Below are 112,345 nucleotides of genomic sequence, written 5' to 3'. Positions count from 1 at the left end.
GTCCCTCGGCGTCGAATTCCTCGCCCAGCAGCATGGCCCGCAGCGCGAGGAAGCAGGAGACCACGAGCGGCGCGAGCCCGACCAGGCTGGCGATCACCAGCAGGGGCTGGGTTGCGGCATCGACCGAAAGCGGCGCGCCGGGGCTAGCTGAGATCGGATGCGTGCCGATGGTGATCATCAGCGCATTGAACCCGAGCATCGCGCCCAATCGCACCGAGAGATCGAGATCGCGATTTTCCAGAAACTCGAGATCGGCAATGAACCCTCCGTCCGGCGGATCGCCGCGCATTTCGCGAAAGGCGCGGAGCCGGGAGCGGAAGGAATTGGGCAGCATCAGCGCAAGGGTAGTGCGGTTTGGACGGCGTGCAAGAGGGTGCGCTCAGCCCTTGTACAGTCCGTCGATCCTTGCGCCGTAGCGTTCCTTGATCTTGTGGCGGCGGATCTTCATCGAGGGGGTCATTTCCTCGTTGTCGATGGTGAAGGGTTCGTCCGCCAAAGCGATCTGGCGGACCTTTTCGATCACCGAGAGGTCCTTGTTCACCCGGTCCACCGCCGCGCGGATCGCGCTGCGGAAGGCGGGGAGATCTTGCAGGGCGGCCATATCGAACTTCTCGCCCTGCGCGCGCGACCATTCCACCGCCCATTCGGCATCGGGGACGATCAGGCCGACGATGTAGGGCCGCTTGTCGCCCGAAACCATCGCCTGCCCGATCTCCGGCTGGAGCGTGAGCATCCCTTCAATCCGCTGGGGGGAGACGTTGTCGCCCTTGTCGTTGACGATCATGTCCTTCTTGCGGTCGGTGATCTTGATGCGGCCCTTGGCATCGAAATGGCCGATGTCGCCGGTGTGGAGCCAGCCGGCTTGCGGCCCGTCCTGCGGGATGGCGCGCAGGGTTTCGGCATCGTTGCGCCAATAGCCGTGCATGACGAGTTCGCCGCGCACGAGAATCTCTCCGTCCTCGGCGATCTTCACCTCGACCCCGCGCAGCGGCGGGCCGACCGTGTCCATCGCCAGGCCGACGCGGGGGCGGTTGCAGCTGATGACCGGGCCAGCCTCGGTTTGGCCATAGCCCTGCAGCATGGTGAGGCCCATCGCATCGAAGAACAGGCCGACATCGGGATTGAGCGGTGCGCCGCCCGAGACGAGCGCCTTGAGGCGCCCGCCGAAGCGCTGGCGGATCTTGGGGCGCAGCGTGCGTTCGATGAAGAAGTCCATCGGCGCATCGATGATCCGGCGCACGACACCGCCGCCGTTCGCCTTGCGCGCGCCGATGGCGAGGGCGCGGGCCATCAGGTAGTTCGGCAGTTTGCCCTGCTTTTCGACCTGTTTCATGATTCGCGCGCGCAGCACTTCGAACAGGCGCGGCACGACGACCATCAGCGTGGGGCGCGTCTCCTCGATATTGCTGGCGAGCTTTTCGAGCCCTTCTGCGTAGTAGATTTGCGCGCCGAGGCCGATGGGCAGGAACTGCCCGCCCGAATGCTCGTAGGCATGGCTGAGCGGGAGGAAGGAGAGGAACGCTTCGGCCTCACGGCCCGAAGTGTCCCAGCTCAGATCTTCCGCCACGACATGCGCCGCGCCATCGACATTGCACAGGATCGCGCCGTGGTGCTGGCACACGCCGCGCGGCGCGCCGCCCGTGCCGCTGGTGTAGATGATGCAGGCGGTTTCCGCGCGCCCGATGGCGGCAACGCGTGCGGCAACCGAAAGGCGCGCCTGCGCGGCATCGCCGCTGGTGTGCGCGGACCAATCGTGAAAGTGGAGCCGCTCCGACTGGATTCGGCGCAGCGGCTCGATGCCGATGACATGCTCCACCCCGCGCGCGCTGAGGCAGGCGGCGAGTAGCGGCTGGGCCAGCTTGGCGTTGGAGACGATGACCGCGCGCGCGCCGGAGTTTTCAAGGACGTGGAGGTGGTCGCGCTCGGTGTTGGTGACATAGGCGGGCACGGTGACCAGCCCTGCAGCCATGATCGCGTGATCGGCAATGCACCATTCGGGGCGGTTTTCGGACACGAGCACCACCCGGTCGCCGGGATTGAGGCCGAGGCCGCGCAGCGCCTCTGCCAGCAGGCAGACCTGATCCGCCGTCTCGCGCCAGCTCTGCGATTGCCACGTCCCTCCGCGCTTGGCCCAGAGGAAAGGACGATCTCCGAAGAACTCCGCCCGATCGAGGAACATGGCGACGAGGTTAGGATAGGACGCGAAATCGGAAAGCTGCACGTTGCGGTGATCCCCTGGCCCGTTGAACTTATGGTTTGGACGGGAAACTAGGAGTGCCATAGCGGAAGGGCAAGGCGGTCTATGGATATGATCCTAAGGGGAGGCCGCAGCGCCTTCGCTGCGCGGATCAGCGGCACCGACCCAGTGGCCCTTGCCTTTCGCATCACGAATCCATTCGATGGCATTGGCCTTGAGCCGCATCGGCACCGTGACGACCTTGGCGTGGCCGAGCGCCTGCAAGGCGGGGACGAGGGCGGCTTGCGGGGTACCAGCCTCTAGCGCGATGACGCCGCCCGGGGCGGGCATGATGATGCTTTGCGCAATCGCCTCGCGCGCGGGCAAGTTCCAGTCGAGCGTGCCGATGATCACGCGGATCACTTGCGGCGGAATGGTGTATCCGCCTGCCGCACCGGCAACGAGGCGGATGTGGCCATCAGGACCATAGACGACCACTGGGCTCATCGAACTGCGCGGGCGCTTGCCGCCTTCGACGCGGTTGGCCGTGGGTTTGCCATCCTGGTTCGGATCGAGGTTGAAGTCGGTCAGTTCGTTGTTGAGGTAGTAGCCGCCGACCATCAGGCCGGAGCCGAATGCGCTCTCGATGGTGGAGGTGTAGCTGGCGGCATTGCCCCAGCGGTCGACTGCAGCGAAGTGGGTGGTGCCGTGTTCGGGCACCGGGCCGCCCATGGCAAACTGGCCGGTTGCGCCAGCGGGCTTGCCGGGGGCAGCAGTGTTGATCGCCGCCGTTTCGGAAATCAGCGCAGAGCGGGCCGCGATATAGGCCGGATCGATCAGGCCTGCCGTGGGCACGGGCACGAAATCGGGATCGGCGAGGTAGGCGTCGCGGTCGGCAAAGGCGAGGCGCTCGGCCTCGGCAATCAGGTGCCACGCGGTGGGGGAGGTGCGGCCCATCGCCTTCAGATCGAAGCGTTCGAGCGCGCCGAGCGTCTGCAGCACGATGATCCCGCCCGCAGAGGGCGGCCCCATGCTGCACACGCGCCAGACACGGTAGCGGCCGCAGACCGGATCGCGCGATTTCGCCTTGTAGGCTGCAATGTCTGCGGTGGACATCGGCGCGGGATTGCGCGGAGCGGTGCCGACTTTGGCGGCGATGGCCCGCGCATTTTCGCCAGTGTAGAAGCTGTCTGCGCCAAGGGCAGCGGCTTTGGCGAAGGTTTCCGCCAGCGCCGGATTGTGCACCACGGTGCCGGCAGGGAGCGGCGCGCCATCTGCCCCGAAGAACAAGGCGCGGCCTGCGGGATCAAGCCCGGCAATCTCCGGTGCCATGGCAAGCGTGCTGGCAAGGCGCGGGGTGATCGCGAAGCCGTCACCCGCAAGGCGGATGGCGGGGCCAAACAGCACGCGCCACGGCAGCTTGCCGTGCAGTTTGTGCGCCGTGGCGGCCAGGCGCAGGTTGCCGGGCACGCCGACGCTGCGGCCACCGGGGACAGCATCGCTGTGGCTAAGCACTTTGCCATCGACCTTGAACCAGTCTGGCGAAGCGGCCGCGGGTGCCTTTTCACGCCCGTCGAAGCTTTCAACCGTGCCTGCGGAATCGGCGGTGACAAGGAAGCCGCCCCCGCCAATGCCGGAACTTTGCGGCTCGACCACAGTGAGCGCGAGCATCATCGCAATCGCGGCATCGGTGGCGGAGCCGCCAAGACGCAGCATTTCGGCGCCGGCAGCGGCGGCGCGGGGGTCGGCGGCAGTGGTGACCCCTAATTTGCTGGCCGGGAGGGCGGGCTTCGGCAGCTCGGACGCCGCAGGCTGCGCCGCATTGGGTAGCGGCGCACAGGCCTGAGCCAGAACGAGAAGCGCGGCAGGCGCGAGCGAGCGAGCAAAGCGGAAAGCCATGTACGCAGCGTTATTCGCTGCCGACGGCCTCTGCAATGCTGCTCATGCCTTCGGCGCTGACGCGCTGGGCGAGGCCGTCGACAATCCGTCGCACCAGCCCCGGCCCTTCATAGACCAAGGCGCTATACAGCTGGATCAGGCTGGCGCCCGCGCGGATGCGCGCCCAGGCATCATCGGCGCTGGCAATTCCGCCCACCCCTATGAGCGGGATCGCGCCGCCCGTGGCCGAGCGGAAATCGCGCAGGATCTGGAGCGCTAGCGGACGCAGCGGTTCGCCTGAAAGGCCGCCCGCTTCGCCTGCGTGGGCCGAGCGTAGCGGCGGGCGCGTGATCGTGGTGTTGGTGACGATCAGCGCATCGAGCCGCTTGTCGAGCGCAATCCGGCAGATCGCGTCGATATCCGTGCTGGTGAGATCTGGCGCGAGCTTGAGGAACAGGCGGGTGGGCAGGGTGCCGCGCGCCTCGATCACCGCATCGAGCAGATCGGCCAGCGCGGCGGGATCCTGCAACGCGCGCAGGCCCGGCGTGTTGGGCGAACTGATATTGACCGTGAGATAGCTGGCGAGCGGGGCCATGATCCGGGCCATCGCCGCATAATCGGCGATGCGATTCGATGAATCCTTGTTCGCGCCGATGTTCGCGCCGACGACACCGGGACGCGCCTGCCGCGCGGCGAGCCGGGCCGCGACGACTTCTGCTCCGGCATTGTTGAACCCCATCCGGTTGATGACGGCCCGGTCCTCGACCAGGCGGAACAGGCGCGGCTTGGGGTTGCCTTCCTGCGGGCGGGGCGTGACGGTGCCTGCCTCGACAAAGCCGAAGCCAAGCCCGAGCAGCGCATCGGGCACTTCGCCGTTCTTGTCGAACCCGGCGGCGATACCCACCGGATTGGGGAACACCAGCCCCGCGACTCGCTGGCACAGCAGCGGCTGCGGCGCGGCGCGGCTGCCACGCGGGGCGATGGCAAGCCCGGCAACCGTCAGGCGGTGCGCTGTTTCGGCAGGAACGCGGAACAGCAGGGGGCGGCAGATCGAATAGAGCATGCTTGGCGGTTTCCCTCCGGCCCGGCGCCGGATGCCTATGGCGGATGCCTGCGGCGGTTGAACGTAACGGTAAGGCGGCTCTATTGCCGTCTCGGGCATGCCCGCCAAGCCGCAATTGTAACCAGATTGTCAGTTAACCGCCGGTTAAGCATTGAATTCACTCGGCTGTTGCATGTCTGCCACCGATTTTGTCGAATCCGTACAATTCTTCCGGCTGGCGGTGCCGTAGCACACTCATGCGACCCGAAGGGCTCGGTGCAGCAATGCTGCCGAGTTCTCGACTTCATGGCGACCGTGCCTTGGCACGGTCGCCTTTTTTTGTGTTTTGCGCATGCCCGCGGTTGCACATGGCTCGGCAAGCGCTTGCGCTTGGCGAGCCATGTGCCTAGATAACCGGAACAGATCAGTCCGATTTCAGATCGGACCTATTTTCGGGAACAGCCGCAATGCGACTTTCGAGCATGGCAGACTATGCTGTGGTGACGATGACCGCCGCCGCGCGCCATTGCGGGCAGCACGGCGCAGGCGGCGTGCGGGTATCGGCGCAGCAGCTGGCGGACGAGACCGGACTCCCGGTGCCCACGGTGCAGAAGCTGGTCAGCAAGCTTTCGGCAGCGGGCTTGCTCAAGTCGTCACGCGGGCTGGGCGGCGGGCTCAAGCTGGCGCGTCCGGCAGCGGCGATTTCTCTGGCCGACATTGTCGAGGCCGTCGAAGGCCCGATCGCGATGGCCCCGTGCAGCCAGCATGGCCGCCACGATTGCACGCTCGAAGCCGATTGCACGGTGCGCCCGCATTGGCCGCAGGTCGATGCCGCGCTGCGCGGCGCGCTCGCGGGCGTGCCGCTCACCCAGTTTTCGCGCCCGGCTCAGTTTTCGCGACCGGCTGGGGCCGCAGAGGTGACGGCATGAGCGACAATATCGAAGTGAAGGATCAGGCCGCGCGCGATGCAGCAGCCCGAGTCGCGGATTACGAACACGGCTGGTCTTCGGATATCGAGCAGGAATACGGCCCCAAGGGCCTGTCCGAAGATACGGTGCGCTATATCTCGGCCAAGAAGGACGAGCCGGAATGGATGCTCGAATGGCGGCTCAAGGCCTATCGCCATTGGCTGACGATGCCGAACCCGGAATGGGCCAAGCTGAACATCCCGCCGATCGACTATCAGGCGGCCTATTATTGGGCCGCGCCCAAGGCCAAGCCCAAGCTCGGCAGCCTTGACGAAGTCGATCCGGAAATCCTGCGCATCTATGAAAAGCTCGGCATCCCGCTCGAGGAGCAGAAAGTGCTCGCGGGCGTCGAAGGCGCGCGCAAGGTCGCGGTCGATGCGGTGTTCGACAGCGTTTCGGTGGCGACGACCTTCCGCAAGGAGCTGGAGGCGGCAGGCGTCATCTTCCGCTCGATCAGCGAGGCGATCCGCGAATACCCCGATCTGGTGCGCAAGTGGCTGGGCAAGGTCGTGCCGATGCACGACAACTACTTTGCGGCCCTGAACTGCGCGGTCTTTTCGGACGGGACGTTCGTCTACATCCCCGAAGGCGTGCGCTGCCCGATGGAGCTTTCGACCTATTTCCGCATCAATGCGGAAAACACCGGGCAGTTCGAACGCACGCTGATAGTGGCCGACAAGGGCTCATACGTCTCGTATCTGGAGGGCTGCACAGCCCCCCAGCGCGACGAGAACCAGCTCCATGCCGCCGTGGTCGAACTCGTCGCGCTCGATGATGCCGAGATCAAGTACTCCACCGTGCAGAACTGGTATCCGGGCGATGCCGAGGGCAAGGGCGGGATCTACAATTTCGTGACCAAGCGCGCGCTGTGCCAGGGCGCGCGCAGCAAGGTTTCTTGGACGCAGGTCGAGACCGGTTCTGCCGTCACATGGAAGTATCCCAGCTGCGTGCTGAACGGCGAAGGTTCGGTGGGTGAGTTCTATTCGGTGGCGGTGACCAACAACCACCAGCAGGCCGATACCGGCACCAAGATGATCCACAACGGGAAGAACACCCGCTCGACTATCGTCAGTAAGGGCATCAGCGCCGGGCATTCGAACAACACCTACCGCGGCCTCGTGCGCGTGGCCCCGCAGGCCGAAGGCGTGCGCAACTTTACCCAGTGCGACAGCTTGCTGCTGGGTGCGGACTGCGGCGCGCATACGGTGCCCTATATCGAAGTGCGCAATCCCAGCGCGACAATCGAGCACGAGGCGACCACGAGCAAGATTTCGGACGACCAGCTGTTCTACGCGATGCAGCGCGGCCTTGCGCAGGAGGACGCCATCGCGCTGATCGTGAACGGGTTTGCGCGTGAGGTGTTGCAACAATTGCCGATGGAGTTTGCCGTGGAAGCGCAGAAGCTGCTGGGCATTTCGCTTGAGGGGTCAGTCGGGTGAGTGATGTGATGAGCCTGACGGTGCGCCCGGTTGCGGCGGACGATGCAGCGGCGCTGGCAGACCTGCTCAACGCGGTGATCGCGGCGGGCGGGACGACTGCACTGGAGGAGCCGTTCACGCCTGAGGCGCTGGCGGAGACTTATCTCACCGGGCCGAACGTGCACTGCTGCTTTGTGGCAGAGGACGAGGACAGCACGCTGCTCGGCTTTCAGACGCTGGGGCGCTACCCCGGCCTGCCGGATGACGTGGGCGATATCGGCACGTTTGCCCGCCTGGGCGCGGCGCAGCGCGGGATCGGTTCGGCGCTGTTTGCCGCGACGGCCAGCCGCGCCGCCGAACTCGGCCTCAGCGCGATCAACGCGACGATCCGGGGCGACAACACCGGCGGTCTTACGTTTTATGCCAAGCAGGGTTTCGTAGATTACGGCGTGACCAATGCCGTGGCGCTGAAGGACGGCACACTGGTTGACCGCGTGCACAAGCGGTTTGTTCTGCCCGCAATCGAGGCTGAGGCCCCGGCCAAACGCAAGCTTTCCCTGCGCTTTGGCGAGGACGATGCGCCGACCCTGCAGAAGAAAGGGCGCGGCTGGGCGATTTCCGAATCGCGGCTCGATGCCCTGCACGAACGCTCGCGCGAGATGCGCCGCAATCCCAGCCCCGCGCAGGAAGCGCTGGCCGATGCGCTCACCCGCGTCGAGACCGGCGGGTATACCTTCAAGCGGCAAGCAGTGATCGGTTCGGCCATCGTCGATTTCGCCTGCAAGCAGCTGATGCTGGTGGTCGAACTCGATGGTGACGATGACGCCGCCTTCACCGCCGCGCGCGACAAGAGCCTTGCCGAAGTGGGCTACCGGGTGGAGCGCATCGCTGCCGCCCATGTGCTCGCCGATCCTGATGCCGCCGCGCAGCGCATCTCCGATGCCATGCGCGCGCTCCACACCGAACGCCGCGCAAAGCGGTCTGCAACCCGCCGCCCTGCGCCGCGCCGTCCTCGGGAATACTGATGCTTACGATCAACGATCTTCACGCCACCGTCGCGGACAAGCCGATCCTCAAGGGCCTGTCGCTCACCATCAACGCGGGCGAAATCCACGCGATCATGGGGCCGAACGGCGCGGGCAAATCGACGCTTGGCTACACGCTGGGCGGCCGTCCGGGCTATGAAGTGACCGGCGGCTCGGCCCTATTCGACGGGCAGGACCTGCTTGCCCTCGAACCACACGAGCGCGCGGCGGCGGGGCTGTTCCTTGGTTTCCAGTATCCGGTCGAGATTCCCGGCGTCTCCAACCTGCAGTTCCTGCGTGAGGCGCTGAATGCGCAGCGCAAGGTGCATGGGGAGGAGCCGCTTTCGGGCGCCGCCTTCATCAAGCTGGCCAAGGAACAGGCGGGCCTGCTGCGCTTCGACATGGACATGCTCAAGCGCCCGGTGAACGTGGGCTTTTCGGGCGGCGAGAAGAAGCGCGCCGAGATGGTGCAGATGGGCATTCTTGCGCCCAAGCTGGCGATCCTCGACGAGACCGATTCGGGCCTTGATATCGATGCGCTGCGCATCTGCGGTGAGGGCATCAACGCGATCATGAGGAAGCCGGACAAGGCCGTGCTGTTGATCACGCACTATCAGCGCCTGCTCGATTACGTGAAGCCGGACTTCGTGCACGTGCTGGCGGGCGGACGGATCGTGAAATCCGGCGGGCCGGAACTGGCGCTGCAGCTCGAAAACGAAGGCTACGAGGCCGTGGCGGCATGAGCCTGCTGCTCGCCCTTGCGGCAGCGGCGCAGGCTGCCGAACCGGCTGCGGACCCAGCTCCGGTGGCCCCTCCGGCCGTCATGCCCGCGTCGTTCCTCGGCGAATGGGCACCCTCTGCGGACGCCTGCGCCGACAAATATGCGCGCCGCATCGTCACGGCCTCGATGAACACCGAGGGCGATTACTGGGGCGTGGTCAAGGCGGTGGACGCGCTGGGTGAGCGGCATGTCGTGGTCCGCGAAGGCGACGATGATTTCGCCGTGGCGCTGACGGCGGACTATGTCCTCAGCCCGGACGGGCGGCTGATGGTGCTGCATGTGCTGGAACGCAACGGCGCCAAAGTTGCCGAAGCGCCGATCCCGCTGGTGCGCTGCGAGGTGACCCGTGGCTAGTCTGGCGCTCCCCACCCGGAAGGACGAGGCCTTCCGCTACGCCGATCTGGCCGCGCTGGAAGGCGTTTGGCCGGTCGCCGTGCAGGAAATCCATGTGCCCGCCGGTGAAAGCCGGGCGCTGGCCATCACGGCGCAGTCCGATGCGGCCGAAGCGCGCGAAATCGCGATCACGGTGGAAGTTGGCGCGAGCTTCGACTTGCGCGTGCTCAATGCAGGCACCGCCTATGGCCGGATCGCGGTGACGGCGACGCTGGGCAAGGGCGCTTCGTTCCACTTCGGCGCGGCGCAGCTTGGCGGGGCAGAACAGACGCTGGAGATCGTGACCGAGGTGCGCCACCTGGCCCCCGATGCCGTCAGCCGGCAGGTCGTGCGCTCGGTGCTCGGCGGCCATGCCACGGGCACGTACCTCGGCAAGGTCCATGTCGCGCGCGGGGCCATCGGCACGGACGGCGAGCAATCGATCCGCGCGATGCTGCTTGAGCGTACCGCGACGGCCAATGCGCGGCCCGAACTCGAAATCTACGCCGACGACGTGAAATGCGCGCATGGCTGCGCGGTGGGCGAGCTTGATCCGCAAGGGCTGTTTTACCTGCAATCGCGCGGGCTGCCGCCTGCCGAAGCGAAGAAGCTGATGCTCCATGCGTTCATTGCGGAGGCCTTTGTCGGCGCTCCCGAGGGTGAGACCCTCACCGAAGCGGCGCTGGCCGCACTGGACGGCTTGCTGTGAGCACCGCGACCATGACCCGCACCGCAGAATGGCCCGGCCTCCTCAACGCAGAGGGCCAGCGCTGGCACTACCTCGATACTGCCGCGACCGCGCAGAAGCCGCAGAGCGTGATCGATGCAATGGTCCGCGCGATGGGCGCTGACTACGCAACCGTGCACCGGGGCGTCTATACCCGCTCGGCCGAGATGACGCTGGCCTATGAATCCGCGCGCCGCACCGTGGCGGCGCTGATCGGCGGGCGCGAGGACGAACTGGTGTTCACGCGCGGCGCGACCGAGGCGATCAATCTCGTTACGCAGTCGTGGGGCACGGCGAACCTCAAGCCCGGTGACCGCGTGCTGCTTTCGCAGCTGGAGCACCATTCGAACATCGTGCCCTGGCAGCTGATCCGCGCCCGGACCGGCCTTGAAATCGACGTCTGCCCGCTGACGGCTGATGGGCGCATCGACCTCGACGCGGCGGAGCGCATGCTCACCCCGGCGCACAAGCTGGTGGCCTTCGCGCATGTGTCCAACGTGCTCGGCTCGGTGCTCGATGCGCCGCGCGCGGTTGCCTTGGCGCATGGTGTTGGCGCAAAGATCCTGCTCGATGGCTGCCAGTCGGCGGCGCGGTTGCCGGTGGATGTCGCGGCGCTCGGCTGTGATTTCTACGTGTTCTCGGCCCACAAGCTCTATGGCCCGACCGGGATCGGCGCGCTGTGGGCGAAGAAGGATCTGCTGGACGCGATGCCGCCGTGGCAGGGCGGCGGCTCGATGATCGACCGCGTGACCTTTGCCGAGACGACCTGGGCGCCTGCGCCGCAGCGCTTCGAGGCGGGCACCCCCGCGATTGTCGAGGCGATTGCCTTTGGCGCGGCGGCGGATTTCCTGACTGCAAACGGCCTCGCCGCGATCCATGCCCATGAAGCGCGGCTCGTCGCCATGGCGCGCGCGGAACTGGGGCGGATCAATTCGGTGCGCCTGTTCGGGCCGGAAGACAGCGCCGGGATCGTCAGCTTTGCGCTCGAAGGCGTGCACCCGCACGATCTTGGCACGATCCTCGATGAGGAAAATGTGGCGATCCGCGCGGGCCATCACTGCGCGCAGCCGCTGATGGAGCACCTTGGCGTGCCCGCCACCGCGCGCGCCAGCTTCGGCATCTATAGCGATGAAAGCGACATCGCCGCGCTGCTGCGCGGGATCGAGCGGACCATGAAGATTTTCGGGTAAGGAAATGTCGATGAACCGGATCGAGATCGAGGAAGTCGAAGGCGTCGAGCCGCCGCGCCGGGCGCGCGTGGAAGAGGCCGTTGAAACGCCTGCCGAGAAGCTGGAGCGCAAGCGCGACTATCTGGACGGTTTTCTGGCTGAGCAGCCCGCCGCCGCCGCGCCGGGTGAGCCGGGCGGAGACATCTACGAAGGCGTGATCGCCGCGCTGAAAGAGATTTTCGATCCGGAAATCCCGGTCAATATCTACGATCTGGGGCTGATCTACGGCGTCGATGTGGAAGAGGGCGGCTCGGTCATGGTGACGATGACCCTGACCACGCCGCACTGCCCGGTGGCCGAATCGATGCCCGCCGAAGTGCAGCTGCGCGTCGAAGCCGTGCCCGGCGTGCGTGATGCCGAGGTCAATCTGGTGTGGGATCCGGCGTGGGATCCGCAAAAGATGAGCGATGACGCGAAGCTTGAACTGGGAATGCTTTGAGCGATACCCATATAGGTGAAGCCATGACCACAGACACCACCACTCGCCCGAAGATCCGCCAGCGCCCTGCTGCGGTCATCCTCACGCCATCGGCAGAGGCGCGCGTTGCCAAGCTCATGGCGGAAGCGCCGGAAGGGGCCATCGGCGTCAAGCTTTCCACCCCGCGCCGCGGCTGTTCGGGTCTGGCCTATTCGGTGGACTATGTTTCCGCAGCCAATCCGATGGACGAGCGGATCGAGACGCCGGGCGGCACGTTCTTCATCGATAGCGGTTCGGTGCTCTATCTGATCGGCAGCACGATGGACTGGCAGGAAGACGATTTCACCGCCGGTTTCGTGTTCCAGAACCCCAATGCCAAGGGCTCGTGCGGCTGCGGCGAAAGCTTCACGGTCTGACCGGAGTGGCCACACCGATCGCCGAATTGCGCGCCCGGATCGCGGCGCAGCGGACCGACAATCCGGCGATGTATGGCGCGGTCGATTTTTCGGTCCAACCCGAGCGCCTTTTGCTGGATGGCGATATTGCGGGCAGCGAACTGCGCGGCCACCCCAAGGTCGCGGCCAAGCTGCTGGAAAATCGCGAACTCATGGAGCGCATCGGCGCTTACACCATGATGGGCGATGCGCTGGCCGATCCCTATGCCGCGCTGATGCCCGAACATGGGTTCAAGCGGCTGGTCGATATGCTGGTCGAGGCCTGCGACAAGGGTGTCGAGGCGGTCGAGGGTGCGCCTGCCGAGCTTGTCACCTTCATCCGCTCGATGGAAGCCACGCCCGCGTGGGTGGACATGCAGATGGTGGAAGAAGGCGCGCGGCTGCAGCGCGTGTCCTTTGCCAATGTCGCGCCCTGGGCGATCCGGGGGGCGTTCATCGCCACCTTCATGAACAAGTATGCCGCGCTGCCTATGGCGCTGACGGGCACGCTTTCCAACAAGACCGCCGCGCGCCGGATCAAGGAAACCGCGACGTTCTTCGGCACGTCACTGCTGCCCGGCGCGCTCGCTCGCTTCGGTGCAGGCTTCAAGGCGGCGGCCATGGTGCGGCTGATGCATTCGATGGTGCGCTTCAATGTGCTCTCCAACAGCCAAGGAAACAGAATGCGCTGGGATCAGCGCATTTATGGCATTCCGATCCCGCAAGTGGACCAGATGCCCGCCGGGCTGATCTCGGACTTCCTGATCTCGTCCAAGGTGCTCAAGGACGGGCGCGAGGATTTCACGCCCGAGGAACGCGCGCAGATCGAGCTTTCGCGCTATCGCTGCTTTCTGCTCGGCCTGCCGGAAGACTTGCTGGCGCAAACCCCGCGCGGGATCGTCGATGCATGGAACGCCCGCGCGCTTTCGCTGCGCGCCGGGTTTGACGAGGCGACCTGCGGCGGCCTGCTGCGCGCGACGATGGAGGCCGATCTCGTCGATGCCACCACGCCGCAGGGCAAAGTGCGTGATCGGCTCGAACGCTCGTTTGCCAAAGTCTATTTCATGCAGAACTTCTGCGATGGCAGCGAAAAGGCTGCAGCGCGTTTCGGCGTGAAGATCCGCGCGATCGACAAGCTGCGCGCGGCGGCGGTCGGTGTGGGCCTGATGGGGCAGATGCGGTTCTACGGCGTTGCCGCCAAAACGCCGGTGGTGCGGCACTTTGCCGACCAGCGACTGGTCGGCAAAGTGCGTGGTTACCTCGGCAGCCTTGGGCACGCCGAGTTCACGACCGACGCGGCGAAGTACAAGCCTGCCGCAGCGATCAAGCCAGCAGCTTAGAGCCTGCGCAGGCGGATAGGTGCGGGTTCAGCCAGAAGCGCATCGACCTGCCGCGAACCCAAAGGCCGCGTGAATTCAAGGCCAAGGCGTGCCCGATCTGACCAGCGGATGATCGCGCGGGTGACCACCGTGCCGAAATCGATCTCGACGAACTGGCCATTGGCCCCGTCCGCAAGGTCGCCCGATTCGATCTGGCAGCCATAGCGGGAAATATCGAAGATGCGCTGAACGCGCCCGCCAATCTGGCCCTGCTGCGAATCGACTGCGCGCATGCGCTGGACCCGGCGGCTTTCGCCCACCTGATCAACCGGCAGCATTCTGGCTGGCATCTGCATACGTGTCCCCACTGCAACGGCGCGATGATGCGCCGCAGCGGGTAAACGTTTCCTGTGCTTTCAATACCTAACGCGGAGTAAAGGACGAAATCATCCTTCGGCGAGGAACGCGATCAGCGCCTCTTCCAGCGGGTCGGTGCGGCCATCGGCCTCGATGCGGCCATCGAGCCAGGCTTTCTCTGGCGAGGTGAGCGCAGCATCGCTGTCTGCTTCCCCGGCATAGTCGCGCTCAGCTGGCTGGCCGCCGCCGAACACATCCCGTGCGGCGCGGGCCAGATCGCTGCCGCCCACCTGGCTCATGCGGCCGAAGAAGCTGCCAAGCCCGTGGGAGTGCTCGTTCATGAAGCTTTCGAGATGAGCGGCGCGGTCGCGGCTGAGGGGGCGGCCACCGGTCCAGCCTTGCAGATAATTGCCCACGCCCTGCACGAACAGGCGCTGCCATTCGGCGGCATTGGGCGCGCCAAGGCTCGCGTCCTTGAGGCGGAAGAGCATCTCCGCTTCGCGCTGGCTCACCGCAGAGGGGCGATCCCCGCCGCTGGCGAAGATCACGCGGCGCAGCAGCTTGCATTCGGCCTCGGTGATCGAACCGGCGCTGAGCGTACCGCCCCCAAGTATACCGGCATCGCGCGTCGGGCCTTCGCCCGTCAGCACGGCGCGCTCGATCTGGGCGAGGGCATAGTCCTTGAGCCGGTCCGGCGTGCCGAGTGCCTTTTCGAGCACGCGGACGAGAAGTTCGAGTTCTGCCTGCGAATCCAGCCGCCCGTCGCGGTCGAGCCGAGCGATCAGCCAGTCGGCGGTCTCATCCGCAACATATCCGCGCGGCTCCGTGCCATTGAGGACATATTCGCCGACCGCTTCGACGAGGAAATCGATCCATTCGGGGCTTTTCGTGCTGACCACATCGTTGATCGCGAGGATGGCTTCGGCCTCGGGCTGATCGATCCGTCCGTCGGGCCAGGCTGCGCGGCGCATGGCCAGCACTTCTTCGGCCGTAATGACGCCGTCAGCAGCCGCCTGCCGCGCGAGTTCGGGGAAGTTGATCGTCATCGGCTGTCCGTCCGCTGGTCCTGTGGCGGACACCTATGGACCGGAGAGGGTTTATTTGGCGTTACCTATGGCGGACCAGCCCGCAGGCCATTCAGCCGAGCAGCCGGACCACTGCCATGAGCCCCGAAAGCGCCAGCAGGAACCCGACAAAGCCGCGCCACAGTGCATCGCTCACTTTGCCGAAGGCTAGGCTGCCGAAATGATTGCCGATGAGCACGGGCACGAACAGGATCAACGCAAACACTGCATCGCGCCACGAAGCGAGCCGCAGCGCGAGCGCCGCTGCGGTGCTGGCAGTGGACGTCAGCAGGAACACCGTGAGCATCGAGGCGCGCGCCACCTCGCGCGGGATCGGGCGGCGCAAGTAATAGGGGACGACGGGCGGGCCCGGCATTCCGGCGAACCCGGTCAGCAGGCCTGCCGCCGCGCCGGTCAGCCCGGTTTCAATCTTGCCGGGGGCGTGGCCGGGTTTGGCTGGGAGCAGCACCAGCAGGAACGCACCGATGGCAACCAGCGCGATCAGCACGCGCGCGGCGGCAGGCGGCGTTGCGAACAGGGCGAGGAGGCCCAGCGGGGTCATCAGCATGGCGAGGCCGCCGATCACCCCGGCGCTTTTCTCGCCTGCGTGCCACACCTTGCGCGCGCCGACGAGGCCGATGAACAGCCCCAGCATGTTGGACACCACCACCGCCTCGCCCGGCGGGATGACCAGCCCGATCAGCGGCACGAGCAGGATCGCCATGCCGAAACCCGCCATGCCGCGCACGAAAGCCGCGATGAACGCCGCCAGCGCGCACAGCGCCAGAGACAGCGTTGGCAGATCGAGAAGCTCGATCAGGCGCGAAGATCCGGCGGGGTCGCTTCAGCCTTCAGCATCGCGATGGCTTCGGCCAGCGGCACGACCTTCTGGTGCCGTTCACCCAGCGTGCGGATCGCTACAGTGCCTTCCTCCGCCTCGCGCTTACCGACGACCAGCAGGTAGGGGACCTTCTGCAAGGAGTGTTCGCGCACCTTGTAGTTGATCTTCTCGTTGCGCGTGTCGGTCTCGGTGCGGATGCCGGCGGCGCGCAGCGCGGCGGTCGCCTCGTGTGCATAGTCGTCAGCATCGGAGACGATGGTCGCGACCACCGCCTGCACCGGGGCGAGCCATGCGGGCAGGCGGCCCGCGAAATGCTCGATCAGGATGCCGATGAAGCGTTCATACGAACCGAAGATCGCGCGGTGCAGCATGACCGGGCGGTGCTTCTCGCCATCCTCGCCGACATAGGCGGCATCGAGGCGGTCCGGCAGCACGCGGTCCGACTGGATCGTGCCGACCTGCCAGGTGCGGCCGATGGCGTCTGTCAGGTGCCATTCGAGCTTGGGCGCATAGAACGCGCCTTCGCCGGGGAGTTCCTCCCAGCCATATTCCGCCGTGGCGAGACCCGATTCGACCACGGCGTTGCGCAGTTCGGTTTCGGCCATGTCCCACATCTCTTCGGTGCCGAAGCGCTTTTCGGGGCGCAGCGCGAGCTTGATCGAATAGGTGAAGCCGAAGTCCTTGTAGATCCGGTCCGCCAGTTCGCAGAAGGCGCGCACTTCGGACACGATCTGGTCCTCGCGGCAGAAGATATGCGCGTCGTCCTGCGTGAACTGGCGCACGCGCATCAGCCCGTGGAGCGCGCCGTGGGGCTCGTTGCGGTGGCAGCAGCCGTTTTCATAGAGGCGCAGCGGCAGCTCGCGATAGGACTTGAGGCCCTGCCGGAAGATCAGCACGTGCGCCGGGCAGTTCATCGGCTTCAAGGCCATCCAGTCGGCCTCGCCGCTGATGACCGGGCCTTCGTCCTCGGTGTTCGGCACTTCGTCGGGGATGACGAACATGTTCTCGCGGTACTTGCCCCAGTGGCCGGACTGCTCCCACTGGCGCGCGTCCATCACCTGCGGGGTCTTGACCTCGCGGTAGCCCGCACCATCGATGGCGCGGCGCATATAGGCCTCCAGTTCGCGCCAGATGCGGTAGCCCTTGGGGTGCCAGAACACGCTGCCGTGGGCTTCCTGCTGGAGGTGGAACAAGTCCATCTCCGCGCCCAGCTTGCGGTGATCGCGCTTGGCGGCTTCTTCGAGCCGCGTGAGGTGCGCGTCCAATTGCTTCTTGTTAAGCCAGCCGGTGCCGTAGACGCGGCTGAGCATCGCGTTGGCCTGATCGCCGCGCCAGTAGGCACCCGAAACGCGCGTGAGCTTGAAGGCGGCGGGATCGAGCTTGCCAGTGGAGGCCAAGTGCGGGCCGCGGCACATGTCGAGCCAGTCGCTGCCCGACCAGTAGACCGTCAGTTCCTCGTTCTCCGGGAGCTCGGCAGCCCATTCGGCCTTGAAGGTCTCGCCCTCGGCCTGCCAGCGCGCGATTAGATCGGCGCGGCTCCACACTTCGCGGCGGAGCGGCTTGTCCGCCGCGATGATCTTGCGCATCGCTTCCTCGATGGCGGGGAGATCATCCTCGGTGAAGGCGCGGTCCTTCGGGGCGAAGTCGTAGTAGAAGCCGTCGTCCGTGCTCGGGCCGAAGGTGATCTGCGTGCCGGGGAACAGGCTCTGCACCGCTTCGGCCAGCACGTGGGCAAAATCGTGGCGCACCAGTTCGAGCGCATCGGCTTCATCGCGCGCGGTGACGAGCGCGAGCGCGGCATCGCCTTCGAAGGGGCGGGTGATGTCGAACAGCTCACCGTTCACGCGCGCGCCGATGGCGGCCTTGGCCAGGCCCGGGCCGATCGCGGCGGCAATGTCTGCCGGAGTGGTGCCGGGCGCTACTTCGCGGCTCGAACCATCGGGCAGGGTGATCTTGAACATTTCGGACATGGACGCTCTCGCTGATATTCAGCGGCGCTTTGGCAGAATCCGCCGCTTGGCGGAAGGGGCAGTTATGCCTTCCGGGCCATGCGGCGGCTCAGCCATTCGGCCAGCACCCACCCGGCTGCCATGCAAACGAACGGCATGACCGGGTAGTGGAACCGCGATTGGCCCGAAAAGACCATCGCGATGGCGCTGGGATAGAGCGCGATGCCGTAGGGCAGCAGCCACCAGTCGATGACGCGCGCGCCTTCTGCGCGGCGCTGACGCACCATCAGCACGGCGGCGAGCGCGAACAGGCCGAGCAGCGCGAAGTACCAAAGCTGGTTCACCGCGCGCAGCAGAGTGAAGGCCCATGGCGCGGCCTGCCATGCCGGAGAGCCGGTCTCATAGGCCCACTGCCCTTCGCCGTCCGGCCCCCAGAGGCGGAAGAGCTTCATCGGCATCAGCTTCGCGAACTGCGCCGGGTGCGCCTTGATCCATTCCTTGCCGAGGCGGCTGGCTTCGGCATCGTATTCCATCTCGGTGAGGCCGGTGCGCGCATCGAGCGCCTTCACCACCGCGTCGTCCGGCGTGAACCCACCGCGCGCGCTGTCGTTGTTGCCCGTCAGCAGCGTGATCCCGCCATTGGTCGAAACCGGAATCCAAGCGCCCATCACCTCGTGGTTGCGGATCGTCCACGGCGCGACGACCAGCGCGGCGACTGCGATGATGAACGCCCCGCGCGCGATCACGCCGGGGGTGCGGCGGATGATCTGGCCATCGCGCAGCAGGCCGATCAGGCAGATCAGCGGAATGACCACCAGCGTCTGCGCCTTGACCAGCGTGGCGAGGCCGAACACCAGCCCTGCAAAGACTAGCCGCAGCGCCCCCTTGCGCGCGATCAGCAGCCAGCAACCCGCCAGCAGCAGGGTGGTGTAGAACACCTCCGTCAGCGCCAGCGGCACATAGAGGATCGAATTGGGGTAGACCGCCAGCAACAGCAGCGCGAGGCGGCCCGCCAGTTCGGAGCCAAACAGGCGGCGCGCCAGGTCGTAGGTCAGCCACCCCGCCAGCACGGCGCTCGCCAGATTGAGCAGGCCGACGGTGAGCGTCGAGGTGCCCAGCACGCGGAAGGCCACGCTCATCGCCATCGGCCAGCCCGGCGGCCAATAGGCGGTGGGCGCGCCGTTGATGCTCACATAACCGAGGCCAGCGGCCAGATCGGCCGCGCGCTTGTAGTACCAGTCCGCATCCGAAGTCGGCGTCACATCGAGCAGGATCGCCGCCCCGCGCAGGGCCGCGAACAGCGCAAACAGCGCGATGAGGGCGCTCCGGCTGGCGGTGAACCAGCCTTGCGCGGCAGACAGACGGTCGTTCATGGCCGCCGGTTTAGCAGCGGGGCGTAAAGATAGCGTTTGTGAGCATTTGACCGTTGCGCCCGCGCTGGCAAAAGGGTTGCATGATCCAGCACTTCACGCTGCCTTCGGGCGAACGCATGGCCTATCGCTACCTTGAGGGCGCAGGCCCCGTCACCGTGTTCCTGCCCGGCTACATGTCGGACATGAGCGGGGGCAAGGCGCAGGCGGTGTTCGCCCATGCGCAGACCAGCGGGCGGGCGTGCCTGTTGCTCGATTATACCGGGCTGGGTGAGAGCGAGGGCGTGTTTGCCGAAAAGAGCCTTCCGCAGTGGTGCGATGAAGTGATCGCGCTGCTGGACGGGCTTGGCATCGCGCGCGTGATCCTGTGCGGATCGAGCATGGGCGGCTGGCTGATGCTGCTGCTGGCCGAGGCGCTGGGGCCGCGGGCCGCGGCGCTCGTCGGCCTCGCGCCTGCACCGGATTTCACCGACTGGGGCTATGACGACGCCCAGAAAGCGCAAATGGCGCGCGGGGAAACGCTACTGCAGCCCAACCCCTATGGCCCCGAGGCGACGCCGACTTATGCGAAGTTCTGGGCGGCTGGGCAGGACAGCTTGTTGCTGGCGCGCGGCCCAAAGTCCGTCATCGCCTTCGAAGGGCCGGTGCGGCTGATCCACGGGCAGGCCGATGGCGATGTGCCGTGGGAGATTTCGCTGAAGCTGGCCGCCGCGCTGCGTTCAGCCGATGTGCAGGTGACGCTCATCAAGGACGGGGACCACCGGCTGTCCCGCCCCGCGGACATCGCCGTGCTGCTCGCCGCGCTGGACGCGCTGGCTGGCGCGCGGCAGTAAGGATTTCGTGATGCTGCTGACCCTCGCTCTCGCTTTTGCCATGCCCGATGCCATTGCGGCTGGTCCTGCGACGAGCGGACGCGAGGTGTGGCACCAGATCGGCCCCAATCCGCGCCCGATGGAGCCATCGCCGCTGCCGATCCCGCGCCGCAAGCGCGCGACCGAAGTGCCGCCGCCGCTGCCAGGCGCGGCGCAGCCTGCCACGCAAAGCGCCAATCCTGCCCCTGCCTCTGCCCCGGCGCGCCCGGCGACCTCGCGCTATTCTCGCTGTCTGGCCGCCGCGCGGGAGAACCCGGCCGCTGCGATCACGGCGGCGCGGACCTGGTTGGCGCAAACACCGGTCGCTCCCGCCAATCCGGAACGCGGCGCGGCGGCGCAGTGCCTTGGGCAGTTGCTGGTGGATTCGGGTGACTATGCCGGCGCGGAAACCGCCTTTGCGACAAGCGCCGAGCAAGTGCCCGCAACCGATATCGCCGCGCGCGCCGCGCTTCAGGCCATGGCCGGCAATGCCGCGCTTGCTGGCGGGAAGACCGATGCCGCGCTGGCGTGGTTCGAGAAGGCCCTCGCCGATCCGCCGTCCAAGGCACCGAGCGCGGAGGAGAACGCCAGTCGCGGCGCGGTGCAGATCGATCGTGCCCGCGCGCTGGTGGCGCAGAACCGCCTGCCCGAGGCGAGCGGCGCGCTGGAGGAAGCGCACCGGCTTGCGCCCAATGATCCCGAAGGTTGGCTGCTCTCTGCCACGCTGGCCCGGCGCGACAAGAACTTCGAACGGGCCCAGCGCGATATCGAAGTGGCCGCCAGCCTTGCCGCGCACGGCGATCCGCTGGCCGGGCAGATCGGGCTTGAAGCCGGGGTGATCGCCATGCTCGATGGGCGCGAGGATGCGGCGCGCAAATCGTGGAACTCGGTCGTGGCGCTGGCGGCGGACAGCCCGGAAGCCTTGACCGCGAAGGGTTATCTTGAACAGATCGGGCCAGCCCCCAGATCGGCTGCACCTGCCGTACTCCCTGCTGCCGCACCACCGGAGACACCGCGATGAGCCTCTCTGATCTCAAGCTGTCGGTCCTCGATCTCGTCCCCGTGCGCGAAGGCGGCACGGTGAGCGAGGCGATGGCCGACGCCGCCGCGCTGGCTCGCACGGCGGAAGAGCTGGGCTACAATCGCTTATGGGTGGCCGAACATCACGGCATGGAAGGCATCGCCGGCGCGGCGGTTTCGGTGGTGCTCGCGCATCTCGGCAATGCCACGTCGCGCATCCGGCTGGGTGCGGGCGGGATCATGCTGCCCAACCACAACCCGCTGGTGATTGCCGAACAGTTCGGCGCGCTCGATGCGCTGTTTCCGGGGCGGATCGACTTGGGGCTGGGCCGCGCGCCGGGGGCCGACCAGCGCATCCTGCGCGCGCTGCACAAGGATATCCATGCCGCAGCGGAGAGCTTTCCCAACGACGTGGTCGAGATCCAGCTGCACTTCGCTGGCGATCCGCGCCTGCCGCTGCAGGCGACGCCCGGTCTCGGCGCCAATCCGGAAATGTGGATCCTCGGCTCCAGCCTGTTTGGCGCGCAGCTCGCGGCGATGCTCGGTCTGCCTTATGCCTTCGCCTCGCACTTCGCGCCCGATCACCTCGATGCGGCGCTGACTCTCTATCGCGAGCGGTTCCAGCCTTCGGAGCGGCTGGACAAGCCGTATGTCATGGCGGCGATCAATGTGATTGCGGCGGATACGGATGAGGAAGCGGTGCTGCTCGCCTCCTCGATGGACCAGTCGTTCGTGCGGCTGCGCACCGGATCGCCGGGCAAGCTGCCGCCGCCCGTGCCCGGCTACCGCGAGAGCCTGCATCCCTCCTCGCTCGCCATGCTCGATCACATGCGGCAGGTGAGCGCCATCGGCTCGGTCAAAACCGTAAGGGAGCGTTTGGCCGCTTTCCGCGCGCGCACCGGGGCGGACGAGCTTATCGTTTCGGGCTCCACCTTCGATCCAGCGCTGCGCCATCGCAGTCTGGCGCTGACGATGGAGGCCCTGAAGGCGGAGATGCCCATCGCGGCCTGATACCCAATCTCACTTAATTCCTAAGGCTTCTCCCGCTTGCCTCTGCGCTGATGCCGGAGTAGGCTCCGCATGATTAGTTCATGGGTGTGACATATTATTGCGCACCCGAGATGACAAGAAGGCGCGCCGCCGATCAGGTCTGACAGCGCCGGGATGCAGGAGCGACCATGGCTACCAAGACCGCCGACGCAGGCGTGGACGCAATACTGGCGCAAGCCCTGGCTGCGCGTTTTGCCGGAGCCCTGCTCCCCACCGAGGCAGCGGATTTCGATCCGGGCCGCATTGCCGAAGCGGCGCATTTCACCCTGAGCGCGGCCGCGCAGCGCAAGGGGGCCGAACCGGCCATCGCGATCGAGAGCATCAGCGGGCCATCGGGCGCGGCGGGCGGTTCGCGCTATCTGCGCATCGCGGTGATCAATGATGACATGCCGTTCCTCGTCGATTCGATTGCCGGGGCGATCTCGGCGCAAGGGCTGGCGATTGATCGGCTGGTCCATCCGGTGGTCGCGGTGCGGCGCGATCCCGAAGGCAACCTGATCGGCCTGCCCGAAGGCGATGCCGTGGGTGAGCGCCGCGAATCGATTGTCTATCTCGAAACCGAGCGCGTTGATGCACGGGAGCGCCGCGCGCTGCTTGCTGCGCTGCGCGCCACGCTGGCCGACGTGCATGCCGCCGTCGCCGATTGGCCGCGGATGCAGGCGGCGATGCAGGAAGATGCGCGCACCCTGCCCGATCAGGAAGGCGCGGCGCTGCTGCGCTGGCTGGCGGACGGGATGCTGACGCAGCTCGGCCATGTGGTGCGCCGCCGCGATGGGACGCTGGGCGAGGCGCTGGGCATCTGCCGCGCCAGCGATGAACCGCTGTTGGCGAAGTCCAGCTACGATCAGGCGTTCAAGTGGTTCGACCGGCTGGGTGAACGCGGCGCAGATGCCCCGCGCAGCCCGCTGATCGTCAAGGCCAACCGCATCGCGCGGGTTCACCGCCGCGTGCCGCTCGATCTGTTCATTGTGCCGGTGATGGAAGGCGGCAAAGTCACCGCGCTTTCAGTTCACGCCGGGGTATGGACCAGCGCCGCGCTGGCCGCCGCGCCTGATCGCATTCCGCGCATGCGCAGCCAGCTTGATACGCTGATGGACAAGTTCGGCTTCGCGCCCAACGGCCATGCCGGCAAGGCGCTGGCGCACGCGCTCACTGCGCTGCCGCATGATCTCCTGATCAGCTTCGACGATGCCGATCTCGAACGCGTGGCAACCACGATGATGACGCTGATCGATCGGCCGCGGCCCCGGCTGGCCCTGGTCGCCGCGCCGCTCGCCCGCCACTTGTTTGCCTTCGTGTGGCTGCCGCGCGATGTGCATTCGGCAGAGTTGCGTCACCGCGTGCAGGCCCTGCTCGAAGCGGCGACCGATGCGCCGATCCTCGATTGGAGCCTCTCGGTCGAGGGCAGCACGCTGGCGGTAATGCGCTTTGTCATCGACATCCGCGATGGCGCGCCCGTTCCTGACGAAGCACCGCTCGATGCGGCCTTGCAGGCGATGGTGCGCGGCTGGGGCGCGGCGGTGGAAGCCGAACTGGCCAAGGGCGAAGACCCGGCGCGCGCCGCCGCGATTGCCGCGCGCTATGCCGATGCGTTCCCGATTGGCTATCGCAGTGCCTATGGCCCGGCGGAAGCGGCGGGCGATATCCGCGTGCTGCGCGCGCTCACCCTCGTAGGCGCTCCCCGCCGCGCGGCGCGGCTCCACCGCCTGCCGGGCGAGGAAGGCCTGCGCCTCAAGCTCTACCAGCGCGAGGGCGCTATCGTGCTGTCTGATGCGGTGCCGGTGCTGGAAAACTTCGGCTTCCGCGTGCTGGAAGAAGTGCCGACCGCGCTCGACAAGGGGCGGCTCGGCTTCATCCATGATTTCCTCGTGGCGCTGCCCGAAGGGATCGATGCCGAGGCGCTGCTGGCGCGGGCCGAGGCCATCGAGGAATCGCTGGCCGCCGTGCTCAATGGCGGAGCGGAAGACGACCTGTTCAACCGCCTGATCGTCACCGCCGGGCTCACCGCGCGCGGCGCGAACTGGATGCGGGCATGGTATCGCTATCTGCGGCAGGCGGGGATGACCTTCTCGATCGCCACGGCGGTTGAAGCCCTGCGCAGCGCGCCTGTGGTGACACGCGGGCTGATCGGCTTGTTCCTCGCGCGCCACGATCCCGCCTTTGCGGAAGACCGCGCCGCGGCCGAAGCCCGCTTTGCCGAGCAGATCCGCACCGGCCTCGCGGGCGTTGCCGCGATCAACGATGATCGCCTGCTGCGCCAGTTCCGCGCGCTGGCCGAGGCGATCCTGCGCACCAATGCCTTCGCGCCCGCCGCTGCCGAGGCGCTGGCCTTCAAGATCGATTCGGCGCTGGTTCCGGGCCTGCCCAAGCCCGTGCCGTGGCGCGAAATCTTCGTCTACAGTCCGCGTGTGGAGGGCATCCACTTGCGCGCTGGCCCCGTCGCGCGCGGCGGCCTGCGCTGGTCAGACCGGCGCGACGATTTCCGCATCGAAGTGCTTGGCCTGATGAAGGCGCAGCGCGTGAAGAACGCGGTGATCGTGCCAACGGGCGCGAAGGGCGGCTTCTATCCCAAGCAGCTGCCCGATCCGGTCCGCGCGCGCGATGCCTGGCAGGCGGAGGGCCGCGCGAGCTACGAAGTGTTCATCCGCACGCTGCTTTCGGTGACGGACAATATCGTTGGCGGCGCGGTGGTCCATCCAGCGGGCGTGGTGATCCGCGACGGCGAGGACCCCTATTTCGTCGTCGCCGCAGACAAGGGCACCGCGACGTTCTCCGACATCGCCAATGCCATCGCCGAGGCCAAGGGCTTCTGGCTCGATGATGCGTTCGCCAGCGGCGGCTCCAAGGGCTATGACCACAAGGCCATGGGCATCACCGCGCGCGGCGCGTGGCTTTCGGTGCAGCGCCATTTCCGCGAACTGGGCGTCGACGTGCAGACCCAGCCGATCACGGTGGCGGGCTGCGGCGACATGTCGGGCGACGTGTTCGGCAACGGGATGCTGCTCTCGAAGGCGCTCAAGGTGGTGGCGGCGTTCGATCACCGCCATATCTTCCTCGATCCCGCGCCAGATCCGGCGGCGAGCTGGGCCGAACGCGCGCGCCTGTTCGCGCTGCCGCGTTCGAGCTGGGACGACTATGACAAGGCGCTGATTTCTTGCGGCGGCGGCGTGTTCGCCCGGTCGATGAAGCAGATCCCGCTCACGGACGAGATTCGCGCGCTGCTCCGCATCGAGGACGCTGAACTCGATCCCGAATTGCTGATTACCGCGATCCTCAAGGCGCCGGTCGATCTGCTCTGGTTCGGCGGCATCGGCACGTATGTGAAGGCCTCGAGCGAAAACAACGTCGCGGTGGGTGATCCCGCCAACGATGCCCTGCGCGTGAACGGTGCGGAAATCCGCGCCCGCGTGATCGGCGAGGGCGCGAACCTTGGCACCACGCAGGCCGGGCGCATCGAATATTCGCTGGCGGGCGCAAACGGGCGCGGCGGGCGTATCAACACCGACTTCATCGACAATTCGGCGGGCGTCGATTGTTCGGACAATGAGGTCAATATCAAGATCGCGCTCGCCTCGGCCAAGCGCGCAGGGCGTCTCGACGAGGAAGGCCGCGTCGCGCTGCTGACCGCGATGACCGATGACGTCGCCCAGCTCGTATTGGAGGACAACCGCCTGCAGGCTCTCGCGCTCTCCATCGCCGAACGCGGCGGGGCAGGGGCGGCTCCGGCCTATGCGCGGCTGGTCGATGTGCTCGAAGAGAACGGCGACCTTGACCGCAAGACGGAAGGGCTTGCCTCCAGCGAGGACATGCTGCGCCGCGCTGCTGGCGGGCACGGCTTCACCCGGCCCGAACTGGCCGTACTGCTGTCCAGCTCCAAGCTGGTGCTGCAGCGCGCGCTGGAAGAAAGCGCGGTGGTCGATGATCCGGTGCTGGAAGCCGATCTCTTCGCCGCCTTCCCGCCACAGATGCAGGAAACCTTTGCCGAGGACATCCGCAGCCACCGCCTCCGCCGCGAACTGATCGCGACCAAGCTGGCCAACCGGATCGTCAACGATCTCGGGCCGGTGCATCCCTTCGAACTGGTTGAAGAGGAAGGCGTCAGCCTTGCGCAAGTGGCCTCGGCCTTCGTCGTGGCGGCGCGGCTGCTCGATCTCAAAGGGATCTGGGCGCTGCTCGATGGACCGGACGGCGATGCGATGCCCGAACAAGTGCGGCTCTCGCTCTATGGGCGCGTGGCCGCCGTGCTGCGGGGCCATATCGCCGATGTGCTGCGCGCCGGGCATGGCAGTACCGAACCGGGCAAGCTCATCGCGCAGCTCGCCCCCGGCGTCTCCCAACTGGCGGCTGCCACTGGCGAACTGCTGCAGGGCGAGGCCAAAGTGCAGGCGCGGCGCATGCTGGCGGAGCTGACCGACGCCGGTGTGCCAGAGCACGTGGCGCAGCGTATTGCGCATCTCGTCGATATGGACGGGGCCATTGGCCTCGCGCATCTCGCCGCCACGCGCGCGATCGATCCGGCCTTGCTGACGGCTGCGTTCTCCGCCCTCGGCTCGGCGCTGGGGCTCGATTGGGCGCAGCAGGTGGCCAGCCGGATGAGCCCGTCCGATCCGTGGGAGCGGCTGCTCGTCGCGGGCCTGGCGCGCGATTTCCAGCAGATGCGCCTCGATTTCCTCGCCCGCGCTGCCGGGCAGGATCCCGCTGTGGCGGTGGCGCAGTGGTTGGAAGCGCAGACCGCCCCGGTCCGCAATTTCCGCGCGCTGACGGGCCGTGCGCAAGGGGCGGGCGGGGTTGCCCCTGCGATGCTCGCGCAGCTCGCCAGCCAGGCGCGGACGCTGCTGGCGCGGTAAACGGCTGGGCCGCGCCGGACATTATCATCGGCGCCAGTTGACGCAGCCGCCGTTTTCGCCAAATCCGCGCTCACGAAAAGGAGTGCGGGCATGAGCGAAACGGATCTGGCGGCGGATGTGGTGATTGTCGGTGCGGGCCACGGCGGCGCGCAGGCGGGAATCGCGCTGCGGCAGAACGGGTTTGCCGGGACGATCATGGTGGTGGGGCGCGAGCCGGAGCTGCCTTACGAGCGCCCGCCGCTCTCCAAGGAATACCTCGCGCGCGACAAGACGTTCGACCGCATCATGATCCGCCCCGAAGCGTTCTGGGCGGACAAGGCGGTGACGATGCTGCTCGGCACCGAAGTGACCGCGCTCGATGCCGCCGCGCATGTCGCGACACTGAGCGATGGGCGCAGCCTCAAGTATGGCCACATGATCTGGGCGGCGGGCGGTGACCCGCGCAAGCTGACCTGCGAGGGAGCCGATCTGGCGGGCGTCCACGCGGTGCGCACGCGCGCGGATGTGGACCGGCTGATGGGCGAGCTCGATGCCGGGGCCAGCCGCGCCGTGGTGATCGGCGGCGGCTATATCGGGCTTGAAGCGGCGGCGGTGCTGACCAAGCTCGATTGCCATGTCACCTTGCTCGAAGCGCTGCCGCGCGTGCTGGCCCGCGTGGCGGGTGAAGCGCTGTCCGCGTTCTATGAGGCAGACCACCGCGCGCACGGCGTCGATCTGCGCACCGGCGTCGCGGTTGATTGCCTGGTGGGTGAAGGCGGCAAAGTCACCGGCGTGAAACTGGTTGATGGCACCGTTCTGCCCGCTGATCTCGTCATCGTCGGCATCGGCATCATCCCTTGCGTCGAGCCGCTGCGCGCGGCGGGCGCGGAAGGGGCCAATGGCGTGAACGTCGACGCGCAGTGCCGCACCTCGCTGCCCGATGTCTATGCCATCGGCGACCTCGCCGCCCATGCCAACGCCTTTGCCGATGGCGCGGTGATCCGGCTGGAATCGGTGCAGAACGCCAATGACATGGCGACCGTAGCGGCCAAAACGATCTGCGGCGTGGAAGCGGCTTACCACGCGGTGCCGTGGTTCTGGTCGAACCAGTATGACCTCAAGCTCCAGCCCGTCGGCCTTTCGACCGGGCACGATACGGTGGTCACGCGCGGCGATCCGGCCACGCGCAGCTTTTCGGCGATCTACCTCAAGGCCGGCAAGGTGATCGCGCTCGATTGCGTCAACATGGTCAAAGACTATGTTCAGGGCCGCAAGCTGGTGGAAGCGGGGGCGGTGATCGCGCCCGAGAAGCTGGCGGACGCGAGCACGCCGCTCAAGGAACTGGCCCAGTAACATTTAGGGCCTCGGCCAGCCGGTCCAAGGCCCAGCTGGCGGCTTCCGCCACGGCAGGGTCTGGATCGGCCAGCAGGCGCTGCACCGGGCGCATCAGCGCGGCCTCGCCGCTGTTGCCCGCAGCGTAGAGGCAATTGCGCACGAACCGGTCACGCCCGATGCGCTTGATCGGGGAGCCGGCGAAGAGCGCACGGAAGGCCGCGTCATCCAGCGCGAGCAATTCGGCAAGGCGCGGTGCGGCGAGTTCGGCGCGCGGCAGGAAGGCCTTGTTGGTTGCCGCCGTGCTCGCAAAGCTGTTCCACGGGCAGACCGCCAGACAATCGTCGCAGCCATAGATGCGGTTGCCCAGCGCCCGGCGGAACTCCGCAGGGATCGGCCCCTTGTGCTCGATGGTGAGGTAGGAAATGCAGCGCCGTGCATCGAGCCGGTAGGGCGCGGTGAAGGCGTCCGTCGGGCAGGCCGTCTGGCAGGCGGTGCATGTGCCGCAGCGGTCTGCATGGGGCGCATCGGGCGGCAGATCGAGCGTGGTGTAGATCGCGCCGAGGAACAGCCATGAACCGTGGCTGCGGCTGACGAGATTGGTGTGCTTGCCCTGCCAGCCGATCCCCGCCGCTTCGCCCAGCGGTTTCTCCATCACCGGTGCGGTGTCGACGAAGACCTTGACCTCGCTGCCGGGCACTTCCGCCACGATCCACCGCGCCACCGCCTTCAGCGCGCGCTTCACCACGTCGTGATAGTCCGCGCCTTGCGCATAGACCGAGATGCGCGCGCGGTCCTTTGCGGCGGCCAATGCCAGCGGATCGGCGGCAGGGGCATAGCTCATCCCCAGCGCGATCACGCTGCGCGCGGCGGGCCACAGCGATTGCGGGCCGCGCCGGTGATCGAGGCGGGTTTCCATCCACTCCATCGAGCCGTGGTTGCCGTCTGCCAGCCACTCTTCCAGCCGCGCCGCGCGCACCGGATCATCGGCGGCGGGCGCGATCCCGCAGGCCGCGAAGCCGAGCCGCGCGGCCTCCTGCCTAATGCGCCCGGCGAGGCTGGTTTCCGCGCCGTTAACCATACTTGCTGCGCCCCTCGTTCATTGCTTACGGTTAACGGCATACGCCATGAAGATCGAACCCTTTGCCTCCTTTACCGGGACGCCCGTGCTGGACAACGCACCTTCTGTTGAACTCGCAATTGAGGCTCGCGGCCTCGTCAAACGTTTCGACGGCTTCACGGCAGTCGACGGCGTGGACATTTCGGTGCCGCGCGGCGCGATCTACGGCATCCTTGGCCCCAATGGCGCGGGCAAGACGACCACGCTGCGTATGCTGCTGGGCATTATCGACCCCGATTCGGGCTATCGCCGCGTGCTGGGGCATGAACGCCCGACCGAAGTGGCTCGCCGCATCGGCTATCTGCCCGAAGAGCGCGGGCTTTACCCGGCGATGAAGGCGACCGAGGCCATCGCGTTCCTCGCTGCGCTGCGCGGGGTGCCGCTGAAGGATGGCCGCCGCAAGGGCCGTGAACTGCTCGAACAGCACGGCCTCGGCTATGCGGCTGACCGGCAGATCCGCCAGCTTTCAAAAGGCATGGCGCAGCAGGTGCAGCTGCTCGGCACGCTCGTGCACGAACCCGATCTGGTGGTGTTCGACGAGCCGTTCTCGGGCCTCGACGCGCTCAACCAGGGCAAGCTGGAGCGGATGATCCGCAGCCTCGCGGAGCGCGGCACCACGGTGATCTTCTCCACCCACGTGATCGCCCATGCCGAGCGGCTGTGCGACCAGATCGCCATCATCGCCGGGGGCAAGGTGCCGTTTGCCGGTCCGGTGGACACTGCGCGGGATCGCCTGCGCCCGCAAGTCCGCCTCGAAACGCGCGCCGCAGACGGAGCGTGGCGGGCCGCGCTGCCTGCTGAAGCGCGCCGCGAAGGCCGCTTCTGGCACTTCACCCTGCCCGAAAGCGGGACCGAGCCGCTGCTGCGTGCGCTGATCGAAGGCGATGCCGGGATCCTCAGCCTCTCCATCGAGCGCCCCGGCCTGCACGATGCGTTCGTCTCCATCGCTGGCGAAGCTGCGGCTCGCGCATTGGAGGAATCGGCGCAGGAAGAAGCCGAACGCGCCACTGAAAAGAAGGGTCGCCGCTGATGCTCCGCAACCATCTCGCCGCCGCCTGGGTGATCGCCCGCCGCGATTTCTGCGCGGTGATCTTTTCCAAGACCTTCATCTTCTTTCTGATCGGTCCGCTGTTTCCGGTGTTCATCGGGGCGATGGCTGGGGCCATCGGCGCGCAAGTCTCACGCGATCTCGATACGCCGGTGATCGGCCTTGCCATGCCCGCGCACCAAGGCGATTCGCTGGTCGCCGCGCGCAATGGTCTTGCGCCGAGAATGGCGGGCTTCGTGCCCGAATACACCGTGCTGGCGCGGCTGGAGCCGGGCGAGACGTTCGATGCGCGCACGGTGCTGGCGAGCAAGGGCGTGAAAGGCGCGCCGCAGTTGGCCGCCGTGGTGACCGGCACGCTGGACAAGCCCGTGCTGACGGCGACGACCGAACGCGTCGATCAGTGGCGCGGACAGATTGCGCTGATCGCGGCAGAAGCCGGGTCTGCGGGTCCGCGCACATATCCCGAAGTGACGGCCGACAAGATCGCGATGACGGCGGCCAAGCAGCATGTCGATCTGGCGGTGACGGCGCAGGCGGGGCAAGTGCTGCTGTTCCTCCTCACGATGCTGCTGGCGGGTATGGTCCTGTCCAATCTCGTCGAGGAAAAGGCCAACAAGATCATCGAAGTGCTCGCCGCGTCGATCCCGATGGACGCGCTGTTCCTTGGCAAGCTGTTTGCCATGCTCGCGGTCAGCCTTGTCGGCATTGCGGTCTGGGGCTCGGTCTATGGTGCGCTGATGCTCGGCGGCATGAAGTCCATCCCGCTGCTGGCGACGCCTGCTGTCGGCTGGCCGATGTTCTGCCTGCTCGGCTTCCTCTATTTTGCGATGGCCTATCTGCTGCTGGGTTCGCTGTTCCTCTCGATCGGCGGCATGGCGACCACGGTGCGCGAGGTGCAGACGCTTTCGATGCCGGTCACGATGATGCAGCTCATGGTGTTCTTCTTCGCCAGCTACGCCCTCGCCCGCCCTGGCACGTGGATCGAGACGGCGAGTCAGGTCTTCCCGGTCAGTTCGCCTTTCGCGATGCTCGCGCAGGCGGCGCAATCGCCGGTGCTGTGGCCGCATCTGCTGGCGCTGGTGTGGCAGGCGGTGTGGGTCGGCGTGATCATCCGCGTGGGGGCGCAATTGTTCCGCCGCACGGTGATGAAGTCGGGCCCGGCGCGCGGGCGGCGCGGCTGGCTGCGGCGTCCGGCTGCTGTCACCGCACGATAAGCGTTGCGTGCAGCCGCTAGCTTATTGACAGGAGTGTAGGTTGCAAGGATAGTATCCTCCGTTTGAAGAGCGGCCGATCACGAGCCGCCCGCATCGGAAGGATTGCCATGGCCACGCAGCTCGCGCCCGAAGCCCCGTTCACCTACCGCTCCTCGCCCACCGCGATCGAGGCCTACGAGGAATGGCTCGCCGCCAATCCGCAAGCCGCGCCGGTCCACACCCAGCCGTGGGACGTGAGTGCATCCTCGATCTATGTCGAGGACCGATGGGGCCCGATCTTTGCCGAGATGCGCGCCAAGGCACCGATCAACAAGGTGACCGGCACGCCTTATGGCGATTACTGGAACGTCACCACGCACAAGGCGATCCAGCACGTCGAATCGCTGCCCGAGCTCTATTCCTCCGGCTGGCAGCACGGCGGCATCACCATCGGCGATCCGCCCGCCGGGATGGACCCGGCCACGCTGGCCGCGCGCCAGATGCCGATGTTCATCGCGATGGACCGGCCCGAGCACACCGGCCAGCGCCGCACCGTCGCGCCCGCCTTCACCCCCGCCGAAATCGCGCGGATGGAAGCGGAAATCCGTGCACGTACCGGCGAAGTGCTCGATAGCCTGCCGTGGGGCGAAAAGTTTGATTGGGTGGACAAGGTCTCGATCGAGCTGACCACCGGGATGCTCGCGATCCTGTTCGGATTTCCGTGGAAGGACCGCCGCCTCCTGACCTTCTGGTCCGATTGGGCAGGCGATGTGGAACTGACCCTCGCGCCGGAACTGTCCGACCAGCGCTTTGAAATCCTTTCGGAAATGGCGCGCTATTTCCAGGGCCTGTGGATGGAGCGCATGGGCCAGGCGCCGACGCCCGATCTCATCTCGATGATGATCCATTCACCCGCGATGGCGACGATGAGCCCGCTGGAATTCATGGGCAATCTCGTGCTGCTGATCGTGGGCGGCAACGATACCACGCGCAACACGATGTCGGGCATCGTCCACGCGCTTGATCAGTTCCCCGATCAGCGCGCGCTGCTTGAAGCCGATACGTCGCTGATCCCGAATGCGGTGCAGGAATGCCTGCGCTTCGTGACCCCGCTGGCGCACATGCGCCGCACCTGCACGGCAGACAACGAGCTGTTCGGGCAGCAGATCAAGGCGGGTGACAAGGTAGTCATGTGGTACCTTTCGGCCAATCGCGATGAGACTGTATTCGAAAACCCCGACAAGCTGATCGTGACTCGCGAAAACGCCCGCCGCCACCTCGCGTTCGGCTACGGCGTCCACCGCTGTGTCGGTGCGCGGCTGGCCGAACTGCAACTGCGCGTGCTGCTCGAAGAAATGCACGAGCGCCGGATGCGCGTGCGCGTGGCGGGCGATGTGAAGCGCGTGCGCGCCAACTTCGTCCATGGCTTCCGCAAGATGGAAGTGGTGCTGGAGAAACGCTGAACGGAACCTATCCGATTCGGTCAGATTCGGTTCAGGTAGACAGGGTTAGGAAGCAGGGGTCCCGCCGGTGGGTTACCCCGCCCCCCTCCCCGGCCCATCTGGCGGGACTATCCCCTCACCAATGGCAACTTGAACCAGCGTGGCAGGCAGGGGATGACAGGGCATGATCCTTTCTGATGAACCGGACGCCATGAACCCCTCGCGCCGCAATTTCCTCGCCTTCCTCACCGCCACGGCGGCCATGACGGCGGCGGCCTGCGGATCGCCCGCCGCCGCAACGCGCAAGGGCACCTTCCCGCTGCGCCACACCGAAGCGGAATGGCGCAAGCTGCTGACCCCGGCGCAATACTATATCCTGCGCGAGGAAGGGACCGAGCGTCCGTTCACCTCGGCGCTGCTCAAGGAACACCGCAAGGGCACGTTCACCTGTGCGGCGGACGGCACCGCCGTGTTCGCCTCTTCCACCAAGTTCGACAGCGGTACCGGCTGGCCCAGCTTCTGGGCACCCATCAAGGGCGGCGTCGGCACGTCGAGCGATACCTCGTTCGGAATGACGCGCACCGAAGTCCACTGCATCCGCTGCGGCGGACACCTTGGCCACGTGTTCGATGATGGCCCGCCGCCCGCGGGCAAGCGTTATTGCATCAATGGTGATGCGCTGAAGTTCGTGCCCGCCTGACAGGGCCCGCGCGCACTGGTCAGGCCCGGCCCGCTGTGGCAGGCCGCTCGGCCATGCGCGCGCTCAAACTGGCCCTGCTGATCCTCGCGCTCGTGCCGACAGTGTGGCTGCGCGGGATAGCGCCGGTAAGGGCGCAGGGCGGGGCGATCCAGCTTGTCGATCTGATGCCCGCGCTGGGCCGGAGCCAGCCCGATACCGGCGCCCTCCAGCTTCTCGGTGCGTGGCAGATTCGTGGGCTAGATCGCAACCTCTCCACCCTGTCCAGTCTGGCGTAGACGCGGGGCGGCTTTGTCGCCGTGGGCGACCGGGGCGGGGTGCTGTGGTTTGCGCGGCCTGATCTGCCCGGCCCGTGGCATGCCCGGCTGACGCGCCTCGTCCACCTGAACTGGCGCAAATACCGCTATGCCACGGATGCCGAGGCGATGGCGGTCGATCCGCCGACCGGCGACCTGATCGTGGCCTACGAAGAAGCACCGATGCTGGAACGCTACAGCCCCGACCTGACGCGGCGGAGCCGGATAGCGATCCCGGCGCTGGCCGAATGGCCAGAGAATCAGGGGCCGGAGGCGATGACGCGGCTGGCCGATGGGCGGACGATGATTGTGGGCGAGACTTATGCCCACTGGCTGGACCGCGCGCGCCATCCGGGGCTGCTGTTCCCCGGCGTGCCCCGGTCTGGTGAGAGCCCCGCCCGCTTCGAACTGGTCATGCCCGCAGGCTACCGGCCAAGCGAACTGGCGCAGATGCCCGATGGGCGCGTGCTCGTGCTGGGGCGGCATTTCACCCTCGCCGGGTTCCGCTCGGTCATCGCGGTCTTCGCAGCCGAAGAGGTGCGGCCCGGTGCGGTGATCACGCCAAGGGTGATCGCACGAATCGCCGATCCGCGCCTTCGCGACAATTATGAGGGGATGACCGTGACGCGCGAGGCCGATGGCAGCCAGATGGTCTGGCTCCTTTCGGACAGCAACGAGATGATCTGGGCGCAGCGAACGCTTCTGCTCAAGCTGCGAATCGGGCCGGAAGTCCGTTAGACCCCGGCCCGTTCAGCACTCACTGGCGGCAAACACCGCCAGTCAGATCAATCAGGCAGCAACAGCCTTGGACAGCTCGCGCTTCACCTTGAGGGCGCGCGGGCTGAGCTTGGCGTCCGACTGCTTGAGAAGCCAGTTGTCGAGGCCGCCGTTGTGCTCGACCGAGCGCAGGCCGTGCGTCGAAACGCGGAACTTGAAGCTGCGGTCCAGCTTTTCCGACATCAGCGTGACGTTCTGCAGGTTGGGCAGGAACAGACGCTTGGTCTTGTTGTTGGCGTGGCTCACATTGTGGCCGACCTGGCGGCCCTTACCGGTCAGTTCGCAGATACGCGACATGGCTGAAAACTCGCTAGAATGGGTTCGATCATGGATCGGGAAGGGCGCGCTCTTGCCGATCCGGAATGCAAAGTCAAGGATTCGCACGTTGCGCGCGCCGCCCAATGCGCGCTAGCCCGCATGGCATGACCCGCTGGCCCCTTCCCGAACCCATGCGCGCCGCGCTCGATGCCGCCGCGCAGGCCGCCGCTGCGGGCGAAGTGCCCATCGGCGCGGTGATCGTCAAGGACGGCCAGATCATCGCCGCCGCGCACAATACCCCGCGTGAGGACCATGATCCCACCGCCCATGCCGAAGTCCTCGCGATTCGCGCCGCCGCAGCGATGCTGGGGCAGGAGCGGCTGACCGGCTGCGATCTGTGGGTGACGCTGGAGCCTTGTGCGATGTGCGCGGGCGCCATCGTCCATGCGCGGCTGGCGCGGGTTTATTATGCCGCCAGCGATCCCAAGGGCGGCGCGGTGGAGCACGGCGCAAAAGTGTTCGATGCGCCGGGCTGCCTGCACCGGCCGGAGGTCTATTCCGGCATTGGCGAGAGTGAGGCGGCAGAGATGCTCAGGAATTTTTTCCGCGAACGCCGTTAACTGCCGCGCCAGATCTTCAGCGGAGCGCTGTCTTCGGCTCCCCGGTCGGCGCAAGGCGCGGGCATGAAGCCCTTGTCATAGCAGACGTGGAGTTCCTGCAACCAGCCGCGCTGATTCGCCTTCACGCGGATGGCGCTTACGGGGAGGAACGGCGTCGCCTTGCGCAATGCCGCGCGCAAGTCTCCCGCAGTCAGGCCGGGGCGGCGCGAGAGGCCAATCATGTCGGGAAAGCGCAGCGAACCCACCAGCGCGGCGCTGGCCCTGAGATAGCCTTCAGGCGTACGCGCCATGCAGGCGCCGTGCTTGGCCCATTCGTGCGTGATGAGATCGGGCGAGGGCATCAGGCACAAGTTGCGGCGCACCGTTTCGGCGGGCACCGGGCGCGCCGCGCACCATTGTGGCCATTGGCCGGGGCTCGATTCAGGCCAGAGGCCGTGGAGTATGAAGCCGAACCGCCCCAGTTCACCCCCGCACTGGAACGCCGCGCGCGGATCACGACCGCGCGTGCGGCAGTATTCGGGCGACCAGCTCAGCGCGAGCGTATAGCCCGCGATGGGCAGCGCCCGGCGCGGACCATCGGGCGCGGGCAGCGCCGGGGCCGTGACCTGCGGCGGCAAGCGGCAGGAAGGTACTTCGGCCTGTGCCGGGAAGGTAGCTGCGAGCGGCAGTAGCCCCAGCGCGGCAGAAAGCGCCCGTGCCCACTTCACAGCGGCGTGAAATCCAGCCCGATATCGGCGGCAGGCGCGCTCTGCGTGAGGCGGCCGACCGAGACGTAGTCCACGCCCGAGGCGGCAATGGCGCCGATGGTATCGAGGCGCACACCGCCCGAAGCCTCACAGTGGACACGCCCCGCCACGAGCGCGATGGCCTGCCGCAGCAAGTCCGGCCCCATGTTGTCGAGCAGGAGGCGGGTAGCACCTGCTTCCAGCGCGGGTTCGATCTGGTCGAGGTGGTCAACCTCGCAGATCACCTCGCGCACGCCGGCTGCCAGCGCGCGGCGCACAGCCTCGCCCACGCCGCCTGCCACGAGCACGTGGTTGTCCTTGATCATCGCCGCGTCCCACAGGCCCATGCGGTGATTGTGCCCGCCGCCGGTGCGCACCGCGTACTTTTCCAGATGGCGCAGGCCGGGGATCGTCTTGCGCGTATCGAGCAGGCGCGCCTTGGTCTCGCCCATCGCATCGACATATTGGCGCGTGAGCGTGGCGACGCCCGAGAGGTGCTGCACGGTGTTGAGGGCGCTGCGCTCCGCCGTCAGCATCGCGCGCGCCGAGCCGGTGAGCCGCATCAGCGCCGAGCCGGGCTCCACGCGCGCGCCTTCATCCACCAGCACTTCGATTTCCATCGCCGGATCGAGCGCGCGGAAGAACGCTGCGGCAATGGGCAGGCCGCAGACGGTGATCGCATCGCGGCTGTCCATCACCCCGGCAAAGCGCGCATCCGCCGGGATCACGCTCTCGCACGTCACGTCATGCCCGCCGCCGGGGAGGCCCTGCCCAAGGTCCTCGGCCAAGGTGGCGGCCACGAAAGCTTCCAGATCGAAGCCGGGAATGGAAAAATCCGTCATGCAGCGGGACTAGCTAGGCCCGATCCCGCTGTCGAGCATCAGTACCAAACGTCAGTGAACGAAGCGCGCCACCACATCGCGGTAGGAGCGTGAGACTTTCACTTCCGAGCCGGAGTCGAGCACGAGGAAGCATTCGCCGTTGGTGTGCGGCTTCACCTGCCGCACCCGGTCGAGGTTGACGATTTTCGAGCGGTGGACGCGCTGGAACACGCGCGGATCGAGGCGGCGTTCGAGGTCCTTCATCGTTTCGCGCAGGATCAGCGAATTGTCGCCGGTATAGATGCACATGTAATCGCCCGCCGCCTCGATCCGCTCGATCGTATCGACGTCGACGCGGAAGATCTGGCCGCGATCTTTGATGTTGATGAGCTTCTCGAACCGGCCCACGGCGGGTTCGGCTTCGTCGGGAATGCCGTCCATCGCATCGGGGGCGACTTCGGCCAGCACCGTCTTGAGCTTCTCCGCCTCTTCCAGCCCGCGCTTTTCGGCAAGGCGCGTGCGCGCGCGATCGAGCGCATCGGCGAGGCGCGCGGGTTCGACGGGCTTGAGCAGATAGTCCACCGCATTGGCCTCGAACGCGCGGATCGCATGTTCGGAATAGGCGGTGACGAAGACGAACAAGGGCGGATCGATCTCGATCACGCCGCTGACCACGCTGAACCCGTCGAAGCCGGGCATCTGGATATCGCAGAACACCAGATCGGGCTTCTCGGTCTTGATCTTGCGGATCGCCTCGCGTCCGTTGGAGCAGGTGTCGATCACCTCGACATCGGGGAACGCTTCCAGCCGCAGCTGAAGACCCTGGATGGCGAGCTTCTCGTCGTCGACGAGGATCGTGCGAATGGTCATGCGCTACCTTTGCTGTGGGACGAGCGAGGCGGACTGTGCGGAGGCTGGCGCTTCTTTTGCTTCGAAGGGCAATTCGATCACCACCTGAAAGCCTCCGCCCGGCCGCTCGCCGATTTCGAACCGCTGGTTCTCGCCATAAGCCTGGGCAAGCCGGTCGCGGATATTGGCGAGGCCGACGCGCGTGGAATCCATGGGAGAACTGGTCACGCCAAACAATGTCGAGGGGTCGGTGCCCGGTTGCAAGCCCGGGCCGGTGTCGGACACGGTGACCCGCAGCACCGAGCCGACGAGTTGCGCCGCGATGGTGATCGTGGCCCCTTCCTCCAGCGGGCTGACGCCATACTTGATCGCGTTTTCCACCAGCGGCTGGAGCAGCAGCGAAGGCATGAGGGCCGGAGAGGCATCCTCGTCGATGCGGAATTCGGTGCCCAGCCGTTCCTCGAAACGCATCCGTTCGATATCGAGGTAGAGCTTCAGCGTCTCGATCTCCTGCGCCACCGTCACGCGGCCGGTCGGCTCGTTGATCAGGGTGTAGCGCAGGAACGAGGACAAGCGGCTGAGCATCGCGTTGGCAGGCTCGGTTTGCTTCAGCAGCACCAGCGTGGAGATGGAGTTCAGCGTGTTGAACAGGAAGTGCGGATTGAGCTGATAGCGCAGCATGGCGAGCTGCGCGGAGGTGGCCTGCGCTTCCAGCCGGATCAGCTGGTCGTTCTGCTCTTCCACCTGCACGTAGAAATTGATCGCGTAGTACAGCGCTGACCACGCGCCGAGCAGCGTGAGATCGAGGTAGAACACGCCGAGGAACAGCTGGGCAAAGCCGGAATCGCCATCGGTGCGATAGAGGCTGATCACCCACGAATCGATGAACGCATAGAGCCCCACCGCCACCGCCAGCACCACCGAGGTGATCCCCCAGGTGATCAGCGGCGTGCGGTTGATCAGGTTACGGTAGATCACCGAAAGGATCAGCGAGATCGAAAAGCCCGTGATCGTGGCGATCAGCACGATGATCAGGAACGACCACGGCTGCGCATTGGCAAGGCTGGAGAGCGCGCGCAGCAGCATCGCTCCGCCCCAGCCGAGCATCTGCAGGCGCCAGAAAGCGCGGTTCTTGTTGCCGAAGAACGGCGTGGGGTGCAGCGGCAGCTTCATTGCCATGGGGGGTGTGTACCGCACAGTTTTGCAGAGCGCCACAGGCGGGCTTTGCGCGGCCTCGCAAACCGGTTAGTCTTCCCCGCAAAAGGGAGAGAACCATGGATCATCACGGCGATTCCGGTGCGCGCGCGCAGTTCCATTCGATGGAAGAAGGCACGCAGGAAGATTGGTCGATCATCGCGCGCGACTATGTCGGCTTTGCCGCGGGTCTGCCGGACCGCGTGCTGGCGCACCTCAAGCTGCTCGATGGCGATTTCGGCGGCTTTCCGATCGACCGCCTGACCCATAGCCTGCAGACCGCCACCCGCGCCCACCGCGATGGCCGCCCGGAAAGCTATGTTGTGATGGCGCTGCTGCACGATATCGGCGATACGCTGGGTTCGTACAATCACCCTGAAATCGCCGCCGCGATCCTCCAGCCCTTCGTGAGCGAGGAAGAGCACTGGATCTGCAAGAACCACGGCGCGTTCCAGGGATACTACTACTTCCACTACCTCGGCATCGATCGCAACGTGCGCGAGAAGTACCGCGAAAGCCCCCATTTCGATGCCTGCGCCGAGTTCTGCGCGAAGTACGATCAGGCCGCGTTCGATCCTGATTACGACACGCTATCGCTTGATTTCTTCGAGCCGATGTTGCGCCGGGTCATGGCCCGCCCGCGCAACGAGACGGCGATCACCGCGATGGAAACCACCGCCGCCAAGGCTGGCGTTCCAGCCTAAGGCCTGACCCTAGGGTTCCCGGCGAAACCGCAAGGCCCAGTCCCGGTCCGGCGCGGCGTTCATCGCGGCGATTTCCGCCGTCATGACCTGCGCGCGGGTGCTGGCCTTGCCGTGGGTGGGCGCTGCCACCACGAACAGGCCGTGCGGGCTGATCAGGCGGATCATCTGCGGGGCTGCGGCGGGATCATAGCCCGCCTTCGCAAGGATCCACACCGAAAGCCGGTCCGCCTCGCGTTCGGTGCGGCGCACGGCCTCAACCGTGCGCTTGCCGGGGCCGAGCACGGTTTCGTGATCGAGCGCGGCGTGGGCCAGTTCATGTGCGACAAGGGCGGCGACCAGCGCATCGTCTTGGCTTAGCCGGGCGAGCGTCTTGCGGCCGATGCGCACTTGCGCGCGCGTTGCCCCCGCGTTCCCCTTGGCATCATCGAGGATGAACCGCACCGCGCAGGACGGGGCCGCCTTTACCGTGATCACCCGCCCGCCAGCCAGCGTCAGCGCCACTTCGCCGGTCTGCGCTGCCGTCTGTTCGAGCCGCGCCTGCAAGGCCCAGACCCGGTCCCAGCTGCCGCGCGGCGGTGGTGGGCCGATTGCCTCCCCGGCAACGGCGGTGATGACCATGTTGGCGGCAAGGCCTGCTGCGGCAGCGGGGCTATCCGCGGCGACTGCGGCGACGGCGATATCGCCGGAGAGGCCATAGGCGGCTCGGGCCGCCGCCGGATCGTTGAAGGTCTGCATATCACCCAGCAGGATACCGATCCCCGGCGCGCCGCGCGGGCATTGCTGCGCGTTGGCGTGGCTCAGCCGCCAGCCAATCGTCTGCACGCGTTCATCGGCGGCTTGCAGGTCATCGGCTGGCTGCGCGGCAGATGGGGTGGCCAGAAACAGGGCAATCCCGCCTGCCCATATGCCATGAAGCCGCATCAGCCCTTGCGCGCCGCATCGACCGCCTGCTGCAGCGCCTCGCGCCCGATCGCGCCGGTCAGCAGCTTGCCGCCCACGCTCCACGCCGGAGTGCCGCTGATGCCAAGCTGGCGCGCAAGGCCAAGATTGCGCTCAAGCTCCTGATGCACCCCGGGCGTCTGCGTGAATGTGCCAGCCGCCGCGCTATCCAGCCCCGCGGCACTGGCGGCAGCGGCGATGCTGGTGGAGCTGGGGCGTTCGCCTGAGAACATTGCCTTGTGGAACGCGGCATACTTGCCCTGCGCGGCAGCGGCGAGGCCCATGCGCGCGGCGGGTTCGCTTTCGGGCGCGATGATCGGCAGTTCGCGCACCACCACCTTGAGATCGGGATTGGCCTTCACCAGCGCTTCGACATCAGCCACGCTGCTGCGGCAATAGGTGCAGGCGAAATCGGTGAACTCCACCAAGGTGATCTTGCCCTGCGGATTGCCCATGACCGCGCCGGGAAACGGCGTTTCCACCGCGCCGCGCAAAGGCGCAAGCCGGGCTTCGGTTTCGCGCGCCTGCAGCTTTTCCATCGCTTCGGGCAGGATTTCGGGGTGTTCGAGAATGTAGCTGTGCACCAGCGCCTCGATCGCGCCGCGCTGGCGGGCGTCGATCCCGGCCTCGGCCAGCTGGCCTTCCAGCTTGCCATCAGCGGCGGCGGCCTCTTCAGCTTCCGCGTTGCTGCCATGCATCGCCCACCAGCCGCCGGCGACGCCTGCTCCGCCAAGGGCGAGCGCGAGGGCAAGGAAGGGCGTGAAACGCATCTGGGAAACTCCTGAAGTCAGCAAGAACCGCTAGCGCGACTTGCGCATGCGCTCAATCATCGCGCGGGCAGACATCGCGATATCCTGCGCGCGCAGCCAATCGGGCGTGCCCTTGGGCAGCGCGCCTTCCGCCGCTTCGGCGCTGCGCAGCGCTTCGGGCAGGCGCATTTCGCCCAATTGCTGCTCGGCGCTGGCCAGCCGCGCGCGCGGGATATCGCCCTGCGCTTCATACACGACGCCAAGCTGGTACCACGCGAAGGGATTATCCCGGTCCCGCGCCACGGCGGTGCGCAGCACGCGCGCTGCTTCGGGGAAATTGGCCTTGTCTTCGGTGGCGAGCAGCGCATGGCCCAGCGTGGTGGCGATCAGCGGCGCGTTGCGGGTCAGCTCGGTCGCGCGGCGCAGCGGTTCGATCGCGTCTTTCGGCTTGCCGGATTCGAGCAGGACCTGCCCCTTGAGTTCCAGCGCATAGGGATCGTTCGGGTCCATCTTCAGCAGCGCGTCGGTTTCCGCCAGCGCCTTGTCCATCAGCGCTTCCTTGTGGAAGGCATAGGCCCTGGCGAGGTGCGCAGGCGCATCCTGCATCCATTCGGGATAGGCGGCGAGTGTGGCCGCAGGCTCAGCCAGATAGCCGACGAGCTTGGCCTTCACCCGCAGGAACCGCGCCTGCAATGCGGGATCGGCTGGCTTGGTCCACGCCGCATCCTGCGAGAAGGAATCCTGCAGCGTCGTCAGGCGGTCCGAGGTCATCGGGTGGGTGGAATAGAACTCCGCGTCGCTGTCGCGCTTGAAGCCATAGCGGAACTCCATGTTCTGCAGCTTCTTGAAGAAATCGATCGAGCCCTTGCCCGAAATGCCCGCCTTGGTGAGGAAATCGACGCTGGCGGCATCGGCAGAGGATTCCTGCGCGCGGCTGAACGCCAGGTACTTGCCCATCGCGGCCTGCTGCCCGGCCATCATGATGCCGATCCCGGCCTCGCCCGAACCCGCCGCCGCCGCCGCCGCGCCCAGCAGCAGGCTGAGCAGGGTAATGCCGGTGGCGGGCTTGCCGCCCTCGTCGCCCCGGATCACGTGGCCGCCGGTGATATGGCCCAGTTCGTGCGCGAAAACGCCCTGCACTTCCTGCGCGTTGTCCGCCGCGCTCAGCAGCCCGGAATGGAAATAGACCGCCTGCCCGCCCGCCACGAAGGCGTTGATCGAAGGATCGTTGAGCAGGATCACATCGATGGTGCGGGGATTGAAACCTGCCGCCGCCACGATGGGCGCGGCCATTTCCTGAAAGAACGCTTCGGTCTCGGCATCGCGCAGCACCGATTGCGCGGCCGCCGGTGCGGAGCCGATCACGGGGGCAAGCGCAAGTGCCAGAGTGGCCGCGAGGGTGCGGCCGATGCGGCGGGGAAGGGAGCGTGTCACGACGCTGCCAGCTTATCCGCCGCTCGCCTGAACCGGCGGTGAAGCGGTGACTTTCGCGAGGAACGGCAGCACCGCATCGATCGCGCGCGGATCGCGTGAAAAGGGCCGCGCGAACATCATGATCAGGCCCTCGTGCGTCACGCCGTCCAGCAGCACGGCCTGTGTCGGCGCTCCGGCGCGGGTCATCGTGCGGGCGAGGCCCACCGAATTGCGCGGGCGCACGCGGGTATCGGCGGTGCCGTGGACCAGCAGCAGCGGCGGCCCTCCGGCGCGGGCGTGGGCGACCGGCTGGGTCTCTTCCGGATTGGGCGCCTTGCCGAAGCTCAGCTTCGTTGCCGCGCTGTCGAACGGATAGAAATCATAAGGTCCGGCAAGGCCGACAACCCCGCGCAAGGCATTGGCGGAAAGCCCCCGCGCTGCCAGCCAGCGTTGATCCAGCCCCAGCATGACCGCGTTGTAGGCGCCGGCGGAATGGCCCATCAGCACAATGCGCTGCGGATCGCCGCCGTACGCGGCTGCGTTGTTGGCCACCCAGCGCAGCGCCGCCGCGCCGTCCTCCAGCATCCCCGGATAGCGCGCCTTGGGATAGAGCCGGTAGCCCGCGAGCACCACGGCATAGCCTTCTGGCGCGAGCGCGCGGGCGATGAAGCGGTAGTCATGCGGATCGCCCGAACGCCAGCCGCCGCCATGGATGAACACCACAATGGGCAGCGGGCCCTTGCGTGCGGCGCTATCCGCCGGAACGATCATCTCCAGTTTCTGCGCGGGATCGCTGCCATAGCGCACCGCCGCCACCACGCGGATCGCGCCATCGCCGCCGCGCAGCACGCGGTCCGCGGTGTCGAGCAAGGCCACGGCTTCGGTCGCCAGCGCCTGACGGTAGAGGAGAAACCCGCCAACGCCGAGCAGCGCCAGCACCGCGAGTGTCCACCCCAGCCAGCGGCGGCGTGATGTGCGGGGCGTGCGCGTCAAAGTCGGTTCGTCTGCCATGGGCCATGGCTAGACGGTTTTGTGACGGCGGGAAAGCAGCCCTTCAGCCCAGCAAACGGCGCGCCGCGCGCTCCAGCATCGGCTGATCGTCGGCAATTTCGCCCAGTAGCACGGCAGAGCCACCCGCAAGGCGGCGCACCAGCACCAGCGCGAACTCGGCGCCTTCGGGCTCCAGCGCATAGAGCGGCTTGTGATCGAGCGCGCGCAGATCCTCGGCCAGCGATGCGCCGGGCTTGGCCGCCGCCTTGCCGGTTTCCTCACGGCGCAGCTTGCGTTCCAGCGAAACTACGCCCTTCAGCCCGCCGGGCGTCTTGGATAGATAGCCGCCCAGTTGGCCATAGCCGAGCGCAAGGCGCTGCGCGTGGGTGAGGGCGGTGGTATATTCGGCAATGCGCGTCTTGTCGTAGTCTGCGCCGAACACCAGCTTGACCAGCGGGGTCAGCGGCGCCCGCACCTGACTTTTCAGGCCGGCATCGGCCACCATCTCGGCGAAGTCCTCGGGCGCGTCCTGCGCGGCCAGCGCGAAATCCCATGCCCGCCCGATCGCGGCATAGAGCGCGCCGCGCGTGCGGTCCTCGTTGGTATGGGCGATGTGCGCCAGATCGCGCGCGGATGCGAGCCAATCGGCCAGCGAGTCAGGCTCCGGCTCGGCGGGCGCGAGGTCGAGGACGGGGAGGGCGTCGCCGGGAAGGATCTCTGCGCCGAATTCCGCCAGATCGAGCGGGGCGAGAGCATCGGCCTCATCGTGCAGCATGTCGCTGTCCGGCCCATCCGCCCAGCCGCCCAGCGGCACTTCGGCACTTCTACGCGGCACGAACGCGGCGCTGCCGGCGCGCTGGTCGAGCGCCTGGTCGATTTCCAGCAGCAACGCATCGGTGGTCTGCTGGTCGGCCAGTTCCTTCCAGTTGATCACGCCGTAGAGGTAGTCGATGGTCGCGTTGTCGGTGGAGAAGGGCAGCAGGATGCCGCGATAGAGGATCGTGCGGCCGCGCTGGTTGACGAATTCCGCCTCGAATCCGATGGGCGCCTGATTGGCGATAATCTGCAGATAATGATCGGTGATACGCGAAAGCAGCGAGCGGCCGGGAATGTCGCTCAGGCGGCGCAGCGGGCCGCCCGTGTCGCATTCGTCGGCCAGCACTTTGCCAAGAAACGGGATCGCCGGATCCTCGATGCCGTGTTCGAAATGCAGCAGCACCGAATGATCGGCGAAATCCGGCAATTGTCCGTCGAGCAGCGACTGGACGGGGGGAAACGGACCGGAATCGAGCAGGCTGGCCCAGAAATTGTACGCGCGCACCTGCATGCGGCGCTCGTCCTGCCCGATGGCGGGCGGCGGCGCGGCAACAGGGCCCTGTTCGTCGATCGATTCCTCGTAGCTGGCATAATCAGCCGTGTAATCGATGGGCCCGCGGCCCTCCGATCCCTCCGTGCTTATGCCGCGATACGTATCCATGAACCCGTCCCCGTGGTCGTGTGATGGGGCCTGTCATGGCGCAACATGGTAAAGATGTGTTTAAGTTGCGCCGCCGATCCGCGCGCAATTGTTCGAATGTGGTTTCGTTTGGTCGGACAGCGCGTTAGCGCGCCGCGATGGCCGCCGCCTTGGTCAGCAGGCGCACCGCCATATCGCGGTGTAGCAGTTCGGCCATCTTGCCGTTCACCTTCAGCGCGCCCTTGCCTGCGTTGGCGGGATCGGCAAACGCTGCCACGATGGCGGTCGCTTCAGCCACCGCCGCTTCGCCTGGCGCGAACACGCGGTTGGCGGTTTCCACTTGCGAGGGATGGATGAGGGTCTTGCCATCAAGCCCCAGATCGCGCGCCTGCGTGCATTCGGCCTCGAGCCGCGCGGGATCGTCGATCGCGTTGCACACCCCGTCGAGCAGGACGAGGCCATAGGCGCGCGCGGCCATCAGCGACTGGACCATGACCGGCACGAACCCGGCGCGGCCAGGCAGTTGCGCCATCCCGGTTTCCTTGGCGAGATCGTTGAGCCCGAGCACGAAGCCGCCAAGCCGCGAAATGCGCGCGGAGGCGGCAATCCGCTCAAGCGCCAGCACGGCATGCGGCGTCTCGATCATCACCCACAGGCGCACGGCGGGATCATAACCGGCCCCGTCCATCGCCACCGAAAGCGCCACGACATCGGCGGCATCATCCACCTTGGGTGCAAGGATGGCACCCAGCGGACATCCGGCCAGCGCGGCGAGATCGGCCTTGCCCCACGGCGAGCCGAGCGGGTTGATCCGCGCGATCATCTGCCGGTGCCCAAATCCGCCTGCGGTCAGTTCCTCGACCAGCGCGGCGCGGGCTTCGTCCTTCATTTCGGGCGCGACGGCATCTTCCAGATCGAGCGCGACCGCATCGCAGGGCAGCGCGCGCGCCTTGTCCACCGCGCGGCGGTTGCTGGCAGGCATGTAGAGCAGCGAGCGCAGCGGCTGCGCATCCGAAACGGTTTCAGACAAGTGGTAACTCCAGCGGAAGGCGCATATGGCTTTGCGCCCTTTCCTCAAGCGTCGGCGCGGCGCAAGGAAATGTTACAGGAGATAACGAACCTTGATCGCGGTCCGCAGCTGCGCTGCACCGACCTGGAACGAAGCCGCGCCAAAGCGGGGCGGGCCAAACACCAGCGGCGCATCGCGCGAGAAGCCGAAGCCCTCCTTCGGCAGCATCATCATCTTGTCCATGCGGCCGTTGCCGTTCTCGTCATGAAACAGGGCGATGGCATAGCGGCCCTGCGGCACGTCCTTGAACTGCACCGTCTCTCCGTTCAGCGCCGGCACGGTGAGGTGGCGGGCTGCCGGATCCTTCTGGCAATCGGGGAAGGTCTTGGGGTTCGCGGTCATGCAAGCCATGATCTGGCCGTGGTTCGAACGCAGGCCGCCGATCTCGACCAGAATCGAGCTGGGTGCACCTGTGGCCACGGCCTGCACTTGCGGGATCGCGGCCAGTAGCGGAGCGCCTGCGATCAACGGCGCGGCCAGCAGCGAGGCGGCCAGCGCCAGACCCGCCTTGCGCGTCATGGCGCCGAAACGCCCTTGTCCGTCCCGCACACGTGATCCCAGAACCGGAAATAGAGGCCATAGTTGCATCGATAGAGCTCGTGATGACGGTGATGATGACTAGCTGTTATCACCCATTGCCCTACTGGCGAATGAACGAGCGACCCCGGAAACATCTCCCAGCCCATATGATTGGTCACGCCCATCACGGTCATGACCATCAGCACGATCCCCAGCACGCCGGCGTGGATCGGCACCACGAAGACCAGCGCGGGGATGAACAGGCCGACGATGGCGGCCTCGGCAGGATGGAAATTCATCGCCGCCCACGCGGTGGGCGGGCGGCTGGCGTGGTGCACGGTGTGGACCGCGCGGAACACCGCCGGGCGGTGCATCCAGCGGTGCGTCCAATAAAACCACGTGTCATGTAGCGCGAGATAGACGAACAGCGATGCCGGCAGCCACCACAGCGGCCAATCGTTCACATCGGTATAGACCCGCGTCCAGCCATAGTGCTGCCAGCCCCAGGCGATGATCCCGGCGGGCACGCCATAGATCGCGGCGGAGGTAAGGCTCCAGCTGATCTCGCTGCGCATTTGGGGGCCAAGGCCCGCGTAGTGGCCGGGCCGCACCCGCGCGGTGATCCACGCGAAGACCCCGCTGACCGCGAGATAGCGCACGCCGACGATCACCGTCATGACGAGGGCGGAGAGCCACATCTCGTTCATGCGGGCCGCGCTTCGGTCGCGCTCAGGGCAAAAGAGGAAATCATGATAAAGGCTTATGCCAGCCCCGCGCGCTTGTGGACAGCCCGCACTCGGGGCAGTCCACAAGACGGCGCGATGCATCAGACGGCGCGGCGAACCTTGTTGCGGTGCTGGCCAACGCCGCCACCGCCGCCATTGCCGCCACCCGGGCGGAAGCTGCGGGGCTTGTCGCCCTGCGGCCGATCATCACGGGGCCGCTCACCCTGCGGCCGTTCACCGCGATCCGCGTGGACGGGATTGCCCACCGGCCCGCGATCAGCACCGGCACTGCGCGGATTGGCATCGCGCGGACGACCATCACGGCCCTGCGCGCGGCCACCGGGCGTGCGATCATCGCGCACCCGTTCACCGCCTCGGCCCTGACCACTGCCCTGGCCGCCGCCGCGATTGCCACCACGGTTGCCGCCCCGATCACCAAAGCGCCCGCGTGCATCGCGGTCATCGCGGCGCGCATCGCGCTCGGCTTCTTCGGGTTTGCGGCTGACGGCGGGGAGCTTCGCGGCCTCGGCGAGGAAGCCTTCGGGCAGCGGCAGCGGCATCAGCTTGATGCCGGTCAGCTTCTCGATGTCCTTGAGGTAGGGCTTTTCATCCGGCGCGCAGAAGCTGATCGCCTCACCGTCCGCGCCCGCACGCGCGGTCCGGCCGATGCGGTGGACATATTGCTCGGCCACGTTGGGCAGCTCGAAGTTGAACACGTGGCTCACCCCGGTCACGTCGATCCCGCGCGCGGCGATATCGGTGGCGACGAGGATCGGGCACGAACCCTGACGGAACGCGTCCAGCGCGGCGGTGCGCTGTGCCTGGCTCTTGTTGCCGTGGATCGCGCGCGCGCTGATCGAAGCGGCAGAGAGGTGGCGCACCACGCGGTCCGCGCCGTGCTTGGTACGGGTGAACACCAGCGCGCGGTCGAGCTTGCCATCGGCCAGCAGCGCCCGGATGCGCAGCGTGAGCAGCGCCTGCTTTTCCGCCTGATTGACGAACGTGACGAACTGCTCGACGCGCTCGGCTGTGCTCGCCTGCGGGGTTACTTCCACGCGCACCGGGTTGTTGATGAACTGCTTGCCGAGATCCGCGATCGCCTTGGGCATGGTCGCGGAGAAGAACAGGCTCTGGCGGTCCTTGGGCAGCAGGTTCGCCACGCGCTTCAGCGCATGGATAAAGCCGAGGTCCATCATCTGGTCCGCTTCATCGAGCACGAAGATCTCGACCTTGCCCAGCGTGAGCGCGCGTTGGTCGATCAGATCGAGCAGGCGGCCCGGCGTTGCCACCAGAATATCGACGCCCGGCACGAGGCGGCGGGCCTGCTTGCCCACCGGCACGCCGCCGAACACGCAATCGACGACAAGGCGCAGGTTCTTGGCATAAGCCGCGATGTTCTCGGCAATCTGGGCGGCCAGTTCGCGCGTGGGTGAAAGCACCAGCATGCGGCACGAGGCCGGCTTGCGCGGCTGGGGATTGGCGGCCAGGCGGTGCAGCGAAGGCAGCGCGAAAGCGGCGGTCTTGCCGGTGCCGGTCTGCGCGATGCCGAGGAGGTCGCGGCCTTCGAGCAGCGCGGGGATGGACTGGCGCTGGATCGGCGTCGGGTCGGTATAACCCTTGGTTTCAAGGGCGTGGAGAATCGGCTCAGCAAGGCCGAGATCGCGGAAATAAGACATGGGAATCCAATCGTTGTGTGGCGCGCGCGGCGAGATGCGGCGCGCAGGCAGGGGGTCGTCCATGCGACCCATGCGTGAAGGGGAAGCCAAGCGAAGCAGCTGTTAAGCCGGGGCGGGTCTCGCCCTGAAACGGCGGTCCTCACGCTTGCCCGGGCTTGCGGCGGAAAGTCCGCTCGCCAGTCCTGCTGGGGTGCCGCTTAAACGCAATTGCGCGGGAAAGCAAGGAAATTGCGCAAACGGGCAGCGGGCTTCCCAAGCGCGGCCCTGTCGCTCTATCAGGGAATCATGCAAATCCGCCTTGCCGCTGCGCTCCTCGCAGCATCGCTTCTCCTGCCCGCCACGGTCTGCGCCGCGCCCGCGCTGTCCGCGCCGGAGCGCCGCATGGTGGCGGCTGTCGAAGCAAACGCGGGCCGCGATATCGCACTGCTTGAGAAGCTGGTGAACCAGAACTCCGGCTCCCGAAACATCGCCGGGGTCAAGGCGGTGGCTGAAATGCTCCGCCCGGAATTCGAAGCACTGGGCTTTACGGTCAAGTGGCTGCCGATGGAGCAGACCGGCCGCGCCGGGCACCTCGTCGCCAAGCATACCGGAAAGCCCGGAGCAAAGCGCCTGCTGCTGATCGGCCACCTCGATACGGTGTTCGAAGCCGATTCCCCGTTCCAGACGTTCGCCCGCAGCGGCCCGTTCGCGACCGGCCCGGGCGTTGCGGACGACAAGGGCGGCGTTGTGGCCATGCTGGCGGCGCTGCGGGCAATGGCGGCGGCGGGCACGCTCAAGAATGCCAACGTGACCGCCTATTTGACCGGCGACGAGGAAGACGCCGGCGATCCGCAATCCGCCGCCCGCGCCGATCTGATCGCAGAAGGCCGGAAGGCCGACGTCGCGCTCGATTTCGAAGGGCTGGCCCGCGATGTCGGGCCTGAGGGCACGCTGATCGACATGGGCTCCATCGCCCGCCGTTCGGCCTATAGTTGGACCATCGAGGTCGAGGCGAAGTCCGGCCATTCCAGCGGCGTGTTCGGTGCCAATGGCGACGGCGCGATCTATGCCCTCGCGCGCATTCTTTCGGCGATTCGCGCCGAAGTGCCTGAGCCCAACCTCACGCTCAACGTCGGCATGATCGCGGGCGGGGCCGAAGCCGCGCTTGCCGCCGATCAGGCGCATGTCAGCGCCACCGGCAAGACCAACATCATCTCCGCCAAGGCTATCGCGCGCGGCGATCTGCGCACGCTTTCGCCCGAACAGAACACCCGCGCGCAGGAGCGCATGGCCGCCATCGCCGCGCGCGCCTATCCGGGAGCCACCGCCCGGATCACGTTCGAGGACGGCTATCCGCCGATGGCCCCCACCGATGCCAACCGCGCGCTGCTGGCGCGGCTCAACGCTGTCAACGCCGCGCTCGGCCTGCCCGCGATGGCTCCGCTCGATCCGTTGAAGCGCGGTGCAGGCGATATCAGCTTTGTCGCCGCCGATGTGCCGGGGCTCGTCGGCCTTGGTCCGGCAAGCCAAGGCGACCATACGCCCGAAGAGACGGCCGATCTCGCCAGCCTCACCTTGCAGGCCAAGCGGGCGGCGCTGCTGATGAGCCGTCTGGCTGCGGAACAGAAATGACGGATCATCCCGCCAGTCCCTGCACCGGCACTTGCACGCTCGATCCGCTGACCCGGCTGTGCCAGGGCTGCGCGCGCACGATGGGCGAGATCATGGCCTGGCCCAGCGCCAGCGCAGCGCAGAAGCATGCCATTCTGGCCGCCATCGGGCAGCGCGGTCAGAGCGTCAGCGTCAGGTCGAAATAGCCGTAGAGACTATTGCCGCTGGCGGGCGCATTCGGCGCGCTGCGCAGCACCCCGCGCTTGAACAGCACCGCACCGCCGGTTTCGGCCTGCAGCAGATCGGGCACCAGCCAATGCCGCAGCCGCACTTCGGCCTGATGCCCGGCAAAGCGGCCCGAAGCGCCGCTGCCATCTTTAACGCCGGTCGTGGCGAAAGCATCGCGCGGGTTCTCCAGCCATAGCGCGCGGTAACTCACCATCACGTCGCTGCGCTTGTCCGGCACCAGTTCCAGTCGCAGTCCGGGTGAGATGATATTGGTGCGCTGAAGCGCGCCATAGAGCGCCGTCGGCCCGAAATCGAACCGCCGCGCGCCATAAAGCGTATCGAACCGGCCAAAGCGCCCGGCCTTGCCGCCATCGCCGCTGGCGGCATCGAACAGCGCGGCCACGCGCGGGTGCCAGTCTTTCTTGAGCAAGCCGCTTTTCAGGGTGTATCCCGCTTCGGCGTGCACGAACCACGCCGAGACATCGAGATCGGCGGTATCCGCCGCGCTGGTGCTGCGCCGCGCCGTGCCGAACTGATAAGCTGCCTCGATATCGTGGTCCCACTTCCCCGCCGCAGGCCGCGCGAAGGCCCGCCCGCCCAGCGTCCAGAGGCGGCGGTTGCGCGTCAGCCGGTTGTCGACATCCTGCTCCGCCAGCCGGAAGCCATAGGCCTCCAGCGTTCCGCCCAGCACGTGCGGCAACGTGGCGTGCGCGCCAAAGAACTGGACGCGCGTTGTCTCCAGATCGAACTTGACCTTGTTGTCCTGCAAGCCCTGCGCATCATCCGGGCGGCGGATCTGCGGCATCATCCAGAACGCCTGCAGCCGCGTGCCGCCATGTGTGGTCCATTCCAGATCGGCGCCGGTGAAGGCATTGGTGGTCTGGCGATAGCGGTTGCGCGCCACCAGCCGGCGCGAGCCGATGTCCATCGTCTGGCGGCCCAGCGTCAGCAGCCCGCGTCCGCCTTTCGCGCCCTTTTTCCCATCGCCCAGCTCGATCTTCGCATAGGCCTGCACCAGTTCGAGCGTGTTCACGTCGGACGTGGTGATCGAAGACGTCGCCGCTTCGCCATAGGCCCGCGAATCCCACAGCTCGCCGCCGAAACGCACCGGCCCCGCATCGTATTCGATGGCCAGCGTGGTGCGCAGTGAAACCATCGAATCGGCCGCCGCCGGGCTCGGGCGGAACTGCCCGTCGATCCCTTCGGCCCGCGCCCGCACGGTGGCGCTGATCGATAGATCATCCGGCGCGCCGAGCGCCTTGGCGAGCGGGCCGGGCTTGGCCGTGGCGGTGGGGGCAACGCTGAGGGCGGCGCAGGCCGCGGCAGCAAGGATCGCTCTTCGGGTCAAAGTCGCTTCCTGGTTCGATTGCGCAACCTTCTCCCGTGGCCGGGTCGGCAATGCGTTGCTGTATTCTATGGAATACAGGAATTCGTAGCTGCGTCCAGATATTATGGGCCGCCGCGCCCTGCGCAAGCTGCCTTGCGAGATCGGGCTGCGGCGATTAGGGCGTGCGCTGTCACTTGGGGAGTAGCCGCTGCGCAGCCCCGCGCAGTCCCCTGCCGGATCCGTCCGGCGCGTCAACATGCTTGGCCGAGAGGCCATGGCGCAGGCGGCAGGAACGGAGCCTTTCGGCACCACCTGCTGGGCGAGACCAATGGCACCTGTTTCCCTGTCCGGCCGGGCGGGGGAAGCTGGGTGCCGTTGTCTCGATCGCTCGCCCGGCCCCGGAATTCATCATGCTCGAAGCCCTGCTCACTTCCACTACGATCGTCGCTCTCGCCGAGATAGGCGACAAGACCCAGCTCCTCGCCATCGTGCTCGCCGCGCGGTTCAAGCGGCCCATGCCGATCATTCTCGGCATTCTGGTGGCAACCCTCGCCAACCATTTCCTCGCGGCCCTGTTGGGTTCGGTGGCGGCCGGATGGTTCGATGGCCCGGCTTTCCGCTATGCCGTTGCCGTCGGCTTCCTTGCCATGGCGGCCTGGACGCTGGTGCCCGACAAGTTCGATGATGACGAAGCCCCCTCCGTCTCGCGCGGCGGCGCGTTCCTGACCACGCTGATCGCGTTCTTCCTGGTCGAGATGGGTGACAAGACACAAGTCGCCACCATCGCGCTGGGCGCGCGGTATCACGATGCGATTGCGGTCACGGCAGGCACCACGCTGGGCATGATGCTGGCCAATGTCCCGGCGGTGCTACTCGGCGGCGAACTGGTGAAGCGCGTGCCGCTGGGCGTGGTGCGCACCGTGGCGGCCGTGCTGTTTGCCGCGCTCGGCCTGTGGTTGCTGCTGGCGACGGCGGGTATTCTCTAACCCTCCTCGCCCCACCCGGCGCACTGCGGATCACCCGCCACCACCAGCCGCCGCAGCGCCGCGCGCGCCAGCCGCTCGGTCTCGGCCTTGCGGCGGGCGGCGGCGAGCGGCAGGCTGGGGGCTGGGCGGATGATCTCCGCGTCATAGCCATCGGCCACGATCACCCCGCAAACCTCGGGCCGGAACGCGGGGGTTTCGAGGCAGGCGCGGTCAAGATGCGGGGCAAGGCCCCAATAGAACCTGTCGCAATAGTCCAGATAATCCGGCCACTTGGCATCGCCCAGCAGGTCAGCGCGCGCCACCTTGATCTCCACGATCACGATGCGACCCTTTGTATCGATGCCCATCAGGTCCGCCCGCCGCCCTGATCGCAGGGGCATTTCCGGCAGGCACCAGATCCCGTTTCGGGCAAACAGCCGCCCGATCCCGCGCGCCACGGCCTGCGCTTCACGCTCTTGCGACGGCGGGGCTACAGCGGGGAGAAGCGAATCGATCATAGCTGCAGTTTAAGAACAAAAATGGAACAAGAAAAGCGCGGGTTTTCCCTAACGCTCGATCCCGAGCGGCGGGATCAGGGCCAGCAGCGCGGCGCGGGCGGCGTGGAACTCCTGCCACAGCGCCTGCGCCGCCGCTCCGGCTGGCGCGCCGCTGCCGTGCAGCGCAAGCAGCGCGGCAAGCCCGGGTTCGAGAATGGCAGCAAGATCATCCACCCCTTGCTCGGCCAGACGCAGCCGCCAGCCGCCGGTATCGCGCATGATCGCAGGGAAATTGCGCAGATCGGGGGTGCGGTATTCGGGCGCATTCCCGGCCAGTTCGCCCACCGCCGATGCCGCTTCGTGAACGGCAGTCCACTTCATCGCCATCGGGCTGGCCGCCAGCCGCGCCGCGCCGCGATTCGCATTCGGGGAAGGAGGACGTGCAACCATGCGATGCGGCATAAGGCAGCGCCCGCTACCAAATCGCTAAACTGCAATCCTTCGACCACAAACTTGGGGCCACAAACTTGGGGCCACAAACTTCTGGCCACAAACCACTGGCAACCCGCGCGCCGCGCTGCTAGGCGCTCTTGGCCAAGCACCCGTAGCTCAGCTGGATAGAGCGCTGCCCTCCGAAGGCAGAGGCCACAGGTTCGAATCCTGTCGGGTGCACCAAAATCACCATACAATCTCAATCACTTACGGGATTTACAAATCTCGCAAAGCTCGAGAATCGTCGATTTTGGGCGTTTACAAACTCTATACAAAAATCGGTATCAACTCCCGAACATCCTGATAATTTTGCCGAAAGTGGCAAACGTGCAGGAAGCGTATGGCAGCGTATCAGGAGCTGATTGATCTACGCGGTGACGGGCGGATCATGCTCTACAAGCGAGATGGGTTGAAAAACCCAAAGTGGCAGGTCCGCATACGGGTGCCGAACGCTGCGGGTTACAAGATCGTCTCCACCAAAACGGACAAGCTGCGGGACGCTGAGCGGTTCGCGGAGAATCTCTACGAAGAGCTCTACATGCACGTCAAAGCGGGTGGATCGATCCAGTCGCGGACGTTCAAGCAGGCGTTCGACGACTGGAAGAAGCACGTCACCACGATGGGTCACACTCGGAGAGGTGGGTCATGGCAGGGAACGATTGAACGTGTCGAGACATACGCTCTGCGGTTCTTTGGAGGGATGAAGATCGAGGCGATTGGTCCGTCGGATTTCACGGACTACTGGGCGTGGCGCAAAACGAACTTCAACAAGAAGGAACCGTCAAACGGCACGTTGCGGCGTGAACGCACGAGCATCCTGCCTGTCTTCAAGTATGCCGTGTCGAAGGGGTACATCCCTGCGATTCCTGAGACTGAACCGCCTAAAGCGCAGTTGGAGCGGAGACCGACATTCACATTGGATGAGTGGCGCAAGCTTACGGTCAAAGCACGAGCATGGGTCAAGGAAGGCGAATCGAAGGCGACATGGCGCCATCGGTTCATGACGCAGCAGTATGTGCTGATCCTTGCAAACACTGGGATGCGCGTGGGCGAATTGCGGGGTCTGCGCTGGAGCGACCTGCGGACGGTCAAGACGGATGACGGGACCAGATTGGTCGCAGAGGTGCGCGGCAAGACGGGCGTTCGCGAGGTGGTGTTTCAGCAATCGGCGGATCAATATGTGAAGCGGGTCTACGATCTGCGGGTCATGGAGTTGAACGATCTGCCAGGCGATTCGACCGACCGTGATGTTCCGCCTGATGAGGCGATTTTCTGTCACAAGGACGGGACACCGATCCAGACGATGAAGACGGCGTTCAAGTCACTGCTCGCGTTTGCCAAGATTCCTATTGAGCGGAACGGCGGATCGAGGACGATCTACTCGCTGCGACATTTCTACGCGACCATGCGCCTTAGCCACGAGACCAGTCCATTCCTGCTTGCGAAGCAGATGGGTACGTCGGTCGAGATGCTGGAGAAGTTCTACGGGCAGACCGTCAGTTCAGCACTGGCGGCGCAGATCACGAAAGCAGGTGCTGCTCGTGATTCGATCAAGCGCGACACTGCGTATCCGTTCGAGTGAGGTTGGGGGTCACTGAGTGTCATCAGTGAGAGGCGGATTTCCGATCAGAAACTGGCGGTTGAAGCTCAGGGGTATCCGCGGGGATGACTGCGGGTGGCGACAGTTCGAGGGCGAGTGATGGCATTGTCATTGATCTGTAAGATTCCGCAATGACAGGACCAGGGTAAGGGCGTGCGAGCAGTTTGCCGCGCGGGATGTGTTTGTGGGGCGAGAGAGATGCCGGTACTTAAGCGGGTCGGAACTGATTTTGTGGTCAACACCGAGACATCGGGTGAGCAGACAAATCACAGCATCAGAAGGCTGACCCACAGACGAACTCATGCGAGATCAACTTGTTGGTCAGAATTATTAGTCGCGGTAATTTTGACATTTTGTCCGATAAATTTTGCATTCGCGCAACAGTATCAAGGTCAGAAACTCGACCAATACGAGGGTCGCAAACTCGAGCAAGGCGATTACGATAAAATTAATGACCTTCGATCTGAAATTTTTGAAAAAAGCCAATCCCTGCATGTTGAGACGACTCGCGAGTTTGATGAAGAGTGGGAAAATAAGCAGTCTAGAGATTTAAAATGCGCCGATATTAATAATCGAGGAGGCTACGACAATAGTCTAGAAGTCGAACAGTGCCAACTTAATAACACCCTAAGATATATTAACTACCTTGAATCATATTTATCCAAGGTTAAACAGGAAGGCGCCACCCAAATTGCGCTTTCTGCAGAGAACTCTGCTCAAGGAGCGGGTCCTGCTTCATCAGAAACGGCAACCTCAACCGCCAGAGCTGAAGTTTATGCCAATGACATTGCGCCACCGTCGAATGCGGGTTTCGTAAATTCAAATAGCGATGAAAATAAATCCAATTCCGTTTTCAACAATATTGGCAATAACCCAGATAATATGAACTCTGCACGAGATTCATTGACTATTTTGTTTATATCTATTCTGCTACTTCCATTTATGTATTTTGTAGTCAAAGGCTTTTCGGAGGATTGGGCGAGATCTAGCAAGCACGAATCGGATGAAATCAATGATGTTTTTGATGCATCGCAAACATCTGACTCGTTTTCGTCTTTAAATGATAATCAAAAGATAATTCGAAATAGATCCTTGGAAAAGGCACTTAGTTCCGTTGATTTTTGGGACAGCATGCGCACAATGACCCTTTTCGCATTGAGTTATGGCGCTACTTTATTTTCGGTATTTGCAATATGGGGCACTATTGTCGCTGGTTGGATCGGCGTCATATTGTCCCCAATTGTAATTCCATGCATAATTTTTTACACCGTAAAAGTTCGACGTGTTTTGGAAAAATTCCAGCAAGAATTTCCGAAATCGAAAGCGCAAAGAACTAAGAAAAAATTATTCGATAAGGGCAAAATTTTTACCTGCTTTAAATGTAATGCAGTGTTTGCACTGTCTTTTTGGGAATCTGACCGAACGCTTGTGGCGGCGGTCCCTCGTCATTCCACACGATCAGCAGGTACCGATTCTAATGGGCGCCAAAGGATTATAGAAAGAACGTGGACTGAAGCTCGCTACACATACATCGACAACACCAAATGTTGCGTGTGCGGCGAGCACACTCGTATGAAGCGGGAAGTGACTAAGGAAGAAAATGTTCGGAGTCACGAGCGAATGGGCTGATTACGTGGACATGGCGGCTAATTCTCCAAAGGAGAATAGTTAGGCGACAAGTGTAACTCCACTATCAGCGCGAAGGCGCTTCGTCTAACCAACCGCCACTGAGTGTCATCAGTGAGAGCGGATTTCCGATCAGAAACTACCCCATATAAATATCCAAAACCAATCCAACTCATGGGGTAGTACGATGGACGTATCGAAAGCAAAAGCACCAAAACTGAAGCGATTCAAAGAGTTTATGGCGGAACAGGGCGGGTTTCAATTTAAACCGCGTGACCCGATCAGATCGAGAATTCCCCGCCGTACCTCGCTGTCAGTCGATATCTCGATTACCCCTGCCTGATCAACGCTGCGGTTGCTGAGGTCGAGGTGACCAGCGACTGCATCGTGTCCAAAGCGGGAAGTCCATCGGTACCAATACGGCACCACTGAACGTTTTCAGCGCAGTCCTTAGATCCTATGCAATGGATAGATACTTTTCTGTGACGATGGTGGTCCATGTCAAACGATACAACGGCAAATGACCTTGCGCCTTACATTATATCATCACTGAAATTAATGAAAAAAATTCATAGAGTGAAATTAAAAATTTCCCTACTCATATTTGAAGCAGAGTGCAAATTTGGGGAAAACTCAGAAGAGGTTTCATTGCTAAGGCGCCTTTTTGCCGAATAATTTTTATTCAAAACTACGGCAGAACGGAATAAATAGCCGCAGCGCAATCTGAACGGTAACGACAGAGACTGCCCTGATTACTTTTCCGGCATCAGCGCTCCCGAAGCTGACCACACCAGTTTGGTCGGACCCTGCCCCTATAGCGCCATGATGTATGTCACGGGTGATGCTTGTGGGGACATTGAGATCGATCTAGCCGATCTCGTGGATGATTACCCCGAGAAGCTGATCCACTGCCGTGAAGCGGTTGCCGATCCTGTCCCACATTTCCAGCGGACACGGGAACTGGAGGGTACGTTCTACGAGGCGGAGTTCGCGGGAGATGACTTCGTTTGGGACAAGCTGTCGGTCGGCATGACCTACTTTGACGGCGCATACATGATCGATTTGGTAGAGTATGACGGCGTGACGATTGAGATTGAGCTACCTGATGTGACCAGCGATTGCGTCGTGTTTAAAGCTGGGACAGCGCCCCGATAAGACAGACTTATCCTTCCCAGTCTCCGCCACCTCGAGTATGATTACATTTTTGAGACAGCAGCGGATTCGGGAGCGTTTTGTGACCACCATCGTTATGGGCAATATCGAGTCTCGCGTAGTCGCCATCGATAAAATACAAAGCGAGATTTACAATCTCAAGAAGAAGATAGCCGCCATCTTGCTGCAGACCGAAGATGAATTCGGCGCAGAATCACAAGAGGCAACGACAATCAGGACAATGGTTTGGGGTTAGCATCTTCGGAAAAATTCATAGTCCTGCCGTCAACAGGCAAAGGTCTTTGAGTGGCAGGATACAGGAAGTGAGTTTCAATCGAAACTCAACTGCATAGTCGCTGGCAGCATTGGGGGGAAACCCCACGCTTAGTACGTGCCAGGGAAGACTCCCATCGCAACATTTGCCGCGAGTTTCCGAGCAATTCGAATGTCGCGCACAATCTGCCGTCTCGCGTTTTCCGCATTGCCCATATCGGACAGAACCTGACTGGTTCCGCTTTTGCGCCCACCCGCATCGAGATAGCCAACGAAGACCTTGTAGAAATATGGGATCGGCGTGACGCGGCGGCGTGATCCCGCTTTGATCTTCGCCTCCCATCCTTCGTACCAGCGCACATAGTCCCGCGCCGCACGTTCAATCCGCTTTCGTGGATCGGCGTCTGCATGACGCAGCCAGTAGCTGTACAAGCGATGATAGCGCCGCGCCTTGTCCAGCTGCTTCAGAAATCCATGCTCGTACCCAAGCGATAGCGCAAAGCGACCCTGCCGTTTGAGGTTCACTCCTTCACGGTCGAGATAGGCGGCGACCTGAGCGAGAACTTCATCGCTGTGACCTGACAGCGGAATGGTCAGGGTGATGCTATCAGGTTCTGATCCGACGACCGCGCCAGCATCCAACCGCTCGACCTTGCTGCGCACGGCAAAGAGTGAGCGCCAGTGTCCGCTCCACCAACGACTGAATGTCGGACTGCGGTAATCGCCCCAGTCTGCATAGACCGTCTCGTCGATGGTCACCTCGGGATCGGAGGCGGCAAGTTTGAGAAACTCGAACCACAGCCGATACGGTTCCACCGTCGCTGCTGGCAGAACGTACTCGCCATCGCCCTTCCACCGCTCAAACATCACGCCCTCATTTCTGATCGGAAATTATCGGAACAGATCCGATTTCAACGGCTTAGTTCAAGTGACAATTTCCATTTTCGCGTAAAGTTAGGTCATCGGGAGACGGAAAACACTCTCGATTTTTCAAAAACGTGAAAGGAAATGAATATGACTAACATCTCTAACATGATTGCTCCGACTGAATTCAGCTACATCATCAAGACTGAACTCGAAAACAGCACGATCTCTTGGAAAAAGATCGCTCAAGCATTTTGCGATGCTGGTGATCAGTTCGGTACCGATTCCGATGCTTTCAAGTCCATTCTGAAAGACACTCGCTTCTCACTCGCAACCGCGACCAAGCTCGTCAAGATCGCTCAGAGCGACCGCTTGAAGCGACACGCAGATGTGTTCAGCAAGGTTCACGCGTGGACCGTGCTCTACGCGATCACGACACTCACCGATGAACAGTTCGACCGCCTTCTCGCGTCGGTCAGCGATGGTGCGGTGGTTACGTCATCGATGGTCACGAAGGCGAAAGCTGAGAAGAAGCAGCTCGATCCGTACAAGACCATTTTCAACATCCGTATTGATGAGAATGCTCTGCGCGGTGATCTGTTTGACGGTGAAGATTATGCGACACTGCACAGTCTGATCGAAGAGATCGAAAAGTTGATCCCCTACATCCGCATTGACGCCATCGACCGCTTTGAAAACAACGCCGTCTGGGAAATGAACTGCATTCAGAAGCACTACGACAAAATTACAAAGCGCAAGTTCAACGAAGCGATTGCGTCCTACAAGAAGCACTCGCCTGAGTGGTCAACTTACGCATCGAACTCGAAGAACCGTACCAAGCCGCGAATCGCCAACTTCGACGACGCAGCTGATGCTCACGCAGCCATGCTTGAAAACCCCACTGCAGCGTTTGCCGCTCTCGGTTCAGACCTCTACGATATGAGCGTGATCTGGACCGAAGCATGTCAGGCGTTTGCCAAGCAGACCGCTGAGTACGCCGCGAAAGCGAACACCGAGTTCCGCATCGCCAACGCGGTCACTCCCGCCGAGACAAGTTCCGCTGCTGAGTCGCCCAGCACGAGCGTGAAACTCGCCGCCTGACAGAGACCAATTTCTGATCGGAAATTACCCCCGCTTCGTGCGGGGGTTTTTGTATGTGCGCTGCCGACGCCCGATCCAGCATTGATGATATAAGTGACAAAATATCATCAGTGCGGCTAACCGATTGAGACTGAATCAGGATTTATTGCGCTGAACCGGTGTCCCTATTTTGCTGATTATAATACCATAAATCTGTTGGTTTTATAATCAGTTACGAGGCAAAGCATGGGTATCGGAAAGCAGGCGAAGGTGCTGTCGCGACCTCAGATTGAGGCGGTGTCGGATCAGATCGGAAAGCGGCGGCATGGTCTGCGCAATCAGGTGATTTTCCTGCTGTCGGTCCGAGCAGGGTTGCGAGCGAAGGAGATCGCCAGTCTGAGATGGGAAATGGTGGTGGATGCGGACGGGGAGATCAGCACCATGATCAATCTCACCAATGTTGCGTCGAAGGGTCAGTCTGGGCGGATCATTCCGATCAACCGTCAGCTGCGGCAGACCCTGCTTCAGCACTACCAGAGTGTGAGGGGTGAATGTGGTTCACCGTATGTGGTGACGACCGAACGCGCAGATCGCACATCCGCCCAAGCGATCGTGAACCTGTTCCACCGTTGGTACGCCGACCTGGGGCTGGTTGGCTGCTCATCACACTCGGGTCGGCGGACCTTCATCACGAACGCTGCTCGCAAGATTTCCACGGTCGGTGGGTCACTGCGGGATGTGCAGTCACTGGCGGGACACTCCTCACTTCAGACCACACAGCGCTATATCGAAGGTGACAGCGAAGCGAGGAAGCGGGTGGTCGATCTGGTGTGAGTGGGGGTCACTGATGACCATCAGCGGGAGTTGATTTCCGACCAGAAACTGCCGCTTGGCAGCTAACGGTCACCCGATGATGATCACTGTCTGCTTCGACCTCTCGATCATGTCCTTCGATGGGAGTCCGCGAAGATCGCTTCCCTCGTAGACCATGACCGTCCTGACATTCGCCTGACCCAGCGCCTTGATCAATTCCTGCTTGGTTTTGGGTTTTTGGACCTTGGTCAGCATCACCAGTCTCCATCATCACTGGGACCAAGCAGGTCGAGCGGTCCGTCATCCGTCACGTTCTCGTTTAGCATCAGCGCCGTGTCGATCAGGTCGAACTGGCGGCTGCGGTGGGTCAAGAGGTCGGCTTGGGACAGGATGAAGTCGTTCATCAACTCAACGAGGACTGACGTCCTCGTCCTACCAGATATTTGGCATATCCCATCAAATCTGGTTTTGGTTGCACTAGGTGCGATGAAATTAATCAATGCAGATGCTAGTTTCATTTGGTTCTCCCGATAATTTATTTAATAAGTTTCAATTTCCTAAAATTGAGGTTGGTTGACATTTTTATAATCCATGGATTTTAGTTACAACTAACCAACAAGGTCAACCTAGTGATTGCTTGGCGATTGGGTTTGAAGTGATTGCAGGGGCGGAAGGAGACTTTGCTCAACGACCGCAGGGTATCACTGAGCGGTCAGACTCGGCATGTTGAGGTTCTGCAAATCTATGGAATCAAAAAAGTCGGGTTTGGAGTACGTCTTCGTGATGTAGTCCAGCCACCCGTCATCGTAGCACTGCTGCACGTGGGTGTGACCGTAACCCCACTGCGTCCGCAGCCATTGATCCACGAAGAGCGGATATGCTTCCTCAAGATCAACCTTGGGCGGCAGGTCGATCAGCAGGTGGTAATGTAAACGATGGGTCGTTCCGCCTTCGACCACAGGGACCACCTGCAATTTCCTACCGAAGCGGCGAGCAGCATTGCCGTGAAAGTGCTTGTTCAGGCGATTGAGCAGGTGGCGCAAATTCTGGGAGGCGGATTGCTCATCGAGACATTGCGACGCAAAACCCCTGTCTGTCACCACCGTAGTTACCTGCTTGAGGTTGAGGGTGACAGCGTAGGGGTTTGCCCACTTGCTCGAAGCTAACCAATCTCTGGTGGCGGATTGGATCATTTTCTGCTGAGCGAATGTTGTCATATAAACAGTCCATAATATTGATAATTATGAATTATTTATAAATGATTTTCTTCATAAATCGAAATATCAACAATATTATGCTATATTGCTCGTAATTTTTCTATAATCTGTTTTTTATATTGCCTCGCTTGCGGCGAAAGGTGATGACTATATACTAACCATATTGGAATTATTGCGGGTGTGAGCCAAATAACCCACGGATTAAAGGCTAAAAAAGTTATTGCAGAAAGCATAATCCAAACAAATATTAAACTATTTATTACAGATCCGTCAATAAAGCTAAATCCTGACGCTTTTGACGGAACTAGATTTTTTACAATTACCTCATCATCTGGATGTATCAAATCTTTTATGTAAAAAATATTACACCTTCCGTCCTTTAGCAATGCTTCCGATCCGTCTTTCATGTGACGTAGATGTGTCTCTAGTTTCGATTCATTTTTAGAGGCGGACAACTCCATAAAATCTGCCAGAAAAGCATTTTGCTTCCACACTGTGTATCCTACTACAATGTCACCCCGAGCTTGCATCATGATATCCGCAATGATCGGGCTGTCGAAGTATACATTGCGCAATCGTTTCCCGCCAATGACAACTGATGACATTATTTTTTCCGAAACCCAGTCGCCTGCGTCTTGAAACTCGCCAGTTACGTATCCAAAATCAGACATTACAGAATCCCGCTTTTTATTTAAAGGCAAGAATGATTGAAGCTATGCCTAGCAAAGTTGATAAGCCGCCAAGATAAGCTGATATGCGAACCGCATTATCCACGTGAACGAACGGGATGCGAATCGCTTGGTGCCATTTCACTGTCGAAATTTTAAGGTTGAGCGATTTCCCGAGATCGTCAGCATCAGGCTGGAGATCAATCCAGCCGCCCCAATCGATGACAATGCCGTCTCTTGGCACGGTCGGAGAGAATCGGATAATCCTGTAGATGGTCCGCTGATCGGATTTGATCGCAACCCATCTGCCATAGAGTTTTCTGCGTTCCGCTTTGCCGGACAGGTGATCGTGCCGAATGACGATCCAACCCTTTTGCAAATCGACGGTGGCGCCAATCTGCTTCGTCGGACAACTGAAGAATTCCGCGTCCGCGATTTCCATGCGACCCCCGCTGCCACCCTCCTTGGGCGACATACCCCGGAATGCATATCCCAATATGGGATATCCCGAAAGGGGTTTTAGCGATGGAGAATGCCGCCTTCGCTCTTTACCGAAGCATACCAGTGCTTGATCCAGAGCATAGTGGCAGCTCGGCAATCGGCGGGTCTGCGTCAGGTCGATCTCGCGAAGTTGCTCGGCAAGCCGCAGTCATTCGTGTCCAAAATGGAAACGGGAGAGCGGCGGTTGGACGTGATCGAGTTTCTTGTCATCGCCCGTGCGATGGGATCCGATCCGATCCAACTGATTGGTGAGGTTATCGCAGCGATGCCGTCCGATACCACAATCTGAAACAGCGCCGCTAACGACCAACAGTGGGATCGCCGATTTCCGATCAGAAATTGCCCGATCTGGAAGGCAGTTGACCGAGCGGGCAAACCTCCCTAAAACATTGGTATAACGTTAAAAAGGAACCGCTCTCCGAAGTTGTCAATTTTAACAAAACATTTACACGTGCTCAGAGCGTATCTTAACATATTGAAAATATACGGTAATACCAATCAATCACTGTTCTCCGAAGGCAGAGGCCACAGGTTCGAATCCTGTCGGGTGCACCATCTTTTCAATGATTTAGGTGGCCTGCCTGTTGTCTGTACGGAAATGGTACGGAAAACATTTGCACTTCGCTTGATTGCCTCGTTCCATGATGCGCTCTCAGTTCTTTTTGGGAACCTTTGAGGGCGCGGTGACTTGAATGACCAATCCGTGATCGCGCGCGCCATCTCGAAGCGATCGTGATGGCGCTCGGTGATTCGAACAGGTGAGCGAAGGATAAAAGTTTGGCTGGCATTGGCATTCACGAGCTCATGATTGAATGCGGTGTGGCATTCGGCACGAGCGGTGCACGCGGCGAAGTCGTCGCCATGACCGACCGTGTCTGCTACGGTTATACGCAGGGGTTTCTTACGTACCTGGCTGAGCAGGGCGAGTTTGGCGCCGATCGCAGGGTGGCGATTGCTGGAGACCTCAGGCCCAGCACCCCCAGGATATTGGCAGCATGTGCTCGTGCCATACGTGATCTCGGGGGCGTACCGGTCTTCTGTGGGTATGTGCCGACCCCTGCCCTCGCACTCTTCAGTTTTGCCGAGGGCATTCCGAGTCTCATGGTCACAGGAAGTCATATCCCGGCAGACCGGAATGGCATTAAATTCTATCGGCCAACCGGCGAAGTTCTGAAGGTCGATGAGGCTGGCATAAGCCGGCAAATTGTGTCGTTTCCGGCTGATGCCTTCACCGATGCGGGTGCCCTTGCGCAAGATGAAGTGCTCCCACCCATCACCGATGTCGAGGCCGCATACGCACAACGTTACATTGATCACTTTGGCTCCGGCGCGTTAACCGGCATGCGAATTGGCGTCTATCAGCACTCGGCTGTCGGTAGAGATTTGCTTGCGGCAGTTTTGTCTGCGCTCGGAGCCGAGATCACTCTTCTGGGAAGATCCGAGACATTTGTCCCGGTCGATACCGAAGCGCTTCGACCTCAGGATATAGAACTTGCTCGCGAATGGACGGAAAATGGTGAGTTCGACGCGATTGTTTCAACCGATGGTGATTCGGATCGACCGTTGCTCTCGGATGCGCGTGGTTCGTGGCTGCGGGGCGATGTCCTTGGCATTCTTTGTGCGGCAGGGATCGGAGCGACATCGGTCGTTACGCCGATAAGCAGCAACACAGCTCTGGAAATGTCCGGCAAATTTCTCCGGTGTCGGCGCACGCGCATCGGATCTCCCTATGTTATCGCTGCAATGTCGGAAGAGCAGTTGGTCGGCTCCTCGATCGTCTGCGGATACGAAGCGAACGGTGGGTTCTTGCTTGGGACCGACATCGCAGGTGCCAATGGCTCGGTTACCAGGGCGCTGCCGACGCGCGACGCCTTCCTGCCTCTCCTGGTCGTGCTGGCCAATCGGGATTTGAGCATAGCTCAGCAATTAGAAAAACTTCCTCAGCGGTATACTTTCAGTGACAGAATTGCGCCATTTCCACCTGGTATGAGTGAACGTCTGTTCGAATTGCTCAAGGCCGGTGAAGAGGAAGATCAACTGGCATTGCAAACTCAGCTGTTCGGCCATTTTGCTGGTGAAGCTCGGTCGATCGATCTTACAGACGGGGTTCGTGCAACTTTTTTGAGCGGCTTGGTTGTTCACTTGCGTGGTTCCGGCAATGCTCCGGAATTGCGATGCTATACCGAAGGGGACACCGAGGTCATTGCCAAGGAAGCAAATCGTCTCGCGCTAGATCAGGTCCAGTCGATGTTTAGCGAGGCATGAGACATTCACGTGGGGTGTTGAACGCAACCCGCCGCAAAACTGACGCGCCACCCAGTTTTCCACCAGCTGGGCTCAGAGCCGGGCGGTTTGGCTGCACTTGACCTGCTGCGCCGTGGCAGTGGCCGTCACCGCAAAAAGTCGGTGTGTGAAACCTGCATGAAAAGCTGGGTGCGTCCTGCGCCGGATTTTGCGTAAGCGCCCCCCGCATGTTTGCGGTTCGGACGCTGGGCCATGCTGTCCCGCCATGCGAAGGCTTGCCGCACTGGAAGGATGACCCATGACTTCGCTACGATCCGTTGCAGCCCTGTTGGGCGGCGCGCTCATTGCTTTTGCCGGTGACGCTCACGGCGCAGACGCGGCAGATGCAGCGCCCGCGAATCAACCAGAGGCGATCGTGGTCAAGGCCGCTCCTCGCGGGGAAACGATCTGGACCTACCCCGGCAACGCCACCGTGATCGGTGCAGATGATCTGCAATCCCGGCAGTTCACCACGCTGGCCACGCTCAGCCAGGTCACGCCCAATGTGTCGCTCGATGAGATCGGCACGTTCAAGGGGGTGGCCAACTTTGCCATGCGCGGACTCGGGGTCAACAGCTCGATCCCCTCGATCGATCCTGCCGTGGGTCTCTATGTCGATGGGGTCTATATCGGCATCAACGGCGGTTCGGTGTTCGATTCGCTCGATGTCACCCGGGTCGATCTGCTGCGCGGGCCGCAGGGCGTGGTCTATGGCCACAACACCACCGGCGGCGCGGTGATCGTCTCCACCGCAGACCCGGCGCGCGGGGGCTGGGAAGGGCATGGGCGGCTGGGCGCGGAAGGGCCGGTCGATGGCGGACGCGGATCGCCGCTGGGCACGGCCCGGGCGGTCGTTTCCGGCCCGCTCAGCCAGCGTCTGGCGGTGCGCCTCGGCGCGCTGCGCACCAGCGATGGGGGCTATTTCCGCAACAGCTTCAACGGCCATCACATCGGTGCCTATGACAACACGGTGCTGCGCGCAGGCGTGCAATGGGATGCGGCCGAGCGCCTGACGCTGACCTTGAAGGGCGAGTGGAACCGCAGCGACGGCGATGGCGCGCCCACGCACAACAACGGCCAGAATGCCCGTGACCGCTTCGACCTTGCGATCAACGAGGAAGGCTATCACCACTCGCTTGCCCGCTTTGGGGTGCTGCGCGCGGAGTACGAGACCGGGGCAGGGCGGATCGTCAATGTCGCGGGGTGGCGCAAGTATGACCTGCGCACCCGCAACGATATCGATTCCTCGCCGCTCACCATCTTCCATTCGGATACGCGCACCGCGCAGGAGCAATGGTCGAACGACCTCTATTACACGCAGAGCCTCAGCGGGCTGGACCTGACCGCGGGCGCCTACCTGTTCCATCAGCGCATCGGGTATGAGGAAGTGCGCTATCTCGCCGCCACGCAATTTGGCGGCGGGCGCATCCGGCATGATCAGGCCGAGCTTTATGGCCAGGCCGTGATCGCGCTGACGCCCGGGCTGAAGCTGACGGCAGGCCTGCGCTGGTCGCACGAGGAGAAGCAGGCGCGGATCACGTATGTCCGCCCGCGCGCCGCCTGCTCTGCCGTGGACGGCACGTGCCCGCTCTCGGGCAAGAACCCGGCAAACCCGGCGGAGAACAACGGTTTTGCCGACAAGCGCAGCTGGAACTCGCTGTCCCCGCGCCTCGTGCTGGGCTGGCAGGCGGCGGACAATGCCTATGCCTGGGCCGGATGGTCGCGCGGGCAGCGATCGGGCGGCTACAACTTGCGCATCACCCAGCCTGCTGCGTTCGAGCAGGTTTCGGCAGCGCTCGGTTCCCCCGCCTATGGGCCAGAGTGTGCGGACAGTTTTGAAGCAGGCGTGAAGCTCAGGCTGCTGGACGAGCGGCTGGGGCTGTCAGCGGTGCTGTTCGATACCGAAGTCGCTCATCTCCAGCGTGAGATCAACGTGCCCTCGGCGACATCGGGTCTCGCGCAATCAATCTACAACACGGCGGACGCGCGCCTTCGCGGCGGCGAGTTCGAAGCCAGCCTGCAATGGTCGCCCGCTGTGCGCCTGTCCGCGAGCCTCGGCCATATCGATGCGCGCTATCGCCATGTGCGCTTCGACATCAATTCGGACGGCGCGATCAATGCCCTCGACGCCGAGCTCGCCCTGCCGCGCGCCCCGCGCTGGACATGGGGGCTGGGCGGGCAATACCGGACAGACCTCTCCGCAGCGGCCAGCCTGTCCGCCCGCGTCGATTTCCAGCACCGTGCCCGCATTGCCTACACAGACAACAACTGGGGCTTCAACGCCGCATCAGACCGGCTGAACGCAAGCCTTTCGCTGAACCTCGGCAAGCCCGCGATCCGCCTGACGGTGTTTGGCCGCAACTTGCTCGATCAGGTGCAGTTCGGGGGAGATACCCAGCTGCCCTTCGCAGGCGGCGCTTTCTCCGATGGCAACAACCGCCCGTTCGATCCGCGCCCGGCGGCGGGCACGTTCTCCCCGCTGGAAAAGGGGCGGTCATTGGGCGTGGAAGTGGCGCTGGATTTCTAGCGCCAGGACGACGCCAGCCGTGCCAACCGGAGGGCCGGGCGGCCCCCGCACTAGTGCTGATTTTGGGGCAGGAAACTGGAGCGGGCGAATGGATTCGACCCCCAGCGTAGCGGCTAGCCGCGAAGCGCACCAAAACAAATGAGGGTTCCCAACCGAAGGGCGGAACCACTCAACATAGCGCTGCAATGGGAAAGAAACTGGAGCGGGCGAAGGGATTCGAACCCTCGACCCCAACCTTGGCAAGGTTGTGCTCTACCCCTGAGCTACGCCCGCTCGTGCGTTTCTGGCCGGGTTCCCGAAGGCCCCTGACCGGGGTGAAGCGCGCCCTTAGCTGCCCTGCGTGGTGCGTGCAACAGCAAAAATGCGCCTTGGCCAACACAGTGGCATGACTTGCCCGCAAATGCCCTTGCCGAACGGCCCGTGATGCCCACATGGGGAACTCACCAATTGTTCCAGTTTCAGTTGCGGAGACCATCCAGTGGCAAGCCTCGGCCTCAATCTCGAAGAACAGAAAGCGGTGGACCGCTTCCGCAAGGCCGTGGTCGAACCTTCGATGACCAAGCTGGTCGTGCTCGATTTCTGGGCCGAATGGTGCGGGCCGTGCAAGGCGCTCACCCCGGTGCTGGAAAAGGTCTGCGGCGAATATGCCGACAAGGGCGTGATTCTCGCCAAGATCAACGTGGACGAGGACCAGTTCATCGCCGCGCAGTTCCAGGTGCGCTCGATCCCCACGGTCTATGCGATGTTTCAGGGCCAGCCTGTGGCCGATCTCACGCCTGCCCGCAGCGAATCGCAGCTGCGCCAGATGCTCGATCAGATGCTGGCGCGCCTGCCGATCCAGGCGGGCGATGAACCTGCGCAGGATATTGCTCCGCTGCTCGCCATGGGTGAGGAAGTGCTGGCGGGCGGCGACGGCGAGCGCGCGATCGGGATTTTCGCGCAGATTGCCGAAATCGCGCCCGATAGCGCGGCGGCCCATTCCGGCCTGATTCGGGCGCTGCTGCTGGCGGGTGACAAGGCGGCTGCGGAGGAAGTCCTCGCCGGGCTTGATCCCAAGCTGGCCGAAGACCCGGCGCTGGCGCAGGCGCGCTCCGCGCTCGCGCTCGCTGCCGATGCCCCTGAACCCAGCGAGCTTGACGGCCTGCGCGCCGCCGTCGCCGCCAATCGCGGTGATATGGACGCCGAACTCGCGCTTGCCAACGGCCTCTATGCCGCTGGCGACCGCGATGGCGCGGCCAGCCTGCTGCTCGGCATGGTCACGCGGGACCGGGCGTGGAACGAAGGTGCCGCGCGCACCCGCCTGCTTCAGATCTTCGAAGCCATCGGTCTCGAGGATCCGTGGGTTGCGGCCACCCGGCGCAAGCTTTCCACCGTGCTGTTCGGCTAGAGCGATGGGACAGGACAGCCGCCCTGTGCGCCTATCGATCTTTCCGCTGACCGGGGCGCTGCTGTTCCCCGGGCTGCAATTGCCGCTCCACATCTTCGAGCCGCGCTACCGGTCGATGATTTCCGATTCGCTGGTGCGGGATCGGCGCATCGCGATGATCCAGCCGCAGGGCCAGTATGATGGCGCGCCGCTGTTCCAGATCGGCTGCGTTGGCAAGATCGGCGAAGTCGAGGCGATGGAGGACGGGCGCTACAATGTGATCCTCGAAGGGATCGCCCGCTTCCGCCTGCTGCGCGAGCTGGATGTGACGACGCCGTTCCGGCAGGTCGAGGGCGAACTGATCGAGGACGACGCGGGCGCGAGCCTCAGTGCGGTCGAACGCGCCTCGTTCGAGCGCGAGGCCCGCCGCTTTGCCGAAGCGCAGGGCTATTCGGTCGATTGGGATTCGGTCGGCCGGCTTGATGATGTCTCGCTGATCAACGGCGTCTCCCAGATCGCGCCGTTCGATGCCGCAGCCAAGCAGGCGCTGCTGGAAGCGGACAGCCTTGCTACGCGCTGCGAATTGCTGGTGCAGCTGATGCAGTTCTTTGGCCGCCGCGATTCGGATGATGGACGGGTGACGCTTCAGTAGATGCGCCTTGGGCATGCGGCACCGGCCCGCTCCCCCGCCCGGCCACCCACGAGAGTACCCTGAATGGCCGGGCGGGGGAGCGGGCCGCTGCCGCCTCCCGCGTGAGCGGGAAAAAGACTCAGAACTGCGCCTTCAGCCCATCGATCACGAATTGCGCGGCAAGCGCCGCCAGCAGCACGCCGAGCAGGCGGGTGATCACCGCCTCCACTTGCGAGCCAAGCGCCCGGATGATCGGCCTTGCGGCGACCAGTGCGATGAAGCTGAGCAGCATGACCGTTGCCAGTGCGCCAAGGATCACCAGCGTTTCCGGCAGGCCATGCGCCCGCGCGGTGAGCAGCATGACCGATGCGATCGAGCCCGGCCCTGCCAGCATCGGCATCGCCATCGGGAACACCGAAACGTCTTCCACATGCGGCTGTGCCGTGCGCACCTTCTCGGCCCGTTCTTCGCGCCGCTCGGTGCGCTTCTCGAACACCATGTCGAGCGCGATCATGAACAGCATGATGCCGCCCGCGATGCGGAAGCTGTCGAGCTCGATGTGGAGCGCACCCAGCAGGTCCTCGCCGAACAGTGCGAACACCACCAGAATGCCGCTGGCGATCAGGCAGGCGCGCACCGCCATGATGAAAGCCTGGCGCGGCGTCGCGTTGGCGGTGAGCCCGGCGTAGATCGGCGCGCAGCCGGGCGGATCGATCACCACGAACAGCGTGGTGAAGGCGGAAAGAAACAGCGCCCACATCGGATCAGCCCTCGTTCTTCGCGATTTCGGTGCGCTTCAGCACTTCGTTCATCTTGCCGTCCTGCCACAACCATACGGTCCATTCACGCGTGCCGCCGGGCAGCACGGTGGAGCGCCATGCGAGCGTGCCGTCGATCGAGCGGCCATCCTTGCTGTCTGCTCCGGGCACTGCGACCAACACCGGGATCGGGCCTGCCAGCGGGCGCGGGGGAGGCGGCGCGTCCTTGTCGGGCTTGCGCTGGCCTTTGGGCGGAGGCGGCGGATCATCCGCCAGCGGATTGCGGTGCGGGCGGGGCGGGCAATCGGCCACTTTCCCGGTGATGAAATCGGCGCCCGCCAGCGGCGCAGCCAGATCGCCGCCCTGATCGAGTACCCACTTGTAATCGCCCTTCTTCTGCCGCTGCCAAACAGTGGAGAACCAGCCCGTGCCGTTGCCCTGAAATGCGCCAAAAGTAACGCCCGCGCTGCCATCGCAGCTGATCCACACGGTGCTGGGCTGCCATTGCACGGCCTGCGGCAGATTGGCCCGGCCCTTGAGCCACACCTTGGCGAGCACCCGCTGCGGCACGAACATTTCGGCTTCGTCGGTCGCGGTGGCGGCAAAGGCGGTCCACTGCCCTTTCTCGCGCGCTGCCCGCGCAAAGCCGCTTTCCGCCGCGATCAGCGCGCTGGGATTGCCGATGGGCGTCACCGCGGGCCGGCTCTCCTGCGCAGCCGCAGGCAGGGCAAGGGCAAGCAAGGCGAAAGGGATCAGCCGCTTCATGCCATCCTGCCTAGAGCAGGCAGGCGGCAATAGAAAGGCAGGCTTGCGGACCGCCAGTCATGCGGGCCGGGCCTCAGATCGCGTCCGCTGCCAGCTCCAGCCCGGCACCCCGATAGGCGGCCACCAGCGCATTGCGCAGCAGCACCGCGATGGTCATCGGGCCGACGCCGCCGGGCACCGGGGTGACCGCGCCCGCGATTTCCATCACGCCCGCATAGTCCACATCGCCGACCAGCCGCGTCTTGCCTTCCTCTGCCGCCGGAACGCGGTTGATGCCCACGTCGATCACGGTTGCGCCGGGCTTGATCCAGTCTGCCTTGACCATTTCCGGACGGCCCACGGCGGCCACCACGATATCGGCGCGGCGGACGACGGCGGGAAGATCCTTCGTGCGGCTGTGCGCGACGGTGACAGTGCAGCTTTCGGCCAGCAGCAGCTGCGCCATCGGCTTGCCGACGATGTTGGAGCGGCCAATGACAACTGCATCGAGCCCCGAGAGCGAGCCCAGCCGGTCCTTCAGCAGCATGATGCAGCCCAGCGGGGTGCAGGGCACGAAGCCCGGCAGGCCCACGGTAAGACGGCCCACGTTGGTCACGTGGAAGCCATCGGCATCCTTGTCCGGATTGATCGCGGCGATCACCTTCTGCTCGTCCATGTGCGCAGGCAGCGGCAGCTGGACGAGAATGCCATCGACGGCCGGATCGACATTCAGCTGACCGATCAGCGCGAGGAGATCGGCTTCCGGCGTCTCAGCGGGCAGCTTGTGCTCGAAGCTGGCCATGCCCGCTTCCACCGTCTGCTTGCCCTTGGAGCGCACGTAGACCTGGCTGGCGGGGTCTTCGCCGACCAGCACGACGGCAAGGCCCGCCTTGCGGCCTGCCTTTGCCTCGAACGCGGCAGCAAGCTCTCCCACCTTCACGCGCAAGTTCGCGGCAAAGGCCTTCCCATCGATGATCGCGGCAGTCATGCGCTTTTCCCGTTTCGTGTTTGGATCAGACCGACGTGGCCGCTAGCGCGAGGTAGTAGAGGAGCTGAACCAGCAGGCGCAGGCCGAAGATCAGGATCATCGGCGAGAAATCGACGCCCCCGGTGTTCGGCATGACCCGGCGGATCGGATTCAGCAGCGGATCGAGAATGGCGTTCAGCGCGGTCCACACGGCGGAGACCGCCTTGTTGTGGGTGTTCACCACGTTGAAGGCGATCAGCAGGCTCAGCACGAACTGCACGATCACCACCATCACGACGATATCGATCAGCTGCGAAATGGCCGAGACCAGCGTGAACAACAGCATTGCGCATTCCCTATGTCAGCGAGGAGAGCACGCTCCTAGCCGACCCTCTCCCAAGGCCACAAGGGCCCCCTCGCCGAACGACCTACGGCGACGGACAAACTTGTATGTGTTGCATACAAAAATGTCCAGAGCTGCAGCACGAGATTTGGGCGATTTCAGGGGGCCAGCGTGGTGCTCTCGATATGCCAGCGCAATTGCTCCGGAGTGGCGCCATCGACGTCGTTGGCCCGGCGCAGCACGATCTCGCCGGTGATCACCCGCGCGCCATCTGTGATCGTGATCGGCGCGGTATAGTAGAGCGAACCCGCCGCACCTTCGCTCGTGCCCTTGGCCAGCGTCACTTTCGGATAGTGCAGCCCGGCCCAACGCGCCGCAAAGTCCTCTTCTGTCAGGCCGCTGCGCGCGCCCTGATCGCCCCAGAAAGCGCGGGCTGTCACCCAGTCCCGCGCTTCAAACGCATCGCCCCACGCGCGCAGGACCACATCGGGATCGCGCGAACTGGGCGGCCGGGCGGGTGATGGCTGCGGGGGGCTGGCAAACTTCGCGCCCGTTGGCTCGGGCGGAGGTGTCGGGGCGGCTGCGTTGCAGGCGCAAAGCGCCAATAGCGTGACCGTGCAAAGAGCGTGTCGGATCATGTGATCCAAACGCCGCGCCATCAAGCCGGTTCCCCGCACCCGGCCAAAGTTCAGGCGCGGATGAGCGTGCCCGCGCCGCGTGCGGTGAAGATCTCGATCAGCATGGCATGCGGTACGCGGCCATCGAGCACGACCGCGGCCTCGCACCCGGCCTCAACCGCGTGGACGCACGTTTCGAGCTTGGGGATCATGCCGCCGCTGATCGTGCCATCCTCGGCCAGGCGGGTGATGTCCGCAGGCGTCAGATCGGTCAGCAGGCGGCGCTCCTTGTCAAGCACGCCGGGAACGTCGGTGAGGAGGAACAGCCGCGCCGCGCCGAGCGCTGCGGCAATCGCGCCCGCCATCGTATCGGCGTTGATGTTGTAGGTCTCGCCGTCTTCGCCCACGCCGATGGGGGCGATCACCGGGATCATGTTGGCGGCGGTAATCGTGTCGATCACCGTGGTATCGATTCGCGCCGGTTCGCCCACGAAGCCCAGATCGACGACAATCGCCTCGCCGCTTTCCGCATCGTTGATCGCCTTGGGGGCCTTCTTGGCTTCGACCTTGCGGGCGATGACCATGCCGCCATCCTTGCCGGAAATGCCGATGGCCTTGCCGCCCGCGCGGGCGATCCAGCTGACGAGTTCCTTGTTGATCGCGCCGGCCAGCACCATTTCGGCCACTTCGGCGGTCTGCTTGTCGGTCACGCGCAGGCCGTCAACGAAGCGCGATTCGATGCCGAGCGCCTTGAGCATCCGGCCGATCTGCGGCCCGCCGCCGTGAACGACGACCGGATTGATGCCGACCGCTTTCAGCAGCACGATGTCCTCGGCGAAATCCTGCGCCAGTTCAGGATCACCCATCGCGTGGCCGCCATATTTCACCACGAAGGTCTTGCCCGCGTATCGCTGCAGGTAAGGCAGCGCCTCGGTGAGGGTTTCGGCCTTGGCGAGCATCGCCTTGTGATGGGCGGCGTCGTCGGCTGCGGGATCGTGCGTGGTTGCCATGATGCGCTGCGCTTTGGACCAAGCAGCCCCAAGGTGCAATATCAGCGCGTGCTGTCGAGCTTGCGGCCCAATTGCACGAAGGCCCAGATCAGCGGGGGCACCATGATCGTGGAGAGCACCAGCTTTGCCGCGATCTGCCCCGCCATGATCTCGCCGATGGGCAGCGGTACGCCCGCTGCGTCCTTCACCCCGGCGAACGAGATGGTGATGAAGATCAGCGTATCGACCATCTGGCTGAGCAGGCTGGCAATCCACGCGCGCAGCATCAGCAGTTTGCCCCGCCCGCCAGCGAGCTTCGAAAAGACGTAGACGTTGAGCGTCTGCGAGGTGCCGTAGGAAATGAGGCCCGCAAACTGCATCCGCGCACCCTGGCCCAGCAGGCGGGCATAAGGTTCCTGATCGCTCCAGAACGGTGCGGGAGGCACCACGTTGATCACGAAAGTGAGCAGCAGCATCGAGGCGATGAGCGGCACGAAACCGAAGCGCACCAGCCGGTTGGCGGCGTCCTTGCCATAAAGTTCGGCCACGGCGCTGGCCATCACCACCAGCAGCAGGAACGCGAAGATGCCGCTTTCCACCGCCAGATCGCCCAGCAGCGGCCAGTGCCCCAGCGCCGCGATCTTGGTTCCCAGCACACCTGCCAGCACCACCAGCCCGCCATAAAGGAGGGCAAAGGCGAAGAGACCGGTGGGAATGGCGGGGGCTTGGTCCTGATCCTGCATGGCCAAGAGCTAGCGGGATTTTGACCCTGCGCCAAATCCCGCTTAAGCCGTGGTGCACAGGGGTACTGGAGGGGAGCGGCCAGCTGGCGATGCGCGTATTGATGAGCCTCGCCGGCATGGCGCTGATTCTGCTGGCGGCCCTGCTGCTTTCGTCCAACCGCCGCGCGATTCGGCTGCGCGTCGTGGCTCCGGCCTTTGCGCTGCAGGTTGGCTTTGCCGCGCTGGTGCTGTGGTTTCCGCCGGGCAATGCCGCGCTGCAAGGCGCTGCGGCGGGGGTCGAAGGGCTGCTTGGCTATGCCAAGGCGGGTGTTGCCTTCCTGTTCGGTCCGCTGGCCGATCCGGCCATTGGCGGGCGCAGCTTTGCCATCGCCGCGCTGCCGACCATCGTGTTCTTCGCGGCGCTGATCTCGATCCTCTACTACCTCGGGATCATGCAACTGGTGATCCGCTGGATCGGCGGGGGGCTGGAAAAGGTCACCGGCATCAGCCGGGTCGAGGCGCTGTGCGCGGCTTCCAACATCTTCGTCGGCCAGAGCGAATCGCCCTTGGTGATCCGGCCCTATCTCGCCGCGCTCAGCCCTTCGCAGATGTTCACGGTGATGAGCGTGGGCATGGCGGGTGTCGCGGGCACGATCCTCGCCGCTTATGCCGCGATGGGCATCCGCGTGGACTATCTCGTCGCCGCCGCGTTCATGTCCGCGCCGGGCGGCGTGCTGATGGCCAAGCTGATCATGCCCGATGTGCCGCCGCCCGAGCACGCGCATGACGATACGCCGCTGCACAATCCACATATCGCAGTAGTATCCACGCCGGACGAGGAACGCCCCGCCAACCTCATCATGGCCGCCAGCCAGGGCGCGCAGACCGGTGTGAAGCTGGCAGTGGCGGTGGGCGCGATGGTGCTCGCGTTCGTGGCGCTTGTCGCGATGGCCAATGGCATTCTTGGCAGCATCGGCGCATGGATCGGACAGCCCGGCCTGTCGTTCCAGCAGATCCTCGGCGCAATCTTCGCCCCCGTATTCCTCCTCCTCGGCGCGCCCAACTGGGCCGAAGCGGCGCAGGCGGGCGGCCTGTTCGGCACCAAGATCGTGCTCAACGAATTCGTCGCCTTCATCGATCTGGGCGCAGCGAAAGACCTTTCCGCGCACACGGTGGCCATTGTCACCTTTGCGCTGTGCGGCTTTGCCAACTTCAGCTCGATCGCGATCCAGATGGCGGTTTCGGGCAGCCTTGCGCCGAACCAGCGCCCGGTGATCGCGAAGCTGGGGATGAAGGCGCTGGCGGCAGGCGCGCTCAGCAATTTGATGAGCGCGGCGCTCGCAGGGCTGTTTCTCGGCGTATGATGGCATGACCGGCAGCGCCGCAATCAGGTCGGGCGTTGCCTTTGGCGTGTTCGGTTTCGGGTTCGGCTTTATGTTTGGCGTGGTGCGGACATTGCTGGTCGCCCCGAGGATCGGCGCGTTCGCGGCGGTTGCCGTCGAAGTATCGCTCATGCTGGCGGCCTGCACACCGCTGGCGCGCTGGTGCCTTCGCCGCTGGGCCATTGCTGCGCCGAAGACGGCTTCCGCAATGGGCTTGGTTGCATTCGCAACGGGCATGGCTTGCGAAGTGGTATTCGGCCTGTCTCTCGGACAAACGCCGCAAATGATGCTGGAAGCGATAGCCAGGCCCGCAGGCATGCTCGGCCTCGCCGGTCAGATCGGCTTCGCGCTGCTGCCGCTAGGCTTGCTTGCGGCGCAGCGCCTGCCGCGCGAGTAGCGGCAGCCCCAGCAGCACGAACGGCGCGGCCATGAAGCCCCAATAGCCGTTGTCGGGCCTACCGAACACGGTGAGCGCGGCAAGGAACCCTGCGCTGCCGATGGCGGCGGTGCGCTCCATTTCGCGGCCCCAGCGCAGCATCGCCGCGAGCGAAGCAGCGACCAGCGCCAGCACCAGCGGGCCGGGCAGGCCGGTGAGCACCAGATTGCGGCGTAGCGCGTCGATCACAAGTGGGAGGCCGCCGAAGCGCACCCAGCCGGGGGAGGTGAGGTCTCCGGGCTGGATCTGTGCTGTCACAAATTGCGCGTGGATCAACCATAGCCCGCCTGCCACCACGATGGCGCTAACTGCCAGCCCCGCGCGCTTCCAGTCCCGCTGCCACAGCCCATACACCGCAATGGCCGCCAGCCACGCCAGCGCCGTCTCGCGCACCAGTACCGCCAGCAGCGCAAGGCCCACCATCAGCCACGCCCGCCGATGCGCGGCGAGCGAGAGCATGATCAGCAGCACGCTCCATTGCTCGTGCAGATAGACATTGTCCGGAAAGAACGCGCCGAACAGCCCCGCGACGGCCAGCACTACCATGCCGAGCGCCTCGGCAGTCGGTCGGTCCGCAAGGCTCTGCCGCAGCGCAATCAGCGCGCCGAACAGCAGCGCGATCAGGGCGGCGGTGCGTGTGGCCGTGCTTGGCAGCAGCGCCAGCAGCCACGTCATCGTCGGCGGGCGGACGGCGAGCGCAGGCTGCACCGGGTATTGCCGTGCGCGCTGCGCCGCCATCGTCGCCGGGTAGAAAGTCTCGCCCTCGCGCACCCGTTCCACCACGGTGCGATAGAGTTCCTGATCGAGCTGGACCGGCTGTTCAGGGGCCTTGGCGGCCAGCGGAACCGCCAGGCACGCCAGCAAGGCCAGCAGCAAGGCGCGCCGCACGCTCACAATTCGCGCTTCAGATCATACAGCAGATCGAGCGCGGCCTTGGGGCTCAGCGAATCGATGTCGATGGCCCCCAGCTTCTCGCGCAGCGCATCGACCTTTTCCTCGGCGGCTTCGATCGCAGCGGCGAACAGCGGCAGATCATCCAGCCCCGCCGCCAGCCCGCCGGTCGCGGCGCGGCCCTTTTCCAGCCGGTCGAGCACCGACTTCGCGCGCTTCACCACTGGCGCGGGCACTCCGGCGAGGCGCGCCACGGCAAGGCCGTAGCTCTTGTCTGCAGGCCCTTCGGCCAGCTCGTGCAGCAGCACCAGATCGCCCTTCCATTCCCGCGCGCGGACATGGTGGAGCGAAAGCGCGTCGCAGCTTTCCGCCAGCCGCGCGAGTTCGTGGTAATGCGTCGCGAACAGGCAGCGCGAACGGTTTACTTCATGCACCGCTTCGGCCACGGCCCACGCCAGCGCAAGGCCATCATAAGTGGAGGTGCCGCGCCCCACTTCATCGAGGATCACGAAGCTGCGTTCGCCTGCTTGCGCGAGGATCGCCGCCGTCTCGACCATCTCGACCATGAAGGTCGAGCGCCCGCGCGCCAGATTGTCCGCCGCGCCGACCCGGCTGAACAGGCGGTCGACAATGCCGATTTCGGCAGCCACGGCAGGCACGAACCCACCCGCCTGCGCGAGGATCACGATCAGCGCATTTTGGCGCAGGAAGGTGGACTTGCCGCCCATGTTCGGCCCGCCGATCAGCCAGAGCCGATCATGCGGCGAAAGCGCGCAGTCATTGGCGACAAAGCGCTCCCCGCGCCCCGCCAGTGCGGCTTCGACCACCGGATGCCGTCCGCCGCGAATGTTGAGCGCGGTATCGTCCGAAAGCTGCGGCAGGCACCAGCCGCCTTCCGCAGCGCGTTCTGCCTGCCCGGCAGCCACATCGATCCGCGCCAGCGCCGCCGCCGTCCGCGCGATGGCTTCGCGTGCGGCCACGGCGCGGGCGGTCAGGTCCTCGAAATGCGCTTCTTCCGCCGCCAGCGCATGGCCGCCCGCTTCGGCGATTCGGCTCGCTTCCTCGTGCAGCGCCAGCGCATTGAAGCGCACCGCGCCCGCCATCGTCTGGCGGTGGGTGAAGCCGCTGTCCGGCTGCATCAGCCGGTCGGCATGGCGCGCGGGCACTTCGATGAAATAGCCCAGCACGCCGTTGTGGCGGATCTTGAGCGCGGGCGTCCCCGTCTCCTCGCGGTAGCGCGCCTCCAGCGCCGCAATCGCGCGGCGCGAATTGCCCGCTGCATCGCGCAAGGCATCGAGCGCCGCGTCATAGCCCGCCGCGATAAACCCGCCGCTGGCGCGTTCGGTCGGCGGTGCGGGCACGAGCGCGCGGGCAAACTGATCGATCAGCGCGCCATGTCCGCCCAGTGCGGGAACGAGCGCATCGGCCAGTGCGGGACGGTCGCTGCGCGCGGCCAGCACGGCCTGCACCCGCTGCGCCTCACCCAGCCCGTCGCGCAATTGCCCCAGATCACGCGGGGAGCCGCGCCCCGCCACCACGCGGCCCAGCGCGCGGCCCAGATCGGGCGCGGCGCGCAGCACGGCGCGAAGGTCGCCGCGCAGCAGCGGATCATCATGCAGCCAGCTGACGAGCTCCAGCCGCGCCCGGATCGCGGCAAGGTCGGTCAGCGGCGCGGCAAGGTCTTCGGCCAGCAGCCGCGCGCCCGCGCTGGTCACGCAGCGGTCGATCGCCTCGATCAGGCTGCCCTTGCGCCCGCCCCCGCTGGCGCTGAGGATCTCAAGGCTGGCCCGCGTCGCCTCGTCCATCGCCATGAAGGCGTTCGCTTCGCGCACCACCGGCGGCAGCAGCAACGGCAGGGTGCCGCGCCCGACATGTTCCAGATAGTCGATCAGCCCGGCCGCCGCCGCCAGCATCGCGCGGCTGAACGTGCCGAACCCGTCCAGCGTTGCCACGCCGTGCAGCGCCATCAGCCGGTCTGTGCCGCGCTGCGAATCGAAGGCGCGCGCGGGGCGCGGGCCCGCTTCGGGGAGATCGAGCCCGCATTCCTCCGCCATCACCAGTTCGGTCGCGCCCAGCCGGGCCAGTGCAGCGGCAATGGCTTCGGGCGCGCATTCCTCCAGCTCCATCCGCCCGGTGGAGATGTCGCAGGCGGCAAGGCCCGCGGTCCCGCGCACCACGCACACCGCCGCGAGCACATTGGCGCGGCGCGGTTCGAGCAGCGCGTCTTCGGTCAGCGTCCCCGCGGTCACGAAGCGGACGATATCGCGCGCCACCAGCGCCTTCGAACCGCCGCGTTTGCGCGCTTCTTCGGGCGTTTCGGTCTGTTCGGCGATGGCCACGCGGCACCCGGCGCGAATCAGGCGCGCGAGATAGCCTTCCGCCGAATGGACCGGCACGCCGCACATCGGGATCGGCACGCCGCCGTGTTCGCCCCGGCTGGTCAGCGCGATATCGAGCACGCTGGCGGCGATCTTCGCGTCCTCGAAGAACAGTTCGAAGAAATCGCCCATGCGGTAGAACAGCAGGCAGCCGTCTGCTTGGGCTTTCAGCGCCAGATATTGCGCCATCATCGGAGTTGGGGCATGGGGGCTCACGCGCTGGTGGCTAGACCAGCTGCAGCGGTTTCTCAAACAATCGGCACCGGATATGAACATCTCCGGGCATGGGCAGGCGGAATGCTTCAAAGGATCTTGGGGAGCGGGTGCTTCCGGGGGTCTGTCAGGATGATGTGCCGGGACATCTCGGCCAGACTGGTAGGGCGGTGAGGCCGATACGAGAGTGAACTGAGGTCAATGCAGGTTCGCGACAAGACATTGATGATCAGCCTGAGGGGGCTTTGGGAACGGGCGGCGGCGCTGCCCTGGCTTAGTGTGCCCGGTATCATCATTGCCGTCCTGCTGGTGTGCCTGCCCTTCGCGCTGGTCGAAGTGCCGCCGCTGATCGATGTGCCGGGCCACATGGGTGCCGCCGCGATCGAGGCGGCGCGGCCGGGCAATCCGCTGCTCAAGTATTTCTCGTGGAAGTGGGTGTTCACGCTCAACATCGGCGGCGATGTGCTGGCAAAGCTGATCGGCGCGCAGTTCGGCATCCTCGCTGCGGGCTGGTGGAGCACGGTGCTCGCCACCGGACTGTTTGCGGGCGGCTGCCTCGCCACGATCCGCGTGCTCAATCCCAAGGGCGGGCATGGCGCGCCGTGGGCGCTGATGTTTGTGTTCAGCTTTCCGCTGCTGACCGGCTTCCTCAACTATATCCTCGCCACTGGCCTCTCGCTGATGGCTTTCGCGGTCGCCGTCTGGCTGGAAGACAAACCCAAACAACGCGCGGCCCTGCTGATCGTCGCGCAGCCTGTGGCGATGCTGTGCCATGCCATCGGCGGCCTGCTGCTGGGCCTGCTGGTCGGCGCCAATGCCTTGGGCCGCGAGCTTGATCGGCTGCCTGCGGGCTGGTGGCGTCCGGCGCAGTGGCAGCGCCTGCGGGATGAACAGGACTGGCGCGCGATGGCAAAGCGGCTGTTCGTGCTGTGCTGGCCGCTGATCGCCACCGTCGTCACGATCGTGCTGTGGAAGTATTTCTCGCCCGATCCAGCGCACAGCATGAACCGCTGGCGGTGGGATCAGAAGGCCTGGTATTTCGTGCTGACGCTGCGCGATCAGTCGCAGCTGCTCGATGGCACCACTACCATTGCCTGTTTTGCGCTGATCCTGCTGGGCTGGCTGCTGGGCGCGCGGTGGAACTGGCAGCTGGGCCTGCCGGGGCTGCTGGTATTCCTGCTGTTCATCGCGATCCCCAGCGATATCAACGGCAGCGCCTTCGTCGATGTGCGCCTGCTTCCCGTTGCCTGCATGCTGCTGCTCGGGCTTCAGGACTGGAGCGGCGCGGCCTTCGAACGGGCGCGGATGATTGCCTTTGCCGGCATGCTGCTGCTGGGCACGCGCCTTGTCGTCACTGCTGCCAGCTTCGCCGATTATGCCGACGATTATCGCAAGCAGCTCTCCGCGCTCCATCATGTCGAGCCGGGTAGCCGTGTGCTCGCGTTCGTTGAACATTCTTGCATCGAGGAATCGTGGCGCAACACCCGGCGCGATCACCTCGCCAGCCTCGCCAGCCTTTACCGGCAAGCGTGGGTAAACGACAACTGGGCCGTGCCGGGCCTCCACATGGTGATCCCGCGCTTCCGTCCGGGGCGCAATTTCACGGCCGATCCTTCGGAATTCGTGTGGTCGCGCGCGTGTCAGGGCGGGCGGATGCGCAGCGTTGATACCGCGCTGAAGTATGCGCCGATTGATCGGGTGGACTACGTATGGCTGATCGACACCGGCCTTCCGCGCCATCCGGATTCGCGGCTACAGCTGGTCTGGCAGGAAGGCCGCAGCCTGCTTTTCGCGGTGCGCCCCTTGGGTTTTCCGAACTGGCGTTCTAAGGATTTGTAATCAGTTGAGTGCTTGAGGCGCGCTCCCTGCATCGCGGGGTTTGCAGCGGGCCAACCAAGCGCGCGCCAGGGGGGATTGGGATGACCGACGAGAGCAATGTTCGCTTCACCGAACGGGAAGCGCTGTTCTATCACAACACGATCCGTCCCGGTAAGATCGAGATCATCGCTTCGAAGCCGATGGCGACGCAGCGCGATCTCAGCCTCGCCTATTCGCCGGGCGTCGCCGTGCCGGTGCGCGCCATCGCCGAAGATCCCGCCACGGCTTATGATTATACCGCCAAGGGCAACCTTGTTGCGGTGATCTCCAACGGCACGGCCATCCTCGGCCTCGGCAATCTTGGCGCGCTGGCTTCCAAGCCGGTGATGGAAGGCAAGGCGGTGCTGTTCAAGCGCTTTGCCGATGTCGATTCGATCGACATCGAACTCGCCACCGAAGATCCGCAGGCGATCATCGATGCGGTCACGCTGATGGAGCCGAGCTTTGGCGGCATCAACCTTGAGGATATCAAGGCGCCCGAATGCTTCATCATCGAACAAGCGCTGAAAGAGCGCCTCAAGATCCCGGTGATGCACGATGACCAGCACGGCACCGCGATCATTTCCGCCGCCGGCCTGCTCAATGCCTGCTTCCTCACCGGTCGCAATCTGGCCGACGTCAAGGTCGTGGTGAACGGCGCGGGCGCGGCGGCCATTGCCTGCACCGCGCTCATCAAGGCGATGGGCGTGCGCCACACCAACGTGACGATGTGCGACAGCAAGGGCGTGATCTACATCGGCCGCGCGGGCGTCGATCAGTTCAAGTCCGCCCACGCCATCGATACCCCGCACCGCACGCTCGAAGAAGCGATGCAGGGGGCCGATATCTTCCTCGGCCTTTCGGTGCAGGGCGCGGTCACGCCCGAAATGGTCAAGAAGATGGCTCCCCAGCCGATCATCTTCGCGATGGCCAACCCTGACCCCGAAATCACCCCGCCCGAAGCCAAGGCGGCGCGGCCCGATTGCATCGTCGCCACGGGCCGTTCGGACTATCCGAACCAGGTCAACAACGTGCTGGGTTTCCCCTTCATCTTCCGCGGCGCGCTCGATGTGCGGGCCACCGCCATCAACGAGGAAATGAAGATTGCCGCCGCCCGCGCCATCGCCGAACTGGCCCGCGAAGCGGTGCCCGAGGAAGTGGCCGCCGCTTACGGCCAGAACCATACCTTCGGGCTCGATTACATCATCCCTGCGCCGTTCGATCCGCGCCTGATGGAAGTCGTCTCCTCCGCCGTCGCCAAGGCGGCGATGGATTCGGGCGTCGCGCAAAAGCCGATCGAAGATTTCGACGCCTACCGCACCGAACTCAAGGCGCGCCTCAACCCCACGACTTCGGCGCTCACCAGCGTCTACCAGCAGGTCAAGGAGAACCCGAAGCGCGTCGTCTTTGCCGAAGCAGAGAACGAAGTCGTGCTGCGCGCGGCGATCCAGTACCGCGATTTCGGCTATGGCACCCCGGTGCTCGTCGGCCGCACGCAGGCGGTGCACAACCTGCTCACCGAACTCGGCGTGGGCGATCCGGACAGCTTCGAGATCCACAACTCCGCCGTTTCCCCGCTCGTGCCGGAAATGGTGAAGTACCTCTACGAACGGCTCCAGCGGCGCGGCTTCCTTGAGCGCGATGTGCGGCGCATGGTCAATCAGGACCGGAATGTGTTCGCCTCGCTGCTCGTCGCGCTGGGCCATGGTGATGCGATGATCTCGGGCATGACCCGCACGTTCGCGCAGACCATCAAGGAAGTGCGCCAGGTGCTCGATCCCAAGGCTGGCCACCTGCCGTTCGGCATCCACATGATGATCGCGAAGAACTACACCGTGTTCCTCGCCGATACGACCGTGAACGAGCGCCCGAACGCCGCCGAACTGGCCCACATCGCCACCGAAACCGCCGCCGTCGCCCGCCGCATGGGCCACGAACCGCGCGTGGCGTTCCTCTCGTACTCCACCTTCGGCAATCCCAGCGGCCGCTGGCTCGATGAAATCCGCAGTGCCGTCGCCATTCTCGACGAGCAGAAGCCGAACTTCGAATACGAAGGCGAAATGGCGCCCGATGCCGCGCTCAACCCCAAGGTGATGGCCAGCTACCCGTTCAGCCGCCTGTCTGGCCCGGCCAACGTGCTGATCATGCCCGGCCTGCAATCGGCCAACATCTCCGCCAAGCTGCTGCGCGAACTGGCGGGCAACGCGGTGATCGGCCCGATGCTGATCGGCATGGAAAAGCCCGTGCAGATCGCGGCAATGACCTCGATCGCGCCGGATATCCTGACGCTGGCGGTGCTGGCGGCAGCGGGGATTGCGGGGTAGGCGCGACGCGCAAGTCGATTGACAATGTACTTTATATGGTGCATTTAGAGTCATGGTCGATGGCGTAAATCCGTCGCGTATCGAACTCGTCTTCTATCAGACGGTCGCAGGCAATGTTCCGGTCCGCGATTGGCTCCTCGGTTTGCCGCCAGCCAATCGGCGGGACATCGGACAGGACTTGCAGCGTGTCCAGTTTCGTTGGCCGATTGGTATGCCGCTGGTCAGGCCTATGGGTAAGGGCTTGTTTGAGGTGCGGACATCGCTTGCCGATGGAACCATCGCCCGCGTGCTGTTCTGCTTCCACGGCGGTGAACTCTATGCGGTGCATGGGTTCATCAAGAAGTCGCAGAAGACGCCCGCGCCCGATCTGGCACTGGCCCGCAAGCGGCAGAAGGAGATTGAAGATGGCTGACAGCAAGCCTGAGAACCGGCATCGGGGTCCGAGTCTAGACAGCTTTCTGGAAGAAGAAGGCGTTCTGGCCGAGTTTCAGGCCAAAGCCATCAAGGAAGTCATCGCCTGGCAACTGGCTGACGCGATGCGCGAGCGCGGCCTTAGCAAATCGAAGCTGGCGAGCCTGATGCACACCAGCCGCACGCAGATCGACCGGGTGCTCGACCCGGCTGACGGCAATGTCACCATAGAAACGCTGCAACGTGCCGCAGCGGTGGTCGGGCGCCGAATCGAACTCGCGCTGGTTTGAAGGGGCGGCACAGCTCGGCCTGTCAACTGCATGAGGTTCGGCGGGAAATGGTGGGAAGCGGCCGTTGCGAACGACATAGCGTCATGGCAAGATGTGTCCGAAGGAAGGTCGGATGTCCGGAAAATTTCTAAAGCGCAACGCGATCATCGACACACTCAAGAGTGTCGAGAAGGTGAACAGTATACAGGCCCGCGAGGGCAAGGAACGATACCACGTAGACACCATTCCGTGTGGCTGCCCGGACGACAACTGTGGCGCATATCACATCGTAAGAACTGATCGACCATTGCCATCGCCAACAGAGGCGAATGCGACGCTTCTGGTGCGGCGTCGGGAAAAGCGCAGTCGCAGTCTCTGATTGCGATTTTTAGGGCATCCGAGCCCGCTTATCTGACGTCCGCATGGGCGAATTCCGACAAAAGTCTCCTGATCAAATCAACCCCGCCAGCGGACTGCTAGGATCGGCATACTTGCGCGTGCCCATGCGCCCCGCCAGATAGGCGTCGCGCCCCGCTTCCACGGCAGCCTTCATGGCGCGGGCCATGCGGATCGGGTCCTTGGCCTCCGCGATGGCGGTGTTCATCAGCACGCCGTCGCATCCCAGTTCCAGCGCCACGGCGGCATCGCTTGCGGTGCCAACTCCGGCATCGACCAGCACCGGCACTTTCGCGCCTTCCACGATCAGGCGGATCGTTACGCGGTTCTGGATGCCGAGGCCGGAGCCGATCGGCGCACCCAGCGGCATGACTGCAACCGCGCCCGCGTCTTCCAGCTGCTTCGCCGCGATGGGATCGTCCACGCAGTAGACCATCGGCAGGAAGCCTTCCTTGGCCAGCACTTCGGTGGCGCGGATGGTTTCGATCATGTTGGGATAGAGCGTGCGCGCCTCGCCCAGCACTTCGAGCTTTACCAGATCCCAGCCGCCCGCCTCACGCGCTAGCCGCAGCGTGCGGATCGCGTCTTCGGCGGTGAAGCATCCGGCGGTGTTGGGGAGGTAGGTGATCTTCTTCGGGTCGATGAAGTCGGTCAGCATCGGCGCCTTGGGATCGCTGACGTTGACGCGGCGCACCGCGACGGTGACGATCTCCGCGCCCGAAGCTTCGACCGCCGCTGCGTTCTGCGCGAAGTCCTTGTACTTGCCGGTGCCGACGATGAGCCGCGAGCGGAACGTCCGTCCGGCCACGGTCCACGTGTCGTCAGCCTGTCCGCCGCCCACGAAGTGCACGATCTCCAGCACATCGCCATCGGCAATCGCCACGGCTGCCAGTGTCGAGCGCGGCACGATCTCGCCATTGCGCTCCACCGCGACCTTGGCAGGATCGAGTGCGAGAGTCCGGACGAGATCGGCAATCGAACCGGGCGCGGCGCGGCGCGGTTCGCCGTTGATGGTGAGGGAAAGTTCTGAGGACATGCGCCGGGCTTTAGCGCCGGTTACGCCTGTTGCAAGGTATCAGGCGGGCAAGCGGTCAGCAGCCGCTCCGGCGCAGGTTGACGATATGGGCAGATGCCACGAGCACCACGCCGCAGATCGTCAGCAGCGCCTCAGCCGTGCCATGATCGCTGGCGATGGCGGCGGCCATCAGCGCAAGGCCAGTGGTGCCGAGCGCCAGCGGCAGACGGTGCCCGTGGCGCAGCGCGCCCGTACCGATGGTGACCATGCCGACGATGAACGCAGCCACCAGCCCGAAGCGGTGGATCGCCGGATTGAGCAGCGCACCGCCGCCCAGCCCCAACACGCCGATCAGGAACAGCCCGGCAAGGCAGTGCACCATGCACAGTCCGCTGATCAGGACGCCCAGCCGGTCGAATCGGCCGCGCGCACTGGCGGGAAAGAGATCGGGGCCCTCGGTCATCGTCAGGGCTATATGTAATAACATCACATAACGCAATGCTCATGCGGGACTCTGGCGATTCCCGTATTCCCAAGGCCATGCATGCCCCCATTGGCGCTTGCGTTTCGGCTGTCTCGCGAGCAGAGGCGCGGCCATGGATGCTGCTGCCAAGGCCCCGGCCCGTTTTCGCACCGCCAACCCTGCGCCGCTCGCGCTGGCCCGCTGGCTGCTCGTGGTCGCCCTCATGATCATCGCCATCGTGGTCGTGGGCGGGATCACGCGCCTTACCGAATCGGGCGTCTCGATCACCGAATGGAAGCCCGTCTCGGGCGCGCTTCCCCCGCTGACGGACGCGGATTGGCAGGCCGAATTCGCGAAGTACCAGCAGACCCCGCAATACGTGCTGGTCAATGGCCCGGCGGGCATGACGCTGGCCACCTACAAGTTCATTTTCTTCTGGGAATGGGTCCACCGCCTGCTGGCCCGCGCCATCGGCATGGCCTTTGCGCTACCGCTGGCGTGGTTCTGGATGCGCGGGCAGATCCCCGCTGGCTACAAGCCGCGCTTGCTGGCATTGCTGGCGCTGGGCGCGTTGCAGGGCGCGATCGGCTGGTGGATGGTCAAGTCCGGCATCGTCCATGATGTGAAGGTCAGCCATTTCCGCCTCGCTGCACATCTCCTCGTCGCGCTCACCACGCTGTCGGGCGTCACCTGGACCCTGCTCGATCTGCGCGCGCTGGCGCGGGGTGAACCGCGCGCCCGGCTGACCGGCTTTGCCGCGCTCGCGCTCGTCATGCTGCTGGTGCAGTTGTTCTACGGCGCGCTGTTGGCGGGGATGCGTGCGGGCACCGTGGCGGGCGGCGGCTGGTTCAATTGGGATGTCTGGCCGCTGATGCAGGGCGCGGTTTTCCCGGCGGGTATCGAATGGTCGCTGGGCGCGGCGCACGCCTTGTTCTCCGATCCCTACCTCGTCCACTTCATCCACCGCTGGTGGGCCTGGGCGGTCGTTGCCGTGCTGGTGGTGATGGGCCGCAAGCTCCGCCATGCGGGTGCGCGTCCGGTTTCGGTCGCGATCCACAGCGCGTTCGGCACGCAGATCGTGCTCGGCATCGCCACGGTGATGAGCGGCGTGACGATCTGGATCGCTGTCCTCCACCAGCTGACGGGCGCGCTGCTGGTGGCCTGCGCAGCATGGGGCGCGCACCGGCTGGGGAAGCCAGTTTAAGCGAGAGGTATTATTTTACCTCTCCGAAAACCCGCCGTTTGCTTGACTCTTTCGCCCGCTTGCAACAAAGGCGCGCTTCCTCGCCATGGGTCGGGCTTCGGCTCGCCTGTAGCGTATCACTATCCTAGGATGGGTTTCAGCCATGAAGGCGCTCACGAAAATCACCCGGTCGATCAAACCGGCTGAGGTGGAAAAGAAGTGGCATCTTATCGATGCCGATGGCCTCGTTGTCGGCCGTCTCGCGGTGATCATCGCGAATCACCTGCGCGGCAAGCACAAGCCGAGCTACACCCCGCACGTCGATTGCGGCGATCACGTTGTCGTGATCAACGCCGACAAGGTGCGTCTGACGGGCAACAAGCTCAAGGACAAGATCTACTACAAGCACACCGGCTATGCCGGCGGCATCAAGGAAGTCACCGCGGACAAGGTCCTCGGCGGCCGCTTCCCTGAGCGCGTGCTCGAAAAGGCGGTTGAGCGCATGATCCCGCGCGGCCCGCTCGGCCGGGCGCAGATGCGCGCGCTGCATCTCTATGCCGGCGCTGAACATCCCCACGCCGGGACGCAGCCCGAGCCGCTCGACGTCGCTTCGATGAACCGCAAGAACAAGGTGGGTGCGTAAGACATGTCTGAAACCGATACCGTCTCCAGCCTCGCGGATCTCAAGGATCTGACCTCGGCTGCTCCCGCCGCTCCTGCCGCTGCCTCGGACACCCCCGAAGCGCCCCGCGCTCCGACCGGCCCCGCCGCGCCGCTGCGCGAGCGTGAGGTTGACGCCCAGGGCCGTTCCTACGCCACCGGCCGCCGCAAGGACGCCGTTGCCCGCGTGTGGATCAAGCCCGGCTCGGGCAAGATCACCGTCAATGGCCGCGATCAGGAAGTGTATTTTGCACGTCCGACGCTGCGTCTCGTCATCAACCAGCCGTTCGAAGTCGCTGACCGTTCGGGTCAGTACGACGTGATCGCCACCGTCAAGGGCGGCGGTCTCTCGGGTCAGGCCGGTGCGGTCAAGCACGGCATCTCGCAGGCGCTCTCGAAGTTCGAGCCCGCGCTGCGCAGCGCCGTGAAGGCCGCCGGGTTCCTCACCCGCGACCCGCGCGTTGTCGAACGCAAGAAGTACGGCAAGGCCAAGGCGCGCAAGAGCTTCCAGTTCAGCAAGCGCTGATCGGCAGCAAGCCGCATTGCTACAAGGAAGGGCGCGGGGGGCAACTCCCGCGCCTTTTCATTTGGATTCGGCGCCTGGCCGATCTGTAGAAAATGGTACGCGCAATCGTTTCGTCTGCGCGGATCTGCGCCATCTCTCAGGCTGAAAATGGCTTGGGGATCGTCACCTATACCTAACAAGACGGCGCAGGTCGTTAACCAGTCTCATTACCGGATGGCAAGGTTTCCGCAGTTAAGAGGGCCTCCATCGGGACTATGGGAAAGTACGCAGATGGCTCAGACACTTTATGGCGATGTTGGCGGCGTCAGAAACGACTACATAGTTGGCAATAATGGCGTAGATTTGATCTATGGTCTCGATGGTGTCGACGAGCTGCACGGTCGCGGCGGCGATGACCAGATTTTCGGTGGCAACGGCGAAGACACGCTGTTCGGCGAAGATGCCAACGATACGCTCGATGGCGGCGGTGACAATGACCAGCTTGATGGCGGCTACGGCAACGACACGCTGATTGGCGGAAGCGGCGATGATCTGTTCATCGTCAACGATGATACCGACACGATCAACGATCTTGGCAACGGCAACGACGACCTCAGCGTCGGACCGGGCGCCATCGCCAATGCAACTGCGATCGCGGCGTGGGCCGCAACGGCTGCGACGATCAACGACGGCACGGTGAACATCACCACCGCCGGCTTTGCCATCGATCTCGGCCTTGCTGGCGGCGGAACCGGTTTTGCCGTGACCAATACCGGCGCTGCAGTCGCGCTCACGGGTTCCGCCCAGAATGATACGCTGACTGCGGGTCTGGGTGCGGACAAACTCACCGGCGGTGCAGGCGACGACTACCTTGTGAGCAGCGCACATCTCGCCGCTGCGATCTATGCCGGCAACGAAGCCGACTACACCCTCACCAAAATTGGTCGAAACACCTGGCAGGTGGTCGATACCAACACGGACGACGGCGATGATGGCACCGACACGCTGGTCGGCATCCCCACCGTCAAGTTCGCAGACACGACCATCACGCTTCAGCTCAACCAGGCTCCGGTCCTCGCCGCGTCGATCACCGACGTCTCGATCGAGGAAGACAGTGCGCTGAGCTTCACGGTTCCGTCCGGCGCCTTCAGTGATCCCGATGGTGATGTGCTGACGCTCTCCGCCACGCTGGCCAACGGCTCGCCGCTGCCGGCATGGCTGAGCTTCGATGCCGCGACCCAGACCTTCACGGGCACGCCGCCCGCCAACTTCACGGGCCAAATTGTCCTGAAGGTTGCTGCCAGCGACGGCGAATACACGGCCACCGACACGTTCACGCTGACCATCGACCCGGTCAACGATGCACCGCTGATCACCTCGGGCGGCGGAGGCTCGGAAGCAAGCTACACCGTGCTCGAAAACAGCCGCACCGTGGGCAGGATTGTCGCAAGCGACGTCGACCCCGGCGCAAGCCTGACCTATTCGATCGTCGGCGGTGCGGATGCCGGCAAATTCCAGATCAGCTCGAAAGGTGCGCTCAGCTTCATCACGGCGCCGAACTTCGAGAAGCCGACTGATGTGGGCGCCAACAATGTTTATGATGTGATCGTGAGGGTGAGCGACGGACAAGTGTCCGATACACAGACGCTGCATGTCTCCGTCGGTAATGTCATCAATGAAATCCTGAACGGCACAGTCAGGAATGATATCATTCAGGGCTCAGCTGGGTCAGACCTCATCTCCGGCTTCGGCGGCGACGACCTGATCAGCGGCGGCCGCGGCAACGACAAGATCTATGGCGGGCTCGGCGATGATCGCCTCGGCGGCGGCGTGGGCGACGACAAGCTTTATGGCGGTGAGGGCAACGACTCTCTGTCCGGCGGTTCGGGGCGCGACTATTTCGTGTTCGACGTTGCGCCGACAGCCGACAATGCCGACACCATCAACGACTTCTCCCATTTGCAGCGCGACAAGGTCGTACTCAGCATCGCCATTTATGATGGCTTCGGTGCGACCGGCTTGATCACCGCCGATCAGTTCCACGCCGCAGCGGGTGCCACCACGGCGGCTGATGCCGAAGATCGGCTGGTCTACAACACCAGCAGCGGCGCGCTCTACTATGATGTGGACGGGGTGGGCGGCGAGGCCGCAGTCCAGATCGCGACCATCGTGAACTACGCCACGGCGGGTCTGGCCTACAACGATTTCGCCATCGTCGCCTGATCAAGCATGACCTGATCTTTCGCACTTTCGCAAGTCGAAGTGCCAGAGACGCGCGGCGGCCCGCTCTTCCGGGGGGAGAGCGGGCCGTTCCGCGTACAAGCGGTCAATGCCCCGGAGCGTTGCGTTTCATGCTCTCGGCCATGCGGGCAAGCTGCTCGGGCGTGGCCTCGGTCTGGTAGCGTGTCTTCCATTCATCGGCGGCAAGGCCGTGGATCACTTCGCGCGCTGCGCTTTTCTCAAGGCCTGCGCCGGCATCGTTGATCCAGTCCGCCAGGCAATTGCGGCAGAATCCCGCCAGCCCCATCAGATCGATGTTCTGCGCATCATGCCGCTGGCGCAAATGCCTGACGAGACGGCGAAATGCTGCCGCCGCCACAGCGTCGGGCAGCGCATCAAGCGCATCGGGCGATGTCAATTCTGCATTCGTATCCATGTGCTTCGTCCTTGGGTTTTGCAGGTAGGTAGGCCATAGGGCGTCCGCATTCAATTCGAGGTGATGGACGTGGCAAGACTGGATCCCCGTGGGCGCAAGGTGAAAATCCTTGCCACAGTTGGCCCTGCCAGCCGGTCGCCCGAGATGCTCGAAAAGCTGCTGCGCGCCGGGGTCGATGCGTTCCGCGTCAACATGAGCCACGGCGATCACGCCGTCCACGCTGAAACGATCACTGCGATCCGCGCGCTGGAGCGCAAGGTGGGACGACCCATCACGATCCTGTGCGATCTGCAGGGCCCCAAGCTGCGCGTCGGCCAGTTCAAGGATGGCCGTGCGGTCATCCGCCATTCCGCGCACTTCACGCTCGATCGCAATCCCGAACCGGGTGACGAAACCCGCGTTCAGCTGCCGCACCCCGAACTGTTCGGCATCCTGCGGCCCGGCCAGCGGCTTCTGATCGATGATGGCAAGCTGCGCCTGCGCGTGATCCGGGCGGATGACAGTGAAATCCTCTGCTCGGCCGAAGTCGGCGGCGTGATTTCCGATCGCAAGGGCGTCAATGTCCCCGATGCGGTGATCCCGGTTCCGGCGATGACCGACAAGGACCGCCGCGACCTTGCTTTCGCGGTGGCGCAGGGCGCGGACTGGATCGCGCTCTCGTTCGTCCAGCGCCCCGAAGACGTCGCCGAAGCCCGCCGCCTGATGGGCGGCCACGGCGCGCTGATGGCCAAGATAGAAAAGCCCGCGGCCATTGCCCGGCTAGACGAAATTCTTGAAATCGCCGACGGCCTGATGGTCGCGCGCGGCGATCTTGGCGTCGAGCTCAATCCCGAACAAGTGCCGCCGCTGCAGAAGCGCATCGTCGAAAAGGCGCGGCGCGAGGGTAAGCCGGTGGTGGTCGCGACCCAGATGCTCGAATCGATGATCGAGAGCCCGACGCCGACCCGCGCCGAAGTCTCCGACGTCGCCAACGCCGTCTACGATGGCGCCGATGCGGTCATGCTCTCTGCCGAAACGGCGGCGGGTGCCTGGCCGGTCGAAGCGGTGACGATCATGGACCGCATCGCCAGCGAAGTGGAAAACGATCCCGGCTATGCCGCGCGCGTCCACTTCATCGAAACGCGCCCCGATCCGACTACCGCCGATGCGCTGGCCGAAGCCTGCGCCAGTATCGCCAAGGCGCTGCCGATTGCGGGGATCATCGTGTTCACCGGATCGGGCTCCACCGCCCGCCGCGTCGCGCGCGAACGCCCGGACGCGCCCATGCTGGTGCTGACCCCTTCGTCGACGACCGCACGCAAGCTGGGCCTGCTGTGGGGCGCGCATGCCGTCACCACCAAGGATATCGGCAGCTTCGAGGAGATGATCGCCAAGGGCAAGCGCATGGCGCTGCGCCACGCTTTCGGCACGGCCGGTTCGCGCCTCATCGCGCTGGCCGGTGTGCCCTTCGGCACGCCGGGCTCGACCAACCTGCTGCACATGGTGACGCTGACCGGCGACGAACTCGCCAAGCATCAGGGCTAGGCGCGGCGGCTTACCCGCGCGCGCCGAACAGCGCCGAGCCGACGCGCACGTGCGTCGCGCCCAGCATGACCGCCGTCTCGAAGTCGTCGCTCATGCCCATCGAGCGGGCGGACAGGCCGTGATCGTCCGCCAGCTTGGCCAGCAGCGCAAAGAACGGCGCGGCCTCGATCCCCGCGGGCGGCACGCACATCAGCCCGATCACCGGCAGCGCCGCCGCGCGCGCTTCGCCCAGCAGCGCGGGCAGATCGGCCACTGCGCAGCCGCCCTTCTGCTCCTCCGCGCCGATATTGACCTGCACCAGCAGCGGCACCTGGCGGCCCACTCTGTCCATCGCGCGGGCGAGTGCTGTCAGCAGCGAGGGCCGGTCGAGCGAGTGGATGCAATCGAAGCGGCGCACCGCCTCTTGGGCCTTGTTCGATTGAAGCTGCCCGATCAGATGGAGCCGCACATCGGGATGGGCTTCTTGCAGCGCTGGCCACTTGGCATCGGCTTCCTGCACGCGGTTCTCGCCGAACACGCGCTGCCCTTCGGCGATCAGCGGGAGGATCGCCTCTGCCGGATGGGTCTTGGACACGGCCACCAGCGTCACGTCCTCCGCCTTGCGCTGCGCGATTGCGGCTGACCGCGCGATGCGTGCCCGGATTGCCGCCAGCGGGGTGAGGTCGGAAGCAAGCGGGGCGTCAGCGGTGTCTGGATCGATCATGGCGCGGTGCTATACGCGCGGCATGGTTCGGTGTCATCCTGTCCCGCAGACGGTTCTGCTGAGCGATGCGCGCAATGACGAACGGCTGGAATCCGCCATTTCCCGCCTGCCGCGCGGCAGCGCGTTGGTGTTTCGCCATTATCATCTGCCCCCCGCTGCCCGCCGCGCGCGGTTCGCCGTGCTAAGGCGGCTCTGCCAGCGGCGGGGCGTGCTGATCATCACCGCCGGAGAAGCGCGCGGGTGGCGCAGCGATGGGCACTATGGCGCGCCGCAGACGCTGCGCCGCGCTCCCGGCCTGCGCCTCGCCACCGCGCATTCGCTGGTAGAAATCGGCGCAGCGGTCCGCGCGCAGGCCAGTGCCGTGCTGCTCTCGCCAGTTTTCCCGACCCGTTCGCACCCCGGCGCACCCGTGCTCGGGCCGCTGCGCTTCCTCGCCCTCGCGCGCCGCTCGCCGCTTCCGGTGATCGCGCTGGGCGGCATGACCCCCGCGCGCGCGGCGCGGCTGCCGGTGTGGGGCTGGGCGGCTATCGACGGCCTTGCCTGAACCGGTCGAAGCGAAGCGACTCGCGGGAATTCCTAGGGTTTGGCCCTCCATGAATTCTTGACGCCATGCCCTGATCGGGCGCATGAAGAGCGCGAGAAGGGACAGGTTTGATGGCATCTCGGGCACTCGTTTCCCCAGCCGGGGGGCGCAATGCGAAAGTCGCGGCCAGAGCAGGTGATTGGCGCGCGATCCTGCGCCGCAGCTTCCGCCGCAGTGCGGAGCTGATCGGCGCGGCGCTGCTGTTTGCCGCGATGATCGCGCTCGGCCTTGCGCTGGCGAGCTATACCCAAACCGATCCTTCGGGCAGCACGGCATCGGGCAGTCCGGTCGAAAACTGGATGGGCCTCCCCGGCGCGTGGGCGGCGGAGCGCGTGCTTCTGTTCTTCGGCCTGCCCGGCGTGCTGCTGTTGCCGCTGCTCTATGTCTTCGCGCGGCGGCTGTGGGATGCGGCCGGCGATCTGATCGACATGGACGAGGAAGACGAAGGGTTCGCTCCGCTTCCCGCATGGTGGCGGCTCGCGCTCCTGCTCGTCCTCGCGATGGTGCTGGTCGGCACCGCCTTTGCGCTCATGTTCACGGCTCCGGGCGGCTCCCTCCCGGCAGGCGCGGGCGGCGTCGGCGGCTTGTTTGGTGCAGCGGCGATCCGGGGCGTGGCGCACCTGCTGCCCGGTGCTGAACTGTGGATCGTCCGCGCGGCTGCCGGGCTTTCGGCCATCGCCGGGCTGGTCGTCACCGCGCAAGTCTTCGCCTTCGATTGGCACCGCCTGCCGCGCATGCCCGGTTTCCTGCGGCGCGGTGATCGCCCGGTGCGTGAGGCTGCCACAGGCGTGACCGCGTTCCTGCCCAAGCGCCAGCCCAAAGCGCGCGCCGAGGCGGAGGACGACGACGCTGAGGCAGCGCCTGCCGCGCCGGAAGCCGGTTCCGCGCGCCGCCGCCCGACCGAGATCACCGATCCCTCGCGCCCGCCTGCGCCTGCGCAGCTGGCCGGCAAGGCGCGGCAGGGCGATCTGTTCGATCAGTACGAGCTGCCCGGCCTCGACATTCTCGAACCGTTGCCCGTCTCCACCGGGCCGAAGATCGACAAGCTGGCGCTCGAACGCAACGCGCGCCTGCTCGAAAACGTGCTCGACGATTTCAACGTGAAGGGTGAAATCACCGCTGTGCGAACCGGCCCGGTCGTCACGATGTACGAACTGGAGCCCGCCCCCGGCATCAAGGCCAGCCGCGTCATCGGCCTTGCGGATGATATCGCCCGCAACATGAGCGCCATTTCCGCGCGCGTCTCCTCGATTCCGGGGCGCACGGTGATGGGTATCGAACTGCCCAATGCGGTGCGCGACATGGTTTCGTTCCACGAGCTCGTCTCCTGCGACAAGTTCGTCAATTCCAAGGGCATGTTGCCGATCATCCTCGGCAAGGACATCGCGGGCGAGCCGATCGTGGCAGACCTTGCCACCATGCCGCACCTGCTGGTGGCGGGCACCACCGGCTCGGGCAAGTCGGTCGGGCTCAACTGCATCCTGCTTTCGCTGCTCTACCGGCTCACCCCGCAGCAGTGCCGCCTGATCCTCGTCGACCCCAAGGTGCTCGAGCTCAAGTCCTACGACGATATTCCGCACCTCCTCTCGCCCGTGGTGACCGAGCCTTCGAAGGCCGTGCGCGCGCTGAAATGGGCGGTCGAGGAAATGGAACGCCGGTACCGCATGATGTCCTCGGTCAGCGTGCGCAACATCGCCGGTTTCAACGAAAAGGTCCGCGCTGCTGCCAGCAAGGGCAAGCCGCTCGGCCGCCGCATCCAGGTCGGCTTCGATCCCGATACGGGCGAGGAACTGTTCGAGGAGCAGCAGCTCGATTATCAGGTGCTGCCGCAGATCGTCGTTATCGTCGACGAGCTCGCAGACCTCATGGTCACCGTCGGCAAGGAAATCGAAGTCCTCATCCAGCGCCTTTCGCAAAAGAGCCGCGCCGCGGGCATCCACCTCATCATGGCGACGCAGCGTCCTTCGGTCGACGTCATCACCGGCGTGATCAAGGCCAACCTGCCGACCCGCATCTCCTTCGCCGTGACGAGCCGCATCGACAGCCGCACGATCCTGGGCGAACAGGGCGCCGAACAGCTGCTCGGCAAGGGCGACATGCTCTACAAGCCCAGCACTGGTGCAATCAGCCGCGTCCACGGCCCCTTCGTCAGCGACGAGGAGGTGGAGCGCGTCGCCGATCACTGGCGCGGGCAGGGCAGCCCGGACTATGTCGACAGCGTCACCGAAGAGCCGGAAGACGGCAGCTTCGGCTTCGACGATCTGGATGCGACCGCCTCTGACGCGCCCGAGGAACGCAAGTACCGGCAGGTCTGCCAGCTCGTGTTCGAAAGCCAGAAGGCTTCGGCCAGCTGGGTCCAGCGCCAGATGGGCGTTGGCTACAACACCGCCTCCAAATGGATCGAGCGCATGGAAGCGGACGGCTTCGTCGGCCCGGCCAACCATGTCGGGCGGCGCGAGATTTACCGCGACAAGGACGGAAATCCGCTCTGACGCACGGCGCGTCCCGCCACTTGCCTTAAGATTTCCACGTTGCGCCCGTCCTCTTGTGATGACCGGCGGCAGAGCGAACTGCCCGCAGCCCTGCCGCCGGTTTCCCGGTCCGTGGGCCCGGGATCCGTCGCAACGCGTGGAAAGGCCAAGGCGTGCCCTATGTAGCCCTGTCCCAGTGCTGGTTCACACGGCAGCATCAGCCCACGGCTTGGCGCGCGCACGAGGATGATGGCGCGATCTACAGCATTTGCCGTCATTGCGGCCGCCGCATCGTGACGTATGGCAAGCATCGCTGGTCGATTGCCGACGGGCTCGATGTTACCCGGCTTGCCGAAACGGTGACGACGCGGTTTCTCACCGTGCTCGATAGTGCAGACGAACTGGTGGTGCGGCGCTTCACCGTCGATCACCTGCCGGACGAAGAGGCCATCGCAGCGTTCAAGCTGGAACTGCGCGAACGCTATGCGATGGACGAGCCAGGCAGCGACCTGACCCTGCTCGACAGCGCGGACAAGAAAGCTGATCGCCCGCGCAAAGCGCCCCCTATGCCCGTCCGCCGGGAACCGGATAGCCCGCGAACCGCTTGATCCGTCTGAGCGAAAAGCTCGACCGCATCGAAGAGACGCCCGGCAGCCGCGCGAGGCAATCGCGGTGGATGTGGTCATACTGATCGAGGTCCGCCGCCGCCACGCGCAGCAGATAATCCGCCCCGCCGGACATCAGGTGGCATTCCAGAATGTCATCGAAATCGCCCACGGAGCGTTCGAAGCGGTCCATCGCCTCGCGGCTCTGGCTGGTCAGCGTGATTTCCACGAACACCTCCACCGCTAGGCCGATCCGGCGCGGTTCGATTCGCGCGGCATAGCCGTCGATCACGCCCGCTTCCTCCAGCGCGCGGATGCGCCGATGGCAGGCGGAGGGTGAGAGCGCGACAGCTTCTGCCAGCGCCGCAATCGGCCGCGACGAGTCGCGCTGCAGTGCATCAATCAGCGCGGCATCGATCCGGTCCATGCAAGAATTTCCTGTCAGAATGGCTTATCGCGGGAAATATCACCGAAACAGCGCATCGCAAGCCATCAATCAGGTGAAACAGTGCGCGGCATCGGGCGTATGCTGGCGCAAGCGGCGATCCAGAGGAGCCTGTCATGCGTGTCGGTACTGTCCGGGAAATCAAGAACCACGAATACCGCGTCGGCCTCACGCCCGAGAGCGTGCGCGAACTGGCTGCGCATGGCCACGAAGTCTGGGTCGAAACCGGTGCCGGGCTCGGCATCGGCGCGCCGGACCGCGACTATGAAGCGGCTGGCGCGGCCATCAAGCCCGATGCCGCCACGATCTTTGCAGGCTGCGAACTGGTGGTGAAGGTCAAGGAGCCGCAGGCAGTGGAGCGCGCGCAGCTGCGCGAAGGGCAGATCCTGTTCACGTATCTCCACCTCGCGCCCGATCCCGAGCAGACCGCCGATCTGGTAAAGTCGGGCGTCACCGCCATTGCCTATGAAACCGTCACCGGCCCCGGAAACCAGCTCCCGCTGCTGAAACCGATGAGCCAGGTTGCCGGCCGCATGGCGATCCAGGCCGGGGCGACCGCGCTGGAGAAGGCCCACGGCGGGCGCGGCGTGCTGCTGGGCGGCGTGCCGGGCGTGCTCCCGGCCAAGGTCGCGGTGATCGGCGGCGGCGTAGTCGGCTTCAACGCGGCGCAGATGGCCGTCGGGCTCGGCGCGGACGTCACCATTCTCGACCGCGATCCCGAAGTGCTCGAACGCCTTGCTACCCATTTCGAAAGCCGCGCCAAGACACGCTTTTCCAACCGCGCCAACTTGGCCGATTGCGTGGCGCAAGCGGACCTCGTGATCGGCGCGGTGCTGATCCCCGGCGCTGCCGCGCCCAAGCTGGTCACGCGCGAAATGCTGGGCACGATGAAGCCCGGCGCGGTGCTGGTCGATGTCGCCATCGATCAGGGCGGCTGCTTCGAGACCAGCCACGCGACGACCCATGCCGAGCCGACGTATCTGGTCGATGGCATCGTCCACTATTGCGTGGCGAACATGCCCGGCGGCGTTGCGCGCACCAGCACGTATGCGCTGGGCAACGTGACCCTGCCGCACACGCTGAAGATCGCCGATCTGGGCTGGAAGGCCGCGCTTGCCGCCGACCCGCATCTGGCCGCAGGGCTCAACGTCCACGCGGGCAAGGTGACGTATGCAGCGGTCGCGCGCGAGCTTGGCTATCCGCATCGACCTGCGGGTGAATTGCTCGCCTGAATTAACCTCGCTCTAAGTTCATCTGTGCCAGTCTTCGCCGCATGGACTGGATCTGGCGCAGATGTGTGCTGTTCGGGCTGGTGGCGCTGCTATCCGGCCTGTTCGCCTTGCCTGCCGCGGCCGCGCCGATTGCGGCGAGCCAGACTTGCCATGCCTCGGCCCATGCGCGCGAGGGCTACGCCGATCTGCGCCGTGCGCCGGATCGCTGGATCTGCGCAGCATCGGAATACGATATCGGGCCTGAAAGCCTGTTTCTGCGCTTCCGCCTGACCGATCCGGCCCAGCCCCGCGCGCAAAGCCTTGTGACCCATGCCTCGCCCTTCCGCGCGGTCACGATCTGGGTGGTGGACGAGACGGGTGCCGTGCGCACCGGGCACTACACCTCGGCTTCTGTCCGTCATCTCATCGCCGGGCCGCTGATGGTCTTGCCTTTGCCGCAAACCGCGGCGCGCCCGCGCCTCGTCACCGTGCGCATCGACCAGCCGTGGAACAAGACGATCGCAAGCGAAGCCCGGCTCGACAGCGCGCCCGAAGGCAGTGGCTGGGACATGGCCACGGTTGTTGCCATGGCCGCGATCTGCGGCATGCTGGTCGTGCCGCTGCTGCTCAACGCGGGGTTCTACCTCGTGCTGCGAAAGCCCTTCGTGCTGTGGCACCTCGTCATGGTCGGCCTGATGCTGGTGCAGACGATTTTCGCAACCGGGTTCGTCCACATCGCTGGCGATCCCGAAGCCGCGACCGAAATTGCGATCAACAGCTTGTGCTTTGGCGCGGTTGCCGCCGCCGGGTTGATGTTCCTCGTCACGTTCCTCGAACCCGAAGCACTCTCGCCTTTGCTGCGCCGGGCGTTCCCCATCAGCGCGCCCCTGGTCATGGCAGGCGGCGTGTTCACCGCCCTTCCTGTCGAAGCGCTGCGTCCGTGGAGCGCACTCGGGATCTACTGGGCGATCACGCTGGCAATCACGCTGATCGTCGCGGGGCTGATCGATGCGCTGCGCCGAGGCAGCAAGCTCGTCCCGTTCCTCCTGCTCGGCTGGAGCCCGACGCTGCTCGTCGGCATCTACCGCATCGGCTGCTACATGCTACCACATGCCCGGCCGACGGAATCGGTCGTCGTGTTCCAGCTTGCGCTTGCGGCGGAAGTGCTCGGCAATACGCTCGGCATCGTGGTCCGCTTCTTCGACCTGCGGCGTGAACGGGATCTCGCCACTGCCCGCGCGATTGAACTGGAAGGCGTCGCGGGCCGCGATGCGCTGACGGGCCTGTGGAACCGCCATTCGATCGAGCGCCGCTTCAACGATCTGTTCCACCTTGGCTATCGCACGATGGCGGTCATCGATCTCGATCACTTCAAGCGGATCAACGACCGGCACGGCCACGCAGTTGGTGATGCCGTGCTCAAGGTGGTGGCCACCGTGCTGGCCGAAGACGGCGAATCCTGCGCGATCCGCATGGGCGGCGAGGAATTCCTGCTGCTGCTGCGCGGCCCCGGCGCGGCCGAACGCGCCGAACGCTCCCGCCGAGCGCTGAGCGCGCGCATCGCCGCAGCCGTTCCCGGCCTCGGCCATATCGTTACCGCCAGCATGGGGCTGGTCGAACATGATCTGGCGGGCAAGCTCGATGTCGAGTTCGCCGTGCTCTACAGCCACTGTGACCGGCTGCTCTACGAAGCCAAGCGCCTCGGCCGCAATCGCACGATGCATGAGCGCCTGACCGGCTTCACGCCAGATTTGCAGGTGCGCAGCGCCTAGGCCGTAAACTGCGCTGCCATCTCCGCTGGCACGCGCTGGATGCGTCCGCTCGCCTTGTCGATCAGCACCCACTGCGTCCGCGCGCTGACGATGACCTTGCCTGCCGAATTGCGGAAATCCACCCGCCGATCAAACCGCGCACCGCGCGGCGCATCGGGCACGAAGGTTTCCGCCGTCACGCTCTCGCCCAGCGTGATATTGCCGCGATAGTCGATCTCGTGCCGCGTCACGACCCAGACATAGGCCGCTTGCTGCTCCGCGCTCGCCACTGCTTCCCAGTGCGACGTGGCGACGGCCTCCATCCACTGCACCCACACTGCGTTGTTCACGTGCCCCAGCACGTCGATGTGCTCAGGTCCTGCGGTGAAGGTCTTGGAATGTACCGTCACCCTTCCACGCCCAGCTGCGCCAGAATGAAGGCAAACTCCTCCGCCGTCTCACGCAGGCCCTCGAACCGGCCCGATTTGCCGCCATGCCCCGCGCCCATGTTGGTCTTCAGCAGCAGGTCGTTGGCGTCGGTCTTCAGCTCGCGCAGCTTCGCGACCCACTTGGCGGGTTCCCAATAGGTCACGCGCGGATCGTTTAGGCCCGCTGTCACCAGCATCGGCGGATAGGCCTGTGCCCGCACCTGATCGTAGGGCGAGTAGGAGCGGATGAGATCGAACGCCGCCTTGTCCTCGATCGGATTGCCCCATTCTGGCCACTCGCCCGGCGTCAGCGGCAGTTCCTCGTCCAGCATCGTGCTGAGCACATCGACAAACGGCACATGCGCCGCCACCGCACCCCACAGTTCGGGATCGGAATTGATCACCGCGCCCATCAGTTCGCCGCCTGCCGATCCGCCCGCAATCGCGATCCGGCCTGCCTGCGTGAAGCCTTCCGCGATCAGCCCCTTCGCCACATCGACAAAGTCGTTGAATGTGTTGGTCCGCTGCTCCAGCTTGCCCGCCTTGTACCACGCCCTGCCCAGATCATCGCCGCCCCGGATATGCGCGATGGCATAGGCAAAGCCCCGGTCCACCAGACTGAGCCGCGTGGTCGAAAACCCAGGCCCGATGGCAATGCCATAAGCGCCATAGCCATAGAGATAGAGCGGCCCGCCCGCTTCCCGGCCCTTGCGCCAGACAACCGACACCGGCACCAAGGTCCCATCCCGTGCGGTGATCTCCAGCCGCGCTGTCTCGTAGAGCGAGGCGTCATAGCCGCTCGGGATCTCCTGCGTCTTCAGCAGTTCCAGCCGCCCTTCGGACACATGATAGTCATAAACCGAAGCCGGGCTGGTCATCGATTCATAGCTGACCCGCAGCTTGTCCATCGCCCATTCCGGATTGTCGCCGAGCGAGGCCTCATAGCTCGCTTCGGGAAAGGCAATCGGCTCCACCCGCGCGGGATCGTCGTAATAGCGCACCTCGATCCGGTCGAGCCCGCGCACCCGGCCTTCGGTCACATAGAAATCGCGAAACAGGTCGAACCCGGTCAGATAGAAATCGTTCGTCCCCTCGATCAGCGCCGTCCATTCTCTGGGGTTGGCCAGCGGCGCGGTGGCGAGGCGGAAGTTCTCGTGGGTGTCGTTGGTGTGGATGAACAGCATGTCCCCGCGCACATCGACGTCGTACTCCACCCCGGTCTGCCGCGCCCGCACCAGCACCGGCGCGGCCAGCGGATTGGCGGCGGGCACCAGCCGCACCTCGCTCGTCTCGTGGTCGCCGGTCGCAATCACCAGCCATTCGTCGTTCGCCGAAAGCCCTGCGGAAACGCGGAAACCCTCGTCGTCTTCGTGATACAGCTCGACATCGCTTTCCACCGGCGTCCCCAGCCAGTGCAGCCGCGCGTTGTCCGTGCGCCACTGCGCATTGGCGAGGCTGTAGACCAGCGCCTTGTCACCCGCCGCCCAGATGAGCGCGGAAAGCGTGCCGGGGATCACATCGGGCAGCACTTCGCCAGTTGCGATCACCTTGATCCGCGCGGTGAAGCGCTCCGATCCGTTGTCGTCCACCGCCCAGGCCAGCAGTCGTCCGTCGCTGGAAACCGAAAGCGCACCGAGGCGGAAGTATTCAAGGCCCTCGGCCAGCGCCACTTCATCAAGGATCAGCTCGTCCGCTCCGCCGCTCACCGGCCTGCGCCACCACTTCTTGTACTCGGCGCCTTCCTCGTATTCGATCCAGTAGAGCCAATCGCCATCCTTCTGCGGCACCGATTTGTCGGCTTCCTTGATCCGCCCGCGCATCTCCGTGAGCAGCGTCTCGACCGGGGGCTGCAGCGGCTTCATCCGCGCTTCGAACCATGCGTTCTCGGCCGCCAGGTGCGCGAGCACCTCGGCATCCTTGACCTCGGGATAGCCGGGGTCGCGGAGCCAGTTGTACGGGTCCTCGATCGTCACGCCGTGGTGGGTGAAGCTGTGGGGTTTCTTGGCTGCGACAGGCGGCGCAGCGTTCAGGGCCTTGGGGGTGGTTTCCGTCATCCCCCGCATCTATGGTGCGAAGCATGAGCCCGCAAGGCAGGCAGCACGTTTCAGGACACGACACCATGCTGATGAACACCCATGAAGCCCGGCTCGAAGCCCTGCGCAAGGAACTGGCGCGGCAGCAGCTCGATGGCTTCGTCATCCCGATCTCCGACGAGCACATGAGCGAATATGTTGGCGCCTACGCCCAGCGCCTCGGCTGGCTGACCGGCTTCGGCGGCTCGGCCGGTACAGCTGTCGTGCTGAAAGACAAAGCCGCGATGTTCGTTGACGGGCGCTACACGCTGCAAGTGCGCGAACAGGTCGATGGGCGCCTCTACAGCTACGAGTCCGTGCCGCAGACCTCGGTCTCCGCATGGCTCGGCGAACACGCCCCCGCAGGCAGCCGCATCGGCTATGACGCGTGGCTCCACGGCAAGGGCTGGGCCGATGGCACCGCTGCCGCACTCAAGGCGCGCAATGCCACCCTTGTCGCCGTCGCGCAGAACCCCATCGATGCCATCTGGCAGGACCGCCCCGCGCCGTCCGCCGCCCCCGCGCTCGTTCACGCCGACGAATACGCTGGTGCCTCCGCCCACGAAAAGCGCGCCGAAGTCGCCGCGTGGCTCACCGCGCGCGGGCTGGATGCTGCCGTCATTTCCGCACTCGATTCGGTCGCGTGGCTGCTCAACATGCGCGGGTCGGACGTGGACTGCACGCCGGTCGCGCTCTCGTTCGTGCTCGCCCATGCGGACGGCACGGCGGACCTGTTCATCGCGCCCGAGAAGGTCACGCCCGAACTCGCCCAGCACCTCGGCAACGCGGTGCGGGTGCAGGACCGCGCCGCTTTCACCCCTGCGCTCGCCGCGCTGGCGGGCAAGAAAGTCGCCGTCGATCCCGAACGCGCGGTCGCGGCCATCTATGCCGAACTGGCTGCTGCCGGGGCCGAGGCCGTCTCGCTCACCGATCCCACCGTGCTGCCCAAGGCCCGCAAGAACCCGGTCGAACAGGCGGGCCACCGCGCCGCGCAGGCGCGCGATGGGGCCGCGATCACCCGCTTCCTGCACTGGCTCTCGACCGCCGCGCCGCAGGGCACCGAAACCGAACTTTCCGCCGCCGCCGCCTTGCGCGCCGAGCGCGAGAAGACCGGCCTCTTGCGCGACTTGTCGTTCGACACGATCTCCGCCGCCGGGCCGAATGGCGCCAGCCCGCACTACAAGGTGGATGAACACACCAACCGCAAGATCGAGCCGAACAGCGTCTACCTCGTGGATTCGGGCGGGCAATATCTCGACGGCACGACCGACATCACCCGCACCGTCTGGGTCGGCCCCGATGCCCCCCCGGGCGAAGTGAAGGACCGCTTCACGCGCGTGCTCAAGGGCCATATCGCGCTCGATCAAGCGGTGTTCCCTGAAGGCACCGTCGGCAGCCAGCTGGATAGCTTTGCGCGCCAGTTCCTGTGGTCGGCTGGCCTCGATTATGCGCACGGGACCGGCCACGGCGTCGGCAGCTTCCTCGCCGTCCACGAAGGCCCGCAGCGCATCGCCAAGGCGCAGGGCGGGCAAGCCGGGACCGGACAGGCCCTGCTCCCCGGCATGATCCTCTCGAACGAGCCCGGCTATTACAAGGCGGGCGAATACGGCATCCGCATCGAGAACCTTGTCTTGGTCGAGGAGCGCCAGATCCCGGGCGCCGAAGGCCTGTTCATGGGCTTCGAGACGCTGACGTTCGCGCCCATCGACCGAACCCTGGTCGAACCCGCGCTGCTGCTCCAGCACGAGCGCGACTGGTGGAACGCCTATCACGCCAAGACCCGCGCCTTGCTCGCCCCGCAGCTCTCGGGCGCGGACCTCGCGTGGCTTGAGGCTGCTTGCGCCCCGTTGTAAGCGGGATTGTTCGTGTTATGTTCCGGTTATCGCGACTCGGCTAAGAGGAGGCTAAGATGATCGGCTACGTGACTTTGGGAACCAACGATCTCGCGCGCGGCGCGGCATTCTATGATGCGCTGGCCGCCGAAATGGGCACCAAGCGCATGTACGAATGGGACGGTGCGATTGCGTGGGGCGAGGCAGGCGGCGCGGCGGGCATCGGCCTGATGAAGCCCTACAACGGTGAGCCCGCGACGGTCGGCAACGGTGTGATGGTTGCCTTGGAAGCGAAGGATAATGCGCAAGTGGACCGGCTTTATGCCGCTGCGCTGGCCAACGGCGGCACCTGCGAAGGCCCTCCCGGCCCGCGCGGCGAAGGCGGGTTCTATGCCGCCTATTTCCGCGATCCCGATGGCAACAAGCTCAATGCCTTCGTGATGGGGAGCTGAAACAGGCCCGAAGCGCGACAAAGTGCGACAAAACACTGCGCTACCGGGATAACCCTGCGACAACCCCGGTCTATTGGGAAGACAGCGGAAATCCCCCGTTCCGCATACAAAGGACCGCGTTCGATGAAAAAGACCACGCTGGCCGCCTCTGCGGCTGTTCTGCTCGCCGCCTCCACCGCGCTCTATGCCGTCTACCCCGCGTTTGCCGAGCCCGGGCGCGATCCGATGGGCGATGCTACCATCACCTGGGCCGATGCCAAGGCCAAGGCTGATACCATGTGGACGAAGCTCGACGTCAACAAGGACGGTGTGCTCAATCATGCCGACCGCGAAGCCAAGATGGGCGAGATGTTCGACATGATCGACGCCAATCACGATGGCTCGATCAGCAAGGCCGAATTCATGGACCACCACAAGGCCATGATGGACGGCGGCGGCAAGGACCGCGATGGCGCGGAAGGCCGCCCCCCGATGGGCGGGGGCATGGGCATGATGATGGGCCGCGGTGCCCACCGGATGCATGAAATGGCGGAAAAGGCCGATACCAACCACGATGGCACGATCACCCGCGCCGAATATGATGCCGCCGCCAAGGCCCGCTTCGATACGGCGGATACCGACCACGATGGCAAGCTGACCGCTGCCGAACGCCGCGCAGCCTGGAAGGCCATGCGCGGGGATCGCGGCCACAGAATGGGCGGTCATGGCATGGGTGAGCATGGCATGGGCGGGCACGGTATGCACGGCGACATGGGCGACATGCCGCCACCACCACCCCCGGCAAAATGAGCATGGCGGAAACGCCTTCACCAACCCGCGTCCTCGTCGTCGATGACGAAGCCGCGCTGCGCGAACCCTTGTCGGACTATCTCGTCCGGCAGGGGTTTGCCGTGGCTCAGGTCGCCAGCGCCGCCGAAGCCCGCGCGCGCCTCGCTCAAACCGGGGCCGCCGAAGCCTGCGATATCGTCCTTCTCGATATCATGATGCCCGGCGAGGACGGTCTTTCGCTCTGCCGCCACCTGATCGAGGCGCGCGGTGTGCCGGTGATCTTCCTCACCGCGCGCGGCGAGGCGACCGACCGCATCGTCGGCCTCGAAATCGGTGCGGACGATTATGTGGTCAAGCCGTTCGACCCGCGCGAGCTTGTCGCCCGCATCCGCTCGGTCCTGCGCCGCGCTGCCAAGGGCATTGGGCGCACGCCCGAAGCCGCCGCCCATGCGGCTGACGAGCACCATTATACCTTCGAAGGCTGGCGGCTTGATCCACTGCGCCGCCGCCTGACTGACAGCGAAGGCGCGGTCGTGGCGATCTCGTCCGCCGAGTTTCGCCTCCTCGTCGCCTTCCTCGATCACCCGCGCCAGGTGCTCGACCGGGACCGCCTGCTCGATATGGTGCAGGGCCGCGAGGCGCACTTGTTCGACCGCGCCGTGGACAACCAGATCAGCCGCCTGCGCCGCAAGATCGAGCGCGACAGCCGCAATCCCGAACTGATCCAGACTGTGTGGGGCGGCGGCTACATGCTCGCCGCCGACGTGCGCAAAGTGCCAACAAATGCTTGAATCCGATGCCTGAAGCGCAAACCCGCTTCCGCCTGTGGCCGCGCAGCCTGCAAGGCCAGATGCTGCTGGCCATCGCGCTGGCGCTGATGGTCGCGCAGGGCCTTTCCGCCGCGCTGATGTGGCGCATGCAGCATGAGCGGCACTTTGCCGGCATGGTCAACTATGCCGCCTTCAGCCTGCTGGGCCGCAATTCGCGCATCCAGTTCCGGCCGCCGCCGCCCCTGCCGGGTGAAGGCCCGGAGATCGGCTTTCGCATGCCGCGCCCCTTGCGCGTGCAGGAAGAAGCGCGTGCACCGCAGCTTGCCGGGGATCGCCGCCGTCCGGAAATCGAGCAGGCCCTGCGTCAAGTGCTTGAGGCGCAAGGCGTCGATGCGGCCAGGCTGTTCGTGGCCGAACGCGATCCGGCGCGCGATCCGGTGCTCACCCAGTGGCTCGCGCGGCGCGGGCCGCACATGGCCCGCCCGCCCGGCGCGCCGCGTCCGCGCCTGATCATCGCGGCGATTGGCCGCCCCGATGGCACATGGCTCACCGCGCGCCTGCTCGCCCCGCGCAACGAAAGCGCGATGCTCACCACGCTCGTGCTGCAAACGCTGTTCATCTACCTCGTGCTGGTCGGCGCGGTGGCGCTCATCCTGCGGCGTATCGCAAGGCCCCTGAAAGCGCTCACCGCGCAAGTCGAAGGCTTCGCCCGCTCACGCGCCCCTGCTGGGCAACTCGCTCCCGAAGGCCCGGATGATATCCGCCGCCTGATCGTGGCGCACAACGCGATGGAGCGCCGCGTCGGCGCGCTGCTCGATGAGAAGGACGTGATGCTCGGCGCGATCGGCCACGATCTGAAGACGCCACTCGCCGCGCTGCGCGTGCGGATCGAGGCAGTGGAGGACGATGGCGAACGCAGCCGGATGGCGGCCACCATCGAGGACATCAACCGCTCGCTCGACGATATCCTGAGCCTTGCGCGGGTTGGCCGTCCGTCCGATCCGCTGGAGCAGACCGAACTCAGCGCGCTCGTCGCCGATGTGGTGGGCGAATACGAGGATATGGGCGAGGACGTCACGCTGGGCGAGGCGGAGCGCATGGTCATGCCCCTGCGCGCCACATGGCTGCGCCGCGCCATGCGCAATCTCGTCTCGAACGCGCTCCGCTATGGCACCCGCGCCCGGGTCAGCTTGCACCGTGAAGGCGATGAGGCCGTGCTCACGGTGGAAGATGACGGACCCGGCATTCCAGACCACGAAATCGCCCGCATGCTGGAGCCGTTCACCCGGCTCGAAGCCTCGCGCAATTCGGCCACCGGCGGCGCGGGCCTTGGCCTCACCCTCGCCCGTGCGATTGCCGATCAGCACGGCGGCGCGCTGATCCTCGCCAACCGCGCGGAAGGCGGCGAGACCACAGGCCTCACCGCCACGCTGCGCCTGCCTCTGGGCCTACCGCTTACTTGAGTTTCGCGACCGCCGCTGTCAGTTCGGCCCCGCGCGCATCCTTGAGCTTGCCGCACGAACGCACCCGTTCGACCAGCCGCTCCAGTTCGAGCGCGCCCGATTTGCCGGCAAACTTGGTGCGCAGCCCTTCGAACTCGTCAGCGGCCGCCACCGAGCAGAAGTTCGAGAGGATCTGCGGCAGCCGCGCGCCAAAGAAGATGCCTGCACCGCCGCCGAGCAGCTCGTCGAGGTGCGCTTTCATCCAGCTATAGCCCCAATCACGCGTTTCGGGCGTGATGACCACCGAACGTACGAAATTGAGCTTTTCGGACTGGCGCAGGCGCTTGTCCTGAAACTCCTCGAGCAGCCACTTCGCCGTGGCGGCATCGCCGCTCGATCCGACCGCGCTCAGCGCCGCCGGACGGAAAAGCGGATCTTCCGAAGCCAGCGCCTTGTCGATCAGCACCTTTGCGCCATCCAGCTTGCGGGTGCCCAGCCAGGCATCGAACGCTGCGCCAAACAGCGCCGGATCAAGTGCCCCGGCATCGCCGCCAAGATAGGCGTCTGCCGCCATGGCCAGCTGCGCTCGTAGCGCCGCATCGCGCGCCGTGCCTGCCAGCAGTTCGACCAGCTGCACGCGGCGCTGCTGCCGTTCGGGATCATCCCCGGCATGCGCGCCCGCGCGCGGATCGAGCCCGAGCGCCTTCAGTTGCGGCGCATAGAGCGCATCCACGAAGGCGCGGAACTGCGGCTTGGCGCTTTGCGCAATCACGCCGCGATTGGCCATGGCCTGCAGCAGGGCGGTGGCATCGCCGCTGGCATAGCTGTCCGGATTGGCCGCCAGCGCGCGCGCACCGGCTATCAGCTGGTCGGCGCTGGCGCGGCCCGCGTAGAAACTGGCGTTCAGGCTGTCCATCACCGCCAATGCCTCGCCGCCCTTCAGGCTCGGCGTGGCGGCGATCAGCGCGTCCCAATCTTTCGCGGGCAATTCGAAGCGGTAGTAGCCGGTGCCGCCGGCATTGGGCATGATCGGCCCGGCGCTCTTCAGCGTCACCGTGGCCGAAGTGTCGGTCAGCAAGCTGCACTGGCGGATATCGCCCTGGCGCAGGCACAGCGGAATGCCCCACTTGGTGGCCGGGCTGCTCATGCCAAGCCGGGCATAGCGGCTCTGCGTCGCCTTCCAGCTGTCTTTCCCCGCACGTTCCAGCGTTACCAGCGGCACGCCTTGCTGATCGGTGAAGCTCTGCATCGCGGGCAGGATGCGCGGATCGCCTGCCGCCTCGGCCATCGCCTTGAAGAAGTCGGCGCTGGTCGCGTTGCCATACTTGTGCGCCGCCATGTAGCCGCGCACGCCGTCGCGGAACTTGGTGTCGCCCATGAATGCCGCGATCATTGCGACGACGTGGCCGCCCTTGCCATAGGTGATCGTATCGAAGGCTGCGTCGATCTGCGCGTTTTTCGCGATCGGCTGGTGGATCGGGCGGCCTGCTGCCAGCGCGTCGATACCCATTGCGCCAAACCCTTCGGCAAGGCCGCCCGCGCCGATGTTGAGATCGGGCCGCCATTCGTTGCCGATGCGGAAGCCCATCCAGTTTGCAAAGCTTTCGTTGAGCCAGATGTCGTCCCACCACGCCGGGGTGACGAGATCGCCGAACCACTGGTGCGCCAGTTCATGCGCGACG

General features: G+C 64.8%; 107 protein-coding genes, 2 tRNA genes and 1 pseudogene (2 of these 110 cut by a window edge). 59 read left to right on the top strand and 51 right to left on the bottom strand.

The features are described 5' to 3' along the window. From CFE35_RS03735 to CFE35_RS03720, 4 genes are all read right to left on the bottom strand, one after another. A protein-coding gene (locus CFE35_RS03735) for a hypothetical protein (RefSeq protein ID WP_292928092.1) crosses the window boundary here: on the bottom strand, window positions 1-334 show its 5' portion. Its footprint begins 161 nt before the window's first position; the window shows 334 of its 495 coding nt (coding positions 1-334); the start codon lies at window positions 332-334; its stop codon lies off the left edge, out of view. A 45-nt stretch (window positions 335-379) separates the two neighbouring features. Further along, window positions 380-2,179, bottom strand: coding sequence for a long-chain fatty acid--CoA ligase (locus tag CFE35_RS03730; protein WP_292928849.1), 1,800 nt, complete (start codon window positions 2,177-2,179; stop codon window positions 380-382). Between the two features lie 135 nt (window positions 2,180-2,314). Continuing rightward, the gene (gene ggt, locus CFE35_RS03725; RefSeq protein ID WP_292928090.1) at window positions 2,315-4,075 is read right to left on the bottom strand and encodes a gamma-glutamyltransferase; all 1,761 of its coding nucleotides are present in this window, start codon (window positions 4,073-4,075) and stop codon (window positions 2,315-2,317) included. Window positions 4,076-4,085: 10 nt separating this feature from the next. Then, a complete protein-coding gene (locus tag CFE35_RS03720; protein ID WP_292928088.1) occupies window positions 4,086-5,117 on the bottom strand; it encodes a quinone-dependent dihydroorotate dehydrogenase in 1,032 nt (343 codons plus the stop codon). A gap of 446 nt (window positions 5,118-5,563) precedes the next feature. Here CFE35_RS03720 and CFE35_RS03715 point away from each other — a divergent pair, with 446 nt between their 5' ends. Genes CFE35_RS03715 through CFE35_RS03670 form a run of 10 tightly spaced genes read left to right on the top strand, consistent with a single transcriptional unit; the run spans window position 5,564 to window position 13,808 of the window. Beyond that, complete coding sequence (locus CFE35_RS03715; RefSeq protein ID WP_292928086.1) at window positions 5,564-6,025, top strand: Rrf2 family transcriptional regulator; 462 nt, start codon at window positions 5,564-5,566, stop codon at window positions 6,023-6,025. Beyond that, window positions 6,022-7,503 (top strand): Fe-S cluster assembly protein SufB, encoded by a 1,482-nt coding sequence (gene sufB, locus CFE35_RS03710; RefSeq protein ID WP_292928084.1) that lies wholly within the window; start codon window positions 6,022-6,024, stop codon window positions 7,501-7,503. Before CFE35_RS03715 ends, sufB begins: the two co-directional genes overlap by 4 nt. After that, window positions 7,500-8,507 (top strand): GNAT family N-acetyltransferase, encoded by a 1,008-nt coding sequence (locus CFE35_RS03705; RefSeq protein ID WP_292928082.1) that lies wholly within the window; start codon window positions 7,500-7,502, stop codon window positions 8,505-8,507. Before sufB ends, CFE35_RS03705 begins: the two co-directional genes overlap by 4 nt. Then, entirely contained in the window at window positions 8,507-9,250 is a 744-nt protein-coding gene (gene sufC, locus CFE35_RS03700; RefSeq protein WP_292928080.1) for a Fe-S cluster assembly ATPase SufC, read from the top strand. The genes CFE35_RS03705 and sufC overlap by 1 nt, the downstream gene beginning before the upstream one ends. Continuing rightward, the gene (locus CFE35_RS03695; protein WP_292928078.1) at window positions 9,247-9,642 is read left to right on the top strand and encodes a hypothetical protein; all 396 of its coding nucleotides are present in this window, start codon (window positions 9,247-9,249) and stop codon (window positions 9,640-9,642) included. The genes sufC and CFE35_RS03695 overlap by 4 nt, the downstream gene beginning before the upstream one ends. After that, a complete protein-coding gene (locus CFE35_RS03690) occupies window positions 9,635-10,369 on the top strand; it encodes a SufD family Fe-S cluster assembly protein (RefSeq protein WP_292928076.1) in 735 nt (244 codons plus the stop codon). The genes CFE35_RS03695 and CFE35_RS03690 overlap by 8 nt, the downstream gene beginning before the upstream one ends. An 11-nt stretch (window positions 10,370-10,380) precedes the next feature. Beyond that, window positions 10,381-11,577: a cysteine desulfurase gene (locus CFE35_RS03685; protein ID WP_292928074.1), complete on the top strand. Its 1,197-nt coding sequence runs from the start codon at window positions 10,381-10,383 to the stop codon at window positions 11,575-11,577. A gap of 4 nt (window positions 11,578-11,581) precedes the next feature. Then, window positions 11,582-12,055, top strand: coding sequence for an SUF system Fe-S cluster assembly protein (locus tag CFE35_RS03680; protein WP_292928072.1), 474 nt, complete (start codon window positions 11,582-11,584; stop codon window positions 12,053-12,055). A gap of 23 nt (window positions 12,056-12,078) precedes the next feature. Beyond that, a complete protein-coding gene (locus CFE35_RS03675; protein ID WP_292928070.1) occupies window positions 12,079-12,450 on the top strand; it encodes an iron-sulfur cluster assembly accessory protein in 372 nt (123 codons plus the stop codon). 5 nt (window positions 12,451-12,455) lie between these two features. After that, window positions 12,456-13,808 carry an oxygenase MpaB family protein gene (locus CFE35_RS03670; RefSeq protein WP_292928068.1) on the top strand — a complete coding sequence of 451 codons (1,353 nt, stop codon included), beginning with the start codon at window positions 12,456-12,458 and terminating at the stop codon, window positions 13,806-13,808. Here the strand turns inward: CFE35_RS03670 and CFE35_RS03665 are convergent. From CFE35_RS03665 to CFE35_RS03645, 5 genes are all read right to left on the bottom strand, one after another. After that, the gene (locus CFE35_RS03665) at window positions 13,805-14,125 is read right to left on the bottom strand and encodes a PilZ domain-containing protein (protein ID WP_292928066.1); all 321 of its coding nucleotides are present in this window, start codon (window positions 14,123-14,125) and stop codon (window positions 13,805-13,807) included. The two genes, CFE35_RS03670 and CFE35_RS03665, sit on opposite strands and share 4 nt — an antisense overlap. Window positions 14,126-14,233: 108 nt before the next feature. Next, window positions 14,234-15,190, bottom strand: a complete 957-nt coding sequence (locus CFE35_RS03660) for a hypothetical protein (protein ID WP_292928064.1) — start codon at window positions 15,188-15,190, stop codon at window positions 14,234-14,236. Between the two features lie 91 nt (window positions 15,191-15,281). Continuing rightward, window positions 15,282-15,980 (bottom strand): sulfite exporter TauE/SafE family protein, encoded by a 699-nt coding sequence (locus tag CFE35_RS03655; protein WP_292928847.1) that lies wholly within the window; start codon window positions 15,978-15,980, stop codon window positions 15,282-15,284. 44 nt (window positions 15,981-16,024) lie between these two features. Then, window positions 16,025-18,019 (bottom strand): threonine--tRNA ligase, encoded by a 1,995-nt coding sequence (gene thrS / locus CFE35_RS03650; RefSeq protein WP_292928062.1) that lies wholly within the window; start codon window positions 18,017-18,019, stop codon window positions 16,025-16,027. A gap of 62 nt (window positions 18,020-18,081) precedes the next feature. Next, window positions 18,082-19,371, bottom strand: a complete 1,290-nt coding sequence (locus CFE35_RS03645) for a glycosyltransferase family 39 protein (RefSeq protein WP_292928060.1) — start codon at window positions 19,369-19,371, stop codon at window positions 18,082-18,084. Between the two features lie 80 nt (window positions 19,372-19,451). Here CFE35_RS03645 and CFE35_RS03640 point away from each other — a divergent pair, with 80 nt between their 5' ends. From CFE35_RS03640 to CFE35_RS03620, 5 genes are all read left to right on the top strand, one after another. After that, window positions 19,452-20,201 (top strand): alpha/beta hydrolase, encoded by a 750-nt coding sequence (locus CFE35_RS03640; protein WP_292928058.1) that lies wholly within the window; start codon window positions 19,452-19,454, stop codon window positions 20,199-20,201. Between the two features lie 10 nt (window positions 20,202-20,211). After that, the gene (locus tag CFE35_RS03635; protein WP_292928056.1) at window positions 20,212-21,240 is read left to right on the top strand and encodes a tetratricopeptide repeat protein; all 1,029 of its coding nucleotides are present in this window, start codon (window positions 20,212-20,214) and stop codon (window positions 21,238-21,240) included. Continuing rightward, window positions 21,237-22,250 carry an LLM class flavin-dependent oxidoreductase gene (locus CFE35_RS03630; protein ID WP_292928054.1) on the top strand — a complete coding sequence of 338 codons (1,014 nt, stop codon included), beginning with the start codon at window positions 21,237-21,239 and terminating at the stop codon, window positions 22,248-22,250. Before CFE35_RS03635 ends, CFE35_RS03630 begins: the two co-directional genes overlap by 4 nt. A 167-nt stretch (window positions 22,251-22,417) precedes the next feature. Next, window positions 22,418-27,136, top strand: coding sequence for an NAD-glutamate dehydrogenase domain-containing protein (locus tag CFE35_RS03625; RefSeq protein ID WP_292928052.1), 4,719 nt, complete (start codon window positions 22,418-22,420; stop codon window positions 27,134-27,136). 90 nt (window positions 27,137-27,226) lie between these two features. Further along, window positions 27,227-28,468, top strand: a complete 1,242-nt coding sequence (locus CFE35_RS03620; RefSeq protein ID WP_292928050.1) for an FAD-dependent oxidoreductase — start codon at window positions 27,227-27,229, stop codon at window positions 28,466-28,468. Here the strand turns inward: CFE35_RS03620 and queG are convergent. Beyond that, window positions 28,449-29,528: a tRNA epoxyqueuosine(34) reductase QueG gene (queG, locus tag CFE35_RS03615; protein ID WP_292928049.1), complete on the bottom strand. Its 1,080-nt coding sequence runs from the start codon at window positions 29,526-29,528 to the stop codon at window positions 28,449-28,451. The two genes, CFE35_RS03620 and queG, sit on opposite strands and share 20 nt — an antisense overlap. Window positions 29,529-29,574: 46 nt before the next feature. Here queG and CFE35_RS03610 point away from each other — a divergent pair, with 46 nt between their 5' ends. The 6 genes and pseudogenes from CFE35_RS03610 to CFE35_RS03585 all read left to right on the top strand — a co-directional run. Continuing rightward, on the top strand, window positions 29,575-30,597 hold the full coding sequence (locus CFE35_RS03610) for an ATP-binding cassette domain-containing protein (protein ID WP_292928048.1): 1,023 nt from the start codon (window positions 29,575-29,577) through the stop codon (window positions 30,595-30,597). Continuing rightward, window positions 30,597-31,829 (top strand): ABC transporter permease, encoded by a 1,233-nt coding sequence (locus tag CFE35_RS03605; RefSeq protein ID WP_292928047.1) that lies wholly within the window; start codon window positions 30,597-30,599, stop codon window positions 31,827-31,829. The genes CFE35_RS03610 and CFE35_RS03605 overlap by 1 nt, the downstream gene beginning before the upstream one ends. 107 nt (window positions 31,830-31,936) lie before the next feature. Beyond that, window positions 31,937-33,271: a cytochrome P450 gene (locus CFE35_RS03600; protein WP_292928045.1), complete on the top strand. Its 1,335-nt coding sequence runs from the start codon at window positions 31,937-31,939 to the stop codon at window positions 33,269-33,271. 163 nt (window positions 33,272-33,434) lie between these two features. Next, on the top strand, window positions 33,435-33,950 hold the full coding sequence (msrB, locus tag CFE35_RS03595) for a peptide-methionine (R)-S-oxide reductase MsrB (RefSeq protein WP_292928043.1): 516 nt from the start codon (window positions 33,435-33,437) through the stop codon (window positions 33,948-33,950). 53 nt (window positions 33,951-34,003) lie between these two features. Beyond that, window positions 34,004-34,225 (top strand): hypothetical protein, encoded by a 222-nt coding sequence (locus CFE35_RS03590; protein ID WP_292928041.1) that lies wholly within the window; start codon window positions 34,004-34,006, stop codon window positions 34,223-34,225. An 18-nt stretch (window positions 34,226-34,243) separates the two neighbouring features. Continuing rightward, a pseudogene (locus CFE35_RS03585) lies at window positions 34,244-34,981 on the top strand (esterase-like activity of phytase family protein); the annotation flags it as partial. A 51-nt stretch (window positions 34,982-35,032) separates the two neighbouring features. Here the strand turns inward: CFE35_RS03585 and rpmB are convergent. Continuing rightward, complete coding sequence (gene rpmB, locus CFE35_RS03580; RefSeq protein ID WP_292928039.1) at window positions 35,033-35,317, bottom strand: 50S ribosomal protein L28; 285 nt, start codon at window positions 35,315-35,317, stop codon at window positions 35,033-35,035. Between the two features lie 125 nt (window positions 35,318-35,442). Between rpmB and CFE35_RS03575 the strand changes: the two genes are divergently transcribed. Beyond that, window positions 35,443-35,898, top strand: a complete 456-nt coding sequence (locus CFE35_RS03575; RefSeq protein WP_292928037.1) for a nucleoside deaminase — start codon at window positions 35,443-35,445, stop codon at window positions 35,896-35,898. Here the strand turns inward: CFE35_RS03575 and CFE35_RS03570 are convergent. Genes CFE35_RS03570 through CFE35_RS03555 form a run of 4 tightly spaced genes read right to left on the bottom strand, consistent with a single transcriptional unit; the run spans window position 35,895 to window position 39,472 of the window. Further along, window positions 35,895-36,605 carry a ribonuclease T2 gene (locus tag CFE35_RS03570; RefSeq protein WP_292928035.1) on the bottom strand — a complete coding sequence of 237 codons (711 nt, stop codon included), beginning with the start codon at window positions 36,603-36,605 and terminating at the stop codon, window positions 35,895-35,897. The two genes, CFE35_RS03575 and CFE35_RS03570, sit on opposite strands and share 4 nt — an antisense overlap. Further along, window positions 36,602-37,465 (bottom strand): carboxylating nicotinate-nucleotide diphosphorylase, encoded by an 864-nt coding sequence (nadC, locus tag CFE35_RS03565; protein WP_292928033.1) that lies wholly within the window; start codon window positions 37,463-37,465, stop codon window positions 36,602-36,604. The genes CFE35_RS03570 and nadC overlap by 4 nt, the downstream gene beginning before the upstream one ends. A 51-nt stretch (window positions 37,466-37,516) precedes the next feature. Continuing rightward, window positions 37,517-38,314: a LytTR family transcriptional regulator DNA-binding domain-containing protein gene (locus CFE35_RS03560; protein ID WP_292928031.1), complete on the bottom strand. Its 798-nt coding sequence runs from the start codon at window positions 38,312-38,314 to the stop codon at window positions 37,517-37,519. Window positions 38,315-38,317: 3 nt separating this feature from the next. After that, window positions 38,318-39,472: a histidine kinase gene (locus tag CFE35_RS03555; protein WP_292928029.1), complete on the bottom strand. Its 1,155-nt coding sequence runs from the start codon at window positions 39,470-39,472 to the stop codon at window positions 38,318-38,320. A gap of 95 nt (window positions 39,473-39,567) precedes the next feature. Between CFE35_RS03555 and CFE35_RS03550 the strand changes: the two genes are divergently transcribed. After that, window positions 39,568-40,191 (top strand): HD domain-containing protein, encoded by a 624-nt coding sequence (locus CFE35_RS03550; RefSeq protein WP_292928027.1) that lies wholly within the window; start codon window positions 39,568-39,570, stop codon window positions 40,189-40,191. Window positions 40,192-40,200: 9 nt separating this feature from the next. Here CFE35_RS03550 and CFE35_RS03545 read toward each other — a convergent pair whose 3' ends face one another. The 9 genes from CFE35_RS03545 to CFE35_RS03505 all read right to left on the bottom strand — a co-directional run bounded on the left by CFE35_RS03545 (window position 40,201) and on the right by CFE35_RS03505 (window position 49,727). After that, a complete protein-coding gene (locus tag CFE35_RS03545; protein WP_292928025.1) occupies window positions 40,201-41,112 on the bottom strand; it encodes a hypothetical protein in 912 nt (303 codons plus the stop codon). Then, a complete protein-coding gene (locus tag CFE35_RS03540; protein ID WP_292928023.1) occupies window positions 41,112-41,900 on the bottom strand; it encodes a DsbA family protein in 789 nt (262 codons plus the stop codon). The genes CFE35_RS03545 and CFE35_RS03540 overlap by 1 nt, the downstream gene beginning before the upstream one ends. Before the next feature lie 30 nt (window positions 41,901-41,930). Beyond that, window positions 41,931-43,265, bottom strand: coding sequence for a M48 family metalloprotease (locus CFE35_RS03535; protein WP_292928845.1), 1,335 nt, complete (start codon window positions 43,263-43,265; stop codon window positions 41,931-41,933). A 60-nt stretch (window positions 43,266-43,325) separates the two neighbouring features. Then, the gene (locus tag CFE35_RS03530; RefSeq protein WP_292928021.1) at window positions 43,326-44,303 is read right to left on the bottom strand and encodes an alpha/beta hydrolase; all 978 of its coding nucleotides are present in this window, start codon (window positions 44,301-44,303) and stop codon (window positions 43,326-43,328) included. Between the two features lie 43 nt (window positions 44,304-44,346). Beyond that, entirely contained in the window at window positions 44,347-45,759 is a 1,413-nt protein-coding gene (locus CFE35_RS03525; RefSeq protein ID WP_292928019.1) for a hypothetical protein, read from the bottom strand. Between the two features lie 124 nt (window positions 45,760-45,883). After that, window positions 45,884-46,768 carry a CoA ester lyase gene (locus CFE35_RS03520; RefSeq protein WP_292928017.1) on the bottom strand — a complete coding sequence of 295 codons (885 nt, stop codon included), beginning with the start codon at window positions 46,766-46,768 and terminating at the stop codon, window positions 45,884-45,886. 72 nt (window positions 46,769-46,840) lie between these two features. Further along, entirely contained in the window at window positions 46,841-47,326 is a 486-nt protein-coding gene (locus CFE35_RS03515; protein ID WP_292928015.1) for a DUF2141 domain-containing protein, read from the bottom strand. Next, complete coding sequence (locus tag CFE35_RS03510) at window positions 47,323-48,033, bottom strand: sterol desaturase family protein (RefSeq protein WP_292928013.1); 711 nt, start codon at window positions 48,031-48,033, stop codon at window positions 47,323-47,325. The genes CFE35_RS03515 and CFE35_RS03510 overlap by 4 nt, the downstream gene beginning before the upstream one ends. Window positions 48,034-48,152: 119 nt before the next feature. Further along, window positions 48,153-49,727 carry a DEAD/DEAH box helicase gene (locus CFE35_RS03505; protein ID WP_292928011.1) on the bottom strand — a complete coding sequence of 525 codons (1,575 nt, stop codon included), beginning with the start codon at window positions 49,725-49,727 and terminating at the stop codon, window positions 48,153-48,155. Window positions 49,728-50,012: 285 nt separating this feature from the next. On the opposite strand from CFE35_RS03505, the gene CFE35_RS03500 reads away from it, so the two are divergent. Then, window positions 50,013-51,338: a M20/M25/M40 family metallo-hydrolase gene (locus CFE35_RS03500; RefSeq protein WP_292928009.1), complete on the top strand. Its 1,326-nt coding sequence runs from the start codon at window positions 50,013-50,015 to the stop codon at window positions 51,336-51,338. Further along, window positions 51,335-51,523, top strand: a complete 189-nt coding sequence (locus CFE35_RS03495; protein WP_292928007.1) for a DUF1289 domain-containing protein — start codon at window positions 51,335-51,337, stop codon at window positions 51,521-51,523. Before CFE35_RS03500 ends, CFE35_RS03495 begins: the two co-directional genes overlap by 4 nt. Here CFE35_RS03495 and CFE35_RS03490 read toward each other — a convergent pair. Continuing rightward, window positions 51,496-52,893, bottom strand: coding sequence for an alginate export family protein (locus CFE35_RS03490; protein WP_292928005.1), 1,398 nt, complete (start codon window positions 52,891-52,893; stop codon window positions 51,496-51,498). The two genes, CFE35_RS03495 and CFE35_RS03490, sit on opposite strands and share 28 nt — an antisense overlap. 389 nt (window positions 52,894-53,282) lie before the next feature. Here CFE35_RS03490 and CFE35_RS03485 point away from each other — a divergent pair, with 389 nt between their 5' ends. Further along, complete coding sequence (locus tag CFE35_RS03485) at window positions 53,283-53,858, top strand: TMEM165/GDT1 family protein (protein ID WP_292928003.1); 576 nt, start codon at window positions 53,283-53,285, stop codon at window positions 53,856-53,858. Here the strand turns inward: CFE35_RS03485 and CFE35_RS03480 are convergent. Together CFE35_RS03480 and CFE35_RS03475 are read right to left on the bottom strand one after the other, a co-directional pair. Beyond that, window positions 53,855-54,355: an MmcB family DNA repair protein gene (locus CFE35_RS03480; RefSeq protein ID WP_292928001.1), complete on the bottom strand. Its 501-nt coding sequence runs from the start codon at window positions 54,353-54,355 to the stop codon at window positions 53,855-53,857. The genes CFE35_RS03485 and CFE35_RS03480 overlap by 4 nt on opposite strands. A 48-nt stretch (window positions 54,356-54,403) precedes the next feature. Then, complete coding sequence (locus tag CFE35_RS03475) at window positions 54,404-54,796, bottom strand: hypothetical protein (protein ID WP_292927999.1); 393 nt, start codon at window positions 54,794-54,796, stop codon at window positions 54,404-54,406. 136 nt (window positions 54,797-54,932) lie between these two features. On the opposite strand from CFE35_RS03475, the gene CFE35_RS03470 reads away from it, so the two are divergent. The 5 genes from CFE35_RS03470 to CFE35_RS03450 all read left to right on the top strand — a co-directional run bounded on the left by CFE35_RS03470 (window position 54,933) and on the right by CFE35_RS03450 (window position 59,460). Then, window positions 54,933-55,009 (top strand) — tRNA-Arg (locus CFE35_RS03470). A gap of 157 nt (window positions 55,010-55,166) precedes the next feature. Next, window positions 55,167-56,408, top strand: a complete 1,242-nt coding sequence (locus CFE35_RS03465; protein WP_292927997.1) for a tyrosine-type recombinase/integrase — start codon at window positions 55,167-55,169, stop codon at window positions 56,406-56,408. 216 nt (window positions 56,409-56,624) lie between these two features. Next, a complete protein-coding gene (locus CFE35_RS03460; RefSeq protein WP_292927995.1) occupies window positions 56,625-58,055 on the top strand; it encodes a hypothetical protein in 1,431 nt (476 codons plus the stop codon). A gap of 819 nt (window positions 58,056-58,874) precedes the next feature. Then, window positions 58,875-59,207 carry a hypothetical protein gene (locus CFE35_RS03455; protein WP_292927993.1) on the top strand — a complete coding sequence of 111 codons (333 nt, stop codon included), beginning with the start codon at window positions 58,875-58,877 and terminating at the stop codon, window positions 59,205-59,207. A gap of 79 nt (window positions 59,208-59,286) precedes the next feature. After that, a complete protein-coding gene (locus tag CFE35_RS03450; RefSeq protein ID WP_292927991.1) occupies window positions 59,287-59,460 on the top strand; it encodes a hypothetical protein in 174 nt (57 codons plus the stop codon). Window positions 59,461-59,588: 128 nt separating this feature from the next. On the opposite strand, the gene CFE35_RS03445 is transcribed toward CFE35_RS03450, so the two are convergent. After that, window positions 59,589-60,344, bottom strand: a complete 756-nt coding sequence (locus tag CFE35_RS03445) for a hypothetical protein (RefSeq protein WP_292927989.1) — start codon at window positions 60,342-60,344, stop codon at window positions 59,589-59,591. A 147-nt stretch (window positions 60,345-60,491) separates the two neighbouring features. Between CFE35_RS03445 and CFE35_RS03440 the strand changes: the two genes are divergently transcribed. After that, window positions 60,492-61,442: a hypothetical protein gene (locus tag CFE35_RS03440; RefSeq protein ID WP_292927987.1), complete on the top strand. Its 951-nt coding sequence runs from the start codon at window positions 60,492-60,494 to the stop codon at window positions 61,440-61,442. A gap of 225 nt (window positions 61,443-61,667) precedes the next feature. Next, the gene (locus tag CFE35_RS03435) at window positions 61,668-62,255 is read left to right on the top strand and encodes a site-specific integrase (RefSeq protein WP_292927985.1); all 588 of its coding nucleotides are present in this window, start codon (window positions 61,668-61,670) and stop codon (window positions 62,253-62,255) included. A gap of 69 nt (window positions 62,256-62,324) precedes the next feature. On the opposite strand, the gene CFE35_RS03430 is transcribed toward CFE35_RS03435, so the two are convergent. The 5 genes from CFE35_RS03430 to CFE35_RS03410 form a co-directional block, all read right to left on the bottom strand. Next, window positions 62,325-62,489 (bottom strand): hypothetical protein, encoded by a 165-nt coding sequence (locus tag CFE35_RS03430; protein ID WP_292927983.1) that lies wholly within the window; start codon window positions 62,487-62,489, stop codon window positions 62,325-62,327. Beyond that, entirely contained in the window at window positions 62,489-62,638 is a 150-nt protein-coding gene (locus CFE35_RS03425) for a hypothetical protein (RefSeq protein WP_292927981.1), read from the bottom strand. Before CFE35_RS03425 ends, CFE35_RS03430 begins: the two co-directional genes overlap by 1 nt. A 297-nt stretch (window positions 62,639-62,935) precedes the next feature. Then, a complete protein-coding gene (locus CFE35_RS03420; protein WP_292927979.1) occupies window positions 62,936-63,451 on the bottom strand; it encodes a hypothetical protein in 516 nt (171 codons plus the stop codon). Window positions 63,452-63,531: 80 nt separating this feature from the next. Beyond that, the gene (locus CFE35_RS03415; protein WP_292927977.1) at window positions 63,532-64,122 is read right to left on the bottom strand and encodes a hypothetical protein; all 591 of its coding nucleotides are present in this window, start codon (window positions 64,120-64,122) and stop codon (window positions 63,532-63,534) included. Window positions 64,123-64,138: 16 nt separating this feature from the next. Then, a complete protein-coding gene (locus CFE35_RS03410) occupies window positions 64,139-64,561 on the bottom strand; it encodes a hypothetical protein (RefSeq protein WP_292927975.1) in 423 nt (140 codons plus the stop codon). Window positions 64,562-64,687: 126 nt separating this feature from the next. Between CFE35_RS03410 and CFE35_RS03405 the strand changes: the two genes are divergently transcribed. From CFE35_RS03405 to CFE35_RS03395, 3 genes are all read left to right on the top strand, one after another. Next, complete coding sequence (locus CFE35_RS03405; protein ID WP_292927973.1) at window positions 64,688-64,909, top strand: helix-turn-helix transcriptional regulator; 222 nt, start codon at window positions 64,688-64,690, stop codon at window positions 64,907-64,909. A 488-nt stretch (window positions 64,910-65,397) separates the two neighbouring features. Beyond that, window positions 65,398-66,885 carry a phosphomannomutase gene (locus CFE35_RS03400; protein WP_292927971.1) on the top strand — a complete coding sequence of 496 codons (1,488 nt, stop codon included), beginning with the start codon at window positions 65,398-65,400 and terminating at the stop codon, window positions 66,883-66,885. 277 nt (window positions 66,886-67,162) lie between these two features. Continuing rightward, a complete protein-coding gene (locus CFE35_RS03395; RefSeq protein ID WP_292927969.1) occupies window positions 67,163-69,430 on the top strand; it encodes a TonB-dependent receptor in 2,268 nt (755 codons plus the stop codon). 198 nt (window positions 69,431-69,628) lie between these two features. On the opposite strand, the gene CFE35_RS03390 is transcribed toward CFE35_RS03395, so the two are convergent. Continuing rightward, window positions 69,629-69,703 (bottom strand) — tRNA-Gly (locus CFE35_RS03390). Window positions 69,704-69,908: 205 nt separating this feature from the next. Here CFE35_RS03390 and CFE35_RS03385 point away from each other — a divergent pair. Further along, complete coding sequence (locus CFE35_RS03385) at window positions 69,909-70,817, top strand: tetratricopeptide repeat protein (protein WP_292927967.1); 909 nt, start codon at window positions 69,909-69,911, stop codon at window positions 70,815-70,817. A 4-nt stretch (window positions 70,818-70,821) separates the two neighbouring features. Continuing rightward, entirely contained in the window at window positions 70,822-71,448 is a 627-nt protein-coding gene (locus CFE35_RS03380; protein WP_292927965.1) for an LON peptidase substrate-binding domain-containing protein, read from the top strand. A gap of 118 nt (window positions 71,449-71,566) precedes the next feature. On the opposite strand, the gene CFE35_RS03375 is transcribed toward CFE35_RS03380, so the two are convergent. From CFE35_RS03375 to CFE35_RS03345, 7 genes are all read right to left on the bottom strand, one after another. Then, complete coding sequence (locus tag CFE35_RS03375) at window positions 71,567-72,187, bottom strand: MarC family protein (protein ID WP_292927964.1); 621 nt, start codon at window positions 72,185-72,187, stop codon at window positions 71,567-71,569. Between the two features lie 4 nt (window positions 72,188-72,191). Further along, the gene (locus CFE35_RS03370; RefSeq protein WP_292927962.1) at window positions 72,192-72,950 is read right to left on the bottom strand and encodes a hypothetical protein; all 759 of its coding nucleotides are present in this window, start codon (window positions 72,948-72,950) and stop codon (window positions 72,192-72,194) included. Window positions 72,951-73,023: 73 nt separating this feature from the next. Further along, window positions 73,024-73,917 (bottom strand): bifunctional methylenetetrahydrofolate dehydrogenase/methenyltetrahydrofolate cyclohydrolase FolD, encoded by an 894-nt coding sequence (folD, locus tag CFE35_RS03365; RefSeq protein ID WP_292927960.1) that lies wholly within the window; start codon window positions 73,915-73,917, stop codon window positions 73,024-73,026. 25 nt (window positions 73,918-73,942) lie between these two features. Then, window positions 73,943-74,242, bottom strand: coding sequence for a YggT family protein (locus CFE35_RS03360; RefSeq protein WP_292927958.1), 300 nt, complete (start codon window positions 74,240-74,242; stop codon window positions 73,943-73,945). Between the two features lie 155 nt (window positions 74,243-74,397). Continuing rightward, window positions 74,398-74,877 (bottom strand): hypothetical protein, encoded by a 480-nt coding sequence (locus CFE35_RS03355; protein ID WP_292927956.1) that lies wholly within the window; start codon window positions 74,875-74,877, stop codon window positions 74,398-74,400. A gap of 50 nt (window positions 74,878-74,927) precedes the next feature. Next, window positions 74,928-75,866, bottom strand: a complete 939-nt coding sequence (gene argB / locus CFE35_RS03350; RefSeq protein ID WP_292927954.1) for an acetylglutamate kinase — start codon at window positions 75,864-75,866, stop codon at window positions 74,928-74,930. Window positions 75,867-75,907: 41 nt separating this feature from the next. Continuing rightward, complete coding sequence (locus CFE35_RS03345) at window positions 75,908-76,588, bottom strand: queuosine precursor transporter (RefSeq protein ID WP_292927952.1); 681 nt, start codon at window positions 76,586-76,588, stop codon at window positions 75,908-75,910. Window positions 76,589-76,677: 89 nt separating this feature from the next. Here CFE35_RS03345 and CFE35_RS03340 point away from each other — a divergent pair, with 89 nt between their 5' ends. Next, the gene (locus tag CFE35_RS03340; RefSeq protein WP_292927950.1) at window positions 76,678-77,931 is read left to right on the top strand and encodes a nucleoside transporter C-terminal domain-containing protein; all 1,254 of its coding nucleotides are present in this window, start codon (window positions 76,678-76,680) and stop codon (window positions 77,929-77,931) included. 4 nt (window positions 77,932-77,935) lie between these two features. Continuing rightward, entirely contained in the window at window positions 77,936-78,346 is a 411-nt protein-coding gene (locus CFE35_RS03335; protein ID WP_292927948.1) for a hypothetical protein, read from the top strand. On the opposite strand, the gene CFE35_RS03330 is transcribed toward CFE35_RS03335, so the two are convergent. Together CFE35_RS03330 and mutS are read right to left on the bottom strand one after the other, a co-directional pair. After that, window positions 78,308-79,279 carry a hypothetical protein gene (locus CFE35_RS03330; RefSeq protein WP_292927946.1) on the bottom strand — a complete coding sequence of 324 codons (972 nt, stop codon included), beginning with the start codon at window positions 79,277-79,279 and terminating at the stop codon, window positions 78,308-78,310. The genes CFE35_RS03335 and CFE35_RS03330 overlap by 39 nt on opposite strands. After that, window positions 79,276-81,846 (bottom strand): DNA mismatch repair protein MutS, encoded by a 2,571-nt coding sequence (gene mutS / locus CFE35_RS03325; protein ID WP_292928843.1) that lies wholly within the window; start codon window positions 81,844-81,846, stop codon window positions 79,276-79,278. Before mutS ends, CFE35_RS03330 begins: the two co-directional genes overlap by 4 nt. A gap of 246 nt (window positions 81,847-82,092) precedes the next feature. On the opposite strand from mutS, the gene CFE35_RS03320 reads away from it, so the two are divergent. The 4 genes from CFE35_RS03320 to CFE35_RS03305 all read left to right on the top strand — a co-directional run bounded on the left by CFE35_RS03320 (window position 82,093) and on the right by CFE35_RS03305 (window position 86,749). After that, window positions 82,093-83,706, top strand: a complete 1,614-nt coding sequence (locus CFE35_RS03320; RefSeq protein ID WP_292927944.1) for a hypothetical protein — start codon at window positions 82,093-82,095, stop codon at window positions 83,704-83,706. 80 nt (window positions 83,707-83,786) lie between these two features. Beyond that, window positions 83,787-86,048 carry an NADP-dependent malic enzyme gene (locus CFE35_RS03315; RefSeq protein WP_292927942.1) on the top strand — a complete coding sequence of 754 codons (2,262 nt, stop codon included), beginning with the start codon at window positions 83,787-83,789 and terminating at the stop codon, window positions 86,046-86,048. Between the two features lie 52 nt (window positions 86,049-86,100). Beyond that, a complete protein-coding gene (locus tag CFE35_RS03310) occupies window positions 86,101-86,460 on the top strand; it encodes a type II toxin-antitoxin system RelE/ParE family toxin (protein WP_292927940.1) in 360 nt (119 codons plus the stop codon). Then, window positions 86,453-86,749, top strand: a complete 297-nt coding sequence (locus CFE35_RS03305) for a Fis family transcriptional regulator (RefSeq protein WP_292927938.1) — start codon at window positions 86,453-86,455, stop codon at window positions 86,747-86,749. Before CFE35_RS03310 ends, CFE35_RS03305 begins: the two co-directional genes overlap by 8 nt. 430 nt (window positions 86,750-87,179) lie before the next feature. Here CFE35_RS03305 and thiS read toward each other — a convergent pair whose 3' ends face one another. Continuing rightward, the gene (gene thiS, locus CFE35_RS03300; RefSeq protein WP_292927936.1) at window positions 87,180-88,160 is read right to left on the bottom strand and encodes a sulfur carrier protein ThiS; all 981 of its coding nucleotides are present in this window, start codon (window positions 88,158-88,160) and stop codon (window positions 87,180-87,182) included. 55 nt (window positions 88,161-88,215) lie between these two features. Next, on the bottom strand, window positions 88,216-88,602 hold the full coding sequence (locus CFE35_RS03295; RefSeq protein WP_292927934.1) for a MerC domain-containing protein: 387 nt from the start codon (window positions 88,600-88,602) through the stop codon (window positions 88,216-88,218). 133 nt (window positions 88,603-88,735) lie between these two features. Between CFE35_RS03295 and CFE35_RS03290 the strand changes: the two genes are divergently transcribed. The 4 genes from CFE35_RS03290 (at window position 88,736) to CFE35_RS03275 (ending at window position 93,173) form a co-directional block, all read left to right on the top strand. Next, entirely contained in the window at window positions 88,736-89,806 is a 1,071-nt protein-coding gene (locus CFE35_RS03290; protein WP_292927932.1) for a COX15/CtaA family protein, read from the top strand. A gap of 142 nt (window positions 89,807-89,948) precedes the next feature. Next, window positions 89,949-90,428, top strand: a complete 480-nt coding sequence (gene rplM, locus CFE35_RS03285; RefSeq protein WP_292927930.1) for a 50S ribosomal protein L13 — start codon at window positions 89,949-89,951, stop codon at window positions 90,426-90,428. 3 nt (window positions 90,429-90,431) lie between these two features. Beyond that, window positions 90,432-90,971 (top strand): 30S ribosomal protein S9, encoded by a 540-nt coding sequence (gene rpsI, locus CFE35_RS03280; RefSeq protein ID WP_292927928.1) that lies wholly within the window; start codon window positions 90,432-90,434, stop codon window positions 90,969-90,971. A gap of 270 nt (window positions 90,972-91,241) precedes the next feature. Continuing rightward, window positions 91,242-93,173, top strand: coding sequence for a putative Ig domain-containing protein (locus CFE35_RS03275; RefSeq protein WP_292927926.1), 1,932 nt, complete (start codon window positions 91,242-91,244; stop codon window positions 93,171-93,173). Window positions 93,174-93,276: 103 nt separating this feature from the next. Here the strand turns inward: CFE35_RS03275 and CFE35_RS03270 are convergent, their stop codons facing one another. Next, window positions 93,277-93,606, bottom strand: coding sequence for a DUF1244 domain-containing protein (locus CFE35_RS03270; protein WP_292927924.1), 330 nt, complete (start codon window positions 93,604-93,606; stop codon window positions 93,277-93,279). A gap of 63 nt (window positions 93,607-93,669) precedes the next feature. Between CFE35_RS03270 and pyk the strand changes: the two genes are divergently transcribed. Next, window positions 93,670-95,130, top strand: a complete 1,461-nt coding sequence (pyk, locus tag CFE35_RS03265; RefSeq protein ID WP_292927922.1) for a pyruvate kinase — start codon at window positions 93,670-93,672, stop codon at window positions 95,128-95,130. 10 nt (window positions 95,131-95,140) lie between these two features. Here pyk and CFE35_RS03260 read toward each other — a convergent pair whose 3' ends face one another. Further along, window positions 95,141-95,833 carry a YggS family pyridoxal phosphate-dependent enzyme gene (locus CFE35_RS03260; RefSeq protein WP_292927920.1) on the bottom strand — a complete coding sequence of 231 codons (693 nt, stop codon included), beginning with the start codon at window positions 95,831-95,833 and terminating at the stop codon, window positions 95,141-95,143. Between CFE35_RS03260 and CFE35_RS03255 the strand changes: the two genes are divergently transcribed. The 3 genes from CFE35_RS03255 (at window position 95,832) to CFE35_RS03245 (ending at window position 99,495) form a co-directional block, all read left to right on the top strand. Further along, window positions 95,832-96,377 carry a thiamine phosphate synthase gene (locus CFE35_RS03255; RefSeq protein ID WP_292927918.1) on the top strand — a complete coding sequence of 182 codons (546 nt, stop codon included), beginning with the start codon at window positions 95,832-95,834 and terminating at the stop codon, window positions 96,375-96,377. The genes CFE35_RS03260 and CFE35_RS03255 overlap by 2 nt on opposite strands. A 110-nt stretch (window positions 96,378-96,487) precedes the next feature. Further along, window positions 96,488-98,908 (top strand): DNA translocase FtsK 4TM domain-containing protein, encoded by a 2,421-nt coding sequence (locus CFE35_RS03250; RefSeq protein WP_292927916.1) that lies wholly within the window; start codon window positions 96,488-96,490, stop codon window positions 98,906-98,908. A gap of 152 nt (window positions 98,909-99,060) precedes the next feature. Then, on the top strand, window positions 99,061-99,495 hold the full coding sequence (locus tag CFE35_RS03245) for a hypothetical protein (protein WP_292927914.1): 435 nt from the start codon (window positions 99,061-99,063) through the stop codon (window positions 99,493-99,495). Here CFE35_RS03245 and CFE35_RS03240 read toward each other — a convergent pair. Beyond that, the gene (locus CFE35_RS03240; RefSeq protein ID WP_292927912.1) at window positions 99,452-99,919 is read right to left on the bottom strand and encodes an Lrp/AsnC family transcriptional regulator; all 468 of its coding nucleotides are present in this window, start codon (window positions 99,917-99,919) and stop codon (window positions 99,452-99,454) included. The two genes, CFE35_RS03245 and CFE35_RS03240, sit on opposite strands and share 44 nt — an antisense overlap. Before the next feature lie 134 nt (window positions 99,920-100,053). On the opposite strand from CFE35_RS03240, the gene ald reads away from it, so the two are divergent. Further along, window positions 100,054-101,169 carry an alanine dehydrogenase gene (gene ald, locus CFE35_RS03235; RefSeq protein WP_292927910.1) on the top strand — a complete coding sequence of 372 codons (1,116 nt, stop codon included), beginning with the start codon at window positions 100,054-100,056 and terminating at the stop codon, window positions 101,167-101,169. A 41-nt stretch (window positions 101,170-101,210) separates the two neighbouring features. Further along, entirely contained in the window at window positions 101,211-102,920 is a 1,710-nt protein-coding gene (locus CFE35_RS03230) for a diguanylate cyclase (RefSeq protein WP_292927908.1), read from the top strand. Here CFE35_RS03230 and CFE35_RS03225 read toward each other — a convergent pair. Both CFE35_RS03225 and CFE35_RS03220 read right to left on the bottom strand, forming a co-directional pair. Continuing rightward, the gene (locus CFE35_RS03225) at window positions 102,917-103,309 is read right to left on the bottom strand and encodes an acyl-CoA thioesterase (protein WP_292927906.1); all 393 of its coding nucleotides are present in this window, start codon (window positions 103,307-103,309) and stop codon (window positions 102,917-102,919) included. The two genes, CFE35_RS03230 and CFE35_RS03225, sit on opposite strands and share 4 nt — an antisense overlap. Continuing rightward, complete coding sequence (locus CFE35_RS03220) at window positions 103,306-105,390, bottom strand: S9 family peptidase (RefSeq protein ID WP_292927904.1); 2,085 nt, start codon at window positions 105,388-105,390, stop codon at window positions 103,306-103,308. The genes CFE35_RS03225 and CFE35_RS03220 overlap by 4 nt, the downstream gene beginning before the upstream one ends. A gap of 62 nt (window positions 105,391-105,452) precedes the next feature. Here CFE35_RS03220 and CFE35_RS03215 point away from each other — a divergent pair, with 62 nt between their 5' ends. The 5 genes from CFE35_RS03215 (at window position 105,453) to CFE35_RS03195 (ending at window position 110,684) form a co-directional block, all read left to right on the top strand. Then, the gene (locus CFE35_RS03215) at window positions 105,453-107,252 is read left to right on the top strand and encodes an aminopeptidase P family protein (RefSeq protein WP_292928841.1); all 1,800 of its coding nucleotides are present in this window, start codon (window positions 105,453-105,455) and stop codon (window positions 107,250-107,252) included. Window positions 107,253-107,308: 56 nt separating this feature from the next. Further along, a complete protein-coding gene (locus CFE35_RS03210) occupies window positions 107,309-107,683 on the top strand; it encodes a VOC family protein (protein ID WP_292927902.1) in 375 nt (124 codons plus the stop codon). 123 nt (window positions 107,684-107,806) lie between these two features. Then, a complete protein-coding gene (locus CFE35_RS03205; RefSeq protein WP_292927900.1) occupies window positions 107,807-108,472 on the top strand; it encodes an EF-hand domain-containing protein in 666 nt (221 codons plus the stop codon). 2 nt (window positions 108,473-108,474) lie between these two features. Further along, complete coding sequence (locus CFE35_RS03200) at window positions 108,475-109,242, top strand: response regulator transcription factor (RefSeq protein ID WP_292928839.1); 768 nt, start codon at window positions 108,475-108,477, stop codon at window positions 109,240-109,242. 5 nt (window positions 109,243-109,247) lie between these two features. After that, window positions 109,248-110,684, top strand: a complete 1,437-nt coding sequence (locus CFE35_RS03195) for an ATP-binding protein (protein WP_292927898.1) — start codon at window positions 109,248-109,250, stop codon at window positions 110,682-110,684. Here the strand turns inward: CFE35_RS03195 and CFE35_RS03190 are convergent. Further along, window positions 110,677-112,345: the 3' portion of a M1 family metallopeptidase gene (locus CFE35_RS03190; protein ID WP_292927896.1), read on the bottom strand. Its footprint extends 995 nt past the window's final position; 1,669 of the gene's 2,664 nt are visible here — the last part of the coding sequence; its start codon lies beyond the right edge, outside the window; its stop codon occupies window positions 110,677-110,679. The two genes, CFE35_RS03195 and CFE35_RS03190, sit on opposite strands and share 8 nt — an antisense overlap.

It is taken from the genome of Novosphingobium sp. PASSN1 (assembly GCF_002278815.1).
This window is presented reverse-complemented; position numbering and strand designations above follow the sequence as displayed.

What these genes read in the sequence shown, in the direction of transcription:
- CFE35_RS03420 (WP_292927979.1), bottom strand. Translation starts at nt 63,451, where the DNA reads ATGACAACATTCGCTCAGCAGAAAATGATCCAATCCGCCACCAGAGAT.
- CFE35_RS03205 (WP_292927900.1), top strand. Translation starts at nt 107,807, where the DNA reads ATGAAAAAGACCACGCTGGCCGCCTCTGCGGCTGTTCTGCTCGCCGCC.
- CFE35_RS03395 (WP_292927969.1), top strand. Translation starts at nt 67,163, where the DNA reads ATGACTTCGCTACGATCCGTTGCAGCCCTGTTGGGCGGCGCGCTCATT.
- CFE35_RS03335 (WP_292927948.1), top strand. Translation starts at nt 77,936, where the DNA reads ATGACCGGCAGCGCCGCAATCAGGTCGGGCGTTGCCTTTGGCGTGTTC.
- CFE35_RS03435 (WP_292927985.1), top strand. Translation starts at nt 61,668, where the DNA reads ATGGGTATCGGAAAGCAGGCGAAGGTGCTGTCGCGACCTCAGATTGAG.
- CFE35_RS03360 (WP_292927958.1), bottom strand. Translation starts at nt 74,242, where the DNA reads ATGCTGTTGTTCACGCTGGTCTCGGCCATTTCGCAGCTGATCGATATC.
- CFE35_RS03630 (WP_292928054.1), top strand. Translation starts at nt 21,237, where the DNA reads ATGAGCCTCTCTGATCTCAAGCTGTCGGTCCTCGATCTCGTCCCCGTG.
- argB (WP_292927954.1), bottom strand. Translation starts at nt 75,866, where the DNA reads ATGGCAACCACGCACGATCCCGCAGCCGACGACGCCGCCCATCACAAG.
- CFE35_RS03620 (WP_292928050.1), top strand. Translation starts at nt 27,227, where the DNA reads ATGAGCGAAACGGATCTGGCGGCGGATGTGGTGATTGTCGGTGCGGGC.
- CFE35_RS03200 (WP_292928839.1), top strand. Translation starts at nt 108,475, where the DNA reads ATGGCGGAAACGCCTTCACCAACCCGCGTCCTCGTCGTCGATGACGAA.
- CFE35_RS03290 (WP_292927932.1), top strand. Translation starts at nt 88,736, where the DNA reads ATGGATGCTGCTGCCAAGGCCCCGGCCCGTTTTCGCACCGCCAACCCT.
- thrS (WP_292928062.1), bottom strand. Translation starts at nt 18,019, where the DNA reads ATGTCCGAAATGTTCAAGATCACCCTGCCCGATGGTTCGAGCCGCGAA.
- queG (WP_292928049.1), bottom strand. Translation starts at nt 29,528, where the DNA reads ATGGTTAACGGCGCGGAAACCAGCCTCGCCGGGCGCATTAGGCAGGAG.
- thiS (WP_292927936.1), bottom strand. Translation starts at nt 88,160, where the DNA reads ATGTCCTCAGAACTTTCCCTCACCATCAACGGCGAACCGCGCCGCGCC.
- CFE35_RS03355 (WP_292927956.1), bottom strand. Translation starts at nt 74,877, where the DNA reads ATGATCCGACACGCTCTTTGCACGGTCACGCTATTGGCGCTTTGCGCC.
- CFE35_RS03475 (WP_292927999.1), bottom strand. Translation starts at nt 54,796, where the DNA reads ATGCCGCATCGCATGGTTGCACGTCCTCCTTCCCCGAATGCGAATCGC.
- CFE35_RS03270 (WP_292927924.1), bottom strand. Translation starts at nt 93,606, where the DNA reads ATGGATACGAATGCAGAATTGACATCGCCCGATGCGCTTGATGCGCTG.
- CFE35_RS03635 (WP_292928056.1), top strand. Translation starts at nt 20,212, where the DNA reads ATGCTGCTGACCCTCGCTCTCGCTTTTGCCATGCCCGATGCCATTGCG.
- CFE35_RS03680 (WP_292928072.1), top strand. Translation starts at nt 11,582, where the DNA reads ATGTCGATGAACCGGATCGAGATCGAGGAAGTCGAAGGCGTCGAGCCG.
- CFE35_RS03555 (WP_292928029.1), bottom strand. Translation starts at nt 39,472, where the DNA reads ATGGCAATGAAGCTGCCGCTGCACCCCACGCCGTTCTTCGGCAACAAG.
- CFE35_RS03380 (WP_292927965.1), top strand. Translation starts at nt 70,822, where the DNA reads ATGGGACAGGACAGCCGCCCTGTGCGCCTATCGATCTTTCCGCTGACC.
- folD (WP_292927960.1), bottom strand. Translation starts at nt 73,917, where the DNA reads ATGACTGCCGCGATCATCGATGGGAAGGCCTTTGCCGCGAACTTGCGC.
- CFE35_RS03240 (WP_292927912.1), bottom strand. Translation starts at nt 99,919, where the DNA reads ATGGACCGGATCGATGCCGCGCTGATTGATGCACTGCAGCGCGACTCG.
- CFE35_RS03480 (WP_292928001.1), bottom strand. Translation starts at nt 54,355, where the DNA reads ATGATCGATTCGCTTCTCCCCGCTGTAGCCCCGCCGTCGCAAGAGCGT.
- sufC (WP_292928080.1), top strand. Translation starts at nt 8,507, where the DNA reads ATGCTTACGATCAACGATCTTCACGCCACCGTCGCGGACAAGCCGATC.
- CFE35_RS03375 (WP_292927964.1), bottom strand. Translation starts at nt 72,187, where the DNA reads ATGTGGGCGCTGTTTCTTTCCGCCTTCACCACGCTGTTCGTGGTGATC.
- CFE35_RS03515 (WP_292928015.1), bottom strand. Translation starts at nt 47,326, where the DNA reads ATGACGCGCAAGGCGGGTCTGGCGCTGGCCGCCTCGCTGCTGGCCGCG.
- CFE35_RS03250 (WP_292927916.1), top strand. Translation starts at nt 96,488, where the DNA reads ATGGCATCTCGGGCACTCGTTTCCCCAGCCGGGGGGCGCAATGCGAAA.
- CFE35_RS03230 (WP_292927908.1), top strand. Translation starts at nt 101,211, where the DNA reads ATGGACTGGATCTGGCGCAGATGTGTGCTGTTCGGGCTGGTGGCGCTG.
- CFE35_RS03495 (WP_292928007.1), top strand. Translation starts at nt 51,335, where the DNA reads ATGACGGATCATCCCGCCAGTCCCTGCACCGGCACTTGCACGCTCGAT.
- CFE35_RS03460 (WP_292927995.1), top strand. Translation starts at nt 56,625, where the DNA reads ATGCCGGTACTTAAGCGGGTCGGAACTGATTTTGTGGTCAACACCGAG.
- CFE35_RS03640 (WP_292928058.1), top strand. Translation starts at nt 19,452, where the DNA reads ATGATCCAGCACTTCACGCTGCCTTCGGGCGAACGCATGGCCTATCGC.
- pyk (WP_292927922.1), top strand. Translation starts at nt 93,670, where the DNA reads ATGGACGTGGCAAGACTGGATCCCCGTGGGCGCAAGGTGAAAATCCTT.
- CFE35_RS03720 (WP_292928088.1), bottom strand. Translation starts at nt 5,117, where the DNA reads ATGCTCTATTCGATCTGCCGCCCCCTGCTGTTCCGCGTTCCTGCCGAA.
- CFE35_RS03310 (WP_292927940.1), top strand. Translation starts at nt 86,101, where the DNA reads ATGGTCGATGGCGTAAATCCGTCGCGTATCGAACTCGTCTTCTATCAG.
- CFE35_RS03610 (WP_292928048.1), top strand. Translation starts at nt 29,575, where the DNA reads ATGAAGATCGAACCCTTTGCCTCCTTTACCGGGACGCCCGTGCTGGAC.
- CFE35_RS03510 (WP_292928013.1), bottom strand. Translation starts at nt 48,033, where the DNA reads ATGAACGAGATGTGGCTCTCCGCCCTCGTCATGACGGTGATCGTCGGC.
- CFE35_RS03210 (WP_292927902.1), top strand. Translation starts at nt 107,309, where the DNA reads ATGATCGGCTACGTGACTTTGGGAACCAACGATCTCGCGCGCGGCGCG.
- CFE35_RS03665 (WP_292928066.1), bottom strand. Translation starts at nt 14,125, where the DNA reads ATGCTGCCGGTTGATCAGGTGGGCGAAAGCCGCCGGGTCCAGCGCATG.
- CFE35_RS03445 (WP_292927989.1), bottom strand. Translation starts at nt 60,344, where the DNA reads ATGTTTGAGCGGTGGAAGGGCGATGGCGAGTACGTTCTGCCAGCAGCG.
- CFE35_RS03560 (WP_292928031.1), bottom strand. Translation starts at nt 38,314, where the DNA reads ATGACCATTCGCACGATCCTCGTCGACGACGAGAAGCTCGCCATCCAG.
- CFE35_RS03685 (WP_292928074.1), top strand. Translation starts at nt 10,381, where the DNA reads ATGACCCGCACCGCAGAATGGCCCGGCCTCCTCAACGCAGAGGGCCAG.
- CFE35_RS03430 (WP_292927983.1), bottom strand. Translation starts at nt 62,489, where the DNA reads ATGCTGACCAAGGTCCAAAAACCCAAAACCAAGCAGGAATTGATCAAG.
- CFE35_RS03730 (WP_292928849.1), bottom strand. Translation starts at nt 2,179, where the DNA reads ATGTTCCTCGATCGGGCGGAGTTCTTCGGAGATCGTCCTTTCCTCTGG.
- CFE35_RS03455 (WP_292927993.1), top strand. Translation starts at nt 58,875, where the DNA reads ATGATGTATGTCACGGGTGATGCTTGTGGGGACATTGAGATCGATCTA.
- CFE35_RS03600 (WP_292928045.1), top strand. Translation starts at nt 31,937, where the DNA reads ATGGCCACGCAGCTCGCGCCCGAAGCCCCGTTCACCTACCGCTCCTCG.
- CFE35_RS03540 (WP_292928023.1), bottom strand. Translation starts at nt 41,900, where the DNA reads ATGCGTTTCACGCCCTTCCTTGCCCTCGCGCTCGCCCTTGGCGGAGCA.
- CFE35_RS03525 (WP_292928019.1), bottom strand. Translation starts at nt 45,759, where the DNA reads ATGGATACGTATCGCGGCATAAGCACGGAGGGATCGGAGGGCCGCGGG.
- CFE35_RS03715 (WP_292928086.1), top strand. Translation starts at nt 5,564, where the DNA reads ATGCGACTTTCGAGCATGGCAGACTATGCTGTGGTGACGATGACCGCC.
- CFE35_RS03260 (WP_292927920.1), bottom strand. Translation starts at nt 95,833, where the DNA reads ATGATCGATCCAGACACCGCTGACGCCCCGCTTGCTTCCGACCTCACC.
- msrB (WP_292928043.1), top strand. Translation starts at nt 33,435, where the DNA reads ATGATCCTTTCTGATGAACCGGACGCCATGAACCCCTCGCGCCGCAAT.
- ggt (WP_292928090.1), bottom strand. Translation starts at nt 4,075, where the DNA reads ATGGCTTTCCGCTTTGCTCGCTCGCTCGCGCCTGCCGCGCTTCTCGTT.
- CFE35_RS03485 (WP_292928003.1), top strand. Translation starts at nt 53,283, where the DNA reads ATGCTCGAAGCCCTGCTCACTTCCACTACGATCGTCGCTCTCGCCGAG.
- CFE35_RS03320 (WP_292927944.1), top strand. Translation starts at nt 82,093, where the DNA reads ATGATCAGCCTGAGGGGGCTTTGGGAACGGGCGGCGGCGCTGCCCTGG.
- CFE35_RS03575 (WP_292928037.1), top strand. Translation starts at nt 35,443, where the DNA reads ATGACCCGCTGGCCCCTTCCCGAACCCATGCGCGCCGCGCTCGATGCC.
- CFE35_RS03660 (WP_292928064.1), bottom strand. Translation starts at nt 15,190, where the DNA reads ATGACGATCAACTTCCCCGAACTCGCGCGGCAGGCGGCTGCTGACGGC.
- CFE35_RS03415 (WP_292927977.1), bottom strand. Translation starts at nt 64,122, where the DNA reads ATGTCTGATTTTGGATACGTAACTGGCGAGTTTCAAGACGCAGGCGAC.
- CFE35_RS03220 (WP_292927904.1), bottom strand. Translation starts at nt 105,390, where the DNA reads ATGCGGGGGATGACGGAAACCACCCCCAAGGCCCTGAACGCTGCGCCG.
- CFE35_RS03410 (WP_292927975.1), bottom strand. Translation starts at nt 64,561, where the DNA reads ATGGAAATCGCGGACGCGGAATTCTTCAGTTGTCCGACGAAGCAGATT.
- CFE35_RS03295 (WP_292927934.1), bottom strand. Translation starts at nt 88,602, where the DNA reads ATGACCGAGGGCCCCGATCTCTTTCCCGCCAGTGCGCGCGGCCGATTC.
- CFE35_RS03275 (WP_292927926.1), top strand. Translation starts at nt 91,242, where the DNA reads ATGGCTCAGACACTTTATGGCGATGTTGGCGGCGTCAGAAACGACTAC.
- sufB (WP_292928084.1), top strand. Translation starts at nt 6,022, where the DNA reads ATGAGCGACAATATCGAAGTGAAGGATCAGGCCGCGCGCGATGCAGCA.
- nadC (WP_292928033.1), bottom strand. Translation starts at nt 37,465, where the DNA reads ATGACGGATTTTTCCATTCCCGGCTTCGATCTGGAAGCTTTCGTGGCC.
- rpsI (WP_292927928.1), top strand. Translation starts at nt 90,432, where the DNA reads ATGTCTGAAACCGATACCGTCTCCAGCCTCGCGGATCTCAAGGATCTG.
- CFE35_RS03315 (WP_292927942.1), top strand. Translation starts at nt 83,787, where the DNA reads ATGACCGACGAGAGCAATGTTCGCTTCACCGAACGGGAAGCGCTGTTC.
- CFE35_RS03425 (WP_292927981.1), bottom strand. Translation starts at nt 62,638, where the DNA reads ATGAACGACTTCATCCTGTCCCAAGCCGACCTCTTGACCCACCGCAGC.
- CFE35_RS03340 (WP_292927950.1), top strand. Translation starts at nt 76,678, where the DNA reads ATGCGCGTATTGATGAGCCTCGCCGGCATGGCGCTGATTCTGCTGGCG.
- CFE35_RS03675 (WP_292928070.1), top strand. Translation starts at nt 12,079, where the DNA reads ATGACCACAGACACCACCACTCGCCCGAAGATCCGCCAGCGCCCTGCT.
- mutS (WP_292928843.1), bottom strand. Translation starts at nt 81,846, where the DNA reads ATGATGGCGCAATATCTGGCGCTGAAAGCCCAAGCAGACGGCTGCCTG.
- CFE35_RS03195 (WP_292927898.1), top strand. Translation starts at nt 109,248, where the DNA reads ATGCCTGAAGCGCAAACCCGCTTCCGCCTGTGGCCGCGCAGCCTGCAA.
- CFE35_RS03505 (WP_292928011.1), bottom strand. Translation starts at nt 49,727, where the DNA reads ATGTCTTATTTCCGCGATCTCGGCCTTGCTGAGCCGATTCTCCACGCC.
- CFE35_RS03545 (WP_292928025.1), bottom strand. Translation starts at nt 41,112, where the DNA reads ATGCGGCTTCATGGCATATGGGCAGGCGGGATTGCCCTGTTTCTGGCC.
- CFE35_RS03605 (WP_292928047.1), top strand. Translation starts at nt 30,597, where the DNA reads ATGCTCCGCAACCATCTCGCCGCCGCCTGGGTGATCGCCCGCCGCGAT.
- CFE35_RS03625 (WP_292928052.1), top strand. Translation starts at nt 22,418, where the DNA reads ATGGCTACCAAGACCGCCGACGCAGGCGTGGACGCAATACTGGCGCAA.
- CFE35_RS03305 (WP_292927938.1), top strand. Translation starts at nt 86,453, where the DNA reads ATGGCTGACAGCAAGCCTGAGAACCGGCATCGGGGTCCGAGTCTAGAC.
- CFE35_RS03440 (WP_292927987.1), top strand. Translation starts at nt 60,492, where the DNA reads ATGACTAACATCTCTAACATGATTGCTCCGACTGAATTCAGCTACATC.
- CFE35_RS03645 (WP_292928060.1), bottom strand. Translation starts at nt 19,371, where the DNA reads ATGAACGACCGTCTGTCTGCCGCGCAAGGCTGGTTCACCGCCAGCCGG.
- CFE35_RS03530 (WP_292928021.1), bottom strand. Translation starts at nt 44,303, where the DNA reads ATGGCAGACGAACCGACTTTGACGCGCACGCCCCGCACATCACGCCGC.
- CFE35_RS03550 (WP_292928027.1), top strand. Translation starts at nt 39,568, where the DNA reads ATGGATCATCACGGCGATTCCGGTGCGCGCGCGCAGTTCCATTCGATG.
- ald (WP_292927910.1), top strand. Translation starts at nt 100,054, where the DNA reads ATGCGTGTCGGTACTGTCCGGGAAATCAAGAACCACGAATACCGCGTC.
- CFE35_RS03215 (WP_292928841.1), top strand. Translation starts at nt 105,453, where the DNA reads ATGAACACCCATGAAGCCCGGCTCGAAGCCCTGCGCAAGGAACTGGCG.
- CFE35_RS03500 (WP_292928009.1), top strand. Translation starts at nt 50,013, where the DNA reads ATGCAAATCCGCCTTGCCGCTGCGCTCCTCGCAGCATCGCTTCTCCTG.
- CFE35_RS03255 (WP_292927918.1), top strand. Translation starts at nt 95,832, where the DNA reads ATGGCGCGGTGCTATACGCGCGGCATGGTTCGGTGTCATCCTGTCCCG.
- CFE35_RS03465 (WP_292927997.1), top strand. Translation starts at nt 55,167, where the DNA reads ATGGCAGCGTATCAGGAGCTGATTGATCTACGCGGTGACGGGCGGATC.
- rpmB (WP_292928039.1), bottom strand. Translation starts at nt 35,317, where the DNA reads ATGTCGCGTATCTGCGAACTGACCGGTAAGGGCCGCCAGGTCGGCCAC.
- CFE35_RS03590 (WP_292928041.1), top strand. Translation starts at nt 34,004, where the DNA reads ATGCGCGCGCTCAAACTGGCCCTGCTGATCCTCGCGCTCGTGCCGACA.
- CFE35_RS03695 (WP_292928078.1), top strand. Translation starts at nt 9,247, where the DNA reads ATGAGCCTGCTGCTCGCCCTTGCGGCAGCGGCGCAGGCTGCCGAACCG.
- CFE35_RS03370 (WP_292927962.1), bottom strand. Translation starts at nt 72,950, where the DNA reads ATGAAGCGGCTGATCCCTTTCGCCTTGCTTGCCCTTGCCCTGCCTGCG.
- rplM (WP_292927930.1), top strand. Translation starts at nt 89,949, where the DNA reads ATGAAGGCGCTCACGAAAATCACCCGGTCGATCAAACCGGCTGAGGTG.
- CFE35_RS03345 (WP_292927952.1), bottom strand. Translation starts at nt 76,588, where the DNA reads ATGCAGGATCAGGACCAAGCCCCCGCCATTCCCACCGGTCTCTTCGCC.